Annotated in this window: 103 protein-coding genes and 1 CRISPR repeat array (2 of these 104 running past the window's edge); of the genes, 67 read left to right on the plus strand and 36 right to left on the minus strand. The window is 55.5% G+C overall.

What is annotated here, in order from left to right:
• Positions 1 to 42, plus strand: partial view of a PQQ-dependent sugar dehydrogenase gene (locus tag L383_RS21065; protein WP_023332494.1) — the final stretch only. 1,077 nt of this gene lie to the left of the window's left edge; only the last 42 of its 1,119 coding nucleotides appear in the window; its start codon lies beyond the left edge, outside the window; it ends in the stop codon at positions 40 to 42.
• On the opposite strand, the gene L383_RS21060 is transcribed toward L383_RS21065, so the two are convergent.
• A complete protein-coding gene (locus tag L383_RS21060; RefSeq protein WP_023332495.1) occupies positions 43 to 669 on the minus strand; it encodes a glutathione S-transferase family protein in 627 nt (208 codons plus the stop codon).
• A 242-nt stretch (positions 670 to 911) separates the two neighbouring features.
• Between L383_RS21060 and dacC the strand changes: the two genes are divergently transcribed.
• Positions 912 to 2,117: a serine-type D-Ala-D-Ala carboxypeptidase gene (dacC, locus tag L383_RS21055; RefSeq protein ID WP_014883140.1), complete on the plus strand. Its 1,206-nt coding sequence runs from the start codon at positions 912 to 914 to the stop codon at positions 2,115 to 2,117.
• A 67-nt stretch (positions 2,118 to 2,184) separates the two neighbouring features.
• Here the strand turns inward: dacC and deoR are convergent, their stop codons facing one another.
• The 3 genes from deoR to L383_RS21040 form a co-directional block, all read right to left on the minus strand.
• Positions 2,185 to 2,943 carry a DNA-binding transcriptional repressor DeoR gene (deoR, locus tag L383_RS21050; RefSeq protein WP_023332496.1) on the minus strand — a complete coding sequence of 253 codons (759 nt, stop codon included), beginning with the start codon at positions 2,941 to 2,943 and terminating at the stop codon, positions 2,185 to 2,187.
• Positions 2,944 to 3,010: 67 nt separating this feature from the next.
• On the minus strand, positions 3,011 to 3,619 hold the full coding sequence (ybjG, locus tag L383_RS21045) for an undecaprenyl-diphosphate phosphatase (RefSeq protein WP_023332497.1): 609 nt from the start codon (positions 3,617 to 3,619) through the stop codon (positions 3,011 to 3,013).
• Between the two features lie 7 nt (positions 3,620 to 3,626).
• Positions 3,627 to 4,355: a phosphatase PAP2 family protein gene (locus tag L383_RS21040; protein WP_023332498.1), complete on the minus strand. Its 729-nt coding sequence runs from the start codon at positions 4,353 to 4,355 to the stop codon at positions 3,627 to 3,629.
• A gap of 168 nt (positions 4,356 to 4,523) precedes the next feature.
• Here L383_RS21040 and L383_RS21035 point away from each other — a divergent pair, with 168 nt between their 5' ends.
• Positions 4,524 to 5,756: an MFS transporter gene (locus L383_RS21035; RefSeq protein ID WP_023332499.1), complete on the plus strand. Its 1,233-nt coding sequence runs from the start codon at positions 4,524 to 4,526 to the stop codon at positions 5,754 to 5,756.
• A 60-nt stretch (positions 5,757 to 5,816) separates the two neighbouring features.
• Here L383_RS21035 and L383_RS21030 read toward each other — a convergent pair whose 3' ends face one another.
• The gene (locus L383_RS21030; RefSeq protein ID WP_014883145.1) at positions 5,817 to 6,629 is read right to left on the minus strand and encodes a Cof-type HAD-IIB family hydrolase; all 813 of its coding nucleotides are present in this window, start codon (positions 6,627 to 6,629) and stop codon (positions 5,817 to 5,819) included.
• On the minus strand, positions 6,619 to 7,833 hold the full coding sequence (locus L383_RS21025; protein WP_014883146.1) for an MFS transporter: 1,215 nt from the start codon (positions 7,831 to 7,833) through the stop codon (positions 6,619 to 6,621). Before L383_RS21025 ends, L383_RS21030 begins: the two co-directional genes overlap by 11 nt.
• Positions 7,834 to 7,914: 81 nt before the next feature.
• Here L383_RS21025 and L383_RS21020 point away from each other — a divergent pair, with 81 nt between their 5' ends.
• The gene (locus L383_RS21020; protein ID WP_023332500.1) at positions 7,915 to 8,466 is read left to right on the plus strand and encodes a TetR/AcrR family transcriptional regulator; all 552 of its coding nucleotides are present in this window, start codon (positions 7,915 to 7,917) and stop codon (positions 8,464 to 8,466) included.
• 250 nt (positions 8,467 to 8,716) lie between these two features.
• On the opposite strand, the gene L383_RS21015 is transcribed toward L383_RS21020, so the two are convergent.
• Positions 8,717 to 10,402 (minus strand): aspartate:alanine antiporter, encoded by a 1,686-nt coding sequence (locus tag L383_RS21015; RefSeq protein ID WP_014169303.1) that lies wholly within the window; start codon positions 10,400 to 10,402, stop codon positions 8,717 to 8,719.
• 279 nt (positions 10,403 to 10,681) lie between these two features.
• Here L383_RS21015 and L383_RS21010 point away from each other — a divergent pair, with 279 nt between their 5' ends.
• A complete protein-coding gene (locus L383_RS21010) occupies positions 10,682 to 11,050 on the plus strand; it encodes an inner membrane protein YbjM (RefSeq protein ID WP_014883148.1) in 369 nt (122 codons plus the stop codon).
• 30 nt (positions 11,051 to 11,080) lie between these two features.
• Here the strand turns inward: L383_RS21010 and L383_RS21005 are convergent, their stop codons facing one another.
• Positions 11,081 to 11,350 carry a GrxA family glutaredoxin gene (locus L383_RS21005; RefSeq protein ID WP_014883149.1) on the minus strand — a complete coding sequence of 90 codons (270 nt, stop codon included), beginning with the start codon at positions 11,348 to 11,350 and terminating at the stop codon, positions 11,081 to 11,083.
• A 183-nt stretch (positions 11,351 to 11,533) separates the two neighbouring features.
• On the opposite strand from L383_RS21005, the gene nfsA reads away from it, so the two are divergent.
• The 11 genes from nfsA (at position 11,534) to L383_RS20950 (ending at position 22,219) form a co-directional block, all read left to right on the plus strand.
• A complete protein-coding gene (nfsA, locus tag L383_RS21000; RefSeq protein WP_014883150.1) occupies positions 11,534 to 12,256 on the plus strand; it encodes a nitroreductase NfsA in 723 nt (240 codons plus the stop codon).
• 51 nt (positions 12,257 to 12,307) lie between these two features.
• A complete protein-coding gene (gene rimK, locus L383_RS20995) occupies positions 12,308 to 13,210 on the plus strand; it encodes a 30S ribosomal protein S6--L-glutamate ligase (protein WP_032628797.1) in 903 nt (300 codons plus the stop codon).
• 63 nt (positions 13,211 to 13,273) lie between these two features.
• Complete coding sequence (locus tag L383_RS20990; RefSeq protein ID WP_003858385.1) at positions 13,274 to 13,750, plus strand: YbjN domain-containing protein; 477 nt, start codon at positions 13,274 to 13,276, stop codon at positions 13,748 to 13,750.
• 351 nt (positions 13,751 to 14,101) lie between these two features.
• Entirely contained in the window at positions 14,102 to 15,214 is a 1,113-nt protein-coding gene (gene potF / locus L383_RS20985; protein ID WP_014883152.1) for a spermidine/putrescine ABC transporter substrate-binding protein PotF, read from the plus strand.
• 98 nt (positions 15,215 to 15,312) lie between these two features.
• Positions 15,313 to 16,446: a putrescine ABC transporter ATP-binding subunit PotG gene (potG, locus tag L383_RS20980; RefSeq protein WP_023332502.1), complete on the plus strand. Its 1,134-nt coding sequence runs from the start codon at positions 15,313 to 15,315 to the stop codon at positions 16,444 to 16,446.
• 10 nt (positions 16,447 to 16,456) lie between these two features.
• Complete coding sequence (gene potH / locus L383_RS20975; protein WP_014883154.1) at positions 16,457 to 17,392, plus strand: putrescine ABC transporter permease PotH; 936 nt, start codon at positions 16,457 to 16,459, stop codon at positions 17,390 to 17,392.
• Positions 17,389 to 18,234: a putrescine ABC transporter permease PotI gene (potI, locus tag L383_RS20970; protein WP_023332503.1), complete on the plus strand. Its 846-nt coding sequence runs from the start codon at positions 17,389 to 17,391 to the stop codon at positions 18,232 to 18,234. The genes potH and potI overlap by 4 nt, the downstream gene beginning before the upstream one ends.
• A 20-nt stretch (positions 18,235 to 18,254) precedes the next feature.
• A complete protein-coding gene (locus L383_RS20965) occupies positions 18,255 to 18,773 on the plus strand; it encodes a YbjO family protein (protein ID WP_045134203.1) in 519 nt (172 codons plus the stop codon).
• 40 nt (positions 18,774 to 18,813) lie between these two features.
• Complete coding sequence (gene rlmC, locus L383_RS20960) at positions 18,814 to 19,953, plus strand: 23S rRNA (uracil(747)-C(5))-methyltransferase RlmC (protein WP_023332504.1); 1,140 nt, start codon at positions 18,814 to 18,816, stop codon at positions 19,951 to 19,953.
• A gap of 105 nt (positions 19,954 to 20,058) precedes the next feature.
• Positions 20,059 to 20,766 (plus strand): response regulator transcription factor, encoded by a 708-nt coding sequence (locus L383_RS20955; protein WP_023332505.1) that lies wholly within the window; start codon positions 20,059 to 20,061, stop codon positions 20,764 to 20,766.
• Positions 20,750 to 22,219 carry a sensor histidine kinase gene (locus L383_RS20950; protein ID WP_032629185.1) on the plus strand — a complete coding sequence of 490 codons (1,470 nt, stop codon included), beginning with the start codon at positions 20,750 to 20,752 and terminating at the stop codon, positions 22,217 to 22,219. The genes L383_RS20955 and L383_RS20950 overlap by 17 nt, the downstream gene beginning before the upstream one ends.
• 87 nt (positions 22,220 to 22,306) lie before the next feature.
• On the opposite strand, the gene artJ is transcribed toward L383_RS20950, so the two are convergent.
• The 6 genes from artJ to L383_RS20920 all read right to left on the minus strand — a co-directional run bounded on the left by artJ (position 22,307) and on the right by L383_RS20920 (position 26,849).
• Positions 22,307 to 23,038: an arginine ABC transporter substrate-binding protein ArtJ gene (gene artJ / locus L383_RS20945; RefSeq protein WP_014883160.1), complete on the minus strand. Its 732-nt coding sequence runs from the start codon at positions 23,036 to 23,038 to the stop codon at positions 22,307 to 22,309.
• A gap of 195 nt (positions 23,039 to 23,233) precedes the next feature.
• Positions 23,234 to 23,902, minus strand: coding sequence for an arginine ABC transporter permease ArtM (gene artM / locus L383_RS20940; protein ID WP_014883161.1), 669 nt, complete (start codon positions 23,900 to 23,902; stop codon positions 23,234 to 23,236).
• Entirely contained in the window at positions 23,902 to 24,618 is a 717-nt protein-coding gene (artQ, locus tag L383_RS20935; RefSeq protein WP_014883162.1) for an arginine ABC transporter permease ArtQ, read from the minus strand. The genes artM and artQ overlap by 1 nt, the downstream gene beginning before the upstream one ends.
• Positions 24,619 to 24,624: 6 nt before the next feature.
• Positions 24,625 to 25,356, minus strand: coding sequence for an arginine ABC transporter substrate-binding protein ArtI (artI, locus tag L383_RS20930; protein WP_008500032.1), 732 nt, complete (start codon positions 25,354 to 25,356; stop codon positions 24,625 to 24,627).
• Between the two features lie 19 nt (positions 25,357 to 25,375).
• Positions 25,376 to 26,104, minus strand: a complete 729-nt coding sequence (gene artP, locus L383_RS20925) for an arginine ABC transporter ATP-binding protein ArtP (RefSeq protein ID WP_008500030.1) — start codon at positions 26,102 to 26,104, stop codon at positions 25,376 to 25,378.
• 226 nt (positions 26,105 to 26,330) lie between these two features.
• Positions 26,331 to 26,849 (minus strand): lipoprotein, encoded by a 519-nt coding sequence (locus tag L383_RS20920; RefSeq protein ID WP_014883164.1) that lies wholly within the window; start codon positions 26,847 to 26,849, stop codon positions 26,331 to 26,333.
• A 97-nt stretch (positions 26,850 to 26,946) separates the two neighbouring features.
• Here L383_RS20920 and L383_RS20915 point away from each other — a divergent pair, with 97 nt between their 5' ends.
• From L383_RS20915 to L383_RS20905, 3 genes are all read left to right on the plus strand, one after another.
• Positions 26,947 to 27,270, plus strand: a complete 324-nt coding sequence (locus L383_RS20915; protein WP_023332507.1) for a heavy metal-binding domain-containing protein — start codon at positions 26,947 to 26,949, stop codon at positions 27,268 to 27,270.
• Positions 27,267 to 28,097, plus strand: coding sequence for an N-acetylmuramoyl-L-alanine amidase (locus L383_RS20910; RefSeq protein WP_023332508.1), 831 nt, complete (start codon positions 27,267 to 27,269; stop codon positions 28,095 to 28,097). Before L383_RS20915 ends, L383_RS20910 begins: the two co-directional genes overlap by 4 nt.
• 270 nt (positions 28,098 to 28,367) lie before the next feature.
• Positions 28,368 to 28,991: a helix-turn-helix domain-containing protein gene (locus tag L383_RS20905; protein WP_023332509.1), complete on the plus strand. Its 624-nt coding sequence runs from the start codon at positions 28,368 to 28,370 to the stop codon at positions 28,989 to 28,991.
• On the opposite strand, the gene L383_RS20900 is transcribed toward L383_RS20905, so the two are convergent.
• Complete coding sequence (locus L383_RS20900; protein WP_023332510.1) at positions 28,992 to 29,630, minus strand: hypothetical protein; 639 nt, start codon at positions 29,628 to 29,630, stop codon at positions 28,992 to 28,994.
• Entirely contained in the window at positions 29,630 to 31,195 is a 1,566-nt protein-coding gene (locus L383_RS20895) for an ExeA family protein (protein ID WP_023332511.1), read from the minus strand. Before L383_RS20895 ends, L383_RS20900 begins: the two co-directional genes overlap by 1 nt.
• Before the next feature lie 300 nt (positions 31,196 to 31,495).
• Here L383_RS20895 and gspC point away from each other — a divergent pair, with 300 nt between their 5' ends.
• From gspC to L383_RS20820, 15 genes are all read left to right on the plus strand, one after another.
• Complete coding sequence (gene gspC, locus L383_RS20890) at positions 31,496 to 32,227, plus strand: type II secretion system protein GspC (protein ID WP_014883170.1); 732 nt, start codon at positions 31,496 to 31,498, stop codon at positions 32,225 to 32,227.
• 13 nt (positions 32,228 to 32,240) lie between these two features.
• Complete coding sequence (gspD, locus tag L383_RS20885; protein WP_023332513.1) at positions 32,241 to 34,172, plus strand: type II secretion system secretin GspD; 1,932 nt, start codon at positions 32,241 to 32,243, stop codon at positions 34,170 to 34,172.
• Positions 34,173 to 34,186: 14 nt separating this feature from the next.
• Positions 34,187 to 35,665, plus strand: a complete 1,479-nt coding sequence (gspE, locus tag L383_RS20880; protein ID WP_014883172.1) for a type II secretion system ATPase GspE — start codon at positions 34,187 to 34,189, stop codon at positions 35,663 to 35,665.
• Positions 35,665 to 36,873, plus strand: coding sequence for a type II secretion system inner membrane protein GspF (gene gspF / locus L383_RS20875; RefSeq protein WP_014883173.1), 1,209 nt, complete (start codon positions 35,665 to 35,667; stop codon positions 36,871 to 36,873). Before gspE ends, gspF begins: the two co-directional genes overlap by 1 nt.
• A gap of 3 nt (positions 36,874 to 36,876) precedes the next feature.
• Entirely contained in the window at positions 36,877 to 37,326 is a 450-nt protein-coding gene (gene gspG / locus L383_RS20870; protein WP_014883174.1) for a type II secretion system major pseudopilin GspG, read from the plus strand.
• A complete protein-coding gene (gene gspH / locus L383_RS20865) occupies positions 37,326 to 37,811 on the plus strand; it encodes a type II secretion system minor pseudopilin GspH (RefSeq protein ID WP_014883175.1) in 486 nt (161 codons plus the stop codon). Before gspG ends, gspH begins: the two co-directional genes overlap by 1 nt.
• Positions 37,804 to 38,184, plus strand: a complete 381-nt coding sequence (gene gspI / locus L383_RS20860; RefSeq protein WP_023332514.1) for a type II secretion system minor pseudopilin GspI — start codon at positions 37,804 to 37,806, stop codon at positions 38,182 to 38,184. Before gspH ends, gspI begins: the two co-directional genes overlap by 8 nt.
• Positions 38,181 to 38,852: a type II secretion system minor pseudopilin GspJ gene (gspJ, locus tag L383_RS20855; protein WP_023332515.1), complete on the plus strand. Its 672-nt coding sequence runs from the start codon at positions 38,181 to 38,183 to the stop codon at positions 38,850 to 38,852. The genes gspI and gspJ overlap by 4 nt, the downstream gene beginning before the upstream one ends.
• Complete coding sequence (gene gspK / locus L383_RS20850) at positions 38,849 to 39,859, plus strand: type II secretion system minor pseudopilin GspK (protein WP_023332516.1); 1,011 nt, start codon at positions 38,849 to 38,851, stop codon at positions 39,857 to 39,859. Before gspJ ends, gspK begins: the two co-directional genes overlap by 4 nt.
• Positions 39,860 to 39,874: 15 nt before the next feature.
• Complete coding sequence (gene gspL, locus L383_RS20845) at positions 39,875 to 41,008, plus strand: type II secretion system protein GspL (RefSeq protein WP_023332517.1); 1,134 nt, start codon at positions 39,875 to 39,877, stop codon at positions 41,006 to 41,008.
• A complete protein-coding gene (gspM, locus tag L383_RS20840; RefSeq protein ID WP_014883180.1) occupies positions 41,005 to 41,490 on the plus strand; it encodes a type II secretion system protein GspM in 486 nt (161 codons plus the stop codon). Before gspL ends, gspM begins: the two co-directional genes overlap by 4 nt.
• Positions 41,487 to 42,284: a prepilin peptidase gene (locus L383_RS20835; RefSeq protein ID WP_023332518.1), complete on the plus strand. Its 798-nt coding sequence runs from the start codon at positions 41,487 to 41,489 to the stop codon at positions 42,282 to 42,284. The genes gspM and L383_RS20835 overlap by 4 nt, the downstream gene beginning before the upstream one ends.
• Before the next feature lie 253 nt (positions 42,285 to 42,537).
• Complete coding sequence (locus L383_RS20830; RefSeq protein ID WP_023332519.1) at positions 42,538 to 45,252, plus strand: glycosyl hydrolase family 18 protein; 2,715 nt, start codon at positions 42,538 to 42,540, stop codon at positions 45,250 to 45,252.
• A 103-nt stretch (positions 45,253 to 45,355) separates the two neighbouring features.
• Positions 45,356 to 45,796, plus strand: coding sequence for a type III secretion system invasion protein IagB (gene iagB, locus L383_RS20825; RefSeq protein WP_014883183.1), 441 nt, complete (start codon positions 45,356 to 45,358; stop codon positions 45,794 to 45,796).
• A gap of 133 nt (positions 45,797 to 45,929) precedes the next feature.
• A complete protein-coding gene (locus L383_RS20820) occupies positions 45,930 to 47,753 on the plus strand; it encodes a glycoside hydrolase family 19 protein (RefSeq protein WP_023332520.1) in 1,824 nt (607 codons plus the stop codon).
• 104 nt (positions 47,754 to 47,857) lie between these two features.
• Here L383_RS20820 and L383_RS20815 read toward each other — a convergent pair whose 3' ends face one another.
• The 4 genes from L383_RS20815 to poxB all read right to left on the minus strand — a co-directional run bounded on the left by L383_RS20815 (position 47,858) and on the right by poxB (position 53,169).
• Positions 47,858 to 48,871, minus strand: coding sequence for an NAD-dependent epimerase/dehydratase family protein (locus L383_RS20815; protein ID WP_014883185.1), 1,014 nt, complete (start codon positions 48,869 to 48,871; stop codon positions 47,858 to 47,860).
• Between the two features lie 89 nt (positions 48,872 to 48,960).
• On the minus strand, positions 48,961 to 50,400 hold the full coding sequence (locus tag L383_RS20810) for an SDR family oxidoreductase (RefSeq protein WP_023332521.1): 1,440 nt from the start codon (positions 50,398 to 50,400) through the stop codon (positions 48,961 to 48,963).
• A 10-nt stretch (positions 50,401 to 50,410) separates the two neighbouring features.
• On the minus strand, positions 50,411 to 51,412 hold the full coding sequence (ltaE, locus tag L383_RS20805) for a low-specificity L-threonine aldolase (protein ID WP_023332522.1): 1,002 nt from the start codon (positions 51,410 to 51,412) through the stop codon (positions 50,411 to 50,413).
• Positions 51,413 to 51,450: 38 nt separating this feature from the next.
• On the minus strand, positions 51,451 to 53,169 hold the full coding sequence (gene poxB / locus L383_RS20800; protein ID WP_023332523.1) for a ubiquinone-dependent pyruvate dehydrogenase: 1,719 nt from the start codon (positions 53,167 to 53,169) through the stop codon (positions 51,451 to 51,453).
• A gap of 151 nt (positions 53,170 to 53,320) precedes the next feature.
• Between poxB and L383_RS20795 the strand changes: the two genes are divergently transcribed.
• Complete coding sequence (locus tag L383_RS20795) at positions 53,321 to 53,755, plus strand: DoxX family protein (protein WP_023332524.1); 435 nt, start codon at positions 53,321 to 53,323, stop codon at positions 53,753 to 53,755.
• Between the two features lie 165 nt (positions 53,756 to 53,920).
• Positions 53,921 to 55,272: a CRISPR direct-repeat array (repeat unit 28 nt; unit sequence GTTCACTGCCGTACAGGCAGCTTAGAAA).
• 201 nt (positions 55,273 to 55,473) lie between these two features.
• Here L383_RS20795 and hcr read toward each other — a convergent pair.
• The 4 genes from hcr to aqpZ all read right to left on the minus strand — a co-directional run bounded on the left by hcr (position 55,474) and on the right by aqpZ (position 60,015).
• Positions 55,474 to 56,442 (minus strand): NADH oxidoreductase, encoded by a 969-nt coding sequence (gene hcr, locus L383_RS20790; RefSeq protein ID WP_023332525.1) that lies wholly within the window; start codon positions 56,440 to 56,442, stop codon positions 55,474 to 55,476.
• Positions 56,443 to 56,452: 10 nt separating this feature from the next.
• Complete coding sequence (gene hcp / locus L383_RS20785) at positions 56,453 to 58,105, minus strand: hydroxylamine reductase (protein ID WP_014883191.1); 1,653 nt, start codon at positions 58,103 to 58,105, stop codon at positions 56,453 to 56,455.
• 144 nt (positions 58,106 to 58,249) lie between these two features.
• Positions 58,250 to 59,149 (minus strand): LysO family transporter, encoded by a 900-nt coding sequence (locus L383_RS20780; protein ID WP_023332526.1) that lies wholly within the window; start codon positions 59,147 to 59,149, stop codon positions 58,250 to 58,252.
• Between the two features lie 170 nt (positions 59,150 to 59,319).
• Positions 59,320 to 60,015, minus strand: a complete 696-nt coding sequence (gene aqpZ, locus L383_RS20775) for an aquaporin Z (protein WP_023332527.1) — start codon at positions 60,013 to 60,015, stop codon at positions 59,320 to 59,322.
• A gap of 289 nt (positions 60,016 to 60,304) precedes the next feature.
• Here aqpZ and L383_RS20770 point away from each other — a divergent pair, with 289 nt between their 5' ends.
• Entirely contained in the window at positions 60,305 to 61,963 is a 1,659-nt protein-coding gene (locus L383_RS20770; protein ID WP_014883194.1) for an ATP-dependent endonuclease, read from the plus strand.
• Here the strand turns inward: L383_RS20770 and L383_RS20765 are convergent.
• Positions 61,960 to 62,916 carry a VirK/YbjX family protein gene (locus L383_RS20765; RefSeq protein ID WP_023332528.1) on the minus strand — a complete coding sequence of 319 codons (957 nt, stop codon included), beginning with the start codon at positions 62,914 to 62,916 and terminating at the stop codon, positions 61,960 to 61,962. The genes L383_RS20770 and L383_RS20765 overlap by 4 nt on opposite strands.
• Before the next feature lie 159 nt (positions 62,917 to 63,075).
• Here L383_RS20765 and macA point away from each other — a divergent pair, with 159 nt between their 5' ends.
• Together macA and macB are read left to right on the plus strand one after the other, a co-directional pair.
• Complete coding sequence (macA, locus tag L383_RS20760; RefSeq protein ID WP_014883196.1) at positions 63,076 to 64,191, plus strand: macrolide transporter subunit MacA; 1,116 nt, start codon at positions 63,076 to 63,078, stop codon at positions 64,189 to 64,191.
• The gene (gene macB, locus L383_RS20755; RefSeq protein ID WP_023332529.1) at positions 64,188 to 66,128 is read left to right on the plus strand and encodes a macrolide ABC transporter ATP-binding protein/permease MacB; all 1,941 of its coding nucleotides are present in this window, start codon (positions 64,188 to 64,190) and stop codon (positions 66,126 to 66,128) included. The genes macA and macB overlap by 4 nt, the downstream gene beginning before the upstream one ends.
• 70 nt (positions 66,129 to 66,198) lie before the next feature.
• Here macB and cspD read toward each other — a convergent pair whose 3' ends face one another.
• Entirely contained in the window at positions 66,199 to 66,420 is a 222-nt protein-coding gene (gene cspD, locus L383_RS20750; protein ID WP_008499993.1) for a cold shock-like protein CspD, read from the minus strand.
• Between the two features lie 267 nt (positions 66,421 to 66,687).
• Here cspD and clpS point away from each other — a divergent pair, with 267 nt between their 5' ends.
• The 3 genes from clpS to L383_RS20735 all read left to right on the plus strand — a co-directional run bounded on the left by clpS (position 66,688) and on the right by L383_RS20735 (position 70,019).
• Positions 66,688 to 67,008 (plus strand): ATP-dependent Clp protease adapter ClpS, encoded by a 321-nt coding sequence (clpS, locus tag L383_RS20745; protein ID WP_006174393.1) that lies wholly within the window; start codon positions 66,688 to 66,690, stop codon positions 67,006 to 67,008.
• Positions 67,009 to 67,035: 27 nt separating this feature from the next.
• Complete coding sequence (gene clpA, locus L383_RS20740) at positions 67,036 to 69,315, plus strand: ATP-dependent Clp protease ATP-binding subunit ClpA (RefSeq protein ID WP_023332530.1); 2,280 nt, start codon at positions 67,036 to 67,038, stop codon at positions 69,313 to 69,315.
• A 254-nt stretch (positions 69,316 to 69,569) separates the two neighbouring features.
• Entirely contained in the window at positions 69,570 to 70,019 is a 450-nt protein-coding gene (locus L383_RS20735) for a hypothetical protein (RefSeq protein WP_023332531.1), read from the plus strand.
• 71 nt (positions 70,020 to 70,090) lie between these two features.
• Here the strand turns inward: L383_RS20735 and infA are convergent, their stop codons facing one another.
• The 5 genes from infA to trxB form a co-directional block, all read right to left on the minus strand.
• Positions 70,091 to 70,309: a translation initiation factor IF-1 gene (gene infA, locus L383_RS20730; protein ID WP_002211347.1), complete on the minus strand. Its 219-nt coding sequence runs from the start codon at positions 70,307 to 70,309 to the stop codon at positions 70,091 to 70,093.
• Positions 70,310 to 70,593: 284 nt separating this feature from the next.
• The gene (aat, locus tag L383_RS20725) at positions 70,594 to 71,298 is read right to left on the minus strand and encodes a leucyl/phenylalanyl-tRNA--protein transferase (RefSeq protein ID WP_023332532.1); all 705 of its coding nucleotides are present in this window, start codon (positions 71,296 to 71,298) and stop codon (positions 70,594 to 70,596) included.
• Between the two features lie 45 nt (positions 71,299 to 71,343).
• Positions 71,344 to 73,065, minus strand: a complete 1,722-nt coding sequence (gene cydC, locus L383_RS20720) for a heme ABC transporter ATP-binding protein/permease CydC (RefSeq protein WP_023332533.1) — start codon at positions 73,063 to 73,065, stop codon at positions 71,344 to 71,346.
• Positions 73,065 to 74,831, minus strand: coding sequence for a heme ABC transporter permease/ATP-binding protein CydD (gene cydD / locus L383_RS20715; protein WP_023332534.1), 1,767 nt, complete (start codon positions 74,829 to 74,831; stop codon positions 73,065 to 73,067). Before cydD ends, cydC begins: the two co-directional genes overlap by 1 nt.
• A gap of 114 nt (positions 74,832 to 74,945) precedes the next feature.
• A complete protein-coding gene (gene trxB / locus L383_RS20710) occupies positions 74,946 to 75,914 on the minus strand; it encodes a thioredoxin-disulfide reductase (protein ID WP_023332535.1) in 969 nt (322 codons plus the stop codon).
• Between the two features lie 544 nt (positions 75,915 to 76,458).
• Between trxB and lrp the strand changes: the two genes are divergently transcribed.
• The 11 genes from lrp (at position 76,459) to tnpA (ending at position 91,129) form a co-directional block, all read left to right on the plus strand.
• Entirely contained in the window at positions 76,459 to 76,953 is a 495-nt protein-coding gene (lrp, locus tag L383_RS20705) for a leucine-responsive transcriptional regulator Lrp (protein ID WP_000228469.1), read from the plus strand.
• A 135-nt stretch (positions 76,954 to 77,088) separates the two neighbouring features.
• Positions 77,089 to 80,790, plus strand: coding sequence for a DNA translocase FtsK (gene ftsK / locus L383_RS20700; RefSeq protein WP_023332536.1), 3,702 nt, complete (start codon positions 77,089 to 77,091; stop codon positions 80,788 to 80,790).
• Positions 80,791 to 80,918: 128 nt separating this feature from the next.
• The gene (gene lolA, locus L383_RS20695; protein ID WP_014883204.1) at positions 80,919 to 81,533 is read left to right on the plus strand and encodes an outer membrane lipoprotein periplasmic chaperone LolA; all 615 of its coding nucleotides are present in this window, start codon (positions 80,919 to 80,921) and stop codon (positions 81,531 to 81,533) included.
• A gap of 9 nt (positions 81,534 to 81,542) precedes the next feature.
• Entirely contained in the window at positions 81,543 to 82,886 is a 1,344-nt protein-coding gene (gene rarA, locus L383_RS20690; RefSeq protein ID WP_023332537.1) for a replication-associated recombination protein RarA, read from the plus strand.
• Between the two features lie 92 nt (positions 82,887 to 82,978).
• On the plus strand, positions 82,979 to 84,271 hold the full coding sequence (serS, locus tag L383_RS20685) for a serine--tRNA ligase (protein ID WP_023332538.1): 1,293 nt from the start codon (positions 82,979 to 82,981) through the stop codon (positions 84,269 to 84,271).
• 212 nt (positions 84,272 to 84,483) lie between these two features.
• Positions 84,484 to 86,928, plus strand: a complete 2,445-nt coding sequence (dmsA, locus tag L383_RS20680; protein WP_023332539.1) for a dimethylsulfoxide reductase subunit A — start codon at positions 84,484 to 84,486, stop codon at positions 86,926 to 86,928.
• Between the two features lie 10 nt (positions 86,929 to 86,938).
• The gene (locus tag L383_RS20675) at positions 86,939 to 87,556 is read left to right on the plus strand and encodes a DMSO/selenate family reductase complex B subunit (protein ID WP_014883208.1); all 618 of its coding nucleotides are present in this window, start codon (positions 86,939 to 86,941) and stop codon (positions 87,554 to 87,556) included.
• A 1-nt stretch (position 87,557) separates the two neighbouring features.
• The gene (locus tag L383_RS20670) at positions 87,558 to 88,421 is read left to right on the plus strand and encodes a dimethyl sulfoxide reductase anchor subunit family protein (RefSeq protein ID WP_023332540.1); all 864 of its coding nucleotides are present in this window, start codon (positions 87,558 to 87,560) and stop codon (positions 88,419 to 88,421) included.
• A 274-nt stretch (positions 88,422 to 88,695) separates the two neighbouring features.
• Positions 88,696 to 89,844, plus strand: a complete 1,149-nt coding sequence (locus tag L383_RS20665) for an MFS transporter (RefSeq protein ID WP_014883210.1) — start codon at positions 88,696 to 88,698, stop codon at positions 89,842 to 89,844.
• Between the two features lie 123 nt (positions 89,845 to 89,967).
• Positions 89,968 to 90,489, plus strand: coding sequence for an anti-virulence regulator CigR family protein (locus L383_RS20660; RefSeq protein ID WP_023332541.1), 522 nt, complete (start codon positions 89,968 to 89,970; stop codon positions 90,487 to 90,489).
• Positions 90,490 to 90,670: 181 nt separating this feature from the next.
• Complete coding sequence (gene tnpA / locus L383_RS20655) at positions 90,671 to 91,129, plus strand: IS200/IS605 family transposase (RefSeq protein WP_023331149.1); 459 nt, start codon at positions 90,671 to 90,673, stop codon at positions 91,127 to 91,129.
• Between the two features lie 108 nt (positions 91,130 to 91,237).
• On the opposite strand, the gene pflA is transcribed toward tnpA, so the two are convergent.
• From pflA to ycaO, 4 genes are all read right to left on the minus strand, one after another.
• Complete coding sequence (pflA, locus tag L383_RS20650; protein ID WP_014883212.1) at positions 91,238 to 91,978, minus strand: pyruvate formate lyase 1-activating protein; 741 nt, start codon at positions 91,976 to 91,978, stop codon at positions 91,238 to 91,240.
• A gap of 203 nt (positions 91,979 to 92,181) precedes the next feature.
• Positions 92,182 to 94,464: a formate C-acetyltransferase gene (gene pflB / locus L383_RS20645; RefSeq protein ID WP_023332542.1), complete on the minus strand. Its 2,283-nt coding sequence runs from the start codon at positions 94,462 to 94,464 to the stop codon at positions 92,182 to 92,184.
• Positions 94,465 to 94,515: 51 nt separating this feature from the next.
• Positions 94,516 to 95,373, minus strand: coding sequence for a formate transporter FocA (focA, locus tag L383_RS25800; protein ID WP_014883214.1), 858 nt, complete (start codon positions 95,371 to 95,373; stop codon positions 94,516 to 94,518).
• Positions 95,374 to 95,779: 406 nt separating this feature from the next.
• On the minus strand, positions 95,780 to 97,540 hold the full coding sequence (gene ycaO, locus L383_RS20635) for a 30S ribosomal protein S12 methylthiotransferase accessory factor YcaO (RefSeq protein ID WP_023332543.1): 1,761 nt from the start codon (positions 97,538 to 97,540) through the stop codon (positions 95,780 to 95,782).
• Between the two features lie 127 nt (positions 97,541 to 97,667).
• Here ycaO and L383_RS20630 point away from each other — a divergent pair, with 127 nt between their 5' ends.
• The 13 genes from L383_RS20630 (at position 97,668) to L383_RS20570 (ending at position 112,594) form a co-directional block, all read left to right on the plus strand.
• The gene (locus L383_RS20630; RefSeq protein WP_023332544.1) at positions 97,668 to 98,360 is read left to right on the plus strand and encodes a DUF421 domain-containing protein; all 693 of its coding nucleotides are present in this window, start codon (positions 97,668 to 97,670) and stop codon (positions 98,358 to 98,360) included.
• A gap of 162 nt (positions 98,361 to 98,522) precedes the next feature.
• On the plus strand, positions 98,523 to 99,611 hold the full coding sequence (gene serC, locus L383_RS20625; RefSeq protein WP_023332545.1) for a 3-phosphoserine/phosphohydroxythreonine transaminase: 1,089 nt from the start codon (positions 98,523 to 98,525) through the stop codon (positions 99,609 to 99,611).
• A 68-nt stretch (positions 99,612 to 99,679) separates the two neighbouring features.
• The gene (aroA, locus tag L383_RS20620; protein ID WP_023332546.1) at positions 99,680 to 100,963 is read left to right on the plus strand and encodes a 3-phosphoshikimate 1-carboxyvinyltransferase; all 1,284 of its coding nucleotides are present in this window, start codon (positions 99,680 to 99,682) and stop codon (positions 100,961 to 100,963) included.
• A gap of 185 nt (positions 100,964 to 101,148) precedes the next feature.
• A complete protein-coding gene (gene cmk, locus L383_RS20615) occupies positions 101,149 to 101,832 on the plus strand; it encodes a (d)CMP kinase (protein WP_013097305.1) in 684 nt (227 codons plus the stop codon).
• A 111-nt stretch (positions 101,833 to 101,943) separates the two neighbouring features.
• Complete coding sequence (rpsA, locus tag L383_RS20610; protein WP_008499966.1) at positions 101,944 to 103,617, plus strand: 30S ribosomal protein S1; 1,674 nt, start codon at positions 101,944 to 101,946, stop codon at positions 103,615 to 103,617.
• A 170-nt stretch (positions 103,618 to 103,787) separates the two neighbouring features.
• The gene (gene ihfB / locus L383_RS20605; RefSeq protein WP_008499965.1) at positions 103,788 to 104,075 is read left to right on the plus strand and encodes an integration host factor subunit beta; all 288 of its coding nucleotides are present in this window, start codon (positions 103,788 to 103,790) and stop codon (positions 104,073 to 104,075) included.
• Between the two features lie 214 nt (positions 104,076 to 104,289).
• Complete coding sequence (locus L383_RS20600) at positions 104,290 to 106,554, plus strand: ComEC family protein (protein ID WP_023332547.1); 2,265 nt, start codon at positions 104,290 to 104,292, stop codon at positions 106,552 to 106,554.
• A 36-nt stretch (positions 106,555 to 106,590) separates the two neighbouring features.
• Positions 106,591 to 108,339: a lipid A ABC transporter ATP-binding protein/permease MsbA gene (gene msbA / locus L383_RS20595; protein WP_014883220.1), complete on the plus strand. Its 1,749-nt coding sequence runs from the start codon at positions 106,591 to 106,593 to the stop codon at positions 108,337 to 108,339.
• On the plus strand, positions 108,336 to 109,313 hold the full coding sequence (gene lpxK / locus L383_RS20590) for a tetraacyldisaccharide 4'-kinase (protein ID WP_023332548.1): 978 nt from the start codon (positions 108,336 to 108,338) through the stop codon (positions 109,311 to 109,313). Before msbA ends, lpxK begins: the two co-directional genes overlap by 4 nt.
• A 44-nt stretch (positions 109,314 to 109,357) precedes the next feature.
• The gene (locus L383_RS20585; RefSeq protein WP_023332549.1) at positions 109,358 to 110,587 is read left to right on the plus strand and encodes a winged helix-turn-helix domain-containing protein; all 1,230 of its coding nucleotides are present in this window, start codon (positions 109,358 to 109,360) and stop codon (positions 110,585 to 110,587) included.
• A 45-nt stretch (positions 110,588 to 110,632) separates the two neighbouring features.
• Positions 110,633 to 110,815, plus strand: coding sequence for a protein YcaR (gene ycaR / locus L383_RS20580; protein ID WP_006174474.1), 183 nt, complete (start codon positions 110,633 to 110,635; stop codon positions 110,813 to 110,815).
• Positions 110,812 to 111,558 (plus strand): 3-deoxy-manno-octulosonate cytidylyltransferase, encoded by a 747-nt coding sequence (kdsB, locus tag L383_RS20575; protein ID WP_023332550.1) that lies wholly within the window; start codon positions 110,812 to 110,814, stop codon positions 111,556 to 111,558. The genes ycaR and kdsB overlap by 4 nt, the downstream gene beginning before the upstream one ends.
• Before the next feature lie 142 nt (positions 111,559 to 111,700).
• On the plus strand, positions 111,701 to 112,594 hold the full coding sequence (locus tag L383_RS20570) for a YcbJ family phosphotransferase (protein ID WP_023332551.1): 894 nt from the start codon (positions 111,701 to 111,703) through the stop codon (positions 112,592 to 112,594).
• On the opposite strand, the gene elyC is transcribed toward L383_RS20570, so the two are convergent.
• Positions 112,571 to 113,350, minus strand: coding sequence for an envelope biogenesis factor ElyC (gene elyC / locus L383_RS20565; RefSeq protein WP_014883225.1), 780 nt, complete (start codon positions 113,348 to 113,350; stop codon positions 112,571 to 112,573). The genes L383_RS20570 and elyC overlap by 24 nt on opposite strands.
• A 124-nt stretch (positions 113,351 to 113,474) precedes the next feature.
• On the opposite strand from elyC, the gene cmoM reads away from it, so the two are divergent.
• The gene (cmoM, locus tag L383_RS20560) at positions 113,475 to 114,254 is read left to right on the plus strand and encodes a tRNA uridine 5-oxyacetic acid(34) methyltransferase CmoM (protein WP_014883226.1); all 780 of its coding nucleotides are present in this window, start codon (positions 113,475 to 113,477) and stop codon (positions 114,252 to 114,254) included.
• A 3-nt stretch (positions 114,255 to 114,257) separates the two neighbouring features.
• Positions 114,258 to 115,343, plus strand: partial view of a chromosome partition protein MukF gene (gene mukF / locus L383_RS20555; RefSeq protein WP_014883227.1) — the 5' portion only. Its footprint extends 237 nt past the window's final position; 1,086 of the gene's 1,323 nt are visible here — the first part of the coding sequence; the start codon lies at positions 114,258 to 114,260; the stop codon falls past the right edge of the window.

Raw genomic sequence — 115,343 nt, forward strand, 5'->3', positions numbered from 1 at the left:
ACGGACGGGCAACTGCTAAAAGTCAGCCCGTCCGGTGCGTAATCAGGTGACCGGGGTCATCACGACGTTACGGTACGCCGGACGCTCGCTCAGTTGCTTGAGCCAGCGTTCAAGGTGAGGGCGCGGCGTCCAGTTCAGCCCCATATTGGTCAGGTTCCAGACAAACGGCGCCACGGCAATATCCCCCACGCCGAACGTCTCGCCGGAGAACCAGGCGTGCTTCGCCAGTTCGTCATCCATCATGGCAAACAGGTTTTCACAGGCATCCTGAGCGGCATGAATAGCGGGATAGTCGCGCTCGGCCTCGGGGGTTCTCACCAGCCCCATCAGGATCACCCGGTGAACAGGAGAGAATGTCTGGTTTGCCCAGTCCATCCACTTTTCACCCTGGGCGCGCTGCGCCGGGTTTTCAACCCACAGACGGCCAAGGCCGTACTGGGCGGCGAGGTAGCGCACAATGGTGTTAGATTCCCAAAGCGTTGCGTCGGTTTCGTCATCGCGCAGCAGCGGCACCAGGCCGTTCGGGTTCATCGCCAGATAGTCGGCCTCTCTGTTTACCCCGTATGCCATGCCAGCCATAATTTGATTAAACGGTAAATCCAGCTCTTCCAGCGTCCAGAGCACTTTCTTCACGTTGGTCGAATTGTTCCTGCCCCACAGCGTAATCATATTTACTCCTGATGAGTTGTGAATCCGGGTCACCTTTTTCGCCATGGTGAGATAAACCTAACAATTACGCAACAGAAGACAAAAAAATCGCCTGAATCAAAGCGTAAATGAATGTTATTGCATAAACTTTAATAACTTTACCCTCGCTGGGTTTCTTTCACCGTTTTAGTGCGCTATTACTCATCGCTTCTTGCGACACGGTGATGTGACGTAATTTTTGAATGGACACTCGGGTGGCATTTATGACGCGAAAAATGACTTCTCTGCGCAGCCTGGCGGCAGGCTCTGCGCTCCTTTTCCTGTTTGCACCAACTCTCTACGCAGCAGAACAGGCTGCGCCCGAAGCGCCACCGGTGGATGCGCGCGCCTGGATCCTGATGGACTATGCCAGCGGGAAAGTGCTGGCGGAAGGCAATGCCGATGAGAAACTCGATCCGGCCAGCCTGACCAAAATCATGACCAGCTATGTGGTCGGCCAGGCCTTGAAAGCCGGAAAGATCAAGCTGGACGATATGGTCACCATCGGAAAGGACGCCTGGGCGACCGGTAACCCCGCGCTGCGCGGGTCATCGGTGATGTTCCTGAAGCCAGGGGATCAGGTGTCCGTTTCCGATCTGAATAAAGGGGTAATTATTCAGTCGGGAAATGACGCGTGTATCGCGCTGGCCGATTATGTGGCCGGCAGTCAGGATTCTTTCATTGGTTTGATGAATGGCTATGCGCAGAAACTCGGCTTAACCAACACGACATTCAAAACGGTTCACGGCCTGGATGCGCCTGGACAGTTCAGTACCGCGCGCGACATGGCGCTGTTGGGGAAAGCGCTGATCCACGACGTACCGGATGAATACGCGATCCACAAAGAGAAAGAGTTTACCTTCAACAAAATTCGCCAGCCGAACCGTAACCGTCTCCTGTGGAGCAGCAACGTTAACGTGGACGGCATGAAGACCGGCACCACGGCGGGCGCGGGCTATAACCTGGTGGCCTCTGCGACGCAGGGCGACATGCGTTTGATCTCGGTTGTGCTGGGCACCAAAACCGACCGCATCCGGTTTAACGAATCAGAAAAACTGCTGACCTGGGGCTTCCGTTTCTATGAAACCGTGACGCCGATTAAACCGGATGCCACGTTCGTCAGCCAGCGCGTCTGGTTTGGGGATAAGAGTGAAGTGAATCTCGGGGCGGGAGAAGCCGGTTCCGTGACCATTCCACGCGGTCAGCTGAAAAACCTGAAGGCCAGCTTTACCCTGACCGACCCGCAGCTCACCGCGCCGTTGAAAAAAGGCCAGGTGGTCGGGACGATTGATTTCCAGTTAAACGGGAAGTCAATTGAACAGCGTCCGCTGATCGTGATGGAAGCGGTAGAAGAGGGTGGCTTCTTCAGCCGGATGTGGGATTTCGTATTGATGAAATTCCACAGCTGGTTTGGCAGCTGGTTCAGCTAATCCATCATACTTTTCTCCCTCTCCCTGTGGGAGAGGGGCGGGGTGCGGGCATCAGGCCGCACCCCTCTCAATACATCAACTTCACCTGCTGCGCCTTCGCATGGACCACAATTTCCTCATCCGGGCGGCAATCGCTGACGATGGCGTCAAACTGCGCCAGCTCGCCCATTCTTGCCGACCGCACCTTACCAAACTTACTGTGATCGACCACCAGCACATGGTATTGCGCGGCGCTTAATGCCCAGTGCTTTACCGGCAGCTCCTCCAGGTTAAAGCAGGTCGCCCCCTGACGCACATTCACGCCCGCGGCGGAATAGAACGCGATGTCCGGACATAAGTTGCTGAGCGTGTCCTGCAGGTTGAGCGGCTTAAAGATAGCGTTGCTGGCGTGAAACTCACCGCCGCAGAGGATCACCCGGCACTCGGGTTTCTCCTGCAGCGCCAGAAAGGTGTTCAGGGAGTAACACACGGCGGTAAAGGGAATACTGCTGTCGATGGCTTCGATAATCCACGGCGTGGTGGTGCCGCAGTCAAAAAACAGCGTCTGGTGCGGCTGTACCAGCGTGGCGGCCAGGCGCGCGGCTTTGCGTTTCTCTTCCACCAGACGCGTTTTCTGATCGCTTATCAGATAATGGCTGGCGCTACGCGGCTCAAGCACAATGTACCCGCCCAGCAGCACCACGGGAGCGCTGTCGCTGTTCAGATCACGACGAATGGTCATCTCTGAGACGCCGAGGAGGTTGGCGGCTTCCTTAAGATGCAGCTTATCACTACGCTTCAGCGCCTGAAGCAGCTGAGCTATGCGGTCATCGCGTCGTGTTTCCATAGTTCCTCAGGATAAAAAAAATGAGCCCCCGCAGGGCGGGGGCTCAGTGTAACCTGTCCGGTTGGGGTTAGTCACGTATCCAGCCTTTGCGGATCGGGAGGGCAAAAATGGCGCGATAAAGGGAAGAGAGCCCCCGGTAGAGCGCTTCACCGAAGAGATTCCACAGGATTGCCGCGCTCACGCAGCCAATCAGTCCTACCAGGAAACCGCCGACCATATCCAGCGGCCAGTGGACGCCAAGATACACGCGGGACCAGGCAATCGCCGCGGCTGCGACCATCAGCACCGCACCAGACCACAGGCGATGCCAGAACAGGAAAGCCAGCGCGAAGGTGAAGATAACCGTACCGTGATCGCTCGGGAAGGAGTCATCCGGCGCGTGGTGCAGGAAGGTATAACCGACATGGTCGACAAAAGGACGATCGTGCGGGAACGCATGGCCGAGAATATAACTAACCAGTACGCTGACCCCGAGCGCCATCGCGACTTTGATCACCAGCTGGCGCTGTGCCTTCACCTGGCTGCGAGGGCCCCAGAGCCAGAGGATAGCGGCCAACACAGGCACGATACTAATCAGATCTTTTGCCAGGAAGGTGGCAAAATCAATCATCCACTCTGGCGAGGCCGGTGTGGCGTTGATCTGATAAAACAGCTGATAATTCAGATTCTCTAGCATAGCGTTATCACTCTTTTGCAAACCGGGTGGAAACCAGCCCGTAGACGGCCACCTGGGAAAACCAAACCCACCACCCGGCCCACAGGTTGTGAGAGAAAAAATGTGCCCCGCGCATCACCTGACCGAAGCCCATCGCCAGACCCAGCAGCACGCCGAGGGCAACAAAGCTCCAGGCGAGACGTGGACGCTCGCGCCAGAAGGCAAAAAACAGCCCCATCACCATAAAACCGCTGGAGGCATGGCCGCCGGGGAAACAGCGCCCCGGCCCGCTGTCTGTCGGGACGGCGCTAAACAGGGGGTAAGACATCGCCTTCCCGCCATACTCCACCAGATCCCACGGGCAGCTGTGGTGGCTAATGCTTTTCAGTACGCCCACTACCAGCGCGCCAAGCCCCATCAGCAGCGCCGCCGTAACCAGCCTGGCGTTACGTTTGTAAGCGCCGTAAAGCAGCGCCACGGCACCTAAGGCGATGGCGATATACTTCGCCAGACGATGGTTGAGCAAATCCAGCAGGTGGTCTTTCTGCAGCGGGAAGCTCTGCGTCGCCGCGTCATACCAAAAACCAGTGATCCATCTGTCGAGCGCTTCATCGCGCGAAAGCCACGTAAACACCACGGCAAGGACTAACAGCACGAAAAGCTGATAACCATAAAAGCGGGAGGGTAAGCGGTAAAGTCGTTTTGTCTTATTTGTCTGTAAGTTAGACAATTCTGAACGGCTGGAAGTGAGTGCCATAATTTGGGATCGTTGACGAGTAATCGGGCTATCATAAATCTGTCAACTTAAGGAAACCTTAAACGAAGACGATATGTGCTTTATTTCTGTTTATCCTCGATAAATCACTATCTCGGGCTGCGGCATTTCATTACACTCGTCGCGATTTTGTCATTTTAAAGAGATTGCATGTTAAACCGTTCTTCTTCTGGTTCACGTCTGGGTCGTCAGGCGTTGCTTTTCCCCCTGTGTCTGGTGCTCTACGAATTCTCCACCTATATCGGCAACGATATGATCCAGCCCGGCATGCTGGCCGTTGTGGAGCAGTACAACGCGGGAATTGAATGGGTGCCGACCTCCATGACCGCCTATCTGGCTGGCGGCATGTTTTTACAGTGGCTGTTAGGGCCGCTGTCGGATCGTATTGGCCGCCGTCCGGTGATGCTGACCGGCGTGGTGTGGTTTATCGTCACCTGCCTCGCTACGCTGCTGGCGCAAAACATTGAGCAATTTACCCTGCTGCGTTTCCTGCAGGGGGTGAGCCTGTGCTTTATCGGTGCCGTGGGGTATGCCGCCATTCAGGAGTCGTTTGAAGAGGCGGTGTGTATCAAAATTACCGCGCTCATGGCAAACGTGGCGCTGATTGCCCCTTTACTCGGGCCGCTGGTGGGCGCCGCGTGGGTACATGTTGCGCCCTGGGAAGGGATGTTTATCCTCTTTGCGGTTCTCGCCGCTATCGCGTTCTTTGGCCTGCACCGCGCAATGCCGGAAACGGCGACCCGTCTGGGTGAAAAACTCTCGCTCAAGGAGCTGGGCCGGGATTACAAAGAAGTGCTGAAGAATGGCCGCTTTCTGGCGGGGGCGCTGGCGACCGGGTTTGTGAGCCTGCCGCTGCTGGCGTGGATTGCGCAGTCTCCGGTCATTATCATCAGCGGTGAAAAGCTCAGCAGCTACGAGTACGGTCTGCTGCAGGTGCCGATTTTTGGCGCGCTGATTATCGGTAACCTGGTGCTGGCACGTCTGACGTCACGCCGCACCGTGCGTTCACTGATTATTATGGGTGGCTGGCCGATTGCAGCAGGGCTGATTCTGGCCGCGGTGGCGACCGTTGCGTCATCCCACGCTTATCTGTGGATGACGGCGGGGCTCAGCCTTTATGCTTTCGGGATTGGCGTGGCGAACGCCGGGCTGGTGCGCCTGACGCTGTTTGCCAGCGAGATGAGTAAAGGCACGGTGTCCGCGGCGATGGGTATGCTGCAGATGCTGATCTTTACCGTCGGTATCGAGGTGAGCAAGCACGCTTACGCGATGGGTGGCAACGGTCTGTTCAGTCTGTTTAACTTCGCCAACGGCGTGCTGTGGGTTGGCCTGATGATGGTGTTCCTGAAGGACAAACGCGTCGGCAACGCCCTGCAACCGTAATCTGTTTATTCCCTCTCCCTGTGGGAGAGGGTTAGGCTGAGGGCACCAGACCGCACGGTATCAGTTAAACGGTGCCTCTCCGTTCAACACCTTCTCAATCACATCCAGCACACCTTCCTCGTTATTATGCGGCGCTTCAAACCGCGCCACCGCTTTAATATGCGGTCTGGCATTCGCCATCGCGAAGCTGAACCCGGACTGACGCAACATCTCCACATCGTTGCCGCTGTCACCGAAGGCCACCACTTCACTGTCCTCTATGCCCCAGCGCTGTTGCAGGATCCGCAGGCCGTTGGCTTTGTGCACGCCGGGGATAATCAGGTCGATACTGCCGTGGCCGGTTGTCACGGGCACCATAATGTCGTTAAGCTTTTCATGCAGCATCGCCTGGATGCGCGGAATTTCATGGTCTGACACGTTCAGCCCAAACTTGAAGAAAATGTCGTTCAGGTTGTCGAAATCACTCACCATTTCGAGCCGGTGATAGTACTTCGCGGCGATATCCTTAAAGTTATCGTCATAGCATTTCAGCGTATAGGCGCTGTTTTTTCCGCAGGCGATAATCTCAATGCCCGGAACGTCGTTTAATACATTTGCGACGGTCTCGAAATGGGCTTTCGACAATTCACCGTTAAAGACATCCTCTCCGGCGCTCACGACCCAGCCGCCGTTCTCAGCGACGAACGCAATTTCATGGGCAATCTCCGGGAAAAAGGAGATCAGCTGGTAGTACTGGTTGCCGCTGGCGACCACGAAGCGAATGCCTTGCGCCTTCATGCGGGCGTACTGCGCCAGAAAGCGCGGGCGGTTATAGGTCTTGGCATCGCTCAGAAATGTGCCATCCATGTCGACGGCGATCAGTTTAACGCTCATATCCCTTCTCCAGTGTCGTTTGTTTCGTTTCCGGCTTTGCCACCGCGCGCGCCACCAGCGCAGCGATGATCACCAACCCTAACACCACCAGCATGGCGCTGCGCAGCCCGTAGTGTTCACCCAGGAAGCCGAGCAGCGGCGGCCCCACCAGGAAGGCGAGGTAGCCCGTTGTCGCCACCACGCTGACGCGCGTCGGGGCATCCGGCCCGGTGTCGCTGGCGGCGGAAATGGTCAGCGGGAAGCCGAGTGACGCCCCCAGTCCCCAGAGGATCACCGAGACGCCGGCAATCCAGTCCACGTCCACAAAGATAATCATCGCAATCCCCAGGCCGCCCAGCAGGGCGCTGGCGCGCACCACCGCCACGCGGCTGTAGCGGTCGATAAACCAGCCGCCGGTGAAGCGCCCGACGGTCATCCCCAGCGTAAACCCGGCGTAAATCAGCGAGCCGGAGGTCGGGCTAAAGCCGTGACCGTCCACCATCAGCAGCGGCAGCCAGTCGTTGGCGGAGCCTTCTGCAAACGCCATCGCCAGTACCACCACGCCGATCAGCATCAGCTGGAAATCGCGGTAGAAGGGGAGTCCTTTTTCGGCTGACGAGCGTTCGTCAGCAGAGTTTTTACCGGTGCCGTCCGGGATGGCCCGGATGCCGGTGAGGATCGGAATGATGCACACCAGCGCCGCCAGCAGGATATGCAGATTGGCGGTCACACCCGTGGCCGTCAGCGCCATTCCCACGCCCGCACCAGCCAGCGTACCGAGGCTATAGAAGCCATGCATCATGGGCAGCACGGTTTTGTTCATCTCACGCTCGACCGCCGCCCCTTCAACGTTGATGGCTACCTCCGCAGAACCGAAGCTGCCGCCAAATACCGTCAGCCCCAGCGCGAACAACACCGGCGAGGCAAACCACAGCGCGATGCTCAATACCACCATCCCGAACACCGCGCAGCACATGGTGGTGCGGATCACTGCTCGCGTACCAAAGCGCTTCACCAGCCATGCGGAACAGAGAATGCCGCTCATGGAACCGATCGACAGGCCGAACAGCACGATGCCCATCTCAGCCGTAGAGACAGACAAAATATCGCGAATGGCGGGCGTGCGCGTGGCCCAGGAGGCCATCAGCAGACCGGGAATAAAGAAGAACATAAACAGCGCCCACATGCGGAGCTGCAGGGTTTTACGGGGAGAGGTCAGCGTCATTGGGGTAGCACCAGAAGTACAACAATAGCGACAACACTAGCAAGTTTGTGTACATTTGTACACAAACCACGTGAGGAATTTATGAGCAGACCACCGAACGATCCGCATCGCCGGGAGAAGATCCTGCAGGCAACACTCGATACCATTGCCGAGCACGGTATTCACGCCGTCACGCACCGTAAAATCGCCGCCTGCGCGGGCGTGCCGCTGGGGTCGATGACCTACTATTTCGACGGTATGGAGCCACTGCTGGAGGAAGCGTTCACATGGTTTACGCAACAGATGTCGCAGCAGTATCGGGATTTCTTTGCGGGCGTCACCGGGCCTGAAATGGCGTGCGAGTCCATCACCACCCTGATCCACAGTTCGCAGGTGACGACGCCGCACAACATGGCGCTGATGTACCAGCTTTACGCCTTTATGCACCGCAGCGCGGCGCTCAAAACGGTGATGCAGGACTGGATGAAGATGAGCCAGACTACGCTGGAGCAGTGGTTCGATCCGGTTACCACCCGCGCGCTGGATGCGTTTATCGAAGGGATGACGCTGCACTATGTGACCGACCGGGCGCCGTTAACCCGCGATGAGATTCGGGCGATGGTGGGGAGGATTGCGGGGGAGGGAAACACTTAGACATCGCTCGTTAAGCCTGACATTACGTATTCTCACGTTTAGAAAAGCTGGATAACGGGCTTTGGTTATTCTTTGTTGGGGTTTATTTAAGGCAACAAAAAACCCATCAACCTTGAACCAAAACGGCGGGGTTGATGGGCTCCACAAATTGGGGACATCAAAGAAAAGCAGTGGCACTAGTTATGACTGCCCCCTGATAAAAAAGTTCTGCGCGTAACAAAAATTTTTTCATTACGCGCAAACTTCAGAGTTATCCGAGTCCTGGCCAGATGATGATGATCAGCGTACCTGCCAGCGTCAGCAGTACGTTGGCGATAGCGTAGGTGCCTGCATAGCCCAGCGCCGGGATGTTGCTGCGCGCGGTGTCGCTGATAATTTCCATGGCCGGCGCACAGGTACGCGCCCCCATCATTGCTCCGAAGAGCAGGGCGCGGTTCATGCGCAGCACGTAGGCACCAAACAGGAAGCAAATCACCACCGGCACCAGGCTGACGATAAGGCCGGAAACTAGCATCTGCCAGCCCACGGCACCCAGGCTGTGACCAATGCCGCTTCCGGCGCTTAAGCCGACACCCGCCATAAACACCATCAGACCGAACTCTTTCACCATGTTCAGCGCACCTTGCGGTATGTAGCCGAACGTTGGATGGTTCGCTCGCAGGAAGCCCAGCATGATCCCGGCAAACAGCAGACCGGCGGCGTTACCGATGCCGAAACTGAAGTTGCTGAACTGGAAGGTGATCATCCCGATCATCAGGCCCACAATAAAGAAGGCGCAGAAAGCCAGCAGGTCAGTGACCTGGCTGTGAATGGAGATAAAGCCAATGCGGTCGGCAACGGTTTTTACGCGTCGCGCGTCGCCGCTGACCTGCAAAACGTCGCCTTTGTTGAGCACGACGTTGTCGTCGATGGGCATCTCAATCTGGCTGCGGATGACGCGGTTAAGGAAGCAGCCGTGGTCGGTCAGCTTGAGCTGCGCCAGACGACGGCCAACGGCGTTATGGTTTTTAACCACGATCTCTTCGGTGACGATGCGCATGTCGAGCAGATCGCGGTCGAACACCTCTTTGCCGTTTCGGAAGCTTGGGTCGAGACGGGCGTGCGCGTCCGGGTAACCCACCAGCGCGATGTCGTCGCCCATCTGCAGCACCGCGTCACCGTCCGGGTTCGCCAGAATGCCGTTACGGCGGATACGTTCGATGTAGCACCCGGTCTGGCGGTAAATCCCCAGCTCGCGAAGATTTTTCCCGTCTGCCCATGCCACCAGCTCAGGTCCGACGCGGTAGGCGCGGATCACCGGGAGGTAGACTTTACGTTTGCTGTCGGTATCCAGCCCGCGCTCACGGGCGATTTGCTGGGCACTGGTCTGCAGATCCTGATGCTGCAGTTTTGGCAGATAGCGCGCGCCGACAATCAGGCTCACCAGACCAATCAGATAGGTCAGGGCATAGCCCAGGCTCAGGTGGTCGAGCGCGGTCGAAAGCTGTGCGCCAGCCATGCCCGAATGGCGCAGGGTATCGCCTGCACCCACCAGCACTGGCGTAGAGGTCATGGAACCTGCCAGCATACCGGCCGTTAACCCGATATCCCAGCCAAACAGCTTACCCAGCCCTAAGGCGATCAGCAGTGCGCTGCCGACCATCACCAGCGCCAGCATCAGATAATTTTTGCCGTCGCGGAAGAAAATCGAAAAAAAGTTCGGTCCTGCTTCCACGCCAACACAAAAAATAAACAACATGAAACCTAAGTTGAGCGCGTCCGTGTTAATGCTGAAGTGCTGTTGGCCTAATAATAAGGAGACGACTAAAACGCCAATGGAATTACCAAGTTGAACCGATCCCAGGCGCAATTTACCCAGGCAAAGACCCAGCGCCAGTACCACAAATAATAACAGGATGTAATTCCCATTTAACAAGTCTGCGACGTTTATATTCACGGAGGCTAACTTCTTGTTTACCAGTAAGTTGTTGAATGAAAGGACTTTTTGGGCTACTGTTTTCTGGGTCAGGGAAAGGCGTTAACGCTCCCTGTTTCCTGCTTTATTCCCTAAAACATTAGCTGGCGTGTAGTTTAATCGCATTAGCTACTGACAGCTACTGATTATCGCATCACCCTGTGCGTACTTTGGCAAGGATTGCCGCATTGCTTTATCTGACTGGGCGTCTACCCGACGAAAGTGTATTTGATAGAGATAAGTCAGGAGGATTGTTTGAATATGAAACGAAACTGGGCGGGGGTGATCAGCTGCTTTTTGCTGTTCACGGTCGTATGCATGTCGCTCGCATTTAATGTGAAGGGCGCATTCAGGGCGTCCGGGCATCCGGAGCTGGGGTTGCTCTTCTTCACGCTACCGGGAGCCGCCGCCAGTTTTCTCTCCCGTAAAGGGGAAGTGGTGAAACCGTTACTGGGGGCGATACTTGCAGCGCCATTATGTCTGCTGCTAATGCGCCTGCTGTATGTTTCAACGCGGAGTTTCTGGCAGGAGCTGGCGTGGTTGCTAAGTGCCATATTCTGGTGCGCCCTTGGCGCGCTCTGCTACCTATTTGTGCGCAGCCTGATTCAGCACCGACGGCACCACAAATAAAAACGCCCTCAGGGTGAGGGCGTCCTTTCATTACTGCTCGGCAAACAGGCCAAGATGTTCTTTGGCGTAGGCTTCAAAGTCGGTGCAACCGCCGATGTGTTTCTGATCGAGGAAGATCTGTGGGACGGTTTCAACCGGCTTACCGACTGTTTTTTCCAGATCGGCTTTGGTGATGCCTTCCGCGTGGATGTCCACATAGCGGAAATTGAAGTCATCGCGTTCTGCGGTCAGTTTCTCTGCCAGCTCTTTTGCGCGCACACAGTAAGGGCACCCTGGACGACCAAAAATTACTGCAAACATTTCTCTCTCCTCAAAAAACAAGCCTGACGGCGAATGACACGTATAGTGCCCCATAACCTGTCGTCATTAAAGAAGGTTTCGCCTGTCGTTATAATACCTATGAGCTATGTTTCGCCAATTACACCGAGCAGATCATTGCCTATACTGGCTGCCATACGTTTTAAGCAAGCAAAGAGAGAGAAGATGACACCCACGATTGACCTGCTCCTTTCCCATCGTTCCATTCGCCACTTCACCGATGAGCCGATCACCGAGGCGCAGCGTACCGCCATTATTAACAGCGCAAGGGCGACCTCCAGCTCCAGTTTCCTGCAGTGCAGCTCCATTATTCGCATTACCGACCCGGCGATGCGTGAACAGCTGGTGACGCTGACCGGCGGGCAGAAGCATGTGGCCCAGGCCGCCGAGTTCTGGGTATTTTGTGCCGACTTTAACCGCCATCTGCAGATTTGCCCTGAAGCGCAACTGGGGCTCGCCGAACAGCTGCTGCTGGGCGTCGTGGATACCGCGCTGATGGCGCAAAACGCCTTTACGGCGGCGGAATCGTTGGGACTAGGCGGGGTCTATATCGGCGGGTTGCGTAACAACATTGAAAGCGTCACCGAACTGCTGAAGCTGCCAAAACATGTACTGCCGCTGTTTGGCCTCTGCCTCGGCTGGCCGGCGGATAATCCGGACCTGAAACCGCGTATTCCTGCGGCAATGCTGGTGCACGAGAACCACTACCAGCCGGTCGATCGTGATGTCCTGAATCACTATGATGAAGAGCTGGCGAATTACTATCTGACGCGTGACAGCAATAACCGCCGCGATACCTGGAGCGACCACATTCGCCGCACCATCATTAAAGAAAATCGCCCGTTTATTCTCGATTATCTGCATAAACAGGGCTGGGCGACGCGATAGTCCATTCTGTATGATATGAAGGCTTTTTCCATGTCTTCAGAGAGGTGCAGGGTGAAAATTGCCATATTGTCCCGGGATGGAACGCTCTATTCATGTAAACGCCTGCGAGAAGCGGCGGCAAAACGCGGACATCAGGTTGAGATCCTTGACCCGATGTCCTGCTATATGAACATCGACCCCGCCGCTTCATCTATACACTACAAAGGCCGCAAGCTGCCGCATTTTGATGCGGTGATCCCGCGTATCGGCTCCCAGATCACCTATTATGGCACCGCCGCGCTGCGCCAGTTTGAGATGCTGGGCAGCTATCCGCTCAATGAATCCGTGGCCATTTCCCGCGCCCGCGACAAGTTGCGTTCGCTGCAGCTGCTCGCCCGTCAGGGGATCGATCTCCCCGTTACCGGAATAGCCCATTCGCCGGACGACACCAGCGATCTGATCGACATGGTGGGCGGCGCGCCTTTAGTGATCAAGCTGGTAGAAGGCACGCAGGGTATCGGCGTGGTGCTAGCGGAGACGCGGCAGGCTGCAGAAAGTGTGGTCGACGCCTTTCGGGGACTGAATGCGCACATACTGGTGCAGGAGTATATCGAAGAGGCGAAAGGGCGTGATATTCGCTGTTTCGTGGTCGGAAATGAAGTGGTGGCGGCCATTGAGCGTCAGGCCAAAGAGGGCGATTTCCGCTCTAACCTTCACCGCGGCGGCATAGCGAGAGTCGCTGATATTAGCGATCGCGAGCGGGACATTGCCGTAAAAGCCGCGCAAACGTTGGGGCTGGACGTGGCGGGCGTTGACCTCCTGCGGGCGACGCGCGGGCCGCTGGTCATGGAGGTAAATGCCTCACCGGGGCTGGAAGGCGTGGAAAAAACCACGGGGGTCGATATTGCAGGTAAAATGATCACATGGATCGAGCGTCATGCCACGCCGGGCTACTGTCTGAAAACGGGCGGTTAAATGGCATTGAACGCACTTTTTGCGTAATCTATGCGAAGTTTTTATTAGAGAGGCTGCACCGCGATGGATTTACAGGTCGTACCAACACTGGATACGTTACGTCAATGGCTCGATGATGCCGGTATTACGTTCTTTGAATGTGATTCCTGCCAGGCGCTGCATCTGCCTCATATGCAAAATTTCGACGGTATTTTTGATGCCAAAATCGATCTGATTAACGACGTGATCCTTTTCTCCGCGCTGGCCGAAGTGAAGCCGTCTGCGCTACTGGCGCTGGCCTCCGACCTGTCGGCCATCAATGCCAGTTCTTTGACGGTGAAAGCATTTCTCGATATACAGGATGATAATCTGCCAAAACTGGTCGTTTGCCAGTCTTTATTCTCCGGGGCAGGGCTCTCCTTTAAGCAGTTCGCCTGGTTTATGCGCTTGAGTGAAGAGCAAATTTCCATGGTCATGATGGAAGCCAATGCACACCATCTGCTGTATAGCGCGGAAGATGATGCAGAGAATAATGATGCATCTCCCAATTTTCTTCACTAAGGCTGCCTGACTTTTGCGCAGTCGCTGCCATGGCGGCTGCATAAGGCCATTTTTTCTGCTGCTTTTAACCTTTCTTTAAAGAATTTTTCACCTCCCCAAAGGCCGTTTCGGCTTATCACGTAGACTAAACCTGCATAAAAAATTGATAAAAGGCGTTTTTTCGTCTGGGCTATAGCCGGAGACACGGGCTACAGTTATTCTTGCGATGCTTCAAAAAGCGAGCGGATCCTGCCGGGTAAAGAGGTTTCTTTTTATTTTGAGCAGAGCGACAAACTATGCATGATTTTTGCATATATCCAGATTGCACAGTTTTAGTTCGTTTGTTAACGAGCTTTCAGAAGGAATAACACTATGATCGCCTTGAATAAAAAATGGTTATCGGGTCTGGTTGCGGGTGCTCTGATGGCCGTCTCTGCCGGCACGCTCGCTGCGGAACAAAAAACGCTGCACGTTTATAACTGGTCTGACTATATTGCGCCGGACACCGTGGCCAATTTTGAGAAAGAGACCGGCATTAAAGTGGTCTACGACGTTTTCGATTCCAACGAAGTGCTGGAAGGAAAACTGATGGCAGGCAGCACCGGGTTTGACCTGGTCGTGCCTTCCGCGAGCTTCCTGGAGCGTCAGCTGACCGCGGGTGTCTTCCAGCCACTGGACAAAAGCAAATTACCGAACTGGAAAAACCTCGATCCAGAAGTCCTGAAGCTGGTGGCTAAGCATGACCCGGATAACAAATACGCCATGCCTTACCTGTGGGCGACCACCGGTATCGGCTACAACGTGGATAAAGTCAAAGCGGCGCTGGGCCCGGACGTCAAGCTGGACAGCTGGGACGTGGTGCTGAAGCCGGAAAACCTTGAGAAGCTGAAAAGCTGCGGCGTCTCTTTCCTGGACGCGCCAGAAGAGATTTTTGCCACCGTGCTGAACTACCTGGGCAAAGATCCGAACAGCAACAAGGCGGATGACTACACCGGTCCGGCGACCGATCTGCTGCTGAAGCTGCGTCCAAACATTCGCTATTTCCACTCTTCCCAGTACATCAACGACCTGGCGAACGGTGACATCTGCGTTGCGATTGGCTGGGCAGGGGACGTGTGGCAGGCGGCGAACCGCGCGAAAGAGGCGAAAAACGGCGTGAATGTGTCCTACTTCATCCCGAAAGAGGGGGCGCTGGCCTTCTTCGACGTCTTCGCGATGCCAGCTGATGCGAAAAACAAAGACGAAGCGTATCAGTTCCTTAACTACCTGATGCGTCCGGACGTGATCGCCCACATCAGCGACCACGTTTATTACGCCAACGGTAACAAGGCTTCCGTGCCGCTGGTGAGTGAAGCGATCCGCAGTAATCCGGCAATTTATCCGCCAGCGGACGTGTTCGCCAAGCTCTTCACCCTGAAAGTACAGGATCCAAAAATTGATCGCGTACGTACCCGTGCGTGGACCAAGGTGAAAAGCGGTAAGTAACCCTTTTTCACAGGCCGGGCAAGCGAAGCGCCCCCGGCAACAGGCGCACCGTTCTGGTGCGCCTGCACCATGATTTGATTTCTGCCGGAGAGCACCCCGTGAATGACGCGATCCCCCGCCCGCAGGCGAAAGTCCGTAAAGCGCTGACCCCGCTTCTTGAAATTCGTAACCTCACCAAATCTTTCGATGGCCAGCATGCCGTGGACGACGTCAGCCTGACTATCTATAAAGGCGAAATATTCGCGCTACTGGGCGCATCGGGCTGTGGCAAATCAACCCTGCTGCGTATGTTAGCCGGTTTTGAACAACCCACGGCCGGGCAAATCATGCTTGATGGCGTGGATCTCTCCAGCGTGCCGCCGTACCAGCGCCCGATTAACATGATGTTCCAGTCCTACGCACTGTTCCCGCACATGACGGTGGAGCAGAACATCGCCTTTGGCCTGAAGCAGGATAAATTGCCAAAAGCCGAAATCACCGCGCGCGTGGCCGAGATGCTGAGTCTGGTCCACATGCAGGAGTTCGCGAAGCGTAAACCGCACCAGCTTTCAGGCGGCCAGCGCCAGCGCGTGGCGCTCGCCAGAAGCCTGGCAAAACGCCCGAAACTGCTGCTGCTCGACGAGCCGATGGGGGCCCTGGATAAAAAACTGCGTGACCGTATGCAGCTGGAAGTGGTGGATATTCTTGAGCGCGTCGGCGTGACCTGCGTAATGGTGACCCACGACCAGGAAGAAGCCATGACCATGGCCGGACGTATTGCGATCATGAACCGCGGGAAGTTTGTGCAAATTGGCGAGCCGGAGGAGATTTATGAGCATCCAACCACCCGCTACAGCGCCGAGTTCATCGGTTCGGTCAACGTCTTCGAAGGGCTACTGAAAGATCGTCAGGAGGATGGCCTGGTCATTGAATCGCCGGGTCTGCAGCATCCGCTCAAGGTCGATCCTGACAGCGCCGTGGTGGACAACGTGCCGGTCTACGTCGCGCTGCGTCCGGAGAAGATCATGCTCTGTGACGATCCGCCAGCCGATGGCTATAACTTCGCCGTGGGTGAAGTGGTGCACATTGCTTACCTGGGCGATTTGTCTATCTATCACGTGCGTCTGAAAAGCGGTCAGATGCTGAGCGCCCAGCTGCAAAACGAACATCGCTACCGCAAAGGTCAGCCGACCTGGGGCGACGAAGTGCGCCTGTGCTGGGATGCTGACAGTTGTGTCGTGCTGACGGTATAAGGAGCGGACAATGAGTACACTTGAACCTCCAGCCCGCGCAGCCAGCTGGCTGACGCGCCTTAAGATGAAGCACGGCCGCAAGCTGGTGATTGCCATGCCTTACGTGTGGCTGATCCTGCTGTTCCTGCTGCCATTCCTGATCGTTTTCAAGATCAGCCTGGCGGAGATGGCGCGGGCGATCCCGCCGTATACCGACCTGTGGGAGTGGGCAGACGGGCAGCTGACGCTGACCTTAAACCTCGGTAACTACCTGCAGCTCACCGAGGACCCGCTCTATATTGAAGCCTATCTGCAGTCGCTGCAGGTGGCGGCGATCTCGACGCTCTGCTGTCTGGTGATGGGCTACCCGCTGGCGTGGGCCGTGGCGCACAGTAAACCCTCGACGCGTAATATCCTCCTGCTGCTGGTGATTTTGCCGTCGTGGACCTCATTCCTGATCCGCGTTTACGCCTGGATGGGGATCCTGAAAAACAACGGCGTGTTGAATAACGTCCTGATGTGGCTTGGGGTTATCGATCAGCCGCTGACGATCCTGCACACCAACCTCGCGGTCTATATTGGCATTGTGTATGCCTATCTGCCGTTTATGGTTCTGCCGATCTATACGGCGCTGACGCGGATAGATTACTCGCTGGTGGAAGCCTCGCTTGACCTCGGTGCGCGTCCGCTGAAAACCTTCTTCAGCGTCATTGTCCCGTTGACCAAAGGCGGGATTATCGCCGGGTCGATGCTGGTCTTTATTCCGGCGGTAGGGGAGTTTGTGATCCCGGAGCTGCTCGGCGGGCCGGACAGCATCATGATTGGCCGCGTGCTGTGGCAGGAGTTCTTCAATAACCGCGACTGGCCGGTGGCGTCTGCGGTGGCGATTATCATGCTGCTGCTGTTGATCGTGCCGATCATGTGGTTCCACAAACATCAGCAGAAACAGATGGGAGACCACGGATGAATAACTTACCGGTAGTGCGCTCTCCGTGGCGAATTGCGATCCTGGCGATCGGCTTTACCTTCCTGTATGCGCCGATGCTGATGCTGGTGATCTACTCGTTCAACAGTTCCAAACTGGTGACGGTCTGGGCGGGCTGGTCGACGCGCTGGTACAGTGAGCTGTTCCAGGACGATGCAATGATGAGCGCGGTAGGGCTGAGCCTGACCATCGCCGCACTGGCGGCAACGATGGCCTCTGTTCTGGGCACCATCGCCGCGCTGGTGATGGTGCGTTTCGGCCGTTTTCGCGGTTCGAACGGCTTCGCCTTTATGATCACCGCGCCGTTGGTCATGCCGGACGTGATTACCGGCCTTGCGCTGCTGCTGCTGTTCGTGGCGCTGGCGCATGCCATTGGCTGGCCGGCGGATCGCGGCATGCTCACCATCTGGCTGGCGCACGTCACGTTCTGTACCGCCTATGTCGCCGTGGTGATCTCCTCGCGTCTGCGCGAGCTGGATCGCTCGATAGAAGAGGCGGCGATGGATCTCGGCGCGACCCCGCTGAAGGTCTTTTTCATCATTACCCTGCCGATGATCATGCCGGCGGTGATCTCCGGCTGGCTGCTGGCATTTACCCTCTCGCTCGACGATCTGGTGATCGCCAGCTTTGTCTCCGGCCCGGGGGCGACAACGCTGCCGATGCTGGTCTTCTCCAGCGTGCGCATGGGGGTTAACCCGGAGATCAACGCCCTGGCCTCTATCATCCTCGGCGTGGTCGGAATTGTCGGATTTATCGCCTGGTATTTGATGGCGCGCGCGGAAAAACAGCGCGTGCGTGATATCCAGCGTGCAAGACGCGGCTGAAGCATTTAAAATTTCCAGTGATGTGCCGCGTATCACGCGGCACTGTTTTTCAGGGAAGTAAAACATTGGGATTATTAAAAAAATCACGGCTTACGCACGCTCGTCCTAACGTTCCTGCGCTGGTACAGGTGGCGGCGCTCGCCATTATTATGATCCGCTGCCTGGACGTGCTGATGATTCTGAATACCCTGGGCGTGCGCGGTATCGGTGAATTCATTCACCGCAGCGTGCAGACGTGGAATCTGACGCTGGTTTTTCTGAGCAGCCTGGTGCTGGTGTTCATTGAGATCTACTGTGCGTTTTCGCTGGTCAAAGGGCGCAACTGGGCGCGCTGGGTCTATCTGCTGACGCAGGTGACCGCCGCCAGCTACCTGTGGGCCGCCTCGCTGGGGTATGGCTATCCCGAACTGTTCAGCATTGCGGGCGGATCAAAACGCGAGATTTTGCACGCGCTGTTTTTGCAAAAACTGCCGGATATGCTGGTGCTGTTCTTCCTGTTCGTGCCTGCGTCCAGTCGACGGTTCTTCCAGTTGCAATAATGTGTATAATCGCAGCCCCCGTTATTCTTAAGGTTTTCATATGCAGTGCGCACTCTATGACGCCGGACGCTGCCGCTCCTGTCAGTGGATAGAACAGCCGGTCTCTCAACAACTCACCGCCAAGATGGCCGACCTGCAACAGCTGCTGGCTGAACACGCGGTGGGGGAGTGGTGCGCACCCATCAGCGGACCGGAGCAGGGCTTTCGCAACAAAGCCAAAATGGTGGTCAGCGGCAGCGTCGAAAAACCGCTGCTGGGGATGCTGCACCGCGACGGCACGCCGGAAGATTTAACCGACTGCCCGCTGTATCCCGCGTCGTTTGAACCCGTCTTTGCCGCACTCAAACCGTTTATTGCGCGGGCAGGGTTAACGCCCTACCACGTCGCCCGCAAGCGCGGCGAGCTGAAATATCTCCTGCTGACGGAAAGCCAGCTAGACGGCGGCATGATGCTGCGTTTTGTGCTGCGCTCGGAAGCGAAGCTGGCGCAGCTTCGCGCGGCGCTGCCGTGGCTGCAGGCGCAACTGCCGCAGCTTAAGGTCATTACGGCAAACATACAGCCGGTGCACATGGCGATTATGGAAGGGGAGAAAGAGATCTTCTTCACCGAACAGCCTGCGCTGGCCGAAAATTTCAACGGCGTACCGCTGTGGATCCGCCCGCAAAGCTTCTTCCAGACCAACCCGACCGTGGCGAGTGCGTTGTATGCCACCGCCCGTGACTGGGTTCGGGCGTTAAACATTCATCATATGTGGGATCTGTTCTGCGGCGTGGGCGGTTTCGGCCTGCACTGCGCCACGCCTGAAATGCAGCTGACCGGGATTGAGATCTCGGCCGAAGCGATTGCCTGCGCGAAACAGTCCGCCGCCGGGCTGGGGTTAACGAATCTCCACTTCCAGGCGCTTGACTCTACCCAGTTCGCCACCGGCCAGGGCAATGTGCCGGAACTGGTGCTGGTCAACCCGCCGCGACGGGGCATCGGAAACGCACTCTGCGATTACCTGAGCCAGATGGCACCGGATTACATCGTCTACTCCAGCTGCAATGCGCAGACCATGGCGAAAGATATCGCCAGCCTGCCGGGCTACCGCATTGAACGCGTTAAGCTTTTCGATATGTTCCCGCATACCGCGCATTACGAAGTGTTGACGTTGTTAACCCGTAGGCCGGGTAAGGCGTAGCCGCCACCTGGCATGAACCCCGCACAATGTTCAACAAAATGTGAACTCTTCCCCCGCTCGAAATCAGGTAAGCTTACGTCATAAGAAATGATTGAAGGCTTACCCATGAAGCACATCCTGCTGGTGGAAGACGACCACGATATCGCGGCACTTCTGCGACTCAATTTAGAAGACGAAGGCTACGCCATCACCCACGAGCCCGACGGGGGCAACGCCCTGCAGCGCCTGGAAAAACAGCCGTGGGATGCGGTGATCCTCGACCTGATGCTCCCGAACGTTGACGGGCTGGAGATTTGCCGACGCATCCGTCAGATGACGCGCTACCTGCCGGTCATCATCATCAGCGCCCGCAGCAGCGAAACCGACCGCATTACCGGGCTGGAAACCGGTGCCGATGACTATCTGGCTAAGCCGTTTTCGGTGCAGGAGCTGATTGCCCGCATTAAAGCGCTGTTCCGCCGTCAGCAGGCGATGGGGCAGGCACAAACGGACGGGCAAATTCAGGCGCACGGTTTGACGATCGATCCGCTGGCGCGCAGCGTCCTGCTCCACGGACAGGTGGTGGATCTCACCCCGCGCGAATTCGAACTGCTTTACTTCTTTGCCCGTCATCCTGGCGAAGTGTTTTCCCGTCTGGCGCTGCTGGAGCAGGTCTGGGGTTATCAGCACGAAGGCTATGAGCATACCGTCAACACCCATATCAACCGCCTGCGCATCAAGATTGAGAAGGATGCTGCCGAGCCGGAAATCGTTCGCACCGTCTGGGGTAAGGGATACAAATTTGCGGAGCCAACGCCTGATGCGTCGCTTTAGCCTCAGCCAGCGCCTGACGCTGCTGTTCATTCTGCTGATGATGCTCTGCGCCACCGTCGCCTGCGCGGTACAGCTCTACACCAGTACGCAATACGGCAACGCCATGGTGCAGCGGTTGTCGGGCGGACTGGCGCAGCAGATCGTCCAGCGGGAACCGATTCTCGACGCGCAGGGCAGGGTTGACCGCAGTTCGCTGAAGCCGCTCTTTGACCGTCTGATGACCTTTAATCCGAGCGTGGAGCTCTATGTTGTCTCACCCGACGGCGACATCCTGGCCGATGCCGCCCCGCCGGGCCATATTCAGCGGCAAAAAATCGATCTGGCACCGGTTCAGACCTTCCTGAGCGGCACCGCCATCCCGGTACTCGGCGACGATCCGCGCAGCAAGAACAAAAAAGTCTTCAGCGCCACGCCGCTGCGTCAGGACGGCGAGCTTAAGGGCTACCTGTACATTATTTTGCAGGGCGAGGAGTCGAATGCGCTGGCGGACATGGCCTGGCATAAGGCGCTGTGGAGCACGGTGCTCTGGTCATTGCTGTGGGTTGCACTGTTCGGCCTGCTGGCGGGATTACTGGTCTGGTACTGGGTGACGCGTCCGGTTAAACGCCTGACGGAAGAGGTCACCGGGCTTGAGCAGGACAGCATTAGCGCAATCAGGCTGCTGGCAGCAGAGCCGCCGGACGTCGCGGCCAATGACGAAGTGGCACGCCTGCGCAACAGTTTTATCGAGCTGGCGCGCAAAATCACCCGCCAGTGGGATCAGCTGGCCGACAGCGATCGCCAGCGCCGGGAGTTTATCGCCAATATTTCGCACGATCTCCGCACGCCGCTGACCTCTCTGCTGGGTTATCTGGAAACGCTATCGCTGAAATCCACCACGCTGACGCCTCAGGAGCACCAGCAATATCTCGCCACCGCCCTGCGTCAGGGGCAAAAGGTACGCCATCTTTCCCAGCAGTTGTTTGAGCTGGCGCGTCTTGAACATGGCGGCATTAAACCGCAGCGCGAGCGTTTCGCGATGGGGGAGCTGATTTCCGACGTGGCGCAGAAGTTTGAGCTCACTGCCCGCACGCGAGAGGTCAATCTGCATATTGACGTGCCTGGGCCGTTGCCGCTGGTCAATGCCGATGTATCAATGATCGAGCGCGTGGTGACCAATTTGCTGGATAACGCAATGCGTCATACGCCGACCGGCGGGGAAATTCGTCTGGCGGTCTGGCAGGAGAATGAACAGCTTCAGGTCGAAGTGGCTGACAGCGGTACGGGCGTGGATGCGTCGCTGCGCGACGATCTGTTCCAGCGGCCTTCGGCGTTGAACACTCAGGCCTCGCGGGAGAACCGCGGCGGGTTAGGGCTGTTAATCGTCAAACGGATGCTGGAGCTGCACGGCGGTGGAATACGGCTGATGGAGTCGGTGAGTGGGGCACGATTCAGGTTCTTTGTGCCGTTGTGAGAATTGCCGGGTGGCGCTGTGCTTATCCGGCCTACAAAACCCCCCTCGTAGGCCGGGTAAGGCGAAGCCGTCACCCGGCAAAACACCTTACTGCGGGAACCACTGCTCGCTGATTTTCTGGTACGTACCGTCAGCTTTAATCGCTTTCAGCGCGCCGTTCAGTTTTGCAAGCAAGGCTTTGTTATCCGGACGTACCGCGATGCCGAGGCCGGTACCGAAGTACTGTGGATCGGTCACTTTCTCGGTCGCCGTGCCCAGCTGCGGGTTGGTTTTCAGCCACTCGTTGACCACGGCGGTATCGCCGAAGACGCCATCAATACGGCCATTTTTCAGGTCGATAATCGCATTCTGATAGCTGTCATAGGCCACGGTTTTCACTTCAGGATGTTTGTCCTGCAGGTATTTCTGGTGCGTGGTGCCGTTTTCCATCCCGATGCGTTTGCCTTTCAGCTCGTCGAAGGACTTATACGCCCCTTTCTTCGCAATCACTACCGCCGAGTTGGCGTAGTACGGGTCGGTGAACGCTACCTGCTTGCTGCGCTCTGGGGTGATGTCCATTCCGGAGATTACCGCATCGTATTTTTTGAACTTCAGCGATGGGATCAGGCTGTCAAAGGCGTGGTTGGTAAAGGTGCAGTCGGCCTGCATCTGTTTGCACAGCGCTTTCGCCAGGTCGATATCGAAACCGACGATCTGGTTGCTGGCATCCAGCGATTCAAACGGCGGATAGGTGGCGGACACGCCAAAATTGATTTTATCCGCTGCGGATGCGCCTGCGGCGAACGTTGCCAGTAATGCGGCCAGAACTAACTTTTTCATGGTAATGCTCCCGTCTGTCTTATTGATGCGCCGTGTCTGCGGCCTGGATGTACAATGCCAGTTAATGAATTTATATGCAATAAAAATGATTAAATATTGTTTTTATGGCACAAAAAAGCGGATAACCAGAAAGTTATCCGCATTGATTAATCACATTTATGCACTTCTTGCCGGGTGGCGCTGCGCTTACCTGGCCTACGATCTGCGCTCAAACGCTAAAGCTTTACGCTCAATCAGGCGCATCATCAGCGTTAACAGGCCGTTCACGACCAGATACACCACGCCCGCCGCGCCGAAGACCATCACGTCATAGGTGCGTCCATACAGCAGCTGTCCGTGGCCCATCACTTCCATCAGGGTGATGGTATAGGCCAGAGAGGTACTCTTGAACACCAGCACCACTTCGTTGGAGTAAGAGGAGAGCGCACGCTTAAAGGCGTACGGCAGCAGGATCGCCAGCGTGTCTTTCTTGCTCATGCCGAGCGCCCCACAGGACTGCCATTGCCCTTCCGGGATGGCACGAATCGCGCCGTAGAACAGCTGGGTGGTATAGGCCGCGCTGTTCAGGGAAAGGGCGATCAGGGCGCACAGCCACGGCTCAGAGAGCAGATGCCAGATAACCGGATATTCCTGCAGCGACGGGAACTGTCCCGGGCCGTAGTAAATCAGGAAGATCTGCACCAGCAGCGGCGTACCGGTAAACAGGGTGATGTAGCCGCGCACAATCCATACCAGTACCGGCGTTTTCAGCGTCAGGACGATGGTGAAGATGAGCGCCAGGATCAGCGCCACGATAATGGACGCCACGGTCAGCGTCAGGCTGGTATGCAGCCCTTTCATGAGCTCCGGGAAATATTCAAGCATCAGCCTGGTCTCCGTTCAAAGCGCGTCGCCCGCAGGTCAATACGCTTGAGGATGTACTGACTGAGCAACGTGATCACCAGGTAGATCGCCGCCGCCACAATGTACCAGGTAAAGGGCTCCTGGGTACGGGTGGCGATGCTTTTGGTTTGCAGCATCAAATCGTTAACGCTGATCAGGCTCACCAGCGCGGTATCTTTCAGCAGCACCAGCCACTGGTTACCAAGGCCCGGCAGGGCATGGCGCCACATCTGCGGCATGACCAGACGGAAGAAGATCGCTGATTTCGACATACCCAACGCCTGACCCGACTCCCACTGCCCCTGCGGCACGGCTTTCAGCGCACCACGCAGGGTTTGCGACGCGTACGCCGAGTAGAGCAGGGAGAGGGCTATCACGCCGCACAGGAACGGGCTGACGTCGAAGTTTTCAATCTGCATCTGCACCGGGATCTGCGCAAAGCCAAGATTGACAGTGAAGCCATCCGACAGCGTAAGCAGCAGCTGCGAGGAGCCGAAATAGATAAACAGGACCACCAGAATTTCCGGTAGTCCACGCAGCACAGTGACCAGCGCGGAGCCTGTCCAGGCGACGGGGAACCATTTCGCGGACTCCCACACCGCAAAGAACATCGCCAGCACCAGGCCGATAATCAGTGCGCAAACGGCAAGGCCGACGGTCATCCCGGCGGCGCTTGCTAAAGGAAAAATTTCATTCATCAGGAATTACTTCTGGAACCATTTTTTGTAGATGGTTTCGTAGGTGCCGTCTTTCTTCACTTTTTCCAGCGCAGCGTTGAACTTCTGCTGCAGCTCAGTGTTGCCCTGACGAACGGCAATCCCTAGACCGGTACCGAAGTAGTCCTTATCGGTCACTTTGTCGCCTACTGGCGCCAGTTTATCGTTCGCTTTCAGCCACTCGGTCACGACCGCGGTGTCGCCAAAGACGCCGTCAATACGACCATTTTGCAGATCCAGCTTCGCGTTCTGGTAGCTGTCATACGGAACGGTGGTGATTTCCGGATGCTTATCCATGATGAATTTCTGGTGCGTGGTGCCGTTCTGCACGCCCACTTTTTTGCCTTTCAGCTGATCAACAGAGGTGAATTTCCCTTTCTGACCAATGAACAGCGCCGAGTTGTCGTAGTAAGGGGTCGTAAACAGCACCTGCTTTTCACGCTCAGGGGTGATGTCCATACCGGCCATGACAGCATCGATACGGCGGAACTTCAGGCTTGGGATCAGGCTGTCAAACGCCTGGTTGCTGAAAGTGCAGGTCGCATCGATCTCTTTACACAGGGCGTTTGCCAGGTCTACGTCAAAGCCAACAATTTTATTGTTTGCATCAATGGACTCAAACGGAGGGTAAGACGCTTCCGTGGCAAAACGAATGGTCTGGGCTGCGGTAGCGGAAAGGGTAACGCCAGCAAGCAGCACGGCAAGTAATACTTTTTTCATTATATTTCCCCTGACACAATCAATGAGATAAATAGTTTTTGAAGGCATCGGTTTGCGGGTTAGCGAAGCAGCTCGCATCACCTTGCTCAACGATATACCCATTTTCCATATAGACCACACGGCTGGCGGTTTTACGCGCCACTTCCACTTCGTGGGTAACGATGACTTGCGTGATATTGGTTTCCGCCAGCTCACGAATAATGCTGACGATCTGAGCGGTGATTTCCGGGTCCAGCGCCGCGGTCGGTTCATCAAACAGCAAAACCGCCGGTTCCATCATCAACGCACGGGCAATCGCCACACGCTGCTGCTGACCACCCGAAAGATGCAGCGGATAACGGTCACTGTAAGGCTTAAGGCGCAGACGCTCGAGCAGCTTTTCGGCACGGGCGATGGCCTGATCCTTACTTAACCCCAGCACGCGGCACGGGGCTTCAATCAGGTTTTGCAGCACCGTCAGATGCGGCCAGAGATTGTATTGCTGGAAGACCATGCCGACGTTTTGACGCAGCTCGCGAATCGCTTTATCAGACGGCGTTTTCGCGAAATCAAAATGGTTACCGGCAATCGCCAGCGTACCTGAACGGGGCATTTCAAGCAGATTAAGGACACGCAGAAGGGAGCTTTTACCTGCACCGCTTGGGCCAAGCAAAACCAGCGTTTCGCCTTCCGGGCAGTTCAGCGTGATGTCAAACAGCGCCTGGTGTGCGCCGTAGAAGCAGTTAATGCCGTTTAGTTTAATACTCATCGGGGCAGTCTTTACTCATCCAGGCAATCTATAGCAATTGAGGCCGCAGATAGTACCGTTGACAGAATAGTTATGCAATATTTCTGCGTTAAAAGTTAAATATAACCCGTATTTCCTCTTAAACATAGCACAAAATAGCGAAGGGCAAAGGCGGCGAGTATAAATGTCGGCATTCCGCGAGAAATGCCGGACATTTTACGGGGGTAACATTTTTATAACTGATGGTTTAGCGGTTCTCAATCGACTGGCGCAGCGTGCCTGCCGGGGCATGAACGCTGCCGCCAATGTAGCGTACGTCGTCGACAGCCCAGCACTGACCTTCACGGATCATCAGTACCTCATCCTGCCAGGACTGGGTCCCCTGGGTCAGCTTGACGCGCAGCGGAATGTTTCGCGCATCGGTGTTGGGAATGGTAGAAGCGCTGGCCACTTCCGCACTGTCCGGCAGCGTGGTACGGCTGGAGAACGGATCGGATTTAAGCAGGGTATTATGCTGCGGATCGCGGGTGGCGTCGTTGAGCAGTTTTGCCAGACCGTCACTCAGGTAAGGGCGCAGGCCGGTGAGATCGTTGCTGCGGTGCTGAATGCGGTAATCATAGAACTGCTGCGCCACGGTGTCCGGGCCGCCGTCAATGCAGGGGCCGCTGCGGGTACCAATATCCTTAAAGGCTGGCGTGACCGTGGTGGTACAGGCGCTGAGCACCAGCGCGCAGGGCACCAAAAGTGTTAAAGCAGAGTAGCGCATGTTGATTTCCTTATTTATTAACTATCCTTTCAATCATAGCGTAACGAACCGATAATGCTGTGCCTAAGGCATTGAACGCTAAAGAAGGAGAGAAACTATGCAGTTTTCAACAACGCCAACCCTGGAAGGGCAAACAATAACCGAGTATTGCGGCGTGGTGACCGGGGAAGCAATTCTCGGTGCTAATATCTTCCGCGACTTTTTTGCTGGCATCCGTGACATCGTGGGTGGACGATCCGGTGCCTACGAAAAAGAGCTGCGTAAAGCGCGAGAAATTGCCTTTAAGGAGCTGGGCGAGCAGGCCAAGGCGCTGGGTGCGGATGCGGTTGTCGGCATTGATATCGACTACGAAACGGTCGGGAAAGATGCCAGCATGCTGATGGTGAGCGTCAGTGGAACGGCGGTGAAAACCCGTCGATGAAGCGTTCGCTCTCCACTCTCCTGCTGGCGCTGTTGCTGGCAGGATGTACCTCGGAAAAGGGCATTGTTGATAAAGGCGCGTACGAGCTGGATACCCGTCATCAGGCGCAGGCGGCCTACCCGCGAATAAAGGTGCTGGTGATCCACTACACCGCCGATGATTTTGACACGTCGCTGGCGACCCTAACCGATAAAAACGTCAGCTCTCATTATTTGATCCCCGCAAACCCGCCAGCACCGGACGGCAAGCCGCGTATCTGGCAACTGGTACCCGAGAGCGAACTGGCCTGGCATGCTGGTATCAGCTTCTGGCGCGGTACCAACCGAATTAATGATACGTCTGTGGGCATTGAACTTGAAAATCGTGGCTGGCAAAAGTCTGCTGGCGTAAAGCGTTTTACACCTTTCGAACCCGCGCAGATTGCGGCGCTGGTGCCACTCGCCAAAGACATCATTGCCCGCTACAACATCAGACCTGAGAACGTGGTGGCCCATTCGGACATTGCGCCGCAGCGCAAAGACGATCCTGGTCCGTTGTTCCCGTGGCGACAGCTGGCTCAGCAGGGGATAGGCGCATGGCCCGATCCCGCGCGCGTCGCATTTTATATCAACGGACGACCACGCTTTCAGGCGGTGGATACCGCAGCGTTACTCGATTTGCTTGCGCGCTACGGCTATGACGTACCGGCCAACAGCACCCCAGCGCAGCAAAAACGTATCATCATGGTCTTCCAGATGCACTTCAGGCCTGACCTGTGGAATGGCGTCGCAGATGTCGAAACGATGGCTATTGCTGAAGCGCTTTTAGAGAAATACGGGCAGGGGTAATCCTTCGGATATCCCCGAAAGCGCCCGTTACTCCTGATTTACTTGAGATTAATCTTAGGTACAAACTCAATTCATTTTTAGTTAATTGACTTAAAATTATCCGCATTTAAGATAGACACATAGCTTGCTAATTAATGCAGCAAATAAATATATCTCATTCATCTTTTATTTTTCTCCTTGAGCGTATCATCAGGAAAAATATTCTTAGGCTAAGGTTTTTTTTGCTTTGGTCTGCATACTAAAAATTAACATCTTAAATCGGGTATAACAATGTTAAGTATTTACGGTAAAAAGTTACGTCCACAGGACGAAATGAATAGTATTATTTCTGCAACCTCAGGTTTTGAAGAGAAAACCTTAAAGAAATGGCAGAAAATATCCACCTCTGATTCACAATATATTCATATTATCGTCAGCGGCGAAGTTGAATTCCGACGTGAATCCGACGAACTGTGTATGTTCACGGTTACCGGCCAGTGCATTTTTGGTCTCTCTTCGATGTACTACGACGCGACCCATATGTACGGCCTCGTTCGGGCCAATACCGTGGTGCGCTCAATTAAAAAAGAGACCTTCGCACAGCTTATGACGGATAACAATTTGTGGCCTCAACTGACCAAAGTTCTCTCCTGGTATATTTGTATGTTGAGCAAACGTGACGATGTTCTGGTTGCCCGCAGTGCCTATTCAGTCGTACGTGAGTTTTTATACGAGATCAATGACCTGATTGTTCATCAGCAACGCGATATTAACGTTCATGATTATATTCAGGAGTACACCAACCTGGCTCGTAGCACCATCATTAAAATTCTTTCCGATCTCAAAAAAGGTCAATATATTGTTGTGGAAAAGGGAAGACTCCTTAACCTGACAGCCTTGCCTGAAAAATATTAACTACTCCAGCCGGTCTCCTTTCTCACTCAAAGGGGACCGGGCATCCACTTTATGATTCACATCCCTCTGCGAATTATCCTGCGTTTCGTCAACCGGCGGCGCGGGAATTTTGCCTTGCGAATAATCTTGCTCTTGTTCTTTTAACGCCTGCTTAAGTAACTCGCTTATAGAGGCGTCATCACTGCCTGTGCTGGCGGAGGCGGCTTCGTGTGCTTCGGTTCCGGGTAACGTATCCCGGGAAGTATCATGGGGCACGTCACCATCAGGTGCCTGCTGCCAGTCGGCATCATCGCTGTTGATGGGCAGATCCTGCATGGCAGGAACATCCTCCTGCACCGGAGCAGGTTTTGGCTGCGGATGCGGATGGGGATGCGGGAACGGCTTGCTCACATACACATAGTGCATATCTGAAAGCTGCGTTTCCGGTTTCGCGGCGCTTGCTTTGACCGGTTCCGGCGCCGGATGGCGCAGGTTCCAGTAAACATGCGCGTACAGCCCTGCCATGATCATGGCGCACAGAGCCACCATTCCTAAAAAGGCATGGCTAACGATGTTTCTCAGACGGGGGAGGCGGTATGAAAACCAGACCGCCTCGCCGGTGGTGTAACTGCGCTGAGCCGCAAGACAGATGGTAGACATTAGGAATGCTTCTCCTGCGTGTTGGCGTCGGGTGTGGCATGCGTGGTCTGGAGCAGTACGCTCGGCGCGGTATGGGTTTCACGCATCAACTGCATCAACGTATCTTCGCCAGGAATGCCATCCACATGCAGATGCATTTTTTGCTGGAATTCGCGGGTGCGTTTCATCATCTCCGCCGTCCAGGTCTGCGAATGGGTTTCTGGCTGGCCAAGCGCCAGGCTCAACTGCTGGTCAAGCCAGCCCATGTCTTTCGTGTCGCTGGCGGCACTGATAGCGTCTTTACCTTCCGGCGTCAGGCGGTGCAACTGGGTAAAGTTGCCGGTCGCATGCTGGTTAAACCAGCGGCGGCTTACCTGCCAGGTACGGTTATTCATCAGCAGGTCGAGTGACGTATCTCCGACGCGGGCGACCACGGCATAGTTAAGATGATCGCCGGTTTTCAGCTCGCTCACCCACGGATACCCCTCCTGGGCCAACGCATCGGGTGAGGCATTCCCCTGTTTACACATCAGGTTCACCTTCGCGGCGTTCTGGCACAGGGCATCATCCGCCGAGGCGTCATACCCCCACATCAGGTAGAGCTGATGCATGGCATCCGGCTGATTAACCATTTCGTTGTCGATGACCGGCACCACCGGTGCTTCAACTTTTGGCGCCTGCTGTTTCCAGCTGACGGGTACCGGGAGTTGAACCGGAAGTTTTCCGGCGATCGACGACGTTAAATACCAGCCGCAGGCGGCGAACAGCACTGAGGCAAAAAGCCCCACGGTTGCCAGGCGCTTACCGTGTTTTTTCGCCGGGAGGATCTCCCCTGCCGCCAGCCGTAAATGACGCGGGCTGACCTGGGCTGCACGTTCGGTCCAGGCAGCCAGCATCGACAGATGCGACAGTTCATTCAGTTTGCTGATATTCCCTTTGGTCAGCGCATGCATTTTACGCACGCGTGCCGGGGATAACGGTGCGTTCTCGCACCCGTGTTCTTCACACTGCGCCTGTACATAGCTGAGATATTCCCGGCAGGTAAGGGGACGCAAAGTGTGGCGGGTGTGCGCATATTCACGCAGCTCAGATTGCTGCATCAGAACAATGTCCCGATCCGCCGCGCCCGTCAGCACCACCGACAGGCGAAACGCCAGCTCCTGGGCACGGGTGAGTAGCATCGCCAGCACCTCGTGACAGCTCTCTTTCATCGCCTCGCAATGGCTAACGATCAGTATCTTCGCCCGGTTTTTTTCCGCCTGCCACTGGTGCAGTACGGCATCCACCGCCTGAATCCGGTTCTTGTTCTCTTTGGTTCCCGGGCTGAGCTTGTACAGCAGGCTACTGGCACTCAGTTTTGGAAACGCATTAATAGCAAGCACGTCGGGGTGGGCAGATTTGAGGGCGTCACTGAACTGCCCCAGCAGAGGGGCATCGTCGGAAAAGAGCCCGATAATTCCCGCCTGTTGGGTTTTCTCCTTCAGCAGGTTGAAAACATCCTGATGATAAGGCACCAGAAAATCGCCGTTTGAGCGGACGATCTTCCGAAAGGGCGGATTTTTAAAATTAAAGTGCTTCTGATACATAACGACTTACCGTCTCTGATTGGGAATAGCAACAGGACGAGAAAGTAAAGCAACGCCAGGGTGTGGTCAATTTACACACAGGGTAAAAATATCCACTGGACGATGCCTAACATCTGGATTTTATACGGTCAATAGTTTTCTGTATGAAAGTTAGTGGCAAAGTCAGTGGTCGAATTTACAGCAGCTCATTACTATTTCCTCACATGTTAGCGCAGCACGACGCTGCTTATTTTCGCTTTGCTATAGGCCAGATGAAAAATGAGGTTCTCATTTCTGTCACGGTGGATAACCCCCTGTATTATGTTTGCGCTGTTGCTATTTTGCGGCCAACAAGGGTATCTGACGTTTAAAGATTATAAAAAAGTTACAAATAAGTTGGCTAATTCTGATGTGCAGCCGCTGAAAAAACGTCGCGAAGAAAAATCCTTCACGCTTTTCACGGCTGCTGTTCGCCAGGATAACGTCGAGATAGCGGCAAAAGCGCCGCTGGCAGCGGAGATCGAAGGTATCGTGCGCAGTGATGATGCCTGGCTCTCCTTCGCCGTCATTAAAACCCCCGGAGGGGCGAGAAGCTACCGGGAGGGCGAGCCGTTGACCGGTTTTACCGACGCGTTTGTTCAGGAAATTAATAAAGATAATGTGGTGGTTAATTATGAAGGTGCTACGCAGGTACTCGCATTAAATAAGCCGGATTATTTTAAGGGCGGCGTTGACAGCGGCCCGGTGACGAAATCGACGAAGGATGCAGGCGCGGAAAGCGTGCATCTGGATGATTATCTGGTGTTAAAACCTCTGATCGAAAAAGGCCAGCTGGAAGGCTACAACATTAATCCAAGGAACGCCTCCGCCTTCTTCAGTCATTCAGGACTGGAAAAGGGGGATGTGGCGGTAAAAGTAAACTCTGTCGATATGACCGATGAAGCAAAGGCAAAAAATATTATTGCCAACTGGTCGAAAATGAAAGAAGCGGAGGTCGTCGTCAGACGTCACGCTCACCTTGAAAATATTCGGATTAATGTTCTAAACAATTAACAAGTGTACAGCCATGAAGAAATTTCCTTGGGCGTGCGTGGCGCTGACCGCATTGTCGTTATATTCAGGTTCGCTGTTCGCGGCGAACTTTAGCGCGAGCTTTAAAAATACCGATATTCGGGAGTTTATCGATACGGTAGGCCGCAATCTTAATAAAACCATTCTTGTCGATCCGTCCGTTCAGGGCACGGTATCCGTAAGAACCTATAACGTGCTGACGGAAGATGAGTATTACCAGTTCTTCCTGAGCGTGCTGGACCTGTACGGCCTGTCGGTGATCCCGATGGACAACGGCATGGTCAAAGTGGTGCGTTCAAGCGTCGCCCGCACCGCCGGGGCGCCGCTGGCGGACAGCAGCAACCCGGGCAAAGGGGATGAAATCATCACCCGCGTCGTGCGCATGGAAAATGTGCCAGTACGCGAGCTTGCTCCGCTGTTGCGCCAGCTCAACGACGCAACCGGCATCGGTAACGTGGTTCACTTTGAGCCGTCCAACGTACTGCTGTTAACCGGTAAAGCCTCGGTGGTGAACCGCCTGGTGGATCTGGTGCAGCGCGTGGATAAAGACGGTGTTCAGCGCCGTGAAATTGTGCCGCTGCGCTTTGCCTCTGCCAATGAGCTCTCAGACATGTTGAACAACCTCAACAACGAAGAGCAGAAAGGGCAGAACGCACCGCAGCTGGCCACGAAAGTGGTTGCGGATGACGAGACCAACAGCCTGGTGATCAGCGGCTCGGAAGCGGCGCGCACCCGCACCCGCTCTCTGATTCATGAGCTGGATCGCGAGCAGAACAACGAAGGGAATACCCGCGTGTTCTATCTCAAATACGCCAGCGCCACCAAGGTGGTGCCGGTGCTGACCGGGATTGGCGAACAGCTGAAAGACAAAGCGGGCGCGCCAAAGGCGAAAACCGCCGCCGCGTCCAGCGATCTGAATATTACCGCCGACGAGTCAACCAACTCTCTGGTGATCACCGCGCAGCCTAACGTGATGAACTCCCTGGAGAAGGTGATCGACAAGCTCGATATCCGCCGTCCGCAGGTGCTGGTGGAAGCCATCATTGCGGAAGTACAGGACGGTAACGGCATGGATCTGGGCGTGCAGTGGACCAGCAAGCACGGCGGCGTCCAGTTCGGATCCACCGGCCTGCCAATCGGGCAGGTCAAAAATGGCACGATGAAAGGGTTGTCGTATACCGGTCTGGCGACCGGCTTCTTTAACGGTGATTTTGGTGCGCTGATGACTGCGCTCTCCACCGGGTCCAAGAACGACATTCTTTCTACGCCAAGCGTGGTCACGCTGGATAACAAAGAAGCGTCGTTCAACGTCGGTCAGGATGTGCCGGTACTGTCCGGTTCGCAAACGACCAGTGGCGACAACGTCTTTAACTCCGTTGAGCGTAAGACGGTGGGGACCAAGCTGAAAATCGTGCCGCAGATTAACGACGGCGACATGATTCATCTGAAGATTGAACAGGAAGTCTCCAGCGTTGACGCTAATGCGACTGAAGACGCCAGCCTCGGCCCAACCTTCAACACCCGTACCATCAACAACGAAGTGATGGTACACAGCGGCCAGACCGTGGTGTTGGGCGGTCTGATGGAAAACGTCACCAAAGAGACCGTCTCCAAGGTGCCGCTGCTGGGCGATATTCCGCTGGTGGGCCAGCTGTTCCGCTACACCTCTGAGGATACCTCTAAACGTAACCTGATGGTGTTCATCCACACCACGGTGCTGCGCGACGACGACAACTACAGTGCGGCGTCGAAAGAGAAATATGACCAGATCCGTGCTCGCCAGCAGCAGCGCATGGAGGAGAAAAAGCTGGGCATCGTAACAAACAGCAATAACCCGGTGATGCCAGCATATCCGTCCGCGCCTTCTGCCGACGCGGTGCCGGTGAAAACCAGCGCAGCCGCAACGCGCAACCCGTTTAAACAGTAAGGCGGAGGGGCAACGTGGACGAACTGAGTAAAACCCTGTGTAGCAGCAGCTATGCAAAAGATAACGGCGTTTTATTTTACAACAATGACGTCTTTATCCGTGAAGACACCCCGGCATTTGCGCTGCTGGAAGTGCGCCGGGTGCTGGGACGCACGTTCGTCCCGGTGACTCTGACGCCAGAGGCCTTTGACGAGCTGCTGGCGAAAATCTGGCAGCAGAGCAGCGGCGTCTCTCAGCAGCTGGTGGACGATATGGACGCGGATATCGATCTGATGGCGTTAACCGAGGAGATCCCGGATAACGAGGATCTGCTCGACAACGACGAAAACTCGCCGGTGATCCGCCTGATAAACGCCATTCTTGGCGAGGCGGTCAAAGATGGCGCGTCGGATATTCATATCGAAACCTTTGAGCGCACGCTGAGCATTCGTTTTCGCGTCGACGGCGTGCTGCGCCCGGTGCTCCAGCCAGCGCGCAAGCTCGCGCCGCTGCTGGTGTCGCGCATCAAGGTGATGTCAAAACTCGACATCGCCGAGAAGCGTTTGCCGCAGGATGGACGTATCTCCCTGCGCATCGGCCGTAAGGCAATCGACGTGCGTGTATCGACCATTCCTTCGCAGTACGGCGAGCGTGTGGTGATGCGTCTGCTCGATAAAAGCAATCTGAAGCCCGACATCAACAAGCTTGGCCTGATTGATGAAGAGCTGGAAAAGTTGAAAGGGCTGATTGACCGCCCGCACGGCATCATCCTGGTCACCGGGCCGACTGGCTCCGGTAAAAGTACCACCCTGTACGCCATTCTTTCGGCGCTGAACGGTCACGAACGCAACATTCTGACCGTAGAAGACCCGATTGAATACGAACTGGAAGGGGTGGGGCAGACGCAGGTTAACCCGCGCGTGGACATGACCTTTGCCCGCGGACTGCGCGCCATTCTGCGTCAGGATCCGGACGTGGTGATGATCGGGGAAATTCGTGACGGTGAAACCGCGCAAATTGCGGTGCAGGCGTCGCTCACCGGTCACCTGGTCATGTCTACGCTGCACACCAACAGCGCCGCGGGGGCGATCACCCGTCTGCGGGATATGGGGCTGGAATCCTTTTTAATTGGTTCATCGTTGCTCGGTGTCATTGCCCAGCGTCTGGTGCGTCGGCTGTGTACGCACTGCCGGACCACCAGTCCGCTGGACGCCAATGAGAAAGCGCTGTTCAGCTTTATGGACACGCCGCCAAAAGCCATCTACCGCGCGGTGGGCTGTGAACACTGCCGCCAGAGCGGCTACCAGGGGCGCGCCGGTATTCATGAGTTTCTGGTGGTGGACAGCACCATGCGCCGCGCCATTCATGAAGATAAAGACGAAATGTCCATTGAAACGCAGCTCTTTAAGCAGGCCTACAGCCTGCGTGAGAACGGCCTGCTGAAGGTCATTAGCGGCGTGACCTCTCTCGAAGAGGTGATGCGCGTTACCGCCGAGCGTGGAGGAGATGCGTAATGGCCTTCTACGCCTGGACGGCAACGGATGCAGCGGGGAAAACCCAGCGCGGCACGCTGCAGGCTGAGGGGCAAAAGCAGGTTCGCCAGATGTTGCGCGAGCAAAAGCTGATGCCCGTCAGCATCAACGAAACCCGTGAGGCTGCGTCTGCCGGAAAAGCGAAAACCGGCGCAAAGCTCTCTACGCCGGTGCTGTCGATGTTTACCCGCCAGCTTTCCACGCTGGTCAACGCGGCGCTGCCGCTGGAGAGCGCGCTCAAAGCGATTTCCAAACAGACGGAAGACAAAAAGCTGGCGGCGATGGTGGTTGAAATTCGCGAGAAGGTGGTGGAAGGGCACACGCTGTTTGACGCCTTCAGCCAGTTTCCGCGCACCTTCGACAAACTCTACTGCACGCTGGTGATGGCCGGTGAAAAGACCGGTCACCTGGGCGACGTGCTGGAAAAGCTGGCCGAATACAACGAGCAGCGTCAGAAGATGAAAAGCAAGCTGACGCAGGCGATGGTCTACCCGATTACCCTGACGGTAGTGGCCATTGCGGTCATCAGCATTCTGCTGGTCGCGGTGGTGCCGCAGGTGATCGAACAGTTCACCCACATGAAGCAGCAACTGCCGATCACCACCCGCACGCTGATTGCAGTGAGTGATTTCCTGCAGGCTTACGGGATTTATATCGCGGGCGGCATCGGCGGGGGGATTGTCGGTTTCAAAGCCTGGGTCAGAAACGTCAAAAACCGCTTTCGCTGGCACAGCTGGCTGGTGAACGGTTCGCCGATAAAAAAACTGGTGTGCGCCATCAACAGCGCCCGCTATATCCGCACCCTGAGTATTCTGCAGGCCAGTAGCGTACCGCTGCTGGAGGGGATGTATATCGCAATGGACGGTATCGAAAACCTCTACGCCCGGCAGGTGCTGGAGCAGGCGGCGGATACCGTCCGCCAGGGGGCATCGCTGTATGCCGCACTGGAGCAGGCGAGACTCTTCCCGCCGACCATGCTGTATATGATTGCCTCCGGGGAAGAGAGCGGCGAATTAGGCAATTTAATGGACCGCGCGGCGGAAAACCAGGAATCGGGATTACAGCATCGCATTACGTTAACGCTGTCGGTATTTGAACCGGCGCTGGTGGTATCCATGGCAACGATTGTTTTATTCATCGTGCTGTCAATATTACAACCGCTTCTGCAACTTAATAATATGGTAGGTTAAATCATGGCTTTAAAACGTAAAAACCTGGCTCGCCAGGCGGGCTTCACATTGCTCGAATTAATGGTGGTCATTGTTATTCTCGGCGTACTGGCGAGTATGGTGGTGCCCAATTTAATGGGTAATAAAGAAAAAGCGGATGCCCAAAAGGCGACCAGCGATATTGTCGCGCTCGAAGGTTCGCTGGATATGTATAAGCTGGATAACCACCGTTATCCGACAACCGAACAGGGCCTGCAGGCGCTGGTGACCAAGCCGGAAATCGCGCCAATCCCGAACGGCTACCGCGCGGATGGCTATATTCGCCGTCTGCCGCAGGACCCATGGGGTAATGATTATCTCCTCGTAAGCCCGGGTGAGCACGGTGCGGTTGACGTCTTCTCGTCTGGCCCGGACGGTGAAGCCAATACCGCCGATGATATTACGAACTGGTCTCTGGATAAGAAAGAGAAATAATGAAAAATCAACGCGGCTTTACGTTGCTGGAAATTATTCTGGCGCTGGTGATATTTGCCAGCTGCGCCATGATGGTGGTGTCAACAATACCTTCGCGCAGCGGTGCGGATATATTTGGCCAGCAATTAAAAGCCCTCGTTGATTATGGTTCAGACCGTGCGGTGATGGACGGAAATATCGTCGGGCTGGTGATCACCACGGATAACTATCAGCTGGTGACGCTCGAAGATAAAGAGGGCGAGCGTCGCTGGGTACCGTTATCCGCGGGCCGTATCACTACCAAAGGTGATTTCCCGGAGGAGATGCACGTATCGCTCTCGCCGCAGCGCCTGGCCGCGACGCTGACGTCCGATCCGCAGGTGCTTTTTTTGCCGGACGGCGAAATCAGCCGCTTCACGCTGACGCTGCAAAGCTATGACAAAGAGCACCATTTCCGCGTGGTGTCGCAAGGCGCGGCGCCCGTATCGGTAGAAAACGATGGCTAACGGTAAGAAAAAGCAAACGGGGATGACGCTGCTGGAGGTCATGGTGGCGCTGGTCATCTTCTCCACCGCCGCGCTGGCGCTGATGAACTCGGTGTCTCTGAACGTGCGTTTCACCCACGGCCTGGCCGATACGCTGCAGGCCAGCTGGGTGGCGGAAAACCAGCTGGCGGAAGTGCAACTGACTAAAAGCGACTTTCCCGATGCCGAAGAACGGGGAAGCGAAACCATGGGCGGGCGCGGCTGGACGTGGCGTAAACAGCGCATCAAAACGGCGGACAACCGCTGGGCAAACGCCATCAGCGTTTATGCGGAAGGCGACGACAGCCAGCCCGTGATATCGCTGCAGATTGTGCCGCCGGGAGAGATCAAGTGAACAAAGCCCGACGCCAGCGCGGATTTACCCTGCTGGAGATCATGATTGCGCTGACCATTTTTGCGGTGATCAGCACCCTGGCCTGGCAGATTCTGGACGGCGCGATGCGCACCAGTTCAGCAACCGACGCCAGCGCGGCGAAGCTCAATCAGCTTCAGCGCGCCTGGAGCCTGATGGAACGCGATTTTTACCAGCTTCAGGCGCGCGCGCCGCGCAACGAGCCGGACCTGTTCCGTCAGGTCGATGATGCGCTGGAACTGACCACGCTCAACGGCGTGAGCGGTACGGTGCAGCTCGAACGGGTGCGCTGGCGGCTGGAAGAGGGGCGTCTTTACCGCGATGTCTGGCCGGTCATTGACAGCCCGGCGGACGTTAAACCGGACGAAGTGCCGATCGTCAGCGAGGTGAAATCCCTGACGTGGCGTTTTTACCGTCAGGGCTGGCAGAAAAGCTGGAGCGACCCGGCGCATCTGCCGGACGGGGTTGAGCTGACGCTGACGATGGAAAACGGTGATACCTGGCGCTGGGTCTTCACGACCCCGGGCGATCTGCCTTCGGTGGCTGCACCGGCACCTGCCACCGGGTCAGAAGCCGCGCCTGCCGCCGCGCCAGAGGCAGGGACTGCGCCGCAACCCGCGCCACAACCTGCTCCGGAGGCGAAACCATGAGTGCCTTACGCAAACAGAAAGGGGTGGCGCTGCTGGTGGTGTTGATCCTGCTGGTGATGATGTCGGCCCTGGCCGCCAAAATCAGCCAGCAGTTCTGCCGCAACCTGCAGAAAACGCATTATCAGGTCAGCCAGCAGCAGCTGCGCTGGGCGATGCAGGCCCAGGAAAAAGTGGTCAAAGACCGTCTGCAGAGTGACGCCAGCGGCGAGAGCAACGCGCTGTCACCGGAAGGGGACTGGCAGCAGCCGCTGGAAACGCAGGGGGAAGATTACACGGTGGTAAGCCAGGTCGAAGATGCCCAGGACTGCTTCAACGTTAATAACCTGCTGGCAGCAGAAAAGCCTGCCCAGGGGCAAGCGCAGACTACCGTGCCGGAAAAGCCGCGCAACGAGCGAATTGTTGAGCAGATCCTGACGCAGAGCGGGCTAAGCCAGTCCACGGCGGAAGAAGTTTACCTCCAACTGGTGGACTACCTCGATGGCGACACGACGACGGCCAAAGAAGGCGCCGAGAGTGATGCCTGGGCAGGCGTCGTGCCTGCCCGTCAGCCTGCTAACCAGATGATGCGCACCATTGCGGAGATCAAACTGCTGCCTGCGTTCCCGGCGGCGGCATATCCGAAGGTAAGCAAACTGCTGTGCGCGTTACCGGACACCGCCAGCAAGGTGGATGTGAATACCCTGAAACCGGAGCAGGCCGCCTTACTGGCCGCCCTGTTCCCGGAGAAATTAACTGAAGATGACGCCCTTCGCCTGATTGAATCGCGTCCTGAAAGCGGCTGGGAAAACATGGAGACCTTCAGCAAAGCGCTGGAGCAAACCTTCCCGCAGCTGAAAGATGACCTTCCGCAGGTGGCAGAGCTTCTCTCAATAAATAGCCGGTATTTCCGCGTTAACTACACCGGCAATACCGATGAATTAACGCTTCGTGTGGTAAGCCAGCTTCAGGTTAATAACGAAGCCGGTGAGATCGTGACGTGGCAGCGTCGTTACCGAATGATTGAATAAGAAAAGTAGATCGCTATGAAACAGGTACTTTTTGTTCGTCCCGACAGCTTCGAGGGCGGGAAAATAATGTGGTGTGTCTCCGGCACTCAGCAGGTGGAAACCGTGGCTAGCCTGGAGGCACTGGCGGATCATCCGCTGGCGACGCGCGTATGTCTGCTGTTGCCGGCCAGCAGCATGATCTTCCGCCATTTTACGTTGCCGAAAAAGGTCGCTTCTCTGGCGACGGCGTTCTCGTGGATGGCCGAAGAGACGCTGATTGGTGACGTGGACTCGCTTCACTGGACCGTGCTTAGCAAAAAGGGCGCAGAGGTCGACGCGGTGGCGATCGATGCCGACAGTCTTCAGGCGTGGTTAACCCGCTGTCAGGAGGCGGGTCTGACGGTTGTGCAGGCGCTACCGGATGCCTGGCTGCTGCCCGTGACGGCGGGCGGCAGCACGCTGGTTGCCGAAGGTGAAACCTGGTGGCTGCGGTTATCCCCGCACGTCGCGGGTGAAATGGAGGCCAACCTGCTGCCGCTGCTGATGCAGAAAGCCGGAGAGGGTGAGGTCTGCTGCTACGGTGATGCACCTGCCGGTGTGGATGTCGATGTTGTGCTGCCCTGGCAGCATCCGCTGGTGCTGATTCAGCCCCAGTGGCAGGCCTGCCGCGTCACGCTTCTGCACGGGGCGTTCAGCGCCAAAGCCAGCAATGGCAAAGCCGCCAGACGGTTAAACGTGGCGATGGCCGCCGTAGGGCTGTTCTCCCTTAGCCTGCTGCTGGGGCCGCGCATTGCGATGGCCTGGATGCTGGTACAGCAGGAAAATCAGATCCAGCAGGAGATCCAGCAGGTCTACGAACACCATTTCCCGAGCATGCGTCACAAGACCAATATTAAGTACCACTTTGGTCAAAACATGAAGAAGCAGGGTAAAGGGATCTTTCTTCAGTTTGACGATCTGGAGAAAGCCCGACAGGCCGTTCCGGCAATGGAAATCGACCTGCTGGAATACGATGCGCGGCAGAATACGTTGACGCTGAGCGTCAGCGCACAAAACCAGACCGCATTACAGACGTTTGTGAACCAGGCCAGTGAGAAATTTGATTTCACCCTGCAGCCCGTGTCCACGTCAGCACCTTATACCGCCATGATCGCAGGGAAATATAAATGAAACAGCGAATTGCGCAGCTTAAGTCTCGTTACCAGAATTACAGCGCCAGGGAAAAAGTCATTTTAAAAATATGTGCCGCCGCCCTGCTGGGGGCCGCGGTCTATTACGCCGGGGTTATGCCGCTGGATAATATGATTCAAAATAGTGCTTCGACCCTGGCCAGACAAAAAGAAACCCTGAACTGGATGCGCAGTGAAATAGATAAAAACCATTTGCAGGTTCAGGTAACCAAAACAAATAACCCGCGTGCGCTGGTGGAAAATAGCGCCCAGGAGATCCATCTTCCCCTGACGGATGTGCATCAGGATGGACAAACGTTATCGTTCGTGGTCAGCCGCGTGAACGTTTATGAATTAAAGAACTGGCTGCGGGAAATTAACCAGACCTCCGGCGTCAGGCTGCAGAAAATGAACCTTACGCCGGTGGATCATCTCAGCGACGTGAAGGCTGAAGTGCAACTCACGTGGGGTAAAACCGCATGAACAGCGTTGCGCTGATGCGGGACGTCTACCCGGTGGGGTTCGCGAGCGCGAGCGCGGTGTTAGGAGGCATGGTGGGCAGTTTTCTCGGCGTTGTCGCCGAACGCGTGCCGGCCATGGTAAGGGAAGAGGAGGGATGCGGAAATCTGCTCTTTCCGTCCTCGCACTGCCCGGTGTGCCAGCACGCGCTGGCGGCCTGGGAGAATATTCCGCTGGTGAGCTGGCTGCTTCTGCGCGGGCGATGCAGCCAGTGCAAAACCGCTATCCCGCTGCGAATCTTTCTGGTTGAGCTGGTTTCCGCCCTGTTTTTTGGCCTGACGGCGTGGTGTATGCCCGACGTTCAGGCGCTGTTTTCTCTGTGGCTGCTGGCCGGCTTTTTACTCCCGCTGACGATGATTGACTGGCGGCATCAATTGCTTCCGGATTGCCTGACCCAGCCGCTGCTCTGGGCGGGACTGTTGCTTCATGCGTTCGATCACCAGTTGCCGCTACGCGACGCGCTGCTCGGCGCGGTGGCGGGCTATATGTCTCTTTGGTTGCTTTACTGGGCGTTTCGTCTGGCTACCGGGCGGGAAGGTCTGGGATACGGTGATTTCAAGCTGCTGGCGGCATTAGGTGCCTGGTGCGGCTGGCAGGCTCTGCCCACGATTGAACTCGCAGCCGCACTGAGCGGTATCGTTGGGTATTTTGCTTTAAATAATTCAAATAAAAATAACCTCACTATTTCTTTCGGACCTTACCTTTCTTTTGCTGGAATAGTTGTGTTTATTGGGCAGCAGTTTGCTTTCATATTTTAAATATACAGGTCAAGCTTTTTTATAAATTTTTTCAGCGGTGGAAGAGAAGGACGTCTCTTTGCGCTCAGTGTATCGTAAAGGATATAAGCTACACGGAATTTGGGCTTGTATCTTTTTATGGAGGAATACAAAGCAGCAAAACGTTTTTTGTCTCGGTTGTCAGGTTAGTTAAATACGCATTACGCGAAACACGCCATGTTCTCAAGGAAGGCATGGGTATTAACGTTACGAATAAATTTATCAGGAAATAAAAATGAATTTTATGAAGCCTAAATATCTGGCGCTCTTTATTGCGGCGGCAACCAGCTCCGCATTCGCAGCGGCACCAGGCGCACCGTCCATTGGTTCCGGCAATGACAAATTTGCGCTGGTTGAAGTGGATCAGGCCGCTCAGGATTATAACAGTCTGGTTAAAGTCCATAATGACGGCGTAGATGTCAAAGTCGAGTGGAACGTCTGGAGCGGTGATGCGCCAACTTCAGCCAAAGTGCTGTTGGACGGTAAAACCGTGTGGACCGGTGCCGGCGGCGCGGCGGGCTCTGCAACGTTCAAAGTGAAAAAAGGCGGACGTTATCAGGAGCAGGTTGAAGTCTGTAACAACAGCGGCTGTACGAAAAGCGCCAGCAAGCTGATCATCGTTGCGGATACCGACGGTAGCCACCTGCTGCCGCTGAACACGACAATGCATGAGAACAACAAATCCTTCGCGCAGCATACCGATAAAGTGGTTGCGGCCTACTTCCCTGAGTGGGGCGTTTACGACCGTAACTTCCCGGTTGACAAAATTCCTGCTGCGAACCTCAACCACATTCTGTATGGCTTCATTCCAATCTGTGGCGGTGACGGCATCAACGACGGCCTGAAAACCGTAGAAGGCGGCAACAGCTACGGCGTGCTGCAGCGCGACTGCCAGGGACGTCCTGACTTTACCGTGGCGATCCACGATCCGTGGGCTGCCCTGCAAAAACCGCAGGCTGGCGTGTCCAACTGGGACGACCCGTACAAAGGTAACTTTGGTCAGCTGATGGCGCTGAAAAAAGCGCATCCGGACCTGAAAGTACTGCCATCTATCGGTGGCTGGACCCTGTCCGATCCGTTCTTCCACATGGGCGACCCGGCTATCCGCGCACGCTTTGTCTCCTCTGTTAAAGAGTTCCTGCAGACCTGGAAATTCTTCGACGGTGTGGATATCGACTGGGAATTCCCGGGCGGCGGCGGTGTGACCGAGACGAAAGGCAACCCGCAGCAGGATAAAGCGACCTATACGGCGCTGATGCACGATCTGCGCACGATGCTGAACGAGCTGTCTGCCCAGACTGGCCGTACCTATGAGCTGACCAGCGCAATCGGTGCGGGTAAAGATAAGATTGAAGACGTGGACTACACCACTGCTCAGCAGTACCTCGACCACATCTTCCTGATGAGCTACGACTTCTACGGCGGCTGGAGCAATACCGAGCTGGGCCACCAGGCTGCGCTGCATGCGCCAGCATGGCGACCAGACACCAACTACACCACGGAAAACGGGGTTGATGCCCTGCTGCAGCAAGGCGTACAGCCTGGCAAGATCGTGGTCGGTGCGGGCATGTATGGCCGCGGCTGGACGGGTGTACACGGCTACACCGGTAACAATCCGTTCACCGGTACCGCGACCGGTATGGTGAAAGGTACCTGGGAACCGGGCGTGGTTGACTATCGTCAGATCGTTAACGAGTACAAAGGCAAACCAGGCTGGGAATACGGCTACGACGCGGATGCAGAAGCGCCATACGTGTTCAACAAAACGACGGGTGACCTGATCACCTATGAAGACGCGCGTTCTACTGCTGCAAAAGGCAAATACGTGCTTCAGAAAAACCTGGGCGGTCTGTTCGCATGGTCTATTGACTCCGATACCGGCGACATCCTGAACGCCATGAACGAAAGCCTGCTGGGTGGCGGCTCTACGCCGGTTGATCCTGTTGTGACCAACCATGCGCCAATCGCCTCTTCTGCAGACCAGAACGTTTCTGGCCCGGCAACCGTTACGCTCGATGGTTCCGCGTCCAGCGATCCAGACGGCGATGCGATTACCTACAAATGGACTCAGGTTTCTGGCCCATCGGTCACCCTGACCAACAGCACCAAAGCGAAAGCGACCTTCAACGTTGCGGCTGCGACCAGCGATCAGACCATGGTGTTCCGCCTGACGGTTACCGACGCCAAAGGCCTGAGCAACGCGATTGACGTGCAGGTTGTTAACAAGGCGCCGAAGGCTAACCAGGCACCGGTTGTGAACCCAATGGAAGCGGTGACGCTGCAGGCGGGTGAAACCTATGTTGTGCATGCGCAGGCTGCGGATCCAGACGGTGATAACCTGACCTATACCTGGAGCGTTCCGGCAGATATGCACGCGACCGGTACTGACACCGCGAACGTGACCATCACTGCGCCAGAAGTGGCTTCTACCTCTTCCTACACCCTGAGTGTGGTGGTAGGCGATGGTAAAACCAGCGTGCAGTCTAACGTCCAGGTAACGGTTAATCCGAAACCAGCCGACGTGACGCCGCCAGCTGATGACGTGACTCCGCCGTCTGACGAAGTTACACCACCTGCTGATGACGTGACTCCGCCATCTGACGAAGGCACTGCAACCGGCAGCTGCGACGCACCGGTTGACGCCAACGCCGGCAACTACGCCGCGTGGGATTCCAGCAAAATCTACAACACTGGCGATACCGTAAGCTTCGACCATCTGGTGTGGAAAGCGAAGTACTGGACTCAGGGCAACCAGCCTGGCTTCGGCGTGGACGCATGGGAACTTGCGAGCAACGTGAAGATGAACTGGCGTTCTGATCTGGTGTACAACGGCGGCGAAACCACTACTTACCAGGGCAACGTTTACCGTGCCAAATGGTGGACCCGTGGTGACAACCCAGCGAACAGCGATGTATGGGTCAAAGAAGGCCCAGCGACAGATTGCCAATAATCTGAGCTGATAAAGACTCCCCCCGTATAAGGGGGGAGTAAATCAAAAATGATTTTACAGGATGTTGTTAAGGAGAAATAAACGAAACGGTCAGCAGGTAAAAATGAAAAAGTTAATTTTTTTATTATTAATTATCAGCCAAAGCGCGCTGGCAAACTGTTGGGATAAAGCGGCACATTATTATCACGTCGATCCTTATTTACTGTACGCGATTGCCAATGTGGAGTCGGGAATGAACCCGTATGCGGTCGGCAGAAACCATGACGGTACGCGTGACGTGGGGTTGATGCAAATTAACAGCTCACATTTTTCGGCACTGGAGAGCAGGGGGATAGATGAATATCGGCTAATAACCGAACCCTGTACCTCGATTATGGTTGGCGCATCGATTTTATCCAGCATGATTAAAGTGTATGGCTATAACTGGGAGGCGGTCGGCGCCTATAACGCCGGATTAAAGAAAGAAAATTATCCGCAACGCATGATATACGCCCACAAAGTGTGGAAAAAATATCAGGAACTGAAAGCGACAGCAAACGAATGAGTTTTTTATTTTTGAAGAATTCCTGAGGGTGTTCTTCGAAAAGAGAAAACAGCTGTCTGCGGTTTATTTATTAACGGATTAATACATAAGCCTGGATTGTTATTATTTAACTTAAATAAACAGGAATAGTGAAATGAACAAAAGGACGTTACTGAGTGTTCTCGTTGCCGGCGCATGCGTAGCACCGTTTATGGCGCAGGCTGCCTCGCTGCAAGCGACCACCAGTGAACCATACACCATGAACGCCAGCGATCTGGCGAAGAAAGAGAAAGAGCTGACCAGCTTCCCGCTGATGGATGCCGTAAAGGAAACCATTAAGACGCTGGACAACGCCCAGGTTGAACTGATTGAACCTGGTCGTGCGGCGAACCCGGAGAACGTGAAACGCGTGGAAGGGATCGTGAAAGCCAGCGACTGGGAATATCTCTTCCCGCTGCGCGCGCAGGCGTACACCTACAGCAACTTCCTGAAAGCGGTTGGTAAATTCCCGGCGCTGTGTAAGACCTACAATGACGGTCGCGACAGTGACGCTATCTGCCGTAAAGAGCTGGCAACCATGTTTGCCCACTTTGCTCAGGAAACGGGCGGTCACGAAAGCTGGCGTCCGGAAGCCGAATGGCGTCAGGCCCTGGTTCACGTGCGTGAGATGGGCTGGAGCGAAGGCCAGAAGGGCGGCTATAACGGCGAATGTAACCCGGACGTCTGGCAGGGTCAGACCTGGCCGTGCGGTAAAGATAAAGACGGCGACTTCCTGAGCTACTTCGGTCGCGGTGCGAAGCAGTTGTCCTACAACTACAACTACGGCCCGTTCTCTGAAGCGATGTACGGTGACGTACGTACGCTGCTCGACAAACCTGAGCTGGTGGCGGATACCTGGCTGAACCTGGCGAGTGCGATCTTCTTCTTCGCCTATCCACAGCCGCCTAAACCAAGCATGCTGCAGGTTATCGACGGTACATGGCAGCCGAACGATCACGATAAAGCCAACGGCCTGGTCCCTGGCTTCGGCGTGACCACCCAGATCATCAACGGTGGCGTTGAGTGCGGCGGTCCAACTGAAATTGCACAGTCTGAAAACCGTATCAAGTACTACAAAGAGTTCGCGAACTACCTGAAGGTCCCTGTTCCGGCGAACGAAGTGCTGGGCTGCGCGAACATGAAGCAGTTCGACGAAGGCGGTGCTGGCGCGCTGAAGATTTACTGGGAGCAGGACTGGGGATGGAGCGCGGATACGCCAAGCGGTGCAACCTACTCTTGCCAGCTCGTCGGCTACCAGACGCCGTTCAGCGCGTTCAAAGAGGGTGATTACAGCAAGTGCGTGCAGAAGTTCTTTAACGTGAACATCGTTAACGATGACGGTTCCGTTACGCCGGATGAAACCCCGGTAACGCCAACGCCTACGCCGTCAGAAGACGAAACGCCGGCGCCAGCGCCAGTTCCGGATGAAACCCCGGCTGAACCTGCTGTGGTGAACCACGCGCCGGTGGCGCATATCGCGGGTCCAATCGGCGCCGTTGAGGCGGGTGCTCATGTCTCTCTGAGCGCGGAAGGTTCTACCGATGCAGACGGCAACGCGCTGACCTACACCTGGCGTTCCCAGGACGGTCAGACCGTAACCGGTCAGGATAAAGCGGTTGTCACCTTTACTGCTCCAGAGTCTGCAACGGCTCAGCAGATTGAAATCAGCCTGACCGTGAGCGACGGTGAGTTGAGCAGCACCACCTCTTATCTGCTGAACGTGAAAGCCAAAGCAGCACCGTCTCCGGACGAAGGTACGTCTGGCGATTACGCGGCGTGGAGCGCGAACAGCAAGTACAAGGCAGGCGATATCGTGAACAACCACGGTAAACTGTTCCAGTGCAAACCGTTCCCGTACAGCGGCTGGTGTAACAACGCCCCGGCATACTATGAACCAGGCGCTGGCCTGGCATGGTCTGATGCCTGGACCGCTCTGTAATAGCAAACGGCAACCGAAAGGTTGCCGTTTTAGTTTTTGCACCCTCTCCAGCGGTACGGTGCAGTTGTAGACCCGGTAAGGCGAAGCCGCCACCGGGCAACAGGCTAGCGGTGCAGTTTCCCGTGATCCCGTAACCACGCCGCCGTGCGCACAATCCCTTCATCTAGCGTCACCACCGGCCGATACCCCAGTTCGTTCTCTGCCCGCGAAATATCCAGCGTGAAATCAAAATTGAGTTTAGAGACGCCGTAATGCGTCAGCGCAGGTTCTTTGGCCGCTTTACTGCCAAATCGCTCCATGCTGCGGGCAATCATGTCAAGCATGGGGTAGGGGACAGAACGGATGCGGCAGTCGATCTGCAGTTCATCAATCAGCCGCTGCACAATGCTGCGTAGCGTACAGGGTTCGCCGTTGGTGATGTTATAGGCGCGGCCAGAGATCAGCTTATCGCAGTCCGGCTGGCTGGCCAGCCACATGGCGTGGACGGCGTTTTCGTAATAGGTCATATCCACCAGCGCATCGCCACCGCGCGGCAGCAGCACGCTGCCGTAGTGATGCATCATCTGCGCCAGGCGCGGAATAAACACTTTGTCGTGCGGTCCGAACAGGCTCTGCGGACGCAGTACCGTAAAGCGGGTGTGCGGGTTCGACTGCGCCAGCAGGTCGATCACCTCTTCACTGGCCGCCTTGCTGCGCGCAAATTCACAGGCAAAGCGTGCCGGACGGAAATCTTCCTGCACATCGCGATGGTGGTGATAGTCGAAATAGAGCGACGGGGAGGAGATATGAATAAAGTTACGTACCCCCCAGGCAACGGCCCATTCGCCCAGACGGCGGGTGGCCCGCACGTTGGCGAGATCGAAGGCTTCCTGGGTCCCCCACGGAGAGGTAAAACTGGAGCAGTGCCACAGCGTATCGATTCCGGCGAGCATCACCTTCGCCTGCGAGGAGACCAGCTCCGTCAGGTCGGCATGGACGAACTCTGCGCCCATTTTTTGCAGCAGTTTTCCCATCGCCTCGTTGCGACCGGTAGCCCTGACGCTAATGCCCTTGTTGCGCAGAAATTCGACCGCATTTCGGCCTAAGCCGCTGGTCGCCCCGGTAACCAGTACCTTCATATCAATCCACTGTGTTGAAAAAGAATTTCGTGCGCATTCTTTCGTGAATTACGGCGCTATGCAATGGGAAAGGTGAAAGAAAAAGCGTTTTAATGAGTTATTTTCGTTTTTTGTTCTGCCAGTTGCGCAATTCGTTTCGCCATTCCCCGGAAGATAAAAAGATGGGCGGGGATCATGAACAGCCAGTAAAACAGGCCCGGCATCCCGTGCGGGTGCCACCAGGCGCGGACGTCCAGTTCCCGGCGATCGCCTTTATCCTTGAGGGTGAAGCAGAGTCGCCCCAGCCCCGGCGCTTTCATACCGAACAACAACGCCAGCTGCTTTTCCGGCTCGACGATGATCACTTTCCAGCTGTCCACCGCGTCGCCCACCTCAAGATACGGGCGTGCCGGGCGACCTTTCGCCAGCCTGTGCCCCACCAGCAGATCCATTGTCCCACGCGTTTGCCAGAGAAGATTGCCGAAGAAATAACGTTCTTTGCCGCCAATTTGGTTCACCACTTCCCACAGCGCCTCAAGGCTGGCAGAGGTTTTTACCGTGCAGCCCGCCTGTTTCGGGTAATAACCGTACTCCGGCCGCCAGCGGGCAAAGGCCTGCGCGTCATAACCCCAGTCGCTGGAGTTCACCAGCTGCTCTTCTTCTTTCAGCGTATTGCGTACCGCGTCGTCAAACCGGATCAGATCCTGAGGGATTAAGGCGCGCAGCTCGCGATCGTCCGCCAGCAGATCGTGTTTCAGCCCCTGAATCAGCGCTTTGGCGGTGGTCGGCGGCACGGAGGTGATCACATTTAAAAACCAGACTGAGATCCAGCGGGTCGGGAAGGGGATGGGGATCAGCCAGCGGCGGCGTCCGCTGACGCGCATGAAATGTTCGAACTGCTGCTGATAGCTCAGCACTTCAGGGCCTGCTGCTTCAAGCACCCGGTGTTGCTCCGCCGGGTGATCGAGCAATGCCACCAGATAGTGGAGCAAGTTCTCCAGCGCAATCGGCGTGGTGCGCGAGCGGACCCAGCGCGGCGGCGTCAGTACCGGCAGGTTGTAGACCATATCGCGCATCACTTCAAAAGCGGCTGAGCCCGCGCCGACGATGATCCCTGCGCGCAGTTCGGTGACGGGGATATTCGCCCCGCGCAGGGTGTCCGCCGTCAGCTGGCGCGCGCGCAGGTGATCGGACTGCTCGCTCTCAGGCGCCTGGAGCGAACTTAAAAAAATCACCTGCTTCACTGGCGTTTGCAGCAGGGCATCGCGGACGTTCAACGCCACCTGTCGCTCGTGGGCGATAAAATCACCGCCTTCGCCCATGCTGTGGACCAGGTAGTAAAGCGTGTCGACCTCTTCCAGCAGCGCGGGAAGCGCCTTCGGCCAGTTGAGGTCAACGTTGTGGCAGGTGACGCCCGGCAACGCCAGCTTTTGCAGGCGGTCGGTGTTGCGTGCCGCTGCCAGCACCTGATGTCCCCGCTGGCTCAACGCCGTGGTGAGATGCTGACCGATATACCCGCTGGCGCCCAGCACCAGAATGCGTTGCGGCACGTGAGGCTCCTTAGCGCTGTAAAAACGCCTGCCAGTGTTTCACCACCTCTGCCAGCTGTTCGCGGTTCACGTCGAGGTGCATGACCAGACGCACCACCGGAGAGGCGTTGATCAGCACGCCGCGCGCTTTCATAAATTCGCCCAGCGCAGCGGCGTGGTCATCGCCCACGCGAATGAACAGCATGTTGGTGTCGTGGCGCATCACGTCCGCTCCGATCTCGCGCAGCTGTGTGGCCATCCATGCGGCGTTATCGTGATCGTCTTTCAGGCGCGCCACGTTATTTTTGAGAGCATACAGACCCGCCGCCGCCAGAATACCGGCCTGGCGCATGCCGCCGCCGGTCATCTTACGCCAGCGGTTGGCGCGCTTGATGTAATCCGCATTGCCGACCAGCAGGGAACCCACCGGCGTACCCAGCCCTTTGGAGAGGCAAATGGTGAACGAGTCGCAATATTGCGTAATCTCTTTCAGCTCGCAGCCGTACGCCACTACGGCGTTAAAAATGCGCGCACCGTCAACGTGCAGGCCGAGCTTGCGCTCGCGGGTGAAGTCCCATGCCGCTTTCAGGTACTCGCGCGGCAGCACTTTACCGTTGTGGGTATTTTCCAGACTGAGCAGTTTCGTGCGGGCGAAATGAATATCGTCGGCTTTGATTTTTGCCGCGACCTTATCGAGCGGGAGTGTACCGTCCGGCGCGGCGTCAATCGGCTGCGGCTGGATGCTGCCGAGCACCGCCGCACCGCCGGCTTCGTAGAGATAGTTATGCGCGCCCTGGCCGACAATATACTCTTCGCCGCGCTCGCAGTGGCTGAGCAGCGCCACGAGGTTCGCCTGCGTGCCGGTCGACAGGAACAGCGCGGCCTCCTTGCCACTCAGCTCTGCCGCATAGCGCTGTAACGCGTTGACCGTCGGGTCATCGCCGTAGACGTCGTCCCCGACCGGGGCGGCCATCATCTCTTCGAGCATGGCACGGCTCGGGCGGGTAACGGTATCACTACGCAAATCAATCATTTCACATCCCTTTATTTTAAGAGGTCACGTGAAATGTTTTACCTGAGCCAGTTGGTTTTTGCCAGTTCGATCACTTCATCACCTCGGCCGCTGATGATGGCGCGCAGCATATAGAGGCTAAAACCTTTCGCCTGTTCCAGCTTGATTTGCGGTGGAATAGCCAGCTCTTCTTTGGCGACTACCACATCCACCAGCACCGGACCGTCGATAGAAAAGGCGCGCTGCAGGGCTTCATCCACGTCAGACGCTTTTTCCACGCGAATACCGGTGATGCCGCACGCCTCGGCAATGCGCGCGAAGTTGGTGTCATGCAGTTCGGTACCGTCCGTCAGATAACCACCGGCCTTCATCTCCATCGCCACAAAGCCCAGTACGCTGTTGTTGAAGACCACGATTTTGAGCGGCAGCTTCATCTGTACCACGGAGAGAAAATCACCCATGAGCATGCTAAACCCGCCGTCGCCGCACATGGCCACCACCTGACGTTCCGGTGCCGTCGCTTTTGCGCCCAGCGCCTGCGGCATGGCGTTGGCCATCGAGCCGTGGTTGAACGAACCCAGCAGGCGGCGTTTGCCGTTCATCTTCAGGTAGCGTGCTGCCCAGACGGTTGGCGTGCCGACGTCGCAGGTAAAAATGGCGTCGTCGTCAGCGAAATGGCTGATCTGCTGTGCCAGGTACTGCGGGTGGATGGCTTTGTCGCTCGGTTTGGCGAGATCGTCCAGCCCCTTACGGGCATCGCGGTAGTCACTGAGGGCTTTATCAAGAAACGCGCGATCCGTTTTCTCCTCGAGCAGCGGCAGCAGGGCGGCCAGGGTGGATTTGATATCGCCTACCAGCGCCATATCCACCTTGCTGTGCGCGCCGATGCTGGCCGGATTGATATCGATCTGAATGATTTTGGCATCCGTCGGGTAAAACGCGCGGTAAGGGAACTGGGTACCGAGTAAAATCAGCGTGTCGGCGTTCATCATGGTGTGGAACCCGCTGGAGAAACCGATCAGCCCGGTCATTCCCACATCGTAGGGGTTGTCGTACTCGACGTGCTCTTTGCCGCGCAGGGCGTGAACAATGGGGGCTTTTAGCTTACCCGCGAATTCAAGTAGCTCCTTGTGCGCGCCCGCGCAGCCGCTACCGCACATCAGGGCAATATTGCTGGAGTAACGCAGCAGCTGCGCCAGCTTTTTCAGCTCTTCTTCCGCAGGCGTCACCACAGGCTGCGGGGCGTGATACCAGTGGGTGCTGGCCCCTTCTGGTGCGGACTTGAGGGCCACATCACCCGGGATAACGACCACCGACACGCCGCGGTTCAGCACCGCCTTGCGCATGGCGATAGCCAGAACCTGCGGGATCTGCTCCGGGGATGAAACCAGTTCGCAATAGTGGCTGCATTCACGGAACAGCTCCTGCGGATGCGTCTCCTGAAAATAGCCGCTACCGATTTCGGAAGAGGGGATATGGGCGGCAATCGCCAGCACCGGCACGTGGTTACGGTGGCAGTCAAACAGACCGTTGATCAGATGCAGGTTACCTGGCCCGCACGAGCCTGCACACACGGCCAGTTCACCGGTGAGCTGCGCTTCGGCTCCCGCGGCAAATGCGGCGACCTCTTCATGGCGGGTCGGCATCCATTCAATGGTTTTCATTTTGTTAAGGCTGTCGCTCAGTCCGTTCAGGGAATCGCCGGTTACGCCCCAGATACGTTTCACGCCAGCCTGTTCCAGGGTTTTCGCTATATATGCAGCCACGGTTTGTTTCATGGGTGTCCTTCTCCTTTTTGTGATATCGCTTACAAGCTTAGAAGAAAGTCGCTGTATTGCCTGCTCAATACCCCTCAATTAACAGCGTTTCCTTGCGCGATAATTCGGCATAATCTGGTGCTGACTCAGGTGAAAACAGGAATCATTTCAAATGGTTAAATCATTGTTAATTGCTGTTAATGAAAAGCTATCGTGCGACGATCTTGGCAAACTCTTGTTACGACTTGCCGTCGGTGGGTTGATGCTCTTTCACGGTTTGCACAAGTTATTCGGCGGCGTGGGCTTTATCAGCGGCATGCTGGTGGAAAAAGGGTTGCCGGGGTTTATCGCTTATGGCGTGTTGATTGGCGAAGTGGTGGCACCGATGTTGATTATTGTCGGGCTCTTTACGCGCCCGGCCGCGCTGATGCTGGCGTTTACGATGATTGTGGCATGGCTTATGGTAGGAATGGGTGAAACGCTCGCCCTCGATAAGGTTGGGGCATGGGCGATTGAAAGCCTGGTGTACTTCTTTATTGGCTCGCTGGCGGTGGCATTTTTAGGGGCAGGGCGGTTTGCGCTGGGGAAAGCACCGGCGTGGCGTTGAGGTTTGTGCTCTGGTATGAAGGAAGGGGTCTATAGACCCTTTTTTATTGGCTGTTTTTAACTTATTGATTTTATTGTGCTGAAATGTATGTGAAGAAAAAAGGGATCGAGACGATTTTTTAGGTTATTTCTTTATCTGACAACGTGATAGGTGTAGATTGTTCCAGTTCACTGCCGTACAGGCAGCTTAGAAATGTTCCGACACTGCGTTACCCGTCAGCTGCGCCGTTCACTGCCGTACAGGCAGCTTAGAAATGCAAAAATCCGCCACGTAATCAAGACTCGACGTTCACTGCCGTACAGGCAGCTTAGAAAGTTGGCAGTGGGTTCACTCTCACAACGCCTGAGTTCACTGCCGTACAGGCAGCTTAGAAATGATGGTTGGTTATGCACGAGAAAAGGGAACGAGTTCACTGCCGTACAGGCAGCTTAGAAATGCACTAACTGATTGATGCGAGGGTAGTTGTAGTTCACTGCCGTACAGGCAGCTTAGAAAAGTCATTTCAACGGGGCCATATCAAAACGTGAGTTCACTGCCGTACAGGCAGCTTAGAAATGTTGTACTTCAGGCGACAGCGGCAGTTTTTCGTTCACTGCCGTACAGGCAGCTTAGAAAGTGCACGTTCGTGTTCAACCCGCAGATAGCGTCGTTCACTGCCGTACAGGCAGCTTAGAAAAGGAAACCCTTCTGATCCATGAGAACGAATGGGTTCACTGCCGTACAGGCAGCTTAGAAACTACACTTCGGGTTACGATCAGCCATTTCAACTGTTCACTGCCGTACAGGCAGCTTAGAAAGTCGCTATGAGCTGCACCGGCTCAACAAAAACGTTCACTGCCGTACAGGCAGCTTAGAAAAGAATCCCGGAGGACGGGATGGTGTTAAAACTGTGCACTGCCGTACAGGCAGCTTAGAAATCTTCAGGCATGTTGCAAATATGAACGCGATCGTGCACTGCCGTACAGGCAGCTTAGAAAAATCACGATAGTCCGGAGTATCGAAACTCTCAGTTCACTGCCGTACAGGCAGCTTAGAAAGTCGCTATGAGCTGCACCGGCTCAACAAAAACGTTCACTGCCGTACAGGCAGCTTAGAAAAGAATCCCGGAGGACGGGATGGTGTTAAAACTGTGCACTGCCGTACAGGCAGCTTAGAAATCTTCAGGCATGTTGCAAATATGAACGCGATCGTGCACTGCCGTACAGGCAGCTTAGAAAAATCACGATAGTCCGGAGTATCGAAACTCTCAGTTCACTGCCGTACAGGCAGCTTAGAAATCTTTAATCCGAGCCTCAAGGACATCGTTTGTGTTCACTGCCGTACAGGCAGCTTAGAAAGAAAACCTCCTGCACGGAGGCGCGAAAACAGATTTCATTGCCGTACAGGCAGCTTAGAAAAGTCCGACACTGTGTTTCCGTCTGTTCAGTACGTTCACTGCCGTACAGGCAGCTTAGAAAACAATCTGAACTCCTTACCTTGTCACAGATGCGCTTAGTGCAATACAGGCAGCTTATAAAGTCGCGGAATACAACGACGCCATCTATCAATAGTTCACTGCCGTACACGCAGCAACCATATGTAGTTCGGCACAAACACTGTGCCGCCTGATTATAAGCCCGGTGGCGCTAGCGCTTACCGGGCCTACGACGATCCAGCCCCTACAAGGTAGGCCGGGTAAACGCAGTGCCACCCGGCAAAAACGGGGGCACCGCATCAGATTATGCGAGGACCAGATCCCCCTGCGGATGGCATGAGCACGCCAGCACGTAACCTTCGGCAATTTCCGCGTCGGAGAGCGTCATGGTACTGGTGACAGTGTACTCACCTGAAACCACTTTCGTCTTACAGCAACCGCATACGCCCGCACGGCAGGCGGCCACTACCGGTACCTTATTGCTTTCGAGTGCCTCCAGCAAAGTCGTTCCCACGCGGCCAAAGAAGGTCTGCGCAGGCTGTAGCTTAGTAAACTGAATCCCGCTGGTTGCCGCCTCCGCTACCGGCGTGAAGAATTGCTCCTTGAAGAAGCGGGTCACGCCAAGCGCCTTCACTTCTTTCTCGACGGTATCCATGTAAGGCGCCGGGCCGCAGGTCATCACGGTACGGTGCGCAATATCCGGCACGCTTTGCAGCAGCTCGCGGCTCAGACGGCCGGGCACAAAACCGTGGACCGCATTGTGTTCTGCCACCAGTGTTACCGGATAATTACGCCACTCCTCGGCAAAAATGACATCTTCCGGAGAGCGAACGCTAAAGATCACCTGCACGTCGGCCTGCGGACGGTTTTTCGCCAGCCAGCGGCGCATGGACATAATCGGCGTGACGCCACAGCCCGCCGCCAGCAGCAGGAATTTATCTTCCGCCTTGTCGTCACAGGTGAAATCGCCCTGGGCGTCTGACAGCCAGATATAGTCTCCGCGCTTCACGTCACGGGTCAGCCACTGCGAGCCGGCACCGTCATCAATACGGCGAATGGTAAGCGTGATGTATTCGCTCACGCCCGGCGTTGAGGAGATCGTGTAGGCACGCAGGGTGTCCGCCGAATGGCGGACACTGACCAGCGCATACTGACCGGCACGGTACGGATAGTAATCGTGGCAAATCAGTGAGAGCGTCCACACATCCGGCGTCTCCTGGTGGATGTGATGAACCTGCATCCTCCACGGACATTGTGAGGTTGGCATGGTCATGAATAACTCCTTACGCGCTCAGCAGCTGCTTCATATCATCTTCAACGTTGGTGACGGAGCGCAGGCCGAATTTTTCGTTCAGCACGGCCAGCAGGTCCGGCGTCAGGAAGCCTGGCGCGGTCGGGCCGGTCACGATGTTGGTCACGCCCAGAGAGAGCAGGGTCAGCAGGATGACGATCGCTTTCTGCTCAAACCACGAAAGCACCAGCGACAGCGGCAGGTCGTTCACGCCACAGCCCAGTTTCTCCGCCAGGGTAACCGCCAGAATAATGGCCGAGTAAGCATCGTTACACTGGCCCGCATCGATCAGGCGCGGCAGACCTTCGATATTGCCGAAGTCCAGCTTGTTGAAACGGTATTTACCGCACGCCAGGGTCAGGATCAGGCAATCGTCCGGTACGCTGGTGGCGAAATCGGTGAAGTAGTTACGCTCACCGCGCGCGCCGTCGCAGCCGCCGACGAGGAAGATGTGGCGCAGCTTTTCACGGCTGACGAGATCGATCAGCGAATCTGCGGCGCCGAGCAGGGTTTCACGGCCAAAGCCGACGGTGATCAGATGCGGAATTTCGCTGTACGGGAAGCCCGCCATCTGCTGCGCCTGGGCAATAACCGGACCGAAATCGTCGCCTTCGAGGTGGCTCACGCCCGGCCAGCCGACGATGCTGCGGGTCCAGATGCGGTCGTCATACGCGCCCACGGTAGGGTCGATGATGCAGTTAGAGGTCATCACGATAGGGCCAGGGAAGCGGGCGAACTCCACCTGCTGGTTCTGCCAGCCGCTGCCGTAGTTACCGATCAGATGTTTGAATTTACGCAGCTCCGGGTAGCCGTGCGCAGGCAGCATTTCGCCGTGGGTATAAACGTTGACGCCAGTGCCTTCAGTCTGCTTCAGCAGGTTGTAGAGATCTTTCAGGTCATGACCGGAGATCAGGATACATTTACCCTCGGTCGCCTTCACGTTGACCTGCGTTGGCGTCGGGTGGCCGTAGGTACTGGTTTCACCGGCATCCAGAATGCTCATCACGCGGAAGTTCATCTGGCCGATTTCCATTGAGCACTCAAGCAGGGCGTTCATATCGGCAGGCCAGGTACCCAGCCACGCCATGATTTTGTGGTACTGCGCGTAGATATCGTTGTCGTACTGACCGAGAACGTGCGCGTGCTCCATATACGCCGCTGCGCCTTTCAGACCGTACAGGCACAGCAGGCGCAGGCCGAGAATGTTCTCGCCAATCGCCGCTTTGTCTTTATTCGGGGTAAAGTCTGCCGCCTGACGCTGGAGGTCGCCCAGGTCATCACTCGCCAGCTGGAGTTCTGACATCGGGTTGTCCACGCGAGCGTTAGCATCAGCGTTCAGGCACTGCGCTTTCAGCGCTTCACGCAGGGCGATAGCTTCACGGGCATAGCCGACGATACGAGGGGAATCAAAGTTAACGTTGGTCAGCGTAGAAAAGAATGCGCGCGGCGCGAAGCTGTCGACGTAGTGGTCGACGATGCCGTATTCGCGGGCTTTGAATGCCCATGCGGAAAGGCCTTGCAGGGCAGCAATCAGCAGGTCCTGCAGGTCTGATGTTTCTGCGGTTTTGCCGCACATACCCTGCGCGTAAGAGCAGCCATTGCCTGCCGGGGTACGGATGGTTTGTTCACATTGCACACAAAACATAATCACACCTGTTAAAGTTATATTTGATATACATGTTTAAGGTTATGCCTGTGCCAGAACGGTGAAAAGCGCTTTCTGCTACAAAATAGAGGGAGATTGATTTAGCGCAATTTTGGCGGCAGGCACCCTACCGCCAAAGAAGTATCAGGCAGAGAAGAACGCCATCAGAATGGGAACCAGTAAACTCAAAATAAAGCCGTGCACGATGGCCGCGGGCACCATTTCCAGCCCGCCTGAGCGCTGAAGTACCGGCAGGGTAAAGTCCATCGAGGTCGCGCCGCACAGACCCAGTGCGGTAGAGCGACTGCGGCGAACCAGCCCCGGGATCAGCATAATGGCAATCAGCTCACGCGCCAGATCGTTAAAGAAGGCGGCGCTGCCGATCACCGGACCGAATGATTCAGTCAGCAGAATACCGGAAAGGGAGTACCAGCCAAATCCGGAGGCCATTGCCAGGCCGGTTTTCAGCGGCAGATCGAGAATAAAAGCATTAATCACACCCGCCACCATTGAGCTGGCGACAACCATTACGGCAATAATCATTCCCCGACGGTTGAGGACAATCTGTTTCAGGGTCATGCCGTTATTTCGCAGCTGGATACCAATCAGGAACAGCAGGAAGATCAGGGTATATTCACTGGCTTCTGTCGCGTGCCGTAAAAATGCCCATCCGGTGAGACCCAGAAGAAAACCGAGCACCACGACGCCGCAGAGTTTTAATGACTCAAGTGCCATCGCAATACGGGAGGGCAGCTTTTCCTGGAGGTGATGGTTTTTCCAGGGAATGGTGCGTTCCAGCCACAGCAGTGCGGCAATATTGCACAGCAAAATAACCGTAACCGTGACGGCTGAATAATGCAAAATGGAGAGTAAATTCGCGGACAGGTTATCCAGGAAGGCCAGGCTGATCCCCATAAAGAAAAGAATGAGGTAAACAATCCCGCTGAGAAAACGGTTGATAAGCCGTAATGCGGATTCCTGACGCAGCGGAATAAGGTAGCCCGCAATCAGGGGCAGCAGAATAATGAGGAGTCCTGAAAACATGAACAGCCGGTCCTTTTGAGTGTCTGTTGAGCGCCAGAGACACTACCCAATAAAGGCTATTCAGTAAAGCGGCAAAAGAAAGCCGGGTGGCGGCTACGCCTTACCCGGCTTGTATGTGCGGCCTGTTGCCCTCACCCCGGCCCTCTCCCACGGGGAGAGGGAGGGAAAGATTAATCGCGTTTTTCCAGCAGGGTACGATACAGCACGCCGCCCAGAATACCGCCGATAATTGGCATCACCCAGAACAGCCACAGCTGCTCAAGCGCCCAGCCGCCCTGGAAGATGGCGACGGCGGTACTGCGTGCCGGGTTAACGGAGGTGTTGGTGACCGGAATTGAAATCAGGTGGATAAGCGTCAGCGCCAGACCAATAGCAATCGGGGCAAAGCCAGCAGGCGCGTGTTTGTCGGTGGCGCCGTGGATCACCAGCAGGAAGCCCGCGGTCAGCACAATTTCAATCACGATGGCAGACAGCATGGAGTAACCGCCCGGCGAGTGCTCGCCAAAGCCGTTTGAGGCGAAGCCGCTGGCGGCCGCGTCAAAGCCGGCCTTACCGCTGGCAATAACGTACAGAACGCCAGCCGCAATAATACCGCCCACCACCTGCGCCACGATGTAGCCAATGATGTCTTTAGCAGGAAAACGACCGCCCGCCCATAAACCTAACGTCACAGCCGGGTTAAAATGACCACCGGAAATATGCCCCACGGCGAAGGCCATGGTTAATACGGTTAAGCCAAACGCCAGCGCGACGCCGACAAAACCAATGCCTAATTCCGGGAACGCTGCTGCCAGAACGGCGCTACCGCAGCCACCAAATACCAGCCAGAATGTACCAAAACATTCTGCAGCCAATTTTCTAAACATAACCACCTCAAATAATTTCCGCGCGCTTTCCCGCGGGCGGGATATATCGCCATAAAGGGATGACGACTCAAAGAGCCCGTATTTTAGAAACCAACAACATCCCTTCGCCACTTAAATAAATTCGATAAATTTGATTTAAGGCAATGTGATGTCATTCCTTGTTCAAATGAGCGGTAAATAGAGCATAGACCAATTCTTGTCAGGGTGAATGTTATGCTGTCGTGACAAGATTCCTCCCGCTATACTGCTGATAACTTAAAGGAAAAAGTGTTCATTTCGCGGGGGATTTATGCTTCTCGAACGTGTGGAAATTGTCGGGTTTCGCGGTATTAACCGCCTGTCGCTGCAGCTTGAGCAGAACAACGTCCTGATCGGCGAGAACGCGTGGGGTAAGTCCAGCCTGCTCGATGCGCTGACGTTACTGCTATCCCCCGAAGACGATCTGTATCACTTTGTCCACGACGATTTCTGGTTCCCGCCCGGGGACGTGACGGGACGCGAGAAGCACCTGCATATTATCCTGACGTTCCGTGAATCCGAGCCAGGCCGTCACCGCGTGCGTCGCTTCCGCCCGCTGTCACCCTGTTGGGTGCCCTGTGACGATGATTTCCACCGGATTTTCTATCGCCTGGAAGGCGAGATGGCGGAAAACGAAGGGGTCCTGACCCTGCGCGAGTTTCTTGATGAAAAAGCCAACCCGATCCCACTGGACAACATCGACGATTTGGCTCGCCACCTGACCCGCCTGACGCCGGTATTGCGGTTGCGTGATGCGCGCTTTATGCGGCGTATCCGTAACGGCACGGTACCGAATATGCCGGAGGTGGAAGTCACCGCCCGCGAGCTGGATTTTCTGGCGCGTGAGCTGGTGTCGCGTCCGCAAAACCTGACCGATGGTCAGATTCGCCAGGGGTTGTCCGCGATGGTACAACTGCTGGAGCACTATTTTTCCGAGCAGGGGACATCGGAGTCGCGCCACAGGCTGATGCGCCGTCGCTCTCATGATGAACAACGCAGCTGGCGCTATCTCGACATCATCAACCGGATGATCGACCGGCCCGGCGGTCGTACCCATCGGGTGATTCTTCTGGGGCTGTTTTCAACACTTTTGCAGGCTAAAGGCACCGTGCGTCTTGACCGGGATGCCCGCCCGTTGCTGCTGGTGGAAGATCCTGAAACGCGGCTTCACCCCATCATGCTCTCGGTGGCGTGGCATCTGCTGAATTTGCTGCCGCTCCAGCGTATTACGACCACCAATTCTGGTGAGCTATTATCCATGACGCCGGTTGAGCATATCTGCCGTCTGGTGCGCGAGTCTTCGCGGGTCTCCGCGTACCGTCTCGGGCCTGGCGGTTTAAATGCCGAAGACGGGCGGCGCATCGCGTTTCATATTCGTTTTAATCGCGCGTCGTCACTTTTTGCCCGCTGTTGGCTGCTGGTGGAAGGGGAAACGGAGACCTGGGTCATCAACGAACTGGCGCGTCAGTGTGGGCACCATTTTGATGCGGAAGGCATTAAGGTGATCGAATTTGCCCAGTCGGGATTAAAACCGCTGATAAAATTTGCCCGCCGGATGGGTATTGAATGGCATGTGCTGGTGGACGGTGACGAGGCGGGTAAAAAGTATGCCTCGACCGTGCGTAGCCTGCTGAATAATGAACGGGAAGAAGAGCGCGACCATTTAACCATGCTCCCCGCGATGGACATGGAGCACTTTATGTATCGTCAGGGGTTTGACGATGTGTTCCACCGCATTGCGATGGTGCCGGTCGATGTTCCGATGAACATGCGCCGCGTGATCGCCAAAGCGATACACCGTTCGTCAAAACCGGATCTCGCCATTGAAGTGGCGACGGAAGCGGGAAGGCGGGGCGTGGAGGCGGTGCCCACTCTGCTGAGGAAGATGTTCTCCCGCGTGCTGTGGCTGGCACGCGGGAGGGCGGATTAACCTCGGGTCGCCTGATTCACCTGCTGAATCAGGCTGTCCAGCAGTTCGTAGCGACGGCGATATTCGGAACGTTTTTTGCTCGCGATCTCTTCCATCGGTTTACGCGGCATGACAAGCGGCAGCATAAAGTTACCGCTATCCTGCTTTTCACCGCCGAGGGAGAGCCAGAAGCTGTCATAATCAGCCAGCAGTTTTCCCTCTTTTTTCTTGCGGTAGCGCCAGCTGCGATAAATATGGGTGTCGTTACTGACGGCAACAATCTGTTCGACCGGGAAAGCGGCGCCGAGCGTCATGGCGGTTTCAACCAGCAGACGTTTCGGGAACAGCCCATGGCAGGCCTTCGTCGCTTTCTGGATCCGCTCATGGGGAACATGCGCTTTTGCGCCCTGCAAACCGCCAATGAACAGCGTCGATTTTCCGGCAAAAGGGCAGAGCGTGAAGGTTATCTCCGCCAGGACTGTATTTTGATCGTCGCAGAAGACGAGGGTGGCTTCTCCCTCTTTATCCATAAACGCATCAGCACACAGGCGAACGGTAAAGTGCTGTTCATCTTTACCGGTTAAGGTCAGCAGCGTGGCACCCTGCTTCGAAAGATAGCCCTGCAGCAGCGTCGCCGGAAGCTGGCGGCTCATGATCTGATAGTGCCAGTTAAGAGACTCCAGCGCGTGCTGACGTTCCATGTTCACCGTCAGCCACGGGCGGTGCATCCGGCAGGGCAGCCCCGGCTGAGCTTGTAATATCTGCATCAGACGCGGCTGTTTTGCCAGGCGCGTCAACAGGCGAGAGGTGGTGACGGGAGCCGCAAGCGACCGTAACACGAACTTGCGCCGATAAGCCGGATTCTGCCATGCCAGTCCTGGGGTAAGCTTACCCAAAGCCAGGTTTTTGAAAAGCTGCCAGCCGGAGGCAGGCTGCGTCAGGGGGGAATAAGGCGTATCGACGATGGAAGACATGATAAATCCTGAATCTTTTGGAATATCACTATTTCAACAAGAGGAATATCAACATCTCGTCAACAAATTAGGACGATTTCGGAGAACAGGGGTTTCGTTAAGGAGTCGTTTAGATAGAATCAACATTTATTATTGCCAGAACATTTATTTGGAATATTTATGAACCTCAAGGGAAAACGCAGAACGCTATTTCTGCTGCTGGCGGTCGTGATTTTAGTCGGTGGATTCTGGTTATGGCAGGTGCTTAACGCACCGGTGCCGCAGTACCGGACACTGATCGTTCGCCCCGGCGAACTGCAGCAAAACGTCCTGGCGACGGGTAAGCTTGATGCATTGCGCAAGGTTGACGTTGGCGCTCAGGTCAGCGGCCAGCTGAAAACGCTGTCGGTAGAGATCGGTGATAAGGTAAAAAAAGGCCAGTTGCTGGGTGTTATCGATCCTGAACAGGCCGAGAACCAGATCCGCGAGGTGGAAGCCACGCTGATGGAGCTGCGCGCCCAGCGTGCTCAGGCGCTGGCTGAACGTAATCTGGCCCAGGTCACGCTGACCCGTCAGCAGGCGCTGGCAAAAACCCAGGCCATTTCGAAGCAGGATTTAGATACTGCCACGACGGAGCTGGCGGTCAAGCAGGCGCAGATTGGCACCATCGACGCACAAATCAAACGTAATCAGGCCTCGCTGGACACGGCGAAAACCAACCTCGACTACACGCAAATCGTTGCGCCGATGGCCGGTGAAGTCACCCAGATCACCACGCTGCAGGGGCAGACGGTAATTGCCGCCCAGCAGGCGCCTAACATTCTGACGCTGGCGGATATGAGCACTATGCTGGTCAAAGCGCAGGTTTCCGAGGCGGATGTTATCCATCTGAAACCTGGGCAGAATGCCTGGTTTACCGTGCTTGGCGACCCGCAGACGCGCTATGAAGGCGTGCTGAAAGACATTCTGCCGACGCCGGAAAAGGTTAACGACGCTATCTTTTACTACGCCCGTTTTGAAGTGCCAAACCCACAGGGCGTGCTGCGTCTGGATATGACTGCCCAGGTGCATATCCAGCTGACCGGCGTGAAGAACGTGCTCACCATTCCGCTCTCCGCGCTGGGCGAATCCGCCGGGGACAATCGCTATAAAGTGAAAGTGCTGCGCAACGGCGAGACGCGCGATCGCGAAGTGGTGATTGGCGCGCGTAATGATACCGATGTGGTGGTGGTGAAAGGGCTGGAAGAGGGTGAGGAGGTGGTTGTCAGTGAAAGCCTGCCCGGAGCCGCGAAATGACCGCGCTGCTTGAGCTGAAGGATATCCGTCGCAGCTATCCGTCGGGCGACGGTCCGGTGGAGGTGCTGAAAGGTATCTCCCTGCGCGTGGAAGCGGGCGAGATGGTGGCGATTGTCGGCGCGTCAGGCTCCGGTAAATCGACGCTGATGAACATTCTCGGCTGCCTGGATAAACCCACCAGCGGGACCTATCGCGTGGCCGGGACGGATGTCTCCACGCTCGACGGCGACGCGCTGGCGAAGCTGCGCCGGGAACATTTTGGTTTTATCTTCCAGCGTTACCACCTGCTCTCACACCTGAACGCGGCGCAAAACGTCGAGGTGCCAGCCGTCTATGCAGGCGTGGAGCGGAAGAAACGTCTTGAGCGTGCGAAGACGCTGTTAACGCGTCTCGGGCTGGCTGAACGCGTGGAGTACCAGCCGTCGCAGCTGTCCGGTGGCCAGCAGCAGCGCGTGAGTATTGCCCGCGCGCTGATGAATGGCGGGCAGGTGATCCTCGCGGATGAACCCACCGGGGCGCTCGACAGCCATTCCGGTGAAGAGGTGATGGCGATCCTCCACCAGCTTCGCGATCAGGGGCACACGGTGATCATCGTTACCCACGATCCGCAGGTGGCGGCGCAGGCGGAACGCATTATTGAGATCCACGACGGCGAGCTGGTCAGCAACCCGCCGCCGCGTGCGTCCAGAGCGGCAGCCCCGAAAGAAGCTCTGCCGGCCTCAACCGGCTGGGGACAATTTTCCAGCGGCTTTCGTGAAGCGCTGAACATGGCCTGGCTGGCGATGGCGGCCAACAAAATGCGCACCCTGCTGACCATGCTCGGGATTATCATCGGTATTGCTTCGGTGGTCTCGATTGTGGTGGTGGGCGACGCCGCCAAGCAGCTGGTGCTGGCCGATATTCGCGCCATCGGTACCAATACCATTGATGTCTATCCCGGCAAGGACTTTGGCGACGACGAACCGCAGTATCAGCAGGCGCTAAAGTATGACGATCTGGCAGCGATTCAGAAGCAGCCGTGGGTAAACTCCGCCACGCCAGCCGTTTCGCAAAACCTGCGTCTGCGGGTAGGGAATGTTGACGTTGCCGCCAGCGCCAACGGCGTCAGCGGGGACTACTTCAACGTCTACGGCATGACCTTCAGCGAAGGGGCGACCTTTAATGCCGAACAGCTGGCGGGCAGGGCGCAGGTGGTGGTGCTGGATGCGAACTCGCGCAGGCAACTCTTCCCTAATAAAGCCAGTGTGGTCGGTGAAGTGATCCTGGTCGGCAACATGCCTGCCACGGTCATTGGTGTGGCGGAAGAGAAACAGTCGATGTTTGGCAGCAGCAAGATCCTGCGCGTCTGGTTGCCCTACACCACGATTTCCGGGCGGATCATGGGGCAGTCATGGCTCAACTCCATCACCGTGCGTGTGAAGGAGGGCTACGACAGCGCGCTGGCCGAACAGCAGCTTGAGCGGTTGCTTACGTTGCGCCACGGGAAGAAGGATTTCTTCACCTGGAACATGGACGGCCTCTTGAAAACGGCTGAAAAGACCACACGTACTCTTCAGCTGTTCCTCACGCTGGTGGCGGTGATCTCGCTGGTCGTCGGCGGCATCGGGGTGATGAATATCATGCTGGTGTCGGTCACGGAACGTACCCGGGAGATTGGCATCCGCATGGCGGTCGGGGCCAGAGCCAGTGATGTACTGCAACAGTTTCTGATTGAGGCTGTGCTGGTGTGCCTGGTCGGCGGGGCGATGGGGATTGCGCTCTCGATGATGATTGCGTTCGCGCTCCAGCTCTTTTTACCCGGGTGGGAGATTGGTTTCTCGCCGGTCGCCATTATTACCGCATTTTTATGTTCGACCTTTACCGGCATTTTGTTTGGCTGGCTCCCCGCCCGCAACGCGGCGCGGCTGGATCCGGTGGATGCGCTGGCTCGGGAATAACCCGAAAATAAAAATGCCAGCCGATCGGGCTGGCATTTTGACTGCGGGATGTACACAATAAAACAGAGCGCTATGCAACCGTCTCTGCTTCAATGGGTACGATAAGGCTTGCATGATTGCCTTTTGGTCCCTGGTGTACATCGAACCGGACGGACTGCCCGGCTTTGAGCGTTCTGTAACCATCCATCTGAATGGTGGAATAGTGAGCGAAGATATCCTCGCCGCCGCCTTCGGGGCAGATGAAGCCAAACCCTTTGGCGTTGTTGAACCACTTAACAGTACCCATTTCCATGCTTCGACATCCTTCGTAAATCTTATAAGTTAAGATGGAATGAACCGGTGGTGGAGTGGGGGCTGTTCAAAACCTCGCCATCTCACGCTTGTACAATTTAGAGAAACGAAAGACGTCGTCAAGCGTTTGGCGCTGGAGATGGGACAATAATCAACCAAAGTTTGAAGCAGTTAACGCTATTGCAACGGTTTGTGACAGACATCGCGGATGACAGTAATAGATGATTGTTATCTAACATCTGAGGTAGATTCAAAGTGGTTATGCAAAATGGGTAAGACCAACGACTGGCTGGATTTTGACCAGCTGGCGGAAGATAAAGTGCGTGACGCGCTAAAACCGCCATCTATGTATAAAGTTATGTTAATGAACGATGATTACACGCCGATGGAATTTGTTATTGACGTGCTACAAAAGTTCTTTTCTTATGATGTAGAACGTGCAACGCAACTGATGCTTACCGTTCATTATCGAGGCAAAGCCATCTGCGGCATCTTTACGGCAGAAGTGGCGGAAACCAAAGTGGCGATGGTGAACGACTATGCGAGGGAGAACGAGCATCCGTTGCTGTGTACGCTGGAAAAGGCCTGATAAGGCATAAAATTGGGGGAGGTGCCTATGCTCAATCAAGAACTGGAACTCAGTTTAAACATGGCTTTCGCCAGAGCGCGTGAGCACCGACATGAGTTTATGACCGTCGAGCATTTACTGCTCGCACTGCTTAGCAACCCATCTGCCCGCGAAGCGCTGGAAGCCTGCTCCGTGGATCTGGTGGCGCTACGTCAGGAACTCGAAGCCTTCATCGAACAAACCACACCGGTGCTGCCAGCCAGTGAAGAGGAGCGCGACACGCAGCCGACGCTCAGCTTCCAGCGCGTGCTGCAGCGCGCGGTATTCCACGTCCAGTCTTCCGGACGTAGCGAAGTGACTGGCGCAAACGTCCTGGTCGCCATCTTCAGCGAGCAGGAGTCACAGGCGGCCTACCTGCTGCGCAAACACGAAGTCAGCCGACTCGACGTGGTGAACTTTATTTCTCACGGAACGCGCAAAGACGAGCCTAACCAGGCATCGGATTCCAGCAATCAGGTCAATAACAATGAAGAGCAAGCAGGCGGGGAGGATCGTATGGAAAACTTCACCACCAATCTTAACCAGCTTGCTCGCGTTGGCGGTATCGACCCGCTGATTGGCCGCGATAAAGAGCTGCAGCGCGCGATCCAGGTGCTGTGCCGTCGCCGCAAAAACAACCCGCTGCTGGTGGGTGAGTCAGGCGTGGGGAAAACCGCGATTGCGGAAGGTCTGGCCTGGCGCATTGTGCAGGGCGACGTGCCGGAAGTGATTGCCGATTGCACCATCTACTCGCTGGATATTGGCTCGCTGCTGGCGGGCACCAAATACCGCGGCGATTTTGAAAAACGCTTCAAGGCGCTGTTAAAACAGCTGGAGCAGGACACCAACAGCATTCTGTTTATCGATGAGATCCACACCATCATCGGCGCAGGTGCGGCGTCCGGTGGCCAGGTGGATGCCGCTAACCTGATCAAACCGCTGCTCTCCAGCGGCAAGATCCGCGTGATTGGCTCCACTACCTACCAGGAGTTCAGCAACATCTTCGAAAAAGACCGTGCGCTGGCGCGCCGCTTCCAGAAAATTGACGTGACCGAACCGTCCGTTGAGGAAACGGTGCAGATCATCAACGGTCTGAAGCCGAAGTATGAAGCGCACCACGACGTGCGTTACACCGCGAAAGCGGTCCGTGCAGCGGTGGAGCTGGCGGTGAAATACATCAACGATCGTCATCTGCCGGATAAGGCAATTGACGTGATTGATGAGGCAGGGGCGCGAGCGCGCCTGATGCCGGCCAGCAAGCGTAAGAAAACGGTTAACGTGGCGGACATTGAGTCCGTGGTGGCCCGTATCGCACGTATTCCTGAGAAGAGCGTCTCTCAGAGTGACCGCGACACGCTGCGCACCCTCGGCAATCGCCTGAAAATGCTGGTCTTTGGACAGGATAAAGCCATTGAGGCCTTAACCGAAGCGATCAAGATGGCCCGCGCCGGGCTGGGGCATGAGCACAAGCCTGTCGGGTCCTTCCTGTTCGCTGGCCCAACCGGCGTCGGGAAAACCGAGGTGACGGTCCAGCTTTCCAAAGCGCTGGGCATTGAGCTGCTGCGCTTTGATATGTCCGAGTATATGGAGCGCCACACCGTCAGCCGCCTGATTGGTGCGCCTCCGGGATACGTGGGCTTTGACCAGGGCGGCCTGCTCACCGACGCGGTGATCAAGCATCCGCACGCGGTACTGCTGCTCGATGAAATCGAGAAAGCGCACCCGGATGTGTTCAACATCCTGCTGCAGGTGATGGACAACGGGACGCTGACCGACAACAACGGGCGCAAGGCGGACTTCCGCAACGTGGTGCTGGTGATGACCACCAACGCCGGGGTACGTGAAACCGAGCGTAAATCCATCGGCCTGATCCATCAGGACAACAGCACCGATGCGATGGAAGAGATCAAAAAGATCTTCACGCCGGAGTTCCGTAACCGTCTGGACAACATTATCTGGTTCGATCACCTGTCTACCGAGGTGATCCATCAGGTGGTGGATAAGTTCATCGTCGAGTTGCAGGTACAGCTGGACCAGAAAGGCGTATCGCTGGAAGTGAGCCAGGAGGCCCGCAACTGGCTGGCTGAAAAAGGCTACGACCGTGCGATGGGTGCCCGTCCGATGGCGCGTGTGATTCAGGACAACCTGAAAAAACCGCTGGCGAACGAGCTGCTGTTTGGCTCGCTGGTGGACGGCGGTCAGGTGACCGTGGCGCTGGATCAGGCGAAGAACGAGCTGACGTACGACTTCCAGAGTGCGGCGAAGCACAAGCCGGAAGCGGCTCACTGAGTAGTAAGGTAAAAGCAAAACGGCAACTTCGGTTGCCGTTTTTTATTGTTTGCTCCCTCTCCCTGTGGGAGAGGGCCGGGGTGAGGGCATCATGCCGTAGAGGAATTTTGCGAGGCGCTTTCCAGTTTCTTTCGATGTCTGTTGCTGGATGAATCCACAGTAATAAAATGGCGGCGCACCTGCTAAATCAGGTGTCGGGATTGGCGTCCTGAAAGTGTGTGCAGAGACAATCTTGCGTGCATAAAGGATCACATATGACTGATATTAATGGCTTCACCCAACTCTACACCGAACTCTCCCTCAATCCCGATCTCCCAACCCTTGCTGAGCGCTGCAAACTACTCACCGAAATCCTCCTCGACTGCAAATCACTCCCGCAGACGCAGCCCGTGTGCCGTTGCCTTGGTGCATACCTGGAAGAAATGAAAACCGGCCTCACAGAATCAATGCGTGACTTTCAGGTGGTGGAATTTGAGCACGAAGCGGAAGAACCGCGACAAAAAGAGTGGCTGCTGGAAGATACAGAAACGAAATGCGACTACTGCCGGGCATTAAACCATGTGCTGCTGGTATCGCATTTTGACCGCGATATGTTGCCGCACCTGACGGGATTACTGCATGATATGGTTCATTCTATGGCGGTGGATTTAATCACTACTGTACAGCCGTGGATGACAATACATCTTCCGGTACAGCAACACTAGAGCCATAAATAAAAAAGGCCGGGATGATCCCGACCTTTTAAATATTCATCTGCCATTACAGGCGAAAACAATTAGCGACTACGGAAGACAATGCGGCCTTTGCTCAGGTCGTACGGGGTCAGTTCAACAGTCACTTTGTCGCCCGTTAAAATGCGGATATAGTTTTTGCGCATTTTACCGGAGATGTGCGCAGTTACCACGTGACCGTTTTCCAGCTCTACGCGAAACATGGTGTTAGGCAACGTATCAAGTACGGTACCCTGCATTTCAATATTGTCTTCTTTGGCCATCTAATCCTCTGGGGTATCACTACCAAGTTTTGAACCGGCAAGATAATGCCGAAATTCATCAATTAAGTAAAGAATTGCGCGTTTAAAACGCAGCAAAACAGTTTCGGCGCATTGCCCAAGCGTCACGGTACAACCGAACGGAAAGCGCATTCGTAAAGGGGATACAACAGGATAAACGTCAGGACGTTATCTGAAGCGAAGGTCCCAAACGGCGGCGGGGCAACAGGCAGAAGCTACTCTGCGGCATAATTATAACACCCTCACAAAAAATATGCGGAAAACATTTAGGCATTGGGCATAAAGAGCGTTCTCGGTATCCAGAAGTCGCGCGGGAGCTTCTGCTGGCGGCTGGCATCCAGATGTTCGATGTACTGGCGTCGCGGGATCTCAACGGCGCCGAGGGAGGCCGTATGCTCATTGAGGACCTGACAATCGATCAGGTTTCCGCCGCGTTGCGCGAATTCCTGGCAGAAAATGAGCAGCGCGGTTTTCGAGGCGTTCACCGCGCGAGAGAACATCGACTCGCCGCAAAACAGCGTCCCTTGCGCCACGCCGTACATGCCGCCGACGAGTATGCCGTCTTCCCATACTTCGATGGAGTGAGCGTAGCCAAGCTCATGAAGCTGGTGGTAGGCGGTAATAATATCGCGGGTTATCCACGTCCCTTCATGGCGGTCTTGCGCACAGCCTTCAATGACCTGACCAAACGCGTGATTGAGGGTGACGCGGTATGGAGATTTGGCATGGAAACGCTGCATGCTGCGGCTGAGGTGAAACTGCGCTGGCCACAGCACGGCGCGCGGATCGGGCGACCACCATAAAATCGGGTCGCCGGGAGAAAACCACGGGAAGATGCCGCGCTGGTAAGCCATCAAGAGCCGTGCAGGGCTGAGGTCCCCACCCAGGGCCAGCAGCCCATTGGGCTCACGTAGCGCTCCCTCCGGCGACGGGAACGCAATGTTATGACGAGAAAGCTGGACCAGGCGCATGACAGCAAAACTCCAGTACGCGAGTGAGGACGCTACAAATATAGTCTACAGACGCTGTTTAAACTGGTAGTAGCGACCCTGTTTCGTCAACAGCTCTGCGTGACTACCTTGCTCAATAATGTGTCCGTTGTCCATCACAATTATCCGATCAAAACTTGCCAGTCCACGCAGGCGGTGTGTGACCATCAGCACGGTTTTCCCTGCCATCACATTCGCAAGTAAATCAAGGATTTGACTCTCAGTCGTCGCATCCAGTCCTTCAGTCGGTTCGTCGAGCAGCATCAGCGGTGCATCATGCAGCAGCGCACGCGCAATCGCCAGACGGCGCAGTTCTCCACCGGAGAGCTGACGACCACCTTCACCCAGCCAGCTGTTCAGCCCGTCGTCCTCAAGCAGTTTTTGCAGCCCGACCTGTTCCAGCGTGGCGCGAAGCGCGTCGTCCGAAGCCTCCGGCGCGGCCAGTAAAAGGTTATCGCGCAGGGTGGCGCTAAACAGATGCACACGCTGTGGAACGACGCTGACGGTCTTACGTAGCGCCTGCTCGCTGAAATCTGTCAGCAACGTATTATTGAAGCGAATCTGGCCGCGCTGCGGATCCCAGGCGCGGGTCAACAACTGTAGCAGCGTCGATTTGCCGCAGCCGGTGCGGCCAAGGATCGCAATCCGCTGCCCCGCATCAACTGACAGAGTGATACCTTCCAGCGCATTCTGCGCCTGTTTGTCATAGGCGAAGGTCACGTCATCAAGCGTCAGCGTCACCTGCTCAGGCACCGCGGTCTGTGCTGCGCTGAACGTTACCTCAGGCTCCTGCTCAGCAATCTGTGTGATGCGCAGGGCAGAGGCGATCACCTGACCAAGATGCTGGAAAGCGCCCGTTACCGGTGCCAGCGCTTCAAAAGCGGCCAGCGCGCAGAAAACGAAGAGGGCAATAAGCGGACCTGGCTGAGGATTACCGCCAACTCCGCCGGAAGCCAGCCACAGCATGGCAATCACCGCCACGCCGCCGATCAACATCATCAGCGCCTGAGAGAAGGCCGTCAGTTCCGACTGACGGCGCTGGGCTTCGTGCCAGTTCAGCTCCGTACTTTCCATCCGGGCGCGATAGCGCTTGCTGGCGCCAAAAATGGTCAGCTCTGCCTGCCCCTGAAGCCAGGAGGTCAGCTGCTGGCGGTAATCGCCGCGCAGACGCGTCAGGTTTTCCCCCGTGGATTTTCCGGCGCGGTAAAACAGCGGCGGCAGAATAATGAGCGTTAACAGCATGATCCCGCCGAGCGTTAGCGCAACGGGAACATCCAGAACAGCCAGCCCCAGCGTGACCACCACAATCACCACAAACGCGCCCACGATCGGGGAGATCACGCGCAGGTAAAGGTGATCCAGCGTATCGACATCCGCAACGACACGGTTCAGTAATTCACCCTGACGAAAACGCGCCAGCCCGGCAGGGGAGAGGGGCAGCAGTTTGCTGAAGGTGTAGATACGCAGATGCTGCAGGACGCGGAACGTGGCGTCGTGGCTGACTAAACGCTCGAAATAGCGTCCGGCCGTGCGGGTAATGGCTGTACCGCGAACACCTGCCGCCGGAAGCATATAGTTGAAGCTGTATAATCCGGCGAACCCCGCCACGGCCGAGGCCGACAGAAACCAGCCGGAAAGCGTGAGCAGGCCGATACTGGCGAGCAGCGTCACAATGGCCAGCACAATCCCCAGCGTCAGCATCCATTTATGGCGTTTATAGAGTGCAAGATAAGGCAGCAGAGCACGCATCAGATGTCCTCCTGACGGTTTGCCAGCAGGGCGGCAAACGGCCCCTGCGCGGCAACGAGTGAGGCGTAATCGCCTTGTTCAACAATACGTCCGTTTTCCATCACCCAGATCTCGTCCCAGTCAGCAATCCCTTCCAGCTGATGGGTAACCATCAGCGTGGTTTGCTGCAAGGAGGCGGCGTTCAGCGCCGCCATGACGCGCTGCTCACTGTGTGCGTCCAGACTGGCTGCGGGTTCATCCAGCAGCATCAGCTGGCACGGGTTAAGCAGAGCGCGGGCAACGGCCACGCGCTGCGCCTGTCCAACCGACAGCCCGGCAGACTGGTCGCCGACCACGGTATCTATACCTTGCGGGAGCATCGGCAGAAACTCGCTGACCCAGGCGCGGTCGAGAACCGATTGCAGTTCATCTTCACGCGCGTCCGGGCGCGCCAGCAGAACGTTTTCACGCAGCGTAGAGGCAGGCAGTTGCGGGTTTTGTCCCACCCAACTGAGCTGTTGACGCCAGGCGTCAGGATCGAGATGACGCAGTTCGGTTTTGTTGATCCGCAGTGAACCGGTGTAGGCCATAAAACCGGATAACGCATTCAGCAGAGAACTTTTCCCGGAACCGCTGGTGCCAACCAGCACCACGCGCTTTCCGGCCGGCAGGGTGAAGTTCAGCGGGCCTGCCAGCACTTTCCCTTCCGGCGAGAGGATGCAGAAATCGCTCGCGTCGAGGGTTACCGGCTCTTTGCTGTTCAGCGTCACGTCACCCCGATCCGGATGCGCCAGCGGCGTCTCCAGGAATGTTTTCAGGCTATCGGCTGCGCCAACTGCCTGCGCTTTGGCGTGATAGAACGTCCCCAGGTCGCGAAGCGGCTGGAAAAATTCCGGGGCCAGGATCAGCGCCAGGAAACCGGCGGAAAGGGTCACTGCCGTGCCGTAATGACCGAAATCCAGCGCGCCCAGATAGGAGAAGCCAAAGTAGACCGCCACGAGGGCAATAGACAGCGAGGTAAAGAACTCCAGTACGCCGGACGACAGGAATGCCAGGCGTAACACCTCCATGGTGCGCTGACGGAAGTCCTGCGATGCCCGACGAATGTTTTCGGTTTCCGCTTCACCACGACCAAAAATGCGCAATGTTTCCATGCCGCGAAGACGGTCCAGGAAATGGCCGCTTAAGCGCCCCAATGCCAGGAAGTTACGGCGGTTGGCATCCGCAGCACCCATTCCGACCAGCGCCATAAAGAGGGGTATCAGCGGCGCGGTGCCCATCAGGATCAGCGCCGCCATCCAGTTCACCGGGAAGATGGCGATCACAATCAGCAGCGGAACGAAGACGGCAAGCGCCATTTGTGGCAGATAGCGTGCGTAGTAGTCGTGCATATCGTCAATCTGTTCAAGGATCAACGTCGCCCAGCTTCCGGCCGGTTTACCCTGGATCCACGCGGGCCCGGCTTCCTGCAGACGATCGAGCACCTGACGGCGGATCTCGTAGCGGATATGCTGTCCGGCATGGAAACCGACGCGCTCGCGCAGCCACACCACCCATGCGCGCAGGATAAAAATCAGGACCAGGACGATAAAAGGCATCAGGAGCGCTTCGCGCGGAATGTTCTCCATGATCATGTGGTTAAGAATGCGGGCCAGCAGCCATGCCTGGGCAACAATCAACAGACCACTGACAAACCCCAGAACACGGGAGATCGTAAGCCAGCGGCGGGAAATAACGCTTTGCTGTTTCAGCCAGCGTGTTAACTCTTGTTGACGGGTTTTTTCCATTGCGTATTTTGCAGGTGACGTTATAAGAAATTAGACATCTGCATGTTACACGCGAGCAAAAATAAAGGCGACCTGTGGCCGCCTTTATTTACGTTTGTTACTGACTTGTAAAGATTATTTACCTTGTTCAGCCAGTCCATCAAGATAGCGTTCTGCGTCCAGCGCGGCCATACAGCCGGTGCCCGCAGAGGTGATCGCCTGACGGTAAATATGGTCCATCACGTCACCGGCAGCGAACACGCCAGGGACGCTGGTTTGAGTTGCATTACCGTGAATACCAGACTGCACCTTGATGTAGCCGTTTTCCAGTTCCAGCTGACCTTCGAAGATGGCGGTATTCGGGCTGTGACCGATTGCCACAAACAGGCCAGCCACGTCCAGCGTTTCGACGTTATCGGTGTTCTGGGTGTCACGAATGCGTAGTCCGGCAACGCCCATCTGATCGCCCGTTACTTCTTCCAGGGTGCGATTGGTGTGCAGCACGATGTTGCCGCTCGCCACTTTATCCATCAGACGTTTGATCAGGATTTTCTCGGCGCGGAAAGTGTCACGACGGTGGATCAGGTGCACTTCAGAGGCGATGTTTGCCAGGTAGAGCGCTTCTTCCACGGCGGTGTTGCCGCCGCCGATAACCGCGACTTTCTGATTGCGATAGAAGAAACCGTCGCAGGTTGCGCAGGCAGAGACGCCGCGGCCTTTAAACGCTTCTTCAGACGGCAGGCCGAGGTAGCGGGCAGAGGCGCCGGTGGCGATAATCAGCGCGTCACAGGTGTACTCGCCGCTGTCACCCGTCAGGCGGAACGGACGGTTCTGAAGATCGACCTTGTTGATATGGTCGAACAGGATTTCAGTTTCGAATTTCGCGGCATGCTCGTGCATGCGCTCCATCAGCAGCGGCCCGGTCAGGTCGTTCGGGTCGCCCGGCCAGTTTTCCACTTCTGTGGTGGTGGTCAGCTGACCGCCTTTTTCCATACCGGTGATCAGTACCGGTTGCAGGTTAGCGCGTGCAGCATAGACCGCCGCGGTATATCCCGCAGGTCCGGAACCAAGGATTAGCAACTTACTGTGTTTGGTCGTGCCCATGAGATCCCCATTGTTGTTGGCAGGCAATGGGCTGGATTGTAGGGAATTTGTTGCCGTAAAAAAAGAGCACTGGAGTTTTGCTTTCGATATATGCAATAGCTACGCCCGATGGATATGACGCAGTGTTATCACGTCTGCTGCTGAAAATCGCGCGTTTATAAGGCAGTAAAATGAGGATTAATACCCCTCCGTAATGAATATCCGGCATCTTGTACTAAAAATCGATGTTTTGCTTTGACAATCCCCTGCGCTTTTGCGAAAACATTCAAGGAAGAAAAAAAACCGCGTTAACCGTATGCCGCATAGGCATGCACGTAAATGCCATTTTTACCGTGTCAGTGAAATCTACGCATGGCGTGGACAGACGCCATACGTGATGTCGGTGACGGCCTTCGGGCAACGGTCTTCTTACCAATAGAACCCGAATCCGCATCGCGTCAAATACATAACCAGGCGATGTGATGACTAACGGGTACAGGCTCTGAACAGTGATGTGCACAGGGTCCAGGCAGGAGTAGGGAAGGAATACAGAGAGACAATAATAATGGTAGATAGCAAGAAGCGCCCTGGCAAAGATCTCGACCGTATCGATCGTAACATTCTTAATGAATTGCAAAAGGATGGGCGTATTTCCAACGTCGAGCTTTCAAAACGTGTGGGTCTTTCCCCGACGCCGTGCCTTGAGCGTGTGCGCCGACTGGAAAGACAGGGTTTTATTCAGGGCTATACGGCTCTGCTGAACCCGCATTATCTGGATGCCTCACTTCTGGTATTTGTTGAGATTACTCTGAATCGTGGTGCACCGGATGTGTTTGAGCAATTTAACGCCGCTGTACAAAAACTTGAAGAAATTCAAGAGTGTCACCTGGTGTCCGGTGATTTCGACTACCTGTTGAAAACCCGTGTGCCTGATATGTCCGCCTACCGTAAGCTGCTGGGGGAAACCCTGCTGCGTCTGCCAGGCGTGAACGACACCCGTACTTATGTGGTGATGGAAGAGGTCAAACAGAGCAATCGTCTGGTTATTAAGACGCGCTAACACGGAACAGGTGCAAAATCAGCGTAGTTTGATTACACTCCTGTTAATCCATACAGCAACAGTGCCGGGGAGTCCCGGCGCTGTTGTCCGTTTTAGCAAACAGGCAGGATATGCCTGATACCTGGAGAGCCTTTCTTGAGCCAGGAATACACTGAAGACAAAGAAGTCACACTATCGAAGCTAAGCAGCGGACGTCGTCTCCTCGAGGCTTTGCTGATTGTTATTGCTCTTTTTGCCGTCTGGCTGATGGCAGCCTTACTCAGTTTCAACCCTTCCGATCCCAGCTGGTCACAAACCGCATGGCATGAACCTATCCATAATTTAGGTGGTGTACCCGGTGCCTGGCTTGCGGACACGCTCTTTTTCATATTCGGTGTGATGGCCTACACCATTCCCGTCATTATCATCGGCGGATGCTGGTTTGCATGGCGTCATCGTCAGAACGATGATTACATCGACTATTTTGCGGTTTCCCTGCGCCTGATTGGCGCGCTGGCACTGATCCTCACCTCCTGCGGGCTGGCGGCGATTAACGCCGATGACATCTGGTACTTCGCCTCCGGCGGGGTCATTGGTAGCCTGCTCAGTTCTGCGTTACAGCCCATGCTGCACAGCAGCGGTGGCACGCTGGCGCTGCTGTGCATCTGGGCGGCAGGATTGACGTTGTTTACCGGCTGGTCATGGGTGAGCATTGCCGAAAAAATCGGCAGCTTTATTCTCACGATCCTGACGTTCGCCAGCAACCGGACCCGCCGCGACGATACGTGGGTCGATGATGACGACTATGAAGAGGAATACGATGAGGAAGACGAGGCCCCGGTACAGCGTCGTGAATCTCGTCGTGCCCGTATTCTGCGCGGTGCCCTGGCGCGTCGCCAGCGCGTCGCGGAAAAATTTGCCAACCCGCTTGGACGCAAAACGGATGCCGCGCTCTTCTCCGGTAAACGTATGGATGAAGACGAGCAGGTTGAGTACCGTGCCGCGGGTGCCGCTGTCGATCCTGATGATGTGCTGTTCTCCGGCAGCCGTGCTACCCCGGGTGAATTTGACGAATACGATCCGCTGCTGAACGGCCATACGGTCACCGCACCGGTTGCGGCAGCCGCAGCCGCCACGACTGCCGCGCAGGCGTATGCCGCGCCTGTCGAAGCCGTGATGCCCTCCGCGCCGGTTCCACCACCAGAATCCGTTATTCAGCAGCCAAACGTTGCGTGGCAGACCGCGCCCGGTGTTCATACGCCGGAGCCCGTTATCGCGCCTGAACCTGAAAGCTATATTCCTGTGCAGCAGGAACCGTGGCAGCAGCCTTACCAGCCGCCGCAACCTGAGTATGAACCGCAGCACTATGAGCAGCCTGTGGCCCAGCCGTATCAGGAATATGTGCCTGAACCGGTTGAACCTGCGCAGCCATATGCAGAGCCTCAGCCTGAACCTGAGGTGATGGAAGAGGTGAAACCGTCTCGTCCGCCAATGTACTATTTTGAAGAAGTTGAAGAACGCCGCGCCCGTGAACGCGAGCAGCTGGCGGCCTGGTATCAGCCTGTGCCTGAACCCGCGCAGGAGCCCGTTACGAAGGCACCTTCAGTTTCGGTTCCGCCGGTCGACGCGACGCCTGCGGTTGCACCTGTCGCCGAAAGCGTGAAGCAGGCCACCGTGGCCGCTGCTGCTGCCGCACCTGTCTTCAGCCTGGCAACGGGTGGCGCACCGCGTCCTCAGGTGAAAGAGGGGATTGGTCCACAGTTGCCACGCCCTAACCGCGTTCGCGTTCCTACCCGTCGTGAACTTGCCTCTTACGGCATCAAACTGCCATCCCAGCGTATGGCCGAAGAAAAAGCACGTGAGCCGGACTACGAAGATGACGCAGATGACATGCAGCAGGACGAACTGGCTCGCCAGTTCGCGGCACAGCAGAATCAACGCTACGGTGAAGAATACCAGCACGATGAGCCCGCTCTGGACGATGAAGATGAAGCAGCAGAGGCAGAGTTAGCGCGTCAGTTCGCGGCAACGCAACAGCAGCGCTACTCCGGTGAACAGCCAACGGGTGCCAACCCGTTCTCATTGTCTGATTTCGAGTTCTCACCAATGAAAGACCTGGTGGATGATGGTCCGAGTGAGCCTTTATTTACCCCGAGCGTGATGCCTGAAGCTGAACCTGTGCGTCAGCAGCCTGCCCCGCAGGCCTACGCGCAGCCGCAACAACCGGTTCAGCAGCCGTATGCTCAACCGCAGCAGCCACAACACCAGCCACAACACCAGCCGCCGCAGTTCCAGCAGCCAGCGCCACAGCCGCAGGAGAGCCTGATTCACCCGCTGCTGATGCGTAACGGTGACAGCCGTCCGCTGCAGCGTCCAAGCACGCCGCTGCCGTCACTGGATCTGCTGACGCCGCCCCCTGCTGAAGTCGAGCCGGTTGATACTTTTGCTCTGGAGCAGATGGCCCGTCTGGTGGAAGCCCGTCTGGCTGACTTCCGCATTAAGGCGGATGTGGTGAACTACTCTCCGGGTCCGGTCATCACCCGTTTCGAACTGAACCTGGCGCCGGGCGTAAAAGCCGCGCGTATTTCTAACCTGTCTCGTGACCTGGCGCGTTCTCTGTCGACCGTGGCGGTGCGTGTGGTGGAAGTGATTCCGGGTAAACCGTACGTGGGTCTTGAACTGCCGAACAAAAAACGTCAGACCGTCTACCTGCGTGAAGTGCTGGACAACACCAAGTTCCGTGATAACCCATCCCCACTGACCGTCGTGCTGGGTAAAGATATCGCCGGCGATCCGGTGGTGGCAGATCTTGCGAAAATGCCACACCTGCTGGTGGCCGGTACGACCGGTTCCGGTAAGTCCGTCGGGGTGAACGCCATGATCCTCAGCATGCTCTACAAAGCGCAGCCGGAAGATGTGCGTTTCATCATGATCGACCCGAAAATGCTCGAACTGTCCGTCTACGAAGGTATCCCGCATCTGCTGACGGAAGTGGTCACCGACATGAAAGACGCTGCCAACGCCCTGCGCTGGAGCGTCAACGAGATGGAACGCCGCTACAAGTTGATGTCTGCATTGGGCGTGCGTAACCTGGCTGGTTATAACGAGAAAATCGCTCAGGCGATGCGCATGGGACGTCCAATTCCGGATCCTTACTGGAAGCCGGGCGATAGCATGGATGCCCAGCATCCGGTGCTGGAAAAACTGCCTTATATCGTCGTGCTGGTGGATGAGTTCGCTGACCTGATGATGACCGTCGGTAAGAAGGTGGAAGAGTTGATTGCTCGTCTGGCGCAGAAAGCGCGTGCGGCCGGTATTCACCTTGTGCTGGCCACCCAGCGTCCTTCGGTGGACGTTATTACGGGTCTTATCAAAGCGAACATTCCGACGCGTATCGCCTTTACCGTATCAAGTAAAATTGACTCCCGTACCATTCTTGACCAGGGCGGCGCAGAGTCGCTGCTGGGTATGGGGGACATGCTCTATTCCGGCCCGAACTCCACCTCTCCGGTGCGTGTCCACGGTGCGTTCGTCCGCGATGAAGAAGTTCACGCCGTCGTGCAGGACTGGAAAGCACGCGGTCGCCCACAATATGTGGACGGTATTACCAGCGATACGGAAAGCGAAGGCGGCGGCGGTGGCTTTGACGGCGGCGAAGAGCTGGATCCGTTATTCGATCAGGCGGTTAATTTCGTCACCGAAAAACGTAAAGCCTCGATCTCTGGCGTCCAGCGTCAGTTCCGCATTGGCTATAACCGCGCGGCGCGTATCATCGAACAGATGGAAGCCCAGGGCATCGTGAGCGAGCAGGGGCATAACGGTAACCGCGAGGTGCTGGCGCCGCCGCCGTTTGATTAACCTTCAGCGATTGCAAAGAAGGGTAAATCAGCCAAAATTAAGCATTTTCTTCTGTCGCCTGCCTTCGGGCAGGTCCAGAATAGATGACGGAAACCCCATTTCGGGAAGACGTATTTTAAGGAATAACAATGAAAAAAATCGCCATCGCCTGTGCATTACTCACCAGTTTTGTTGCCAGCAGCGTCTGGGCTGATGCGGCCAGCGACCTTAAAAGCCGACTGGATAAAGTGAGCAGCTTCCACGCCAGCTTCACGCAGAAAGTGACTGACGGCAGCGGCAACGCGGTGCAGGAAGGTCAGGGAGATTTGTGGGTAAAACGCCCGAATCTGTTTAACTGGCACATGACTCAGCCGGATGAGAGCATCCTGGTCTCTGACGGTAAAACACTGTGGTTCTTCAACCCGTTCGTTGAGCAGGCCACGGCAACCTGGTTGAAAGATGCCACCAGCAATACGCCCTTTATGCTGATTGCCCGCAACCAGGCCAGCGACTGGCAGCAGTACAATATTAAGCAGAACGGTGATGAGTTTGTCCTGACGCCGAAAGGCAGCAACGGCAACCTGAAGCAGTTCACCATCAACGTCAGCACCAACGGGACCATCAATCAGTTCGGCGCGGTTGAGCAGGACGATCAGCGCAGCAGCTACCAGCTCAAGTCTCAGCAGAACGGCGCCGTGGATGCATCGAAATTCACCTTTACCCCGCCGCAGGGCGTAACGGTGGACGACCAACGCAATAAGTAAGAGGCATGAGTGAGCAATCTGTCGCTCGATTTTTCAGATAATGCGTTTCAACCTCTGGCCGCTCGTATGCGGCCAGAAAATTTAGCGCAGTACATCGGCCAGCAGCACCTGCTGGCTGCGGGGAAACCCTTGCCGCGGGCCATTGAGGCCGGGCATTTGCACTCCATGATCCTCTGGGGACCACCCGGGACCGGCAAAACGACCCTCGCTGAAGTGATTGCCCGCTATGCCAACGCTGACGTCGAACGTATCTCGGCGGTCACGTCCGGCGTAAAGGAGATCCGTGAGGCAATCGAGCGCGCGCGCCAGAACCGTAATGCCGGGCGCCGCACCATCCTCTTTGTCGACGAAGTTCACCGCTTCAACAAGAGCCAGCAGGATGCTTTTCTGCCGCATATCGAAGACGGCACAATTTTCTTCATCGGCGCGACCACCGAAAACCCCTCGTTTGAACTGAATTCGGCGCTGCTCTCTCGCGCCCGCGTTTACCTGCTCAAATCCCTGACCACCGAGGATATCGAAAAGGTTTTGACCCAGGCGATGGATGATAAAGCACGCGGCTACGGCGGGCAGGATATCGTTCTGCCTGACGAAACGCGCAGGGCGATTGCGGAGCTGGTTAATGGCGATGCGCGCCGCGCGCTGAACACCCTGGAAATGATGGCCGATATGGCCGAAGTGGATGATGCCGGAAAGCGGGTGCTGAAGCCGGAACTCCTGACCGAAATTGCCGGTGAGCGCAGCGCGCGTTTTGATAATAAAGGCGATCGTTTCTACGATCTGATCTCGGCGTTGCATAAGTCCGTCCGCGGCAGCGCCCCGGATGCGGCGCTTTACTGGTACGCGCGCATAATCACCGCGGGTGGCGATCCGCTGTACGTAGCGCGCCGCTGTCTGGCCATTGCCTCAGAAGATGTCGGCAATGCTGACCCGCGCGCCATGCAGGTTGCCCTTTCTGCCTGGGACTGCTTTACCCGCGTGGGCCCAGCAGAAGGCGAGCGTGCGATTGCGCAGGCGATTGTCTATCTGGCCTGCGCGCCGAAAAGCAATGCTGTCTATACCGCGTTTAAGGCCGCGATGTCGGACGCACGTGAACGCCCGGATTACGATGTGCCGGTTCATCTGCGCAACGCGCCAACCAAACTGATGAAGGAGATGGGCTACGGGCAGGAGTATCGCTATGCGCATGACGAGCCCAACGCCTATGCCGCCGGGGAGGAGTATTTCCCGCAGGAAATGGCACAAACCCGCTATTATCACCCTACAAACAGAGGTCTTGAGAGCAAGATTGGTGAAAAGCTCACCTGGCTCGCCGGACAGGATCAAAATAGCCCTATAAAACGCTACCGTTAGTTCGATCGTTGCGGTAATGTTGGCATAGTATCCTTGTGACCGCAGGCTGTGGTCACATTTTCCTATTTTAATTCGATAAGCACAGGATAAGCATGCTCGATCCCAATCTGCTGCGTAATGAGCCAGACGCAGTCGCTGAAAAACTGGCACGCCGGGGCTTTAAGCTGGATGTAGATAAGCTGCGCGCTCTTGAAGAGCGTCGTAAAGTTCTGCAGGTACAAACTGAAAATCTGCAGGCAGAGCGTAATTCTCGATCGAAATCCATTGGCCAGGCGAAAGCGCGCGGGGAAGATATTGAGCCATTACGCCTGGAAGTGAACAAACTGGGTGAAGAGCTGGATCAGGCGAAAGCCGAGCTGGACGTTCTTCAGGCCGAAATTCGCGATATTGCGCTGGCGATCCCGAACATTCCTGACGACAGCGTGCCTGTCGGCAAAGACGAGAACGACAACGTTGAAGTGAAACGCTGGGGTACGCCTCGCGAGTTCGACTTCGAGGTGCGCGATCACGTCACGCTGGGCGAAATGCACGCGGGTCTGGACTTTGCGGCCGCGGTTAAGCTGACCGGTTCTCGCTTCGTGGTGATGAAAGGCCAGATTGCCCATCTGCACCGTGCGCTGGCCCAGTTCATGCTGGATCTGCACACCGAGCAGCACGGTTACAGCGAAACCTACGTCCCGTATCTGGTCAACCACGATACGCTGTACGGTACGGGTCAGCTGCCGAAATTTGCCGGCGACCTGTTCCATACCCGTCCGCTGGATGAAGAAGCAGACAGCAGCAACTATGCGCTGATCCCTACCGCAGAAGTGCCGCTGACTAACCTCGTGCGTGATGAGATCATCGACGAAGACGAACTGCCGATCAAACTGACCGCACACTCTCCGTGCTTCCGTTCTGAAGCGGGATCTTATGGCCGCGACACCCGTGGTCTGATCCGTATGCACCAGTTCGATAAAGTCGAGATGGTGCAGATTGTTCGTCCGGAAGACTCCATGGACGCGCTGGAAGAGATGACGGGTCACGCCGAGAAAGTCCTCGAGCTGCTGGGCCTGCCGTATCGTCGTATGGCGCTGTGCACCGGTGATATGGGCTTTGGTGCCTGCAAAACCTTCGACCTGGAAGTGTGGGTACCTGCGCAGAACACCTATCGTGAAATCTCCTCCTGCTCTAACGTCTGGGATTTCCAGGCGCGCCGCATGCAGGCACGCTGCCGCAGTAAATCTGACAAGAAAACCCGTCTGGTGCATACCCTGAACGGCTCTGGTCTGGCTGTGGGTCGTACGCTGGTTGCCGTGCTGGAAAACTATCAGCAGGCAGATGGCCGTATTGAGATCCCTGAAGTGCTGCGCCCATACATGAAAGGTCAGCAGTACATCGGCTAAATATGTGCCTCAAAACAAAAAAAGCGCCTTCGGGCGCTTTTTTTGTGCCTGTGAATTGATACGACGCAATACCCCCTGCCTCTAAAGTAGTAATACTCCTCCGAATGAAAGTCAGCAGAAAAAGCTGATAACGAATAATTTCGTTATATATAAAACTACATAGCGGTTTGTGCCGCCTCTCTTTTCTTTGTGAGCAACCAAAGTGAGTCTCTATGAAAATCAACGCGCCTGAAGAATTGCTGGCTGCCGAGGTCACTCGCCGTGGTTTGATGAAAACCACGGCAATAGGCGGCCTGGCTGTAGCCAGCAGCGCTTTCACGCTCCCTTTTACCCGACTGGCGTCAGCGGCGGATGCACTATCCCCGGCCTCAGTCCCGGAAAAAGTGGTGTGGAGTGCCTGTACGGTAAACTGCGGTAGCCGTTGCCCGCTGCGTATGCACGTAGTGGATGGCGAAATAAAATATGTCGAAACCGACAATACCGGGGACGATAACTACGAAGGGTTACATCAGGTTCGCGCCTGTCTGCGTGGCCGCTCCATGCGTCGTCGCGTCTATAATCCGGATCGTCTTAAGTACCCAATGAAGCGCGTGGGTAAACGTGGGGAAGGGAAGTTCGAGCGCATTAGCTGGGATGAAGCCTACGATATTATCGCCACCAATATGCAGCGGCTGATCAAAGAGTATGGCAACGAATCCATCTACCTGAACTACGGTACCGGAACGCTGGGCGGCACGCTAACCCGCTCCTGGCCACCGGGAAAAACGCTGGTGGCGCGTCTGATGAACTGCTGCGGCGGTTATCTTAACCACTATGGTGACTACTCCTCTGCACAAATCGCCGCAGGACTGAATTACACCTACGGTGGCTGGGCAGACGGCAACAGCCCGTCTGATATCGAAAACAGCAAGCTGGTCGTTCTGTTCGGGAACAATCCGGGTGAAACGCGTATGAGCGGCGGCGGGGTGACCTACTACCTCGAACAGGCGCGTGCTAAATCCAATGCCCGCATGATCATTATCGATCCGCGCTATACCGACACCGGTGCAGGACGCGAAGATGAGTGGATCCCAATCCGCCCAGGTACCGATGCCGCGCTGGTCTCCGCGCTGGCGTGGGTGATGATCACTGAAAATCTCGTCGATCAGCCGTTCCTGGATAAATACTGCGTCGGTTATGACGAGAAAACCCTGCCAGCCAGTGCCCCATCTAATGGCCACTACAAGGCGTATATTCTCGGTCAGGGCAGCGACGGCGTGGCGAAAACGCCGGAGTGGGCGTCTACCATCACCGGTATTCCGGTCGAGCGTATTGTTCAACTGGCGCGTGAAATTGGCTCAGCCAAACCGGCCTATATCAGCCAGGGGTGGGGACCGCAGCGTCATGCGAACGGTGAAATTGCCACCCGCGCAATCTCCATGCTCTCCATTCTGACCGGCAACGTGGGGATTCATGGCGGTAACACTGGTGCGCGTGAAGGCTCATATGAAGTCCCGTTTGAACGTATGCCAACGCTGGACAACCCGGTGCAAACCAGCATTTCCATGTTTATGTGGACCGATGCGATTGAACGTGGCCCGGAAATGACCGCCTTGCGCGACGGCGTGCGCGGTAAGGACAAGCTGGACGTGCCGATCAAGATGATCTGGAACTACGCCGGTAACTGTCTTATCAACCAGCATTCGGAAATCAACCGCACTCATGAAATCCTGCAGGACGACAAGAAGTGCGAGATGATTGTGGTGATCGACTGCCACATGACCTCCTCGGCAAAATACGCCGACATTCTGCTGCCGGACTGCACCGCGTCTGAGCAGATGGACTTCGCGCTGGATGCCTCCTGCGGCAACATGTCTTACGTGATCTTCACCGATCAGGCGATCAAACCGCGCTTCGAGTGCAAAACCATCTATGAGATGACCTCCGAGCTGGCGAAGCGTCTGGGCGTTGAGCAGCAGTTTACCGAGGGACGTACTCAGGAAGGCTGGATGCGCCATCTGCATGAACTCTCCCGCAAAGCCATCCCAGACCTGCCGGATTTCGATACCTTCCGCAAGCAGGGCATGTACAAACAGCGCGATCCTGAAGGGCATCACGTTGCCTACAAAGCGTTCCGCGAAGATCCGCAGGCGAACGCGCTGACTACGCCGTCGGGCAAAATTGAAATCTACTCCGAAGAACTGGCGAAAATTGCGTCTACCTGGGAGCTGCCGGAGGGGGACGTTATCGATCCGCTGCCGATCTACACGCCAGGATTCGAAAACTATAACGATCCGCTCACGGCGAAATTCCCGCTGCAGTTGACCGGTTTCCACTATAAAGCGCGCGTTCACTCCACCTACGGTAACGTCGACGTACTGAAAGCCGCCTGCCGCCAGGAGATGTGGATCAACCCGATGGATGCGAAAGCGCGTGGTATTAACAATGGCGATCGCGTGCGCATCTTCAACGGCCGCGGTGAGGTACACATTGAAGCCAAAGTCACGCCACGCATGATGCCAGGCGTCGTGGCGCTGGGAGAAGGGGCATGGTACAGCCCTGATGCCAACCGCATCGATCAGGCAGGCAGCATTAACGTACTGACCACGCAGCGTCCGTCGCCGCTGGCGAAAGGCAACCCGTCTCACACAAACCTTGTTCAGGTTGAAAAGGTTTAAGGAGTAACCGATGACAACCCAGTATGGATTTTTCATTGATTCCAGCCGTTGCACCGGGTGCAAAACCTGCGAGCTGGCCTGTAAAGATTACAAAGATCTCACCCCAGACGTGAGTTTCCGTCGCATCTACGAATACGCCGGAGGCGACTGGCAGGAAGATAACGGTGTCTGGCATCAGAACGTGTTTGCCTATTACCTGTCGATTGCCTGTAACCACTGCGAAGACCCTGCCTGCACGAAGGTCTGTCCGAGCGGGGCGATGCACAAGCGTGAAGACGGTTTCGTGGTCGTGGATGAAGATGTTTGTATCGGCTGCCGCTACTGCCATATGGCCTGCCCGTACGGCGCACCTCAGTACAATGCCGCCAAAGGGCATATGACCAAGTGCGACGGCTGCCACTCTCGCGTCGCGGATGGCAAAAAACCGATCTGCGTCGAGTCCTGTCCGCTGCGCGCGCTGGACTTTGGCCCTATTGAAGAACTGCGTCAAAAACATGGTCAGCTTGCTGCGGTAGCACCGCTGCCGTCCGCGCACTTCACGAAGCCGAGTATTGTGATTAAACCTAACGCCAACAGCCGTCCTACAGGTGATACCACCGGCTACCTGGCAAACCCGAAGGAGGTGTGAGATGGGAAGTGGATGGCATGAATGGCCGCTGATGATCTTCACGGTCTTTGGTCAGTGCGTGGCGGGTGGCTTCATCGTGCTCGCGCTGGCACTGCTGAAAGGTCAACTCACTGCTGAACAGCAGCAGCGTTTAGTGTTGAGCATGTTTGGCCTGTGGGTGCTGATGGGGATTGGTTTTATCGCCTCTACGCTGCACCTGGGCTCACCGATGCGCGCGTTTAACTCGCTTAACCGCGTGGGGGCATCGTCCCTCAGTAACGAGATTGCCAGCGGGGCGATTTTCTTCGCCATCGGCGGGCTGGGCTGGTTGCTGGCAGCGCTTAAAAAATTGCCTGCAGGTCTGCGTAGCCTCTGGCTGATCGTGACCATGGTGCTGGGCGTGGTGTTTGTATGGATGATGGTGCGTGTCTATAACACCATTGATACCGTCCCTACCTGGTACAGCGTCTGGACGCCAATGAGCTTTTTCCTGACGATGTTTATCGGCGGCCCGCTGCTCGGTTATTTGCTGTTGCGCGTGGCGGGGGTAGACGGCTGGGCCATGCGTTTGCTGCCAGCCGTATCGCTGCTGGCGCTGGTAGTGAGTGCAATCGTTGCTCTGATGCAGGGTGCTGAGCTGGCCACCATTCATAGCTCCATTCAGCAGGCCTTTGCGCTGGTGCCGGATTACGGTTCTCTGATGGCCTGGCGTATCGTGCTGCTGGTAGCGGCGTTGGTATTCTGGATCGCGCCTCAGCTAAAAGGCTACCAGCCTGCTCTGCCGTTGTTATCACTGGCCTTTGTGCTGGTGCTGGCAGGGGAGTTGATTGGTCGTGGCGTCTTTTATGGTCTGCATATGACGGTCGGTATGGCCATCGCCAGCTAATCTTATTTTTTGTTATAAAAAGCCGGGACATAGCGCCCGGCTTTTCTTTTTTCATTCATGAAATTTTTCGACTGACGTTTTGTTTTAATTTCTATCATTAATAAATAAAAACAGAGACATAATTAATATCTATAGCAGGCACTGCATTAGCAGGATAAGTTTTTTAAATCGACAGGGAACATATCGTGCGAGCCGGCTAAATCAGTGGATTGACTTTGTTTTTGCCAGTGGCATGATGCGCACGAAATCTGAACTTCCTCACGGTTTTTAATCCATGACCACCTATACCCGGCCAGTGCTACTGTTGCTCTGTGGCCTGCTTCTGCTGACCCTGGCGATCGCAGTGTTGAATACGCTCGTCCCGCTGTGGCTCGCCCATGAAAACTTACCGACCTGGCAGGTGGGTATGGTTAGCTCGTCCTTTTTCACCGGGAACCTGCTGGGCACATTATTAACCGGTAGCCTGATTAAACGCTTTGGCTTTAATCGCAGCTATTATCTGGCTTCGCTGATTTTCGCCGCCGGGTGTGCCGGGTTGGGCCTGATGGTCGGCTTCTGGAGCTGGATGGCGTGGCGCTTTATCGCCGGTGTCGGTTGCGCGATGATTTGGGTGGTTGTTGAAAGTGCGCTGATGTGCAGCGGCACGTCACGTAACCGCGGGCGCCTGCTGGCAGCCTATATGATGGTTTACTATGTGGGCACCGTGCTGGGACAACTGATGGTCAGCAAACTGCCAACGGACCTGATGAGCGTGCTGCCATGGGTAACCGGTATGGTGCTGGCGGCGATCCTGCCGCTGCTCTTTACGCGTATCGTTAACCAGAAAAGTGAGCATCAGGAAGCGACCCACATCTGGCCTATGCTGAGGCTGCGCCAGGCGCGTCTGGGAGTGAATGGCTGCATTATCTCGGGGATTGTTCTGGGCTCGCTCTATGGTCTTATGCCGCTCTACCTGAACCATCAGGGCGTCAGCGATGCCGGGATTGGTTTCTGGATGGCGGTCATGGTGAGCGCGGGGATTGTCGGACAGTGGCCGATTGGCCGCCTGGCCGATCGCTTCGGTCGCCTGCTGGTGCTGCGCGTTCAGGTCTTTGTGGTGATCATGGGCTGTCTTGCTATGCTCAGCAACGCCGCGATGGCCCCAGCGCTGTTTATCCTTGGGGCAGCGGGGTTCACGCTTTATCCGGTCGCGATGGCGTGGGCCTGTGAGAAAGTTGAACATCACCAGCTGGTGGCGATGAACCAGGCGCTGTTATTAAGCTATACCATCGGCAGCCTGCTGGGACCAACATTTACCGCGATGCTGATGCAGAGTTATTCTGACAATTTGCTGTTTATCATGATCGCCAGCGTGTCGTTTATTTATCTCTTAATGCTGCTGCGCAAAGCAGGCGAGCATCCAACGCCTGTGGCGCACGCCTGATTAAATAAAAGCCTGTCAATGACAGGCTTTTTTGTCCCTGTCATATATAAGACTTTTACGTATTGTTTGTTTTCCCCGCCCTGCGATAATTCAAATGAGTTCTACCACTAAAAGGCAACAATCATGTCTAAACGTCGTTTTTCCACTACCGCACTTGCCGTAGTGTTGTCTTTAACGTTTGCAGCGGCTCCGGTCATGGCTAATCCAGGAAACGGGAATGGCGGTGGTCACGGCAACGGTGGCGGACAAGGTAATGGCGGCAATCATGGTAACGGGAACTCTGGTAACCATGGTAATAAGCAAAATAGCGGTCAGGATAACCCAGGGAAATCTGATAAGAGCTTTAAAAGCAGCAAAGATGTCGGCAATGATGTTGACGCGCGCGTGAGCTTCGATCATGCCCGTCACCTGGCACTGAATTACGGCTTAACGGGCTATGAGTCTCTGCCTCCGGGTATTGCGAAAAACCTGGCCCGCGGTAAACCGCTTCCTCCGGGTATTGCGAAGAAAACCGTGCCAGCCTCTATGCTCGGCCAGCTTCCATCCTACCCTGGTTATGAATGGCGCGTGGTGGGTGACGATCTGGTCTTAATTGCGCTGAGTACGGCGATTGTGACTTCCGTTATTAACGGCGTCTTTAAATAGAATTTAAAAAGGCCCGGTTCTCACCGGGCCTTTTCTTTGTGCCCAGAAAACCCCCAGCTAGGCTGGGGGTTCCGGAAAGCTTTCAGCTTTAAGCCAGTTATTAAAACCCCTTTTGATTTGTTAAAACACCTTGCGGTCTGGCAACTGCAAATGTTCAACAAGAAATCAAAAGGGGGTCCCAATGGGGGACGAAAAGAGCTTAGCGCACACCCGATGGAACTGTAAATATCACATAGTTTTTGCGCCGAAGTACCGCAGAAAGGCGCTCTACGGTGAAAAACGCAGGGCGGTAGGCAGCATATTGAGAAAACTGTGTGAATGGAAAGGCGTGAACATCCTGGAAGCAGAATGCTGTGTAGATCATATCCATATGCTTGTGGAAATCCCGCCCAAAATGAGCGTATCCGGCTTTATGGGATATCTGAAAGGGAAAAGCAGTCTGATGCTTTACGAGCAGTTTGGGGATTTGAAATTCAAATACAGGAACAGGGAGTTCTGGTGCAGAGGGTACTACGTCGATACGGTGGGTAAGAACACGGCGAAGATACAGGACTACATAAAGCACCAGCTTGAAGAGGATAAAATGGGAGAGCAGTTATCGATTCCATATCCGGGCAGCCCGTTTACGGGCCGTAAGTAACGAAGTCTGATGCAAATGTCAGATCGTATGCGCCTGTTAGGGCGCGGCTGGTAAGAGAGCCTTATAGGCGCATCAGAAAAACCTCCGGCTATGCCGGAGGATATTTATTTAATACATGACCTTGTGGCCATACTGCTCAAGAATACCTTTCACGCGCTCCATCGTCTCTTTTTTCGGTGGCTTCACGCCATCAAGTTTGTACTCTTCACCCATCGCCACCCATTTATGTTTGCCGAGTTCGTGATAGGGCAGAAGCTCAATTTTCTCGACGTTGCCCATGTCGCGGGTAAATTCCCCCAGGCGGTGCGCAGAGTCGTCATCATCTGACCAGCCGGGAACAACAACATAGCGGATCCAGGTTTTGATGCCTTTGTCGGCAATATACTTCGCAAATTCCAGCGTACGGTGGTTGGAAACGCCAACCAGATTCTGGTGGATCTCATCATTCATCTGTTTGAGATCGAGCATCACCAGATCGGTCACTTCGAGCAGTTCATCAATAACCGGATCGTAGCGGCGCACGAAGCCGTTGGTATCGAGACAGGTGTGAATGCCTTCCTTGCGGCAGGCGCGGAACCAGTCGCGGACAAATTCAGCCTGAAGAATGGCTTCGCCGCCGGATGCGGTCACGCCGCCGCCGGACGCGTTCATAAAGTGGCGATAGGTCACCACCTCTTTCATCAGATCTTCCACGGTGACTTCTTTCCCACCATGAGTGTCCCACGTGTCGCGGTTGTGGCAGTACAGGCAGCGCATCAGGCAGCCCTGGAAGAAGGTAATAAAGCGGATACCCGGGCCATCGACGGTGCCACAGGATTCAAAGGAGTGAATGCGACCAATAGTTGACATTGCGGTGAGATCTCCGAATTTGGCCCATCCGGGGGCCTATGTAGTTGCACAGCTCAAAGGCTATGTCGAGTCTGTTTTGGCTGTTATCCATTCAGTATAGATAGCGGACAAAAGAGACTGATGAAGCGAGGGTGTTAAAAAGGCCCCACTTGCGTGGAGCCTTTATTGTACGCCTTTTAACGCGTGATTTCAGTCAATTCCACTTACATGGACTGAGTGAAAGTACGGGTGATAACGTCCTGCTGCTGTTCTTTAGTCAGGGAGTTAAAACGTACTGCGTAGCCAGATACACGGATGGTCAGCTGAGGATATTTCTCAGGGTGTTCCATCGCATCGAGCAGCATTTCACGGTTCATTACGTTCACGTTCAGGTGCTGACCACCTTCGATGGACGCTTCGTGGTGGAAGTAACCATCCATCAGACCCGCGAGGTTAGTTTTACGCACTTCGTCGTCTTTACCCAGCGCGTTTGGCACGATGGAGAAGGTATAAGAGATACCATCTTTCGCGTAGGCAAACGGCAGTTTAGCAACGGAGGTCAGAGAGGCTACTGCACCTTTCTGGTCACGACCGTGCATTGGGTTAGCCCCTGGTCCGAATGGCGCGCCAGCACGACGACCGTCTGGGGTGTTACCTGTTTTCTTACCATACACAACGTTAGAAGTGATGGTCAGAACAGACTGAGTCGGGATAGCGTTACGGTAGGTAGTCAGTTTCTGAATTTTCTTCATGAAACGTTCTACCAGGTCAACCGCCATGTCATCAACGCGAGAGTCGTTGTTACCAAACTGCGGATACTCGCCTTCGATTTCGAAGTCTACAGCCAGGCCGTCTTCGTCACGAATTGGTTTAACTTTCGCGTATTTGATTGCAGACAGGGAGTCAGCAGCAACGGACAGACCTGCGATACCACACGCCATGGTGCGGATAACGTCACGGTCGTGCAGCGCCATCAGAGAGGCTTCGTAGCTGTACTTGTCGTGCATGTAGTGGATAACGTTCAGTGCAGTCACGTACTGCTTCGCCAGCCAGTCCATGAAGTGGTCCATGCGCTCCATGACTTCGTCATAGTTCAGCACGTCGCCTTTGATAGGTTCAGACTTAGGACCCACCTGCATTTTCAGTTTTTCATCAACGCCGCCGTTGATGGCGTACAGCATGGTTTTCGCCAGGTTTGCACGCGCACCGAAGAACTGCATTTGCTTACCAACAACCATTGGGCTTACGCAGCAAGCGATAGCGTAATCGTCGTTGTTGAAGTCCGGACGCATCAGGTCATCGTTCTCGTACTGCAGAGAAGAGGTGTCGATGGACACTTTAGCGGCGAATTTCTTGAAGTTCAGAGGCAGTTTTTCAGACCACAGAACGGTGATGTTCGGCTCCGGAGAAGGACCCATGGTGTACAGGGTGTTCAGGAAGCGGAAGCTGTTTTTGGTGACCAGCGTACGGCCGTCAACGCCCATACCACCGATAGATTCGGTTGCCCAGATTGGGTCACCAGAGAACAGTTCATCGTATTCTGGGGTACGCAGGAAGCGAACCATACGCAGTTTCATGACCAGGTGGTCAATCATTTCCTGAGCGTCTTGCTCGGTGATTTTACCTGCTTTCAGGTCACGTTCGATGTACGCATCCAGGAAGGTGGATACGCGGCCGAAGGACATTGCTGCACCATTCTGAGACTTAACAGCGGCCAGGTAGCCGAAGTAGGTCCACTGGATAGCTTCCTGGGCGTTGGTTGCAGGACCAGAGATATCGCAGCCGTATTTAGCCGCCATCTCTTTGATCTGACCCAGCGCACGGTGCTGTTCAGCAATCTCTTCACGCAGACGGATAGTTGCTTCCAGGTTTACGCCGTTTTCCAGGTCAGACTGCAGGGAAACAAACTGCGCGTATTTGTCTTTCATCAGGAAGTCGATACCGTACAGCGCAACGCGACGGTAGTCACCAATGATACGGCCACGGCCATACGCATCTGGCAGACCAGTCAGAACGCCAGATTTACGGCAGTTCAGAATGTCTTTGGTGTAAACATCGAATACACCCTGGTTGTGGGTTTTACGGTATTCGGTGAAGATTTTTTTCAGCATTGGGTCCAGCTCGCGGTTATACGCTTTGCAGGAACCTTCAACCATTTTGATACCACCGAACGGGATGATTGCGCGTTTCAGTGGTGCTTCAGTCTGCAGACCAACGATTTTCTCAAGGGCTTTGTTGATATAGCCAGCATCGTGAGAAGTGATGGTGGAAGCAACGGAGGTGTCAAAATCAACTGGCGCGTGAGTGCGGTTTTCCAGTTTAACGCCTTCCATTACGCTGTCCCACAGCTTGGTGGTCGCGTCAGTTGCGCCAGCCAGGAAGGATTCGTCACCTTCATACGGGGTATAGTTTTTCTGAATGAAGTCACGGACGTTGACTTCATTCTGCCAGTCACCTTTCGCAAAACCTTCCCAGGCTGTGGCTAACTTTTCATTAAGCTCGGACATGTAACACCTACCTTCTTAAGTGGATTTTTTATTTACTGCCTGAGATAACCATCAATGATGGTCGTCGCCACGCAGGTAAATGACCCAGTATGTCAACCCAACTAACAGACCCCCACCGATAATGTTCCCGATAGTGACGGGGATCAGGTTATCAGTAATGAAATTCATAATAGTCAGGTGAGAGAAACTTTCCGGGGATGAACCAATTGCGGTCCAGAACTCCGGGCTTGCAAAGTTGCGGATAACAATCCCCATCGGGATCATGAACATATTCGCAATACTGTGCTCAAAGCCGCTGGCAACAAACATCGCAACCGGCAGAACCATAATCATGGCTTTATCCATCAGGCTACGACCAGAATAGCTCATCCAGACCGCCAGGCAGACCATCAGGTTTGCAAGGATGCCGAGAGCAACGGCTTCGATAAATGTGTGGTGCATTTTGTGGTCGGCGGTTTGCAGGACGTTAAGCCCCCAGCCGCCGTTGGCGGTCATGTACTCGCCAGAAAGCCACATCAACAGAACAAAGAGCAGACAGCCAATCAGGTTGCCAACGTAGACGTTAAGCCAGTTGCGCGCCAGTTGACCCCAGGTAATTCTTCCGCTGGCTTTTGCCACGACAATCAGCACCGTTGAGGTGAAGAGGTCGGCACCGCAGATGACGCAAAGAATCAGACCCAGTGAGAAGCAAATGCCGCCAATCAGTTTGGCTATGCCGAAAGGCATGGCAGCAGTACCGGTAGTGGCAGTGATGTAGAAGACGAAAGCGATTGAGATGAACACACCAGCAGTAATCGCCAGATAGAACGTCTTCATCGGGTGTTTCGTTGCTTTATAGACACCCGCTTCTTCGGCAACTTTTGCCATCGCGGCGGGGAGTAAAAGATCAAAAGGGTTGTCAGCTTTCACACTAACTCTCTCTTTATTAAGTCGGCGACGAGATACTAACAAAGCATTATAGAAGAGAAATTGATATAGATCATATCTCGCCTGGCTTATAGGCCCGCAGTGTGTATGGTTTTACAGCAAATGCGGAGTAAGTAATTGATTATCCGTATAAAAATAAATTTTAAAAGTTATGAAAAGAGTTGAATTATTTCGTTCGGCCCCCTCCGAAACAGTTAATTAATATGGAGTATTTACCATAAAAAGTAACAATAAAGCCCGGGTAAAGATTATTATATTTACCCATGTTTAACTTTATTATTACAATCAGCAATCATTACCGAAAAAAATAAAAAACGGGGCAATGAAATTGCCCCGTAATATAGCCCAGACGATTGAATACGCCTACTGCTGCTAATGTTATATGCGCTTATTTTGACCAGTAAGCGGCTTTTGCTTTCTGCAACTTTTCATAGGCCTTGAGCAGCGACTGATGCGCCGGGAAGGCTTTCAGATCGCTGTCCACGGCCTGCAGACCGTAGAATGGCTCTTCACCGCTCAGCGCCGCGCTGGCGGCTTCAACCGCTTCAGCACCGTACATACGCACGAAAGCGTTCAGGTATTGCAGTGGCTCACGATCCTCTTCCTGCGAAAGCAGTAGCAGGGTTTGCAGGCAACGGTAATAGTTGGTGCGCTCGGCAGAGAAGACCGACTGGTTGAATTCCATCGTCCATTCCGTCCAGGCCAGGGCCTGATCCAGATCGCCGCCAGCCAGCGCCAGCATCGCTTTCAGCTCCCCGATACGCAGGGTATACCAGCCGTTGTCTTTACCCGTCGCCAGGCCCAGCAGTTCACGCACGCGAGTGAAATCATCGTGACCTTCTTCGTCCAGTTGGGCGATCAGGTTCAGATAATCCTCTTTTTCCCACTCGCTGCCTGGCAGAGCAAGCAGGGTTTCGCGCAGGTGCGCGCCCATGCTGTTGTTCGCCAGCCACAGATCTTCAGCAGGGTAGATGTCGGACATGCCCGGCACAATGATGCGGCATGCGTAAACGCCCAGGTGTTCGTAGTCGGCAATGTAGACTTCCTGATCTTCGGCGTTAAAGATGGCCATCAGCGTGGCGAACTCTTCTTCCGTGGTGCCGGCAAAGCTCCAGTCTACGAACGGATAGTCTGCGTCCTGCTTAAACATATCCCAGGAGATCAGGCCGCTGGAATCGATGAAGTGGGTTTCGAGGTTGGTATGCTCCGCCACTTCTTCATCGTCAAAGGTTGGCGGGGTGAAGACGTCGAGATCTTTCAGGCTACGGCCCTGCAGCAGTTCGGTGACGGTACGCTCCAGCGCCACGCCGAAGTCAGGGTGCGCGCCGAAGGAGGCGAAGCAGGTGCCGTTTTCTGGGTTAAACAGCACCACGCAGATCACCGGATATTTTCCGCCCAGTGAGCCATCGTAGGCGAAGATTGGGAAACCTTCCGCTTCGAGTTTGGCGATGGACTCCACCACGCCCGGGTAGCGCGCCAGCACGTCGGCCGAAATTTCAGGCAGGCTGATAGATTCGGCAATAATGCGGTTTTTAATGTGACGCTCGAACACTTCTGACAAGCCCTGAACGCGCGCTTCGTTGCGGGTGTTACCGGCGGACATGCCGTTAGACACATACAGGTTGCCGACGATGTTCATCGGAATATACACGGTCTGCTCGTCAGACTGGCGGGTGAACGGCAGGGCGCAGATACCACGATCTTCGTTACCAGACTGCAGATCGATCAGCATGCTGGCGGTCAGTTCGTTTTCCGGATCGTAGAACGCACGCAGGCGGGCGTCGAGAATACCTTCCGGCAGTTCATCGTCTTCGGTCAGCGGGAACCATTTTTCGTTCGGATAGTGAACGAATGGGCCGTTAGCGATGGTTTCGCCCAACCAGAAGTCAGCGAAGAAATAGTTGGTGGACAGACGCTCAAAATACTCACCCAGCGCGGAGGCCAGTGCCGCTTTTTTAGTCGCGCCTTTCCCGTTGGTAAAGCACAGGGCACACTCTTTGTCGCGAATATGGACGGACCAGACATGGGGCACCGGATTGAGCCAGGAGGCTTCTTCGATGTTAAAACCCAGGTCGGTCAGTTTCTGCTGGAAGCGAGCGATGGAATCTTCCAGAGCGGCGTCTTTGCCGGGGATAAACGTTTGAGTCATGGCGTTCACTTTTATCGTACGTAAAGCGCGCAATGATACGGGTTTTGCGTGACGGGTGCTATCTTCGGCGAAAATAAAAGGCTGGGCTATGCTTAGTGGCAGTAACTGACTGTTAAGGCATAGAAAAATGAAAGCATTTGATCTCCAGCGGATGGCGTTTGATAAAGTTCCCCCCGAGTTTTTAGGCGAAGTGGCTTTACGGAGCCTGTATACCTTCGTTCTTGTCTTTCTGTTTCTCAAGATTACGGGCCGTCGCGGTGTGCGGCAGATGTCGCTCTTTGAAGTGTTAATCATCCTCACGCTGGGGTCAGCGGCGGGGGATGTCGCCTTTTATGACGATGTGCCGATGGTGCCGGTCTTTATCGTCTTTGTCTCGCTGGCGCTGCTGTACCGCCTTGTGATGTGGCTGATGTCGAAGAGCGAAAAGCTGGAAGATCTGCTGGAAGGGAAGCCTGTGGTGATTGTCGAAGACGGACAGTTGGCCTGGGAAAATGTGCAAAGTGCCAATATGACCGAGTTCGAATTTTTTATGGAATTGCGTCTGAACAGCGTCGAACAACTCGGACAGGTGCGTCTGGCCATTATGGAAACGAACGGTCAAATCAGCGTGTATTACTATCATGATGACGAGGTGAAGCCGGGGTTATGCATCCTGCCGGATATGCTCATTGAGCGATACAAAACCGTCCCCGATACGGGCGAGTATGCCTGTATAAAATGCAGCCATGTGGTGGTTATGAAGGCAGGCGATCATCAATTATGCCCTCGCTGTACGAATCCAGAATGGACGAAGGTTAGCCGGGCTAAACGGATCACCTGACAGCCATTTTGTCGGTTTTGTCCTGGCGAGGCGGCAGATTGTTTTGTGTGATGTGAGCCACATTTCACGGGTCATAAGTTTTAGACATTGCGGCGCGTGTCACTGAATGATAAAACCGATATCCACAGTTATAACTTATGGCTTTTAGCGTGGTGAGGGGAAATGGCTCAAGTCTTTAATTTCAGTTCAGGTCCGGCGATGTTACCGGCAGACGTGCTTAAACAGGCTCAACAGGAACTTTGTGACTGGAACGGTCTCGGTACGTCGGTGATGGAAATCAGCCACCGTGGTAAAGAGTTTATTCAGGTGGCGGAAGAGGCAGAAAAGGATTTTCGCGATCTGCTGAATATTCCCTCGAACTACAAAGTATTGTTCTGTCACGGCGGCGGACGCGGCCAGTTTGCTGGCGTACCGCTGAATATCCTTGGCGATAAAACGACGGCTGACTACGTTGATGCGGGCTACTGGGCGGCAAGCGCCGTTAAAGAAGCGCACAAATACTGCACGCCGAACGTTATCGACGCCAAAGTGACCGTTGACGGTCTGCGCGCCGTGAAGCCCATGAGCGAATGGCAGCTTTCTGATAACGCAGCCTATCTCCACTACTGCCCGAACGAAACTATCGACGGGATTGCCATCGACGAGACGCCAAACTTCGCCAGCGATGTTGTGGTTGCCGCCGACTTCTCCTCCACCATTCTTTCTGCCCCGATTGATGTCAGCCGCTACGGCGTTATCTATGCAGGCGCACAGAAAAATATCGGTCCTGCGGGCCTGACAATCGTCATTGTACGTGAAGATCTCCTGGGGAAAGCCCATAAGTCTTGCCCGTCAATACTCGACTACACCGTGCTGAACGATAACGACTCCATGTTCAACACGCCACCGACGTTTGCCTGGTACCTCTCGGGCCTGGTCTTCAAATGGCTGAAGCAAAACGGCGGTGTGGCGCAGATGGACAAGGTCAATCAGCAGAAAGCTGAACTGCTGTACGGCGTGATCGACAAAAGCGATTTCTACCGTAACGATGTGGCGAAAGCTAACCGCTCCCGCATGAACGTGCCGTTCCAGCTGGCGGACAGCAACCTGGACAACGTGTTCCTGAAAGAGTCCTTCGCGGCAGGTCTGCACGCGCTGAAAGGCCACCGTGTGGTGGGGGGGATGCGCGCCTCTATTTATAACGCGATGCCGCTGGAAGGGGTTAAAGCTCTGACCGATTTCATGATCGACTTCGAACGTCGCCACGGTTAATCGCGCTGTTTCCACCCCCGTAGCCCTGCTGCGGGGTTTTTATTATGTTGAGTTGAGAGTTAAGTTTCATGGAATCCCTGACGTTACAACCTATCGCGCGGGTAGATGGCACCATCAATCTGCCTGGTTCAAAAAGTGTCTCGAACCGCGCTCTGCTGCTGGCAGCTCTGGCAAACGGCACCACCGTCCTTACAAACCTGCTGGACAGCGATGACGTACGCCACATGCTCAATGCGCTGAAAGCGTTGGGTGTTCATTACACTCTCTCTGACGATCGTACCCGCTGTGAAGTGACCGGCAACGGCGGCGCGCTGCGTTCGGGTGAAGAGCTCGAGCTGTTTCTGGGCAACGCGGGTACCGCGATGCGTCCATTGGCGGCGGCGCTGTGTCTGGGCAGCAATAACATCGTGCTGACCGGCGAGCCGCGCATGAAAGAGCGTCCGATCGGCCATCTGGTCGATGCCCTGCGTCAGGGTGGCGCGCAGATTGAGTATCTTGAGCAGGAAAATTATCCGCCACTGCGTCTGCGCGGGGGCTTTAGCGGCGGTGACGTCGAGGTGGACGGTAGCGTTTCCAGTCAGTTCCTGACGGCCCTGCTGATGACCGCGCCGCTGGCACCGCAGGATACGGTTATCACGATTAAAGGTGAGCTGGTCTCCAGACCGTACATTGATATCACGTTGCACCTGATGAAAACCTTCGGCGTCGAGGTCGAAAACCAGTCTTATCAGCATTTTGTGGTGCGTGGGGCACAGCAGTATCAGTCTCCGGGTAATTACCTGGTTGAAGGCGATGCGTCATCGGCCTCTTACTTCCTGGCTGCGGGCGCGATCAAAGGCGGCACCGTGAAGGTGACCGGTATTGGCCGCAACAGCGTGCAGGGCGACATCCATTTTGCCGACGTGCTGGAGAAAATGGGCGCCACTGTCACCTGGGGCGCTGATTTCATCTCCTGTACCCGCGGCGAGCTGAATGCCATTGATATGGACATGAACCACATTCCGGATGCGGCGATGACCATTGCCACGGCTGCGCTGTTTGCCAAAGGCACCACCACGCTGCGTAACATCTACAACTGGCGCGTGAAAGAGACTGACCGCCTGTATGCGATGGCGACCGAGCTGCGTAAATTGGGCGCTGAGGTGGAAGAGGGCGAAGACTACATTCGCGTCACCCCTCCGGCAAAACTGCAGTTCGCAGAAATTGGCACCTACAACGATCACCGTATGGCGATGTGCTTCTCGCTGGTGGCGCTGTCCGACACGCCTGTGACCATTCTTGACCCGAAATGTACGGCGAAAACCTTCCCGGATTACTTCGAGCAGCTGGCGCGCATCAGTACGCTGGCCTGATAGCGTTATGCCGCATCCTTCGATGCGGCATTTCCTTACGCTTCCTGACGAACACTTCCGCTCATTTCTTCTACACTCTGCTTCAATCATTCCGTAATTTGCACGCAAAGGTAACAGTTGCGCACGTTGGCGCGTATAATGCGCGGCGTTCATGTTAACGGTATGCCTTATTTAAGGAGAAAAAGATGACGGCAGTTGCCCCGGTAATCACCATTGATGGGCCGAGTGGCGCAGGGAAAGGTACCCTGTGCAAAGCGATGGCGGAAGCATTGCAATGGCATCTTTTAGATTCGGGCGCAATCTATCGCGTGCTGGCGCTGGCTGCGCTGCATCATCATGTCGATGTCGCCTCTGAAGAAGCGCTGGTACCGCTGGCTGCGCACCTGGATGTCCGTTTTGTGTCTACCGATGGCAACCTGGAAGTGATCCTTGAAGGGGAAGACGTGAGCGGTGAAATCCGTACGCAGGAAGTGGCGAATGCGGCCTCCCAGGTTGCGGCCTTCCCGCGTGTGCGCGAGGCGCTGTTACGTCGCCAGCGTGCGTTCCGCGAAGCCCCGGGGTTGATCGCCGACGGACGCGATATGGGCACCGTGGTATTCCCTGATGCGCCTGTAAAAATTTTCCTTGATGCCTCTTCAGAAGAACGTGCTCAACGCCGCATGCTTCAGTTGCAGGAGAAGGGGTTTAGTGTTAACTTTGATCGCCTTTTATCCGAGATAAAAGAGCGCGATGATCGCGATCGTAACCGCGCTGTCGCGCCACTTGTTCCTGCAGAAGATGCATTAGTTCTGGATTCAACCAGTTTAACTATTGAGCAAGTGATTGAAAAAGCGCTACAATATGCGCGCCAAAAACTGGCACTCGCGTAAACGCGACCGATTTAGCAGTACCCCCGCTGCAATGGATTGACGGCGGGTATGTGAAACAACCCCATCCGGCACGGAGCCAGGTGGACGTTAATATTAACCTGAAGATTAAACATGACTGAATCTTTTGCTCAACTGTTTGAAGAATCCTTAAAAGAAATCGAAACCCGTCCGGGTTCCATCGTTCGTGGTGTTGTTGTTGCTATCGACAAAGACGTAGTACTGGTTGACGCCGGTCTGAAATCTGAGTCCGCCATCCCGGCAGAGCAGTTCAAAAACGCCCAGGGCGAGCTGGAAATCCAGGTTGGTGACGAAGTTGACGTTGCGCTGGACGCAGTAGAAGACGGCTTCGGTGAAACCCTGCTTTCTCGTGAGAAAGCTAAACGTCACGAAGCATGGATCACCCTGGAAAAAGCTTACGAAGAAGCTGAAACTGTGGTCGGTGTTATCAACGGCAAAGTTAAAGGTGGCTTCACTGTTGAGCTGAATGGTATTCGTGCGTTCCTGCCAGGTTCTCTGGTAGACGTTCGTCCAGTCCGTGACACCCTGCACCTGGAAGGCAAAGAGCTTGAGTTCAAAGTCATCAAGCTGGACCAGAAGCGTAACAACGTTGTTGTATCCCGTCGTGCCGTTATCGAATCCGAAAACAGCGCAGAACGCGATCAGCTGCTGGAAAACCTGCAGGAAGGCATGGAAGTCAAAGGTATCGTTAAGAACCTCACTGACTACGGCGCATTCGTTGACCTGGGCGGCGTTGATGGCCTGCTGCACATCACCGACATGGCGTGGAAACGCGTTAAGCACCCAAGCGAAATCGTGAACGTGGGCGACGAAATCACTGTTAAAGTGCTGAAGTTCGACCGCGAGCGTACTCGTGTATCCCTCGGCCTGAAACAGCTGGGCGAAGATCCATGGGTAGCTATCGCTAAGCGTTACCCAGAAGGTACTAAACTGACTGGTCGCGTAACCAACCTGACCGACTACGGCTGCTTCGTTGAAATCGAAGAGGGCGTTGAAGGCCTGGTGCACGTTTCCGAAATGGACTGGACCAACAAAAACATCCACCCATCCAAAGTTGTTAACGTTGGTGATGTAGTGGAAGTGATGGTTCTGGATATCGACGAAGAACGTCGTCGTATCTCCCTGGGCCTGAAACAGTGCAAAAACAACCCATGGCAGCAGTTCGCGGAAACCCACAACAAGGGCGACCGTGTTGAAGGTAAAATCAAGTCTATCACTGACTTCGGTATCTTCATCGGCCTGGACGGCGGCATCGATGGCCTGGTTCACCTGTCTGACATCTCCTGGAACGTTGCAGGCGAAGAAGCAGTTCGTGAATACAAAAAAGGCGACGAAATCGCTGCAGTTGTTCTGCAGGTTGACGCAGAGCGTGAGCGTATCTCTCTGGGCGTTAAACAGCTCGCAGAAGATCCGTTCAACAACTGGGTTGCACTGAACAAGAAAGGCGCAATCGTAAACGGTAAAGTAACTGCAGTTGACGCTAAAGGCGCAACCGTAGAGCTGGCTGACGGCGTTGAAGGTTACCTGCGCGCTTCTGAAGCTTCCCGTGACCGCGTTGAAGATGCCACTCTGGTTCTGAACGTAGGCGACGACGTTGAAGCTAAGTTCACCGGTGTTGACCGTAAGAACCGTGCAATCAGCCTGTCTGTTCGTGCTAAAGACGAAGCTGATGAGAAAGATGCAATCGCAACTGTTAACAAACAGGAAGATGCAAACTTCTCTAACAACGCAATGGCTGAAGCTTTCAAAGCAGCTAAAGGCGAGTAATATCAGGTTCTCAGCATCATTTGAGCTGTAACGCATTTACAGCGCGAAGGATGAAGAGCAAACTTGACAGATTACAGGATCCGTCCTGTAATCAATAACAAAGGGCGGCTACGGCCGCCCTTGTTTAATGAGCTGTTCAGCTAATTGGTTTGAAAGGAACCGGAGGAATCATGACCAAGTCAGAATTGATTGAAAGACTTGCCAGTCAGCAACCGCATATCCCTGCCAAGGCAGTGGAAGATGCCGTAAAAGAGATGCTGGAGCATATGGCCTCCACTCTTGCCCAGGGCGAGCGCATTGAAATCCGCGGTTTCGGTAGTTTTTCTCTGCACTATCGTGCTCCACGCACCGGGCGTAACCCGAAAACGGGTGATAAAGTCGAGCTGGAAGGTAAGTACGTTCCACACTTTAAACCGGGTAAAGAACTGCGCGATCGCGCCAATATTTACGGCAACTGAGTTTAGCCAGCCGGTTAAACTGGGTTCGAAAGAAAGCACCTGCGGGTGCTTTTTTTGTTCCTGTCGTTTTCTTCTGGAAGGCACCCCGCATTTCCCACTGCGTTTTCTGCAACCTGTTAAAAACCTTGCTGCGCTTGCTGTAAATCCAATTCTTCACAACTGACGAGCCGCATCACTCACGAGCATACTGCCACCCTGAAACAGGGAGGTAGCAATGGGAATTCCCGCTTTATGTATCTGCGCCATTCTGGCGATAGCCCCGTTACTCTGGTTACCTGAACTGCCATCACGCTATACCGTCTGGATAATGCTGGCGGGCGGGGTGGTGCTGGGCACATGCCAAAACGTGCGCCTGAAGTATGTGGGGACCGCGCTGTTATTTTGCGCGTGGGGACTTCTGGCCGCGCAGGAGAGCGTCTGGCCGATGCAGCATTTAACCACGGGAGCCGTGCAGGCCGAGGTAGAGATCACCGCCACTGATGGTGCAACTCAGCATCAGGGAAAGATTCGTACCGTAAACGGCCGGCGCTGGTGGGCGTCCACTGGCGTAACGCTGTATGGCAATTATTTGCCACAGAGAGCATGTGCTGGCCAGCGTTGGGCGATGATGCTCAGGCTAAGACCTGCACACGGCGAGCTGAACGACGGAGGCTATGATCCCCAACGCAGCGCCATTGCCCGACACCAAACGCTGAGCGGGCGCTTCACCCATGCGGAACTTGTTGATGGACACTGCAGCCTGCGAGCGCAATACCTGATGTCGCTGCAAAACCGACTTTCTGATTATCGCTGGGGAGCGGTTATCCTCGGGCTGGGGATGGGAGAGCGTCTGGATGTCCCCCGAGAAATAAAAGACCTGATGCGTGAAACCGGCACACTGCATCTGATGGCGATTTCGGGCCTGCATATCACGCTGGCGGCATCCCTCGTCTGGTTACTCGCGCGTGCGATCCAGTTTATATTCCCCAGCCACCGGGTCCACTGGCAAATGCCACTCCTGGCCGGGGTGTTCTTCGCCGCTTTCTACGCCTGGCTTACCGGTCTGCAGCCTCCTGCACTACGAACGGTCATCGCACTTGCCGTGCTGGCGGCGCTGCGAATCGGTTCCCGCCAATGGTCGCCGTGGCAGGTATGGTGTTGCTGTGTCGCGGCGATCCTGATAAGCGATCCCTTAGCCATACTTTCTGAAAGTCTGCTCCTGTCCGCATTTGCCGTCGCGGCGCTGATTTTCTGGTTTCAGTGGCTGCCTCTTCCTCGCTGGCAGTGGGCCCGACGCATACGGCCACTACTTAATCTGATCTATCTGCAGGTCGGCATGCTGGTGTTGCTCATGCCGTTACAGGTGCTGATTTTCCACGGCTTCAGTATCTCCTCTCTGGTCGCCAATCTCTTTGCCGTGCCGATAGTGACGTTTGTCAGCGTACCGCTGATTTTACTCGGTATGTTGCTCCATCTGTTACCGCTGGGGGGAATGGAAAGTGCCATCTGGTTTGCAGCCGATAAGTCCCTTGCCGGGTTGTTCTGGCTACTGATGCGCTTGCCAGACGGCTGGCAGAGTGTGGATCAGCGCTGGCAGTACATGACGCTACTGCCCTGGCTTATCATCATCGGCTGGCGTTTGCGAGCCTGGAAAACCGTTCCAGCCGTGTGTCTGGCTGGGAGTCTGTTACTGGCATTTCCCCTCTTGCGAACGGCTAAAAGTGATGCCTGGACGCTACATATGCTGGATGTGGGGCAGGGGCTGGCCATGGTCATCGAACGGCAGGGAAAAGCGATTCTCTATGATACCGGGCTCGCCTGGCCAGGGGGAGATAGCGCACAGCGGTTAATTATCCCCTGGCTGCGCTGGCAACATCTGCGGCCAGATGGCGTGATTCTCAGCCATGAACATCTTGACCATGCAGGAGGCCTCGCATCGCTGCAAAAAGCATGGCCGGAGATGTGGGTAAGAAGTCCATTACGTCTGGCGGGGCATCGGCCCTGCTTTCGTGGGCAGAGCTGGAGATGGCAGGGATTAACCTTCACCGTTCACTGGCCCCTGGAAAATGACCCGGCTCGGGGAAACAACCGCTCCTGCGTGGTGAAAGTGGACGATGGTGAGCAGAGTATACTGCTGACGGGAGACATTGAAGCGCCAGCAGAACAGGCTATGCTTAGCCATTACTGGCAACATCTGACGTCGACGTTAATCCAGGTTCCCCATCATGGGAGCAATACCTCATCGTCATTGGCGCTGGTACAACGGGTGGAGGGAAACATTGCGCTGGATTCAGCAGCTCGCTATAACGCCTGGCGGTTTCCGTCGGCGAATGTGGTCCGACGTTATCGAAAAGAGGGGTATATCTGGCAAGATACCCCCCATTCCGGGCAAATATCGGTGACATTCTCGCAACATCGCTGGCAAATCCGGCGCTTGCGGGATCAATTTTTACCACGTTGGTATCATCAGTGGTTTGGCGCGCCCGTAGATAACGGGTAGAATATGCGGCTATTTCAACAAATGCTGGTTTTTTGAATGCATAACGACAAAGATCTCTCCACGTGGCAAACCTTCCGCCGACTCTGGCCGATGATTGCACCTTTTAAAGCAGGCTTGATCGTGGCGGGTGTAGCGTTAATCCTCAACGCAGCCAGCGATACTTTTATGTTATCGCTCCTTAAACCGTTACTGGACGACGGTTTTGGTAAAACGGATCGCTCAGTGTTGCTATGGATGCCGCTGGTGGTTATCGGGCTGATGATCTTACGTGGTATCACCAGCTATATCTCCAGCTACTGCATCTCCTGGGTATCCGGGAAAGTGGTTATGACCATGCGCCGTCGTCTGTTCAGCCACATGATGGGCATGCCGGTCTCATTCTTTGACAAGCAATCTACGGGGACACTGCTGTCCCGTATTACCTACGATTCAGAGCAGGTTGCTTCCTCCTCCTCAAGCGCGTTGATTACCGTCGTGCGTGAAGGGGCGTCGATCATCGGCCTGTTTATCATGATGTTCTATTACAGCTGGCAGCTGTCGCTCATCCTGATCGTTTTGGCTCCGGTTGTCTCCATTGCCATCCGCGTTGTGTCCAAGCGTTTCCGCAATATCAGTAAAAATATGCAGAATACGATGGGGCAGGTAACAACCAGCGCCGAACAGATGCTGAAAGGACACAAAGAGGTGTTAATTTTCGGTGGCCAGGACGTCGAAACCAAACGCTTTGACAAAGTCAGCAACAAAATGCGTCTGCAGGGGATGAAAATGGTCTCGGCCTCTTCCATCTCTGACCCGATCATTCAGCTGATTGCCTCGCTGGCGCTGGCGTTTGTCCTTTATGCGGCAAGCTTCCCAAGCGTGATGGAGACGCTGACGGCGGGTACCATCACCGTGGTCTTCTCCTCGATGATCGCCCTGATGCGTCCCCTGAAATCTCTGACTAACGTGAATGCCCAGTTCCAGCGTGGGATGGCGGCTTGTCAGACATTGTTCAGCATTCTGGATTCCGAGCAGGAAAAAGACGAAGGTACACGCGAGATTGAGCGCGCCCGTGGCGATGTTGAATTCCACAATGTGACCTTCACCTATCCGGGCCGCGATACGCCCGCTCTGCGCAATATCAACCTGACGATTCCGGCGGGTAAAACGGTGGCGCTGGTAGGCCGTTCTGGCTCCGGTAAATCCACCATTGCCAGCCTCATCACCCGTTTCTACGACATCAACGAAGGTGAAATTCTCCTGGACGGTCACGACCTGCGGGAGTACACCCTGCAGTCGCTGCGTAACCAGGTTGCGCTGGTTTCTCAGAACGTGCATCTGTTTAACGATACGGTCGCCAACAACATCGCTTATGCGCGCACTGACGAGTACAGCCGCGAGCAGATCGAGAATGCCGCACGCATGGCCTATGCGATGGACTTTATCAACAAGATGGATAACGGTCTGGATACCATCATTGGTGAAAATGGCGTGCTCCTGTCCGGTGGTCAGCGTCAGCGTATTGCGATTGCGCGCGCGCTGCTGCGTGACAGCCCAATCCTGATTCTGGATGAAGCGACGTCCGCACTGGATACCGAATCTGAACGCGCTATTCAGTCGGCGCTGGACGAACTGCAAAAGAACCGTACCTCACTGGTGATTGCACACCGTCTGTCGACTATCGAGCAGGCGGATGAGATCGTGGTGGTTGAGGATGGCGTCATTGTTGAACGCGGAAGCCACGCAGCTTTGCTGGAACACCGCGGCGTATACGCCCAGCTTCATAAGATGCAGTTCGGCGAATGATTGCACGCATCTGGTCCGGTGAATCCCCGCTGTGGCTGCTGCTTTTGCCGCTCTCCTGGCTTTACGGCCTGGTGAGCGGCATCATTCGTCTGCTTTACCGTCTGGGGATCAAGCGGGCCTGGCGTGCGCCAGTGCCGGTTGTGGTTGTGGGCAATCTTACGGCGGGCGGCAACGGTAAAACACCGGTGGTGATCTGGCTCGTGGAACAGCTGCAAAAACGCGGTATCCGCCCGGGTGTGGTCTCGCGTGGGTATGGCGGTAAAGCGGCGCAGTACCCACTGCTGCTGGCAGAGAAAACCACCACTGCCGAAGCGGGTGATGAACCGGTATTGATTTTCCAGCGTACTGGCGCGCCGGTGGCAGTCTCCCCGGTTCGCAGCGACGCCGTGCAGGCGCTGCTTGCCGAACACGCGGTACAAATTATCATCACTGACGATGGTCTGCAGCATTACGCGCTGGCGCGTGATAAAGAGATTGTGGTCATCGACGGGGTTCGCCGTTTCGGTAACGGATGGTGGCTGCCAGCCGGCCCTATGCGTGAACGCGCTTCACGTCTGAAGTCCGTTGATGCGGTGATTGTAAACGGTGGTGAGGCAAAAGCGGGTGAAATTCCTATGCACCTGTTGCCGGGACTGGCGATAAACCTGGTGACGGGTGAACGCCGGGCGGTTGCTGAGCTGCCTTCGCTGGTGGCAATGGCAGGGATTGGTCATCCTCCGCGCTTCTTCGCAACGCTTGAGCAGTGTGGTGCCAGGCTTGAAAAACGCATTCCACTGGCTGACCATCAGGCGCTGGTGGCAGAGCAGGTTGATGCGCTCACGGCGTCGGGACAAACGCTCATTATGACCGAAAAAGATGCGGTGAAATGCCGTGCCTTTGCGAAAGAAAACTGGTGGTATCTGCCGGTTGACGCTGAACTCAGCGGCGAGCAGCCGGAACACTTGCTCAAGGAACTGATTGCGTTAGTGCAGTGAGGGCTTACGCGGTTCTGGTGGCGCTTTGACTGACAGGAAAACGCATGTCTTTACCGCAACTCTCGCTTACAGCTGCACGTCATTTACACCTCGCCGCGCAGGGGCTGCTCAAAAAGCCCCGTCGCCGCGCACAGCCTGCCGATATCCTCTCTGCCATCCAGCGCATGTCGCTGCTGCAAATCGACACCATTAATATTGTTGCCCGTAGCCCTTACCTGGTGCTGTTCAGCCGCCTGGGCCACTATCCCTCTCACTGGCTTGATGAGGCGCTCAGCAAAGGGGAGCTCATGGAGTACTGGGCGCACGAAGCCTGTTTCCTGCCCCGCAGCGATTTTGCCCTGGTGCGTCACCGCATGCTTGCCCCAGAAAAGATGGGCTGGAAATACCGACAGGCGTGGATGCAGGAGCACGCGGCCGAAATAGAGCAACTGATCAGCCATATTCAGGAAAAGGGGCCAGTGCGTTCCGCTGATTTTGAACATCCGCGAAAAGGCACTAGCGGCTGGTGGGAGTGGAAACCGCACAAACGTCATCTTGAAGGGTTATTCACCTCCGGCCAGGTCATGGTGATTGAACGGCGAAATTTTCAGCGCGTCTATGACCTGACCCAGCGCGTGATGCCGCACTGGGACGACGAGCGTGACCTGCTTACCCAGGAGGCTGCCGAGGCCATCATGCTGGAAAACAGCGCCCGCAGTCTGGGCATTTTCCGGCCGCAATGGCTGGCAGATTATTACCGCCTGCGCCAGCCCGCGCTGAAGCCGCTGCTGGAGATGTGGCAACGCGAACAGCGCGTCATTCCCGTCACGGTAGAAACCCTGGGAGAGATGTGGCTGCATGCGGATCTCCTTCCTTTGCTGCCCAAGGCGCTGGACGGAAATCTCCAGGCAACCCACAGCGCAGTGTTGTCGCCTTTCGACCCGGTGGTCTGGGACCGAAAACGCGCCGAACAGTTGTTCGATTTCAGCTACCGGCTGGAGTGTTATACCCCGGCACCAAAGCGTCAGTACGGCTATTTTGTTTTACCCCTGCTGCATAAGGGGCGGCTGGTCGGGCGCATGGATGCCAAAATGCACCGCAAAACCGGCACGCTTGAAGTCATTGCGCTCTATCTGGAAGAGGGGGTCAGGGTGACGGCGAGTCTGGAGAAGGGCTTAACGTCCGCCATTAGCGAGTTCGCCCTCTGGCAGGGGGCTCGCGACGTCACGCTGGGATGCGTTCCCGAAGGGTTATTTATATCCTGTCGAAGTGGCTGGGAAACAGACACGCCCTGAAAAAGGAATGTGTTAAGCTTTAGCGATTACCCATACGGAGGAACTATGGATCACCGTTTACTTGAAATTATTGCCTGCCCGGTGTGCAACGGCAAACTCTACTACAGCCAGGACAAACAGGAGCTGATTTGCAAGCTGGACAGTCTGGCTTTCCCGCTGCGTGACGGCATTCCGGTGTTGCTGGAAAACGAAGCCCGTTCCCTGGTGGCAGAAGAGAGCAAACCATGAGTTTTGTTGTCATTATTCCTGCTCGTTATGCCTCAACGCGTCTGCCGGGTAAACCGCTGGTGGATATCAACGGCAAGCCAATGATTGTGCACGTCCTTGAACGCGCCCGTGAATCCGGTGCCGATCGCGTGATTGTTGCCACCGATCATCCGGACGTCGCCCGTGCGGTTGAAGCCGCAGGCGGTGAAGTGTGCATGACCCGCGTCGATCACCAGTCCGGCACCGAGCGTCTCGCCGAAGTCGTTGAGAAATGTGGTTTCAGCGATGATACCGTCATTGTGAACGTGCAGGGCGACGAGCCGATGATCCCGGCCGTTATTATCCGTCAGGTGGCAGAAAACCTGGCGCAGCGTCAGGTGGGTATGGCGACGCTAGCGGTGCCTGTTCACCACGCTGAAGAGGCATTTAACCCGAATGCGGTGAAAGTGGTGATGGATGCCGAAGGCTATGCGCTCTATTTCTCCCGCGCCACCATTCCATGGGATCGCGACCGCTTTGCGCTCTCGAAAGAGACCATCGGGGATTCCTTCCTGCGCCATCTGGGGATTTACGGCTATCGCGCCGGTTTCATTCGCCGCTATGTCACCTGGGACCCCAGCCCGCTGGAGCATATCGAAATGCTGGAGCAGCTTCGTGTGCTCTGGTATGGCGAGAAAATTCACGTTGCTGTTGCCAAAGAAGTACCAGGAACGGGCGTTGATACGCCGGAAGATCTTGAGCGCGTTCGCGCCGAATTACGTTAATACCGTCTGCATCCCTCCTTTCGGAGGGATGTCCTCTCGCCACAATTTTCGCTTTTCTTTTCCCTGATTGATCTCTACCGGGTGACATCTTCATTCTGCGCGCTCATTATAAAAGCAGTAGCATTAATGGGGGTAATCTCATATGGAACAGCTGCGTGCCGAACTTAGCCATCTGCTGGGTGAGAAATTAAGCCGGGTCGAGTGTGTGAGTGAAAAGGCCGATACCGCGCTCTGGTCGTTGTATGACAGTCAGGGAAACCCAATGCCGCTGATGGCGCGAAGTTTCACGTCGCCGGGTGTTGCCAGGCAGCTCGCCTGGAAAATGTCGATGCTGGCGCGGGAGGGTACCGTCCGAATGCCGACCGTGTACGGCGTCATGACGCACGAGGAACACCCCGGCCCCGATGTCCTGTTGATAGAGCGTTTACGCGGCGTGCCTGTTGAAGCACCCGCGCGCACGCCGGAACGCTGGGAGCAGCTGAAAGACCAGATTGTCGAGGCGCTGCTGGCCTGGCATCGCCAGGATAGCCGTGGGCTCGTGGGGCCGGTCGACAGCACCCAGGAGAACCTGTGGCCGCTGTGGTATCGCCAGCGGGTGGAAGTGCTGTGGGGAACGCTCAACCAGTTCAATAACACCGGTTTGACCATGCAGGACAAACGTATTCTTTTTCGCACTCGTGAATGCTTGCCAGCGCTGTTCGACGGTTTTAATGATAACTGCGTGCTGATCCACGGCAATTTTACCCTGCGAAGTATGCTGAAAGACTCCCGCAGCGATCAGCTGCTGGCGATGTTGGGGCCTGGAATAATGCTGTGGGCCCCACGTGAATATGAGTTGTTCAGGCTCAGCGACAGCGGGGCGGCAGAAGGGTTACTGTGGCACTACCTTCAGCGTGCGCCCGTTGCCGAAGCGTTTATCTGGCGGCGCTGGTTGTACCTGCTCTGGGATGAAGTCGCGCAACTGGTCAATACCGGGCGTTTCAATCGCGCAAACTTCGATCTCGCGGCTAAGTCACTCTTGCCCTGGCTCGTCTGAGGAACCTTTCAGCCACTGCCAGAGACGGCCGAGCGTCTCGTAGCCGACGCGATCGCTATGCATCAGCCACATCGGGGAGGGGATCACGCGTTCCCATGGGTTAAGTGGCGCATTGATGGCCATCTGGTTTGCCGGTGCGGGAAGCGGGTGCAGGCCCTGCTTTTCAAAGAAAATCATCGCCCGTGGCAGGTGTGAGGCGGAGGTGACCAGCAAGAATGGAACATCGCCAATCGCCTGCTTCACCGCAGCGGCTTCTTCTTCGGTATCTTTTGGACTGTCCAGGGTAATGATAGCGGAACGCGGTACGCCGAGGGATTCCGCAACTCTGGCACCCGCTTCAGCCGTACTCACCGGGTTCGTTTTTGCTGCGGCGCCGGTGAAGATCATTTTTGATCCCGGATTCGCCAGCCACAGGCGAATCCCTTCGTTTAGCCGTGGCAGGCTGTTGTTGATCAGATTCGAGCTGGGGGCCCAGTCAGGATCCCAGGTATACCCACCGCCCAGCACCACGATGTATTCCACTTTCTGATTTCCCTGCCATGTCGGGTACTTATCTTCAATGGGGCGTAACAGGCCATCCGCGACCGGTTGCAGGCTCAGCAGCAGTAAGACAAGCCAGCCGAACGTGATGAGCGTTTTGCCACTTTTCTGAAAGCGGCTGAACCACACCAGCGCCAGCCCCAGCGCGATGATGATGAGCAGCAGCGGAAGGGGAAGCATCATCCCTCCAATGTATTTCTTAAGGGTAAAAAGCATCCTTTTTGGTTCCTTTTTTGACCATACAGCAGGTGATTACCGGTGATATTACACCAGAGAGGTTCATTCTCCGCGCGGGTGTGACAAAATAGCGGTTTTGCAGTTAGCGAGTGGAACTCTCCCAATGCGGGATCGCAATTTTGATGACATCGCGGAAAAGTTTTCGCGCAACATTTATGGCACCACAAAGGGGCAGCTCCGTCAGACGATCCTCTGGCAGGATCTGGACACCATTCTGGCCACTTTTGGCGACCAGACGTTGCGCGTGCTGGACGCCGGTGGTGGCGAAGGACAGACGGCGATAAAAATGGCCGAGCGCGGTCATCACGTCACGCTTTGCGATCTTTCGGCTGAAATGGTCGCCCGTGCGACGCGTGCTGCAGATGAGAAAGGTGTGAGCGACAACATGCATTTTATACAATGCGCCGCTCAGGACATCGCACAGCATTTGGAAACCCAGGTTGATCTGATATTGTTTCATGCGGTGCTGGAGTGGGTGGCCGATCCGCAAAGCGTGTTACAAACCCTGTGGTCGATGTTGCGCCCGGGCGGCACGCTGTCGCTGATGTTCTACAATGCTAACGGCTTCCTGATGCACAACATGGTTGCAGGTAACTTTGACTATGTGCAGGTCGGGATGCCTAAAAAGAAAAAGCGCACGCTTTCCCCGGACTATCCGCGCGATCCGCAGCAGGTTTACGGCTGGCTGGAAGAGATTGGCTGGCAGATTGTCGGGAAAACGGGCGTCAGGGTGTTTCATGATTATCTGCGTGAAAAACACAAACAGCGTGACTGTTTTGACACCTTAACAGAATTAGAAACGCGGTATTGCCGTCAGGAGCCATTTGTCAGCCTTGGCCGCTATATTCACGTCACCGCGCACAAGCCGCAGATGCAAGGATAACCTATGAGTGAATTTTCCCAGACAGTCCCCGAACTGGTTGCCTGGGCCAGGAAAAACGATTTCTCCATCTCGCTGCCGGTAGACAGACTCTCTTTCCTGCTGGCGGTTGCCACGCTGAACGGCGAACGGCTGGATGGCGAAATGAGCGAGGGTGAACTGGTGGATGCGTTCCGCCATGTCAGTGATGCGTTTGAGCAAACCAGCGAAACCATTAGCGTGCGTGCCAACAACGCAATCAACGATATGGTGCGTCAACGTCTGCTGAACCGCTTTACCAGCGAGCAGGCGGAAGGAAACGCCATCTATCGCCTGACGCCGTTGGGTATCGGCATCACCGATTACTACATTCGCCAGCGCGAATTTTCCACGCTGCGTCTTTCCATGCAGCTCTCGATCGTGGCGGGTGAGCTTAAGCGTGCCGCCGATGCTGCAGATGAAAACGGTGATGAATTCCACTGGCACCGTAACGTTTACGCGCCGCTGAAATATTCGGTGGCCGAGATTTTCGACAGCATCGATCTAACCCAGCGTTTGATGGACGAACAGCAGCAGCAGGTCAAAGACGACATCGCGCAGCTGCTGAATAAAGACTGGCGTGCGGCTATCTCCAGCTGCGAACTTTTACTGTCAGAAACCTCCGGTACGCTGCGAGAATTGCAGGATACGCTGGAGGCGGCAGGGGATAAGCTGCAGGCTAACCTGCTGCGCATCCAGGACGCGACGCTGGCGCATGACGATCTGCATTTTATCGACCGTCTGGTTTTCGATCTGCAGAGCAAGCTCGACCGCATCATTAGCTGGGGACAGCAGTCGATCGACCTGTGGATCGGCTACGACCGACACGTGCATAAGTTTATCCGCACCGCGATTGATATGGATAAAAACCGCGTCTTTGCTCAGCGTCTGCGCCAGTCGGTTCAGACCTACTTCGATGCGCCATGGGCGCTGACCTACGCCAATGCCGATCGTCTGCTGGATATGCGCGACGAAGAGATGGCCCTGCGCGATGAAGAGGTGACCGGTGAACTGCCGCCGGATCTGGAGTTCGAAGAATTCAACGAAATTCGTGAGCAACTTGCGGCGATGATC

Source organism: Enterobacter sp. MGH 37 (genome assembly GCF_000534515.1).
GTDB lineage: Bacteria > Pseudomonadota > Gammaproteobacteria > Enterobacterales > Enterobacteriaceae > Enterobacter > Enterobacter kobei.

Bases quoted from the DNA above. Each gene is read 5' to 3' on its own strand.
- L383_RS21060 (WP_023332495.1), bottom strand. From the start codon at position 669: ATGATTACGCTGTGGGGCAGGAACAATTCGACCAACGTGAAGAAAGTG.
- dacC (WP_014883140.1), top strand. From the start codon at position 912: ATGACGCGAAAAATGACTTCTCTGCGCAGCCTGGCGGCAGGCTCTGCG.
- deoR (WP_023332496.1), bottom strand. From the start codon at position 2,943: ATGGAAACACGACGCGATGACCGCATAGCTCAGCTGCTTCAGGCGCTG.
- ybjG (WP_023332497.1), bottom strand. From the start codon at position 3,619: ATGCTAGAGAATCTGAATTATCAGCTGTTTTATCAGATCAACGCCACA.
- L383_RS21040 (WP_023332498.1), bottom strand. From the start codon at position 4,355: ATGGCACTCACTTCCAGCCGTTCAGAATTGTCTAACTTACAGACAAAT.
- L383_RS21035 (WP_023332499.1), top strand. From the start codon at position 4,524: ATGTTAAACCGTTCTTCTTCTGGTTCACGTCTGGGTCGTCAGGCGTTG.
- L383_RS21030 (WP_014883145.1), bottom strand. From the start codon at position 6,629: ATGAGCGTTAAACTGATCGCCGTCGACATGGATGGCACATTTCTGAGC.
- L383_RS21025 (WP_014883146.1), bottom strand. From the start codon at position 7,833: ATGACGCTGACCTCTCCCCGTAAAACCCTGCAGCTCCGCATGTGGGCG.
- L383_RS21020 (WP_023332500.1), top strand. From the start codon at position 7,915: ATGAGCAGACCACCGAACGATCCGCATCGCCGGGAGAAGATCCTGCAG.
- L383_RS21010 (WP_014883148.1), top strand. From the start codon at position 10,682: ATGAAACGAAACTGGGCGGGGGTGATCAGCTGCTTTTTGCTGTTCACG.
- L383_RS21005 (WP_014883149.1), bottom strand. From the start codon at position 11,350: ATGTTTGCAGTAATTTTTGGTCGTCCAGGGTGCCCTTACTGTGTGCGC.
- nfsA (WP_014883150.1), top strand. From the start codon at position 11,534: ATGACACCCACGATTGACCTGCTCCTTTCCCATCGTTCCATTCGCCAC.
- L383_RS20990 (WP_003858385.1), top strand. From the start codon at position 13,274: ATGGATTTACAGGTCGTACCAACACTGGATACGTTACGTCAATGGCTC.
- potF (WP_014883152.1), top strand. From the start codon at position 14,102: ATGATCGCCTTGAATAAAAAATGGTTATCGGGTCTGGTTGCGGGTGCT.
- potH (WP_014883154.1), top strand. From the start codon at position 16,457: ATGAGTACACTTGAACCTCCAGCCCGCGCAGCCAGCTGGCTGACGCGC.
- potI (WP_023332503.1), top strand. From the start codon at position 17,389: ATGAATAACTTACCGGTAGTGCGCTCTCCGTGGCGAATTGCGATCCTG.
- L383_RS20965 (WP_045134203.1), top strand. From the start codon at position 18,255: ATGTGCCGCGTATCACGCGGCACTGTTTTTCAGGGAAGTAAAACATTG.
- rlmC (WP_023332504.1), top strand. From the start codon at position 18,814: ATGCAGTGCGCACTCTATGACGCCGGACGCTGCCGCTCCTGTCAGTGG.
- L383_RS20955 (WP_023332505.1), top strand. From the start codon at position 20,059: ATGAAGCACATCCTGCTGGTGGAAGACGACCACGATATCGCGGCACTT.
- artJ (WP_014883160.1), bottom strand. From the start codon at position 23,038: ATGAAAAAGTTAGTTCTGGCCGCATTACTGGCAACGTTCGCCGCAGGC.
- artM (WP_014883161.1), bottom strand. From the start codon at position 23,902: ATGCTTGAATATTTCCCGGAGCTCATGAAAGGGCTGCATACCAGCCTG.
- artQ (WP_014883162.1), bottom strand. From the start codon at position 24,618: ATGAATGAAATTTTTCCTTTAGCAAGCGCCGCCGGGATGACCGTCGGC.
- artI (WP_008500032.1), bottom strand. From the start codon at position 25,356: ATGAAAAAAGTATTACTTGCCGTGCTGCTTGCTGGCGTTACCCTTTCC.
- artP (WP_008500030.1), bottom strand. From the start codon at position 26,104: ATGAGTATTAAACTAAACGGCATTAACTGCTTCTACGGCGCACACCAG.
- L383_RS20920 (WP_014883164.1), bottom strand. From the start codon at position 26,849: ATGCGCTACTCTGCTTTAACACTTTTGGTGCCCTGCGCGCTGGTGCTC.
- L383_RS20915 (WP_023332507.1), top strand. From the start codon at position 26,947: ATGCAGTTTTCAACAACGCCAACCCTGGAAGGGCAAACAATAACCGAG.
- L383_RS20910 (WP_023332508.1), top strand. From the start codon at position 27,267: ATGAAGCGTTCGCTCTCCACTCTCCTGCTGGCGCTGTTGCTGGCAGGA.
- L383_RS20905 (WP_023332509.1), top strand. From the start codon at position 28,368: ATGTTAAGTATTTACGGTAAAAAGTTACGTCCACAGGACGAAATGAAT.
- L383_RS20900 (WP_023332510.1), bottom strand. From the start codon at position 29,630: ATGTCTACCATCTGTCTTGCGGCTCAGCGCAGTTACACCACCGGCGAG.
- L383_RS20895 (WP_023332511.1), bottom strand. From the start codon at position 31,195: ATGTATCAGAAGCACTTTAATTTTAAAAATCCGCCCTTTCGGAAGATC.
- gspC (WP_014883170.1), top strand. From the start codon at position 31,496: ATGTTTGCGCTGTTGCTATTTTGCGGCCAACAAGGGTATCTGACGTTT.
- gspD (WP_023332513.1), top strand. From the start codon at position 32,241: ATGAAGAAATTTCCTTGGGCGTGCGTGGCGCTGACCGCATTGTCGTTA.
- gspF (WP_014883173.1), top strand. From the start codon at position 35,665: ATGGCCTTCTACGCCTGGACGGCAACGGATGCAGCGGGGAAAACCCAG.
- gspG (WP_014883174.1), top strand. From the start codon at position 36,877: ATGGCTTTAAAACGTAAAAACCTGGCTCGCCAGGCGGGCTTCACATTG.
- gspH (WP_014883175.1), top strand. From the start codon at position 37,326: ATGAAAAATCAACGCGGCTTTACGTTGCTGGAAATTATTCTGGCGCTG.
- gspI (WP_023332514.1), top strand. From the start codon at position 37,804: ATGGCTAACGGTAAGAAAAAGCAAACGGGGATGACGCTGCTGGAGGTC.
- gspK (WP_023332516.1), top strand. From the start codon at position 38,849: ATGAGTGCCTTACGCAAACAGAAAGGGGTGGCGCTGCTGGTGGTGTTG.
- gspL (WP_023332517.1), top strand. From the start codon at position 39,875: ATGAAACAGGTACTTTTTGTTCGTCCCGACAGCTTCGAGGGCGGGAAA.
- gspM (WP_014883180.1), top strand. From the start codon at position 41,005: ATGAAACAGCGAATTGCGCAGCTTAAGTCTCGTTACCAGAATTACAGC.
- L383_RS20835 (WP_023332518.1), top strand. From the start codon at position 41,487: ATGAACAGCGTTGCGCTGATGCGGGACGTCTACCCGGTGGGGTTCGCG.
- L383_RS20830 (WP_023332519.1), top strand. From the start codon at position 42,538: ATGAATTTTATGAAGCCTAAATATCTGGCGCTCTTTATTGCGGCGGCA.
- iagB (WP_014883183.1), top strand. From the start codon at position 45,356: ATGAAAAAGTTAATTTTTTTATTATTAATTATCAGCCAAAGCGCGCTG.
- L383_RS20820 (WP_023332520.1), top strand. From the start codon at position 45,930: ATGAACAAAAGGACGTTACTGAGTGTTCTCGTTGCCGGCGCATGCGTA.
- L383_RS20815 (WP_014883185.1), bottom strand. From the start codon at position 48,871: ATGAAGGTACTGGTTACCGGGGCGACCAGCGGCTTAGGCCGAAATGCG.
- ltaE (WP_023332522.1), bottom strand. From the start codon at position 51,412: ATGATTGATTTGCGTAGTGATACCGTTACCCGCCCGAGCCGTGCCATG.
- poxB (WP_023332523.1), bottom strand. From the start codon at position 53,169: ATGAAACAAACCGTGGCTGCATATATAGCGAAAACCCTGGAACAGGCT.
- L383_RS20795 (WP_023332524.1), top strand. From the start codon at position 53,321: ATGGTTAAATCATTGTTAATTGCTGTTAATGAAAAGCTATCGTGCGAC.
- hcr (WP_023332525.1), bottom strand. From the start codon at position 56,442: ATGACCATGCCAACCTCACAATGTCCGTGGAGGATGCAGGTTCATCAC.
- hcp (WP_014883191.1), bottom strand. From the start codon at position 58,105: ATGTTTTGTGTGCAATGTGAACAAACCATCCGTACCCCGGCAGGCAAT.
- L383_RS20780 (WP_023332526.1), bottom strand. From the start codon at position 59,149: ATGTTTTCAGGACTCCTCATTATTCTGCTGCCCCTGATTGCGGGCTAC.
- aqpZ (WP_023332527.1), bottom strand. From the start codon at position 60,015: ATGTTTAGAAAATTGGCTGCAGAATGTTTTGGTACATTCTGGCTGGTA.
- L383_RS20770 (WP_014883194.1), top strand. From the start codon at position 60,305: ATGCTTCTCGAACGTGTGGAAATTGTCGGGTTTCGCGGTATTAACCGC.
- L383_RS20765 (WP_023332528.1), bottom strand. From the start codon at position 62,916: ATGTCTTCCATCGTCGATACGCCTTATTCCCCCCTGACGCAGCCTGCC.
- macA (WP_014883196.1), top strand. From the start codon at position 63,076: ATGAACCTCAAGGGAAAACGCAGAACGCTATTTCTGCTGCTGGCGGTC.
- macB (WP_023332529.1), top strand. From the start codon at position 64,188: ATGACCGCGCTGCTTGAGCTGAAGGATATCCGTCGCAGCTATCCGTCG.
- cspD (WP_008499993.1), bottom strand. From the start codon at position 66,420: ATGGAAATGGGTACTGTTAAGTGGTTCAACAACGCCAAAGGGTTTGGC.
- clpS (WP_006174393.1), top strand. From the start codon at position 66,688: ATGGGTAAGACCAACGACTGGCTGGATTTTGACCAGCTGGCGGAAGAT.
- clpA (WP_023332530.1), top strand. From the start codon at position 67,036: ATGCTCAATCAAGAACTGGAACTCAGTTTAAACATGGCTTTCGCCAGA.
- L383_RS20735 (WP_023332531.1), top strand. From the start codon at position 69,570: ATGACTGATATTAATGGCTTCACCCAACTCTACACCGAACTCTCCCTC.
- infA (WP_002211347.1), bottom strand. From the start codon at position 70,309: ATGGCCAAAGAAGACAATATTGAAATGCAGGGTACCGTACTTGATACG.
- aat (WP_023332532.1), bottom strand. From the start codon at position 71,298: ATGCGCCTGGTCCAGCTTTCTCGTCATAACATTGCGTTCCCGTCGCCG.
- cydC (WP_023332533.1), bottom strand. From the start codon at position 73,065: ATGCGTGCTCTGCTGCCTTATCTTGCACTCTATAAACGCCATAAATGG.
- cydD (WP_023332534.1), bottom strand. From the start codon at position 74,831: ATGGAAAAAACCCGTCAACAAGAGTTAACACGCTGGCTGAAACAGCAA.
- trxB (WP_023332535.1), bottom strand. From the start codon at position 75,914: ATGGGCACGACCAAACACAGTAAGTTGCTAATCCTTGGTTCCGGACCT.
- lrp (WP_000228469.1), top strand. From the start codon at position 76,459: ATGGTAGATAGCAAGAAGCGCCCTGGCAAAGATCTCGACCGTATCGAT.
- lolA (WP_014883204.1), top strand. From the start codon at position 80,919: ATGAAAAAAATCGCCATCGCCTGTGCATTACTCACCAGTTTTGTTGCC.
- serS (WP_023332538.1), top strand. From the start codon at position 82,979: ATGCTCGATCCCAATCTGCTGCGTAATGAGCCAGACGCAGTCGCTGAA.
- dmsA (WP_023332539.1), top strand. From the start codon at position 84,484: ATGAAAATCAACGCGCCTGAAGAATTGCTGGCTGCCGAGGTCACTCGC.
- L383_RS20675 (WP_014883208.1), top strand. From the start codon at position 86,939: ATGACAACCCAGTATGGATTTTTCATTGATTCCAGCCGTTGCACCGGG.
- L383_RS20670 (WP_023332540.1), top strand. From the start codon at position 87,558: ATGGGAAGTGGATGGCATGAATGGCCGCTGATGATCTTCACGGTCTTT.
- L383_RS20665 (WP_014883210.1), top strand. From the start codon at position 88,696: ATGACCACCTATACCCGGCCAGTGCTACTGTTGCTCTGTGGCCTGCTT.
- L383_RS20660 (WP_023332541.1), top strand. From the start codon at position 89,968: ATGTCTAAACGTCGTTTTTCCACTACCGCACTTGCCGTAGTGTTGTCT.
- tnpA (WP_023331149.1), top strand. From the start codon at position 90,671: ATGGGGGACGAAAAGAGCTTAGCGCACACCCGATGGAACTGTAAATAT.
- pflA (WP_014883212.1), bottom strand. From the start codon at position 91,978: ATGTCAACTATTGGTCGCATTCACTCCTTTGAATCCTGTGGCACCGTC.
- pflB (WP_023332542.1), bottom strand. From the start codon at position 94,464: ATGTCCGAGCTTAATGAAAAGTTAGCCACAGCCTGGGAAGGTTTTGCG.
- ycaO (WP_023332543.1), bottom strand. From the start codon at position 97,540: ATGACTCAAACGTTTATCCCCGGCAAAGACGCCGCTCTGGAAGATTCC.
- L383_RS20630 (WP_023332544.1), top strand. From the start codon at position 97,668: ATGAAAGCATTTGATCTCCAGCGGATGGCGTTTGATAAAGTTCCCCCC.
- serC (WP_023332545.1), top strand. From the start codon at position 98,523: ATGGCTCAAGTCTTTAATTTCAGTTCAGGTCCGGCGATGTTACCGGCA.
- aroA (WP_023332546.1), top strand. From the start codon at position 99,680: ATGGAATCCCTGACGTTACAACCTATCGCGCGGGTAGATGGCACCATC.
- cmk (WP_013097305.1), top strand. From the start codon at position 101,149: ATGACGGCAGTTGCCCCGGTAATCACCATTGATGGGCCGAGTGGCGCA.
- rpsA (WP_008499966.1), top strand. From the start codon at position 101,944: ATGACTGAATCTTTTGCTCAACTGTTTGAAGAATCCTTAAAAGAAATC.
- ihfB (WP_008499965.1), top strand. From the start codon at position 103,788: ATGACCAAGTCAGAATTGATTGAAAGACTTGCCAGTCAGCAACCGCAT.
- L383_RS20600 (WP_023332547.1), top strand. From the start codon at position 104,290: ATGGGAATTCCCGCTTTATGTATCTGCGCCATTCTGGCGATAGCCCCG.
- msbA (WP_014883220.1), top strand. From the start codon at position 106,591: ATGCATAACGACAAAGATCTCTCCACGTGGCAAACCTTCCGCCGACTC.
- lpxK (WP_023332548.1), top strand. From the start codon at position 108,336: ATGATTGCACGCATCTGGTCCGGTGAATCCCCGCTGTGGCTGCTGCTT.
- L383_RS20585 (WP_023332549.1), top strand. From the start codon at position 109,358: ATGTCTTTACCGCAACTCTCGCTTACAGCTGCACGTCATTTACACCTC.
- ycaR (WP_006174474.1), top strand. From the start codon at position 110,633: ATGGATCACCGTTTACTTGAAATTATTGCCTGCCCGGTGTGCAACGGC.
- kdsB (WP_023332550.1), top strand. From the start codon at position 110,812: ATGAGTTTTGTTGTCATTATTCCTGCTCGTTATGCCTCAACGCGTCTG.
- L383_RS20570 (WP_023332551.1), top strand. From the start codon at position 111,701: ATGGAACAGCTGCGTGCCGAACTTAGCCATCTGCTGGGTGAGAAATTA.
- elyC (WP_014883225.1), bottom strand. From the start codon at position 113,350: ATGCTTTTTACCCTTAAGAAATACATTGGAGGGATGATGCTTCCCCTT.
- cmoM (WP_014883226.1), top strand. From the start codon at position 113,475: ATGCGGGATCGCAATTTTGATGACATCGCGGAAAAGTTTTCGCGCAAC.